Annotated in this window: 90 protein-coding genes, 2 tRNA genes, 4 rRNA genes and 4 pseudogenes (2 of these 100 only partly in view); 61 read left to right on the top strand and 39 right to left on the bottom strand. The window is 59.4% G+C overall.

The window, feature by feature from the left end:
• Window positions 1–344, bottom strand: the 5' portion of a protein-coding gene (locus ACZ9H3_RS16455) for a mechanosensitive ion channel domain-containing protein (RefSeq protein ID WP_476221555.1). 244 nt of this gene lie to the left of the window's left edge; the window shows 344 of its 588 coding nt (coding positions 1–344); its start codon is at window positions 342–344; its stop codon lies off the left edge, out of view.
• Window positions 344–2,254, bottom strand: a complete 1,911-nt coding sequence (locus ACZ9H3_RS16450) for an ATP-binding cassette domain-containing protein (RefSeq protein ID WP_476221554.1) — start codon at window positions 2,252–2,254, stop codon at window positions 344–346. The genes ACZ9H3_RS16455 and ACZ9H3_RS16450 overlap by 1 nt, the downstream gene beginning before the upstream one ends.
• Window positions 2,255–2,304: 50 nt before the next feature.
• Between ACZ9H3_RS16450 and ACZ9H3_RS16445 the strand changes: the two genes are divergently transcribed.
• On the top strand, window positions 2,305–2,787 hold the full coding sequence (locus ACZ9H3_RS16445; protein WP_476221552.1) for a TIGR02444 family protein: 483 nt from the start codon (window positions 2,305–2,307) through the stop codon (window positions 2,785–2,787).
• Here ACZ9H3_RS16445 and ACZ9H3_RS16440 read toward each other — a convergent pair.
• Complete coding sequence (locus ACZ9H3_RS16440; protein ID WP_476221550.1) at window positions 2,763–3,647, bottom strand: AlgP family protein; 885 nt, start codon at window positions 3,645–3,647, stop codon at window positions 2,763–2,765. The genes ACZ9H3_RS16445 and ACZ9H3_RS16440 overlap by 25 nt on opposite strands.
• Window positions 3,648–3,873: 226 nt before the next feature.
• Between ACZ9H3_RS16440 and ACZ9H3_RS16435 the strand changes: the two genes are divergently transcribed.
• Entirely contained in the window at window positions 3,874–4,539 is a 666-nt protein-coding gene (locus ACZ9H3_RS16435; RefSeq protein WP_476221548.1) for an FKBP-type peptidyl-prolyl cis-trans isomerase, read from the top strand.
• Window positions 4,540–4,543: 4 nt separating this feature from the next.
• Here ACZ9H3_RS16435 and rsd read toward each other — a convergent pair whose 3' ends face one another.
• The 8 genes and pseudogenes from rsd to ACZ9H3_RS16395 all read right to left on the bottom strand — a co-directional run.
• Window positions 4,544–5,014: a sigma D regulator gene (gene rsd, locus ACZ9H3_RS16430; protein WP_454240505.1), complete on the bottom strand. Its 471-nt coding sequence runs from the start codon at window positions 5,012–5,014 to the stop codon at window positions 4,544–4,546.
• Between the two features lie 264 nt (window positions 5,015–5,278).
• Entirely contained in the window at window positions 5,279–5,806 is a 528-nt protein-coding gene (locus ACZ9H3_RS16425; RefSeq protein ID WP_099773287.1) for a disulfide bond formation protein B, read from the bottom strand.
• Between the two features lie 223 nt (window positions 5,807–6,029).
• Entirely contained in the window at window positions 6,030–7,271 is a 1,242-nt protein-coding gene (locus tag ACZ9H3_RS16420) for a heme biosynthesis HemY N-terminal domain-containing protein (protein ID WP_476221545.1), read from the bottom strand.
• A complete protein-coding gene (locus tag ACZ9H3_RS16415) occupies window positions 7,268–8,389 on the bottom strand; it encodes a uroporphyrinogen-III C-methyltransferase (protein ID WP_099773285.1) in 1,122 nt (373 codons plus the stop codon). Before ACZ9H3_RS16415 ends, ACZ9H3_RS16420 begins: the two co-directional genes overlap by 4 nt.
• A 46-nt stretch (window positions 8,390–8,435) precedes the next feature.
• Complete coding sequence (locus ACZ9H3_RS16410) at window positions 8,436–9,203, bottom strand: uroporphyrinogen-III synthase (RefSeq protein ID WP_102053242.1); 768 nt, start codon at window positions 9,201–9,203, stop codon at window positions 8,436–8,438.
• Window positions 9,200–10,141, bottom strand: a complete 942-nt coding sequence (hemC, locus tag ACZ9H3_RS16405; protein WP_065758041.1) for a hydroxymethylbilane synthase — start codon at window positions 10,139–10,141, stop codon at window positions 9,200–9,202. Before hemC ends, ACZ9H3_RS16410 begins: the two co-directional genes overlap by 4 nt.
• Window positions 10,142–10,259: 118 nt before the next feature.
• A complete protein-coding gene (locus ACZ9H3_RS16400) occupies window positions 10,260–11,006 on the bottom strand; it encodes a LytR/AlgR family response regulator transcription factor (protein ID WP_065758042.1) in 747 nt (248 codons plus the stop codon).
• Window positions 11,003–11,110, bottom strand: a pseudogene (locus ACZ9H3_RS16395) (sensor histidine kinase); the annotation flags it as partial. The pseudogene ACZ9H3_RS16395 and the gene ACZ9H3_RS16400, both read right to left, overlap by 4 nt.
• A 221-nt stretch (window positions 11,111–11,331) precedes the next feature.
• Between ACZ9H3_RS16395 and argH the strand changes: the two are divergent.
• A complete protein-coding gene (argH, locus tag ACZ9H3_RS16390; RefSeq protein WP_065758043.1) occupies window positions 11,332–12,726 on the top strand; it encodes an argininosuccinate lyase in 1,395 nt (464 codons plus the stop codon).
• Window positions 12,727–12,771: 45 nt separating this feature from the next.
• Here argH and ACZ9H3_RS16385 read toward each other — a convergent pair whose 3' ends face one another.
• A complete protein-coding gene (locus ACZ9H3_RS16385; RefSeq protein WP_454240502.1) occupies window positions 12,772–13,434 on the bottom strand; it encodes a glutathione S-transferase family protein in 663 nt (220 codons plus the stop codon).
• 144 nt (window positions 13,435–13,578) lie between these two features.
• Here ACZ9H3_RS16385 and ACZ9H3_RS16380 point away from each other — a divergent pair, with 144 nt between their 5' ends.
• The 3 genes from ACZ9H3_RS16380 (at window position 13,579) to ACZ9H3_RS16370 (ending at window position 17,222) form a co-directional block, all read left to right on the top strand.
• Entirely contained in the window at window positions 13,579–13,866 is a 288-nt protein-coding gene (locus tag ACZ9H3_RS16380; protein ID WP_330522183.1) for a hypothetical protein, read from the top strand.
• A gap of 69 nt (window positions 13,867–13,935) precedes the next feature.
• Window positions 13,936–14,184, top strand: a complete 249-nt coding sequence (locus tag ACZ9H3_RS16375) for a TIGR02647 family protein (protein ID WP_065758046.1) — start codon at window positions 13,936–13,938, stop codon at window positions 14,182–14,184.
• A 200-nt stretch (window positions 14,185–14,384) separates the two neighbouring features.
• A complete protein-coding gene (locus ACZ9H3_RS16370; protein ID WP_476221539.1) occupies window positions 14,385–17,222 on the top strand; it encodes a class I adenylate cyclase in 2,838 nt (945 codons plus the stop codon).
• Between the two features lie 7 nt (window positions 17,223–17,229).
• Here ACZ9H3_RS16370 and rnk read toward each other — a convergent pair whose 3' ends face one another.
• The 3 genes from rnk to cyaY all read right to left on the bottom strand — a co-directional run bounded on the left by rnk (window position 17,230) and on the right by cyaY (window position 18,340).
• On the bottom strand, window positions 17,230–17,640 hold the full coding sequence (rnk, locus tag ACZ9H3_RS16365; RefSeq protein WP_065758048.1) for a nucleoside diphosphate kinase regulator: 411 nt from the start codon (window positions 17,638–17,640) through the stop codon (window positions 17,230–17,232).
• A gap of 144 nt (window positions 17,641–17,784) precedes the next feature.
• On the bottom strand, window positions 17,785–18,006 hold the full coding sequence (locus ACZ9H3_RS16360) for a DUF1289 domain-containing protein (protein ID WP_065758049.1): 222 nt from the start codon (window positions 18,004–18,006) through the stop codon (window positions 17,785–17,787).
• Between the two features lies 1 nt (window position 18,007).
• Window positions 18,008–18,340, bottom strand: coding sequence for an iron donor protein CyaY (gene cyaY / locus ACZ9H3_RS16355; protein WP_065758050.1), 333 nt, complete (start codon window positions 18,338–18,340; stop codon window positions 18,008–18,010).
• A 177-nt stretch (window positions 18,341–18,517) separates the two neighbouring features.
• Here cyaY and lptM point away from each other — a divergent pair, with 177 nt between their 5' ends.
• The 6 genes from lptM to ACZ9H3_RS16325 are packed head-to-tail and all read left to right on the top strand — an operon-like array spanning window position 18,518 to window position 23,089.
• A complete protein-coding gene (gene lptM / locus ACZ9H3_RS16350; protein WP_009395706.1) occupies window positions 18,518–18,655 on the top strand; it encodes an LPS translocon maturation chaperone LptM in 138 nt (45 codons plus the stop codon).
• 9 nt (window positions 18,656–18,664) lie between these two features.
• Window positions 18,665–19,912: a diaminopimelate decarboxylase gene (gene lysA / locus ACZ9H3_RS16345; RefSeq protein WP_099773280.1), complete on the top strand. Its 1,248-nt coding sequence runs from the start codon at window positions 18,665–18,667 to the stop codon at window positions 19,910–19,912.
• A gap of 4 nt (window positions 19,913–19,916) precedes the next feature.
• Entirely contained in the window at window positions 19,917–20,747 is an 831-nt protein-coding gene (gene dapF / locus ACZ9H3_RS16340) for a diaminopimelate epimerase (protein WP_065758052.1), read from the top strand.
• A 13-nt stretch (window positions 20,748–20,760) separates the two neighbouring features.
• Complete coding sequence (locus ACZ9H3_RS16335) at window positions 20,761–21,495, top strand: DUF484 family protein (RefSeq protein ID WP_065758053.1); 735 nt, start codon at window positions 20,761–20,763, stop codon at window positions 21,493–21,495.
• A 2-nt stretch (window positions 21,496–21,497) separates the two neighbouring features.
• On the top strand, window positions 21,498–22,397 hold the full coding sequence (gene xerC, locus ACZ9H3_RS16330) for a tyrosine recombinase XerC (protein ID WP_065758054.1): 900 nt from the start codon (window positions 21,498–21,500) through the stop codon (window positions 22,395–22,397).
• The gene (locus tag ACZ9H3_RS16325) at window positions 22,394–23,089 is read left to right on the top strand and encodes an HAD family hydrolase (protein ID WP_065758055.1); all 696 of its coding nucleotides are present in this window, start codon (window positions 22,394–22,396) and stop codon (window positions 23,087–23,089) included. The genes xerC and ACZ9H3_RS16325 overlap by 4 nt, the downstream gene beginning before the upstream one ends.
• 56 nt (window positions 23,090–23,145) lie before the next feature.
• On the opposite strand, the gene sutA is transcribed toward ACZ9H3_RS16325, so the two are convergent.
• From sutA to glnK, 3 genes are all read right to left on the bottom strand, one after another.
• Window positions 23,146–23,466 (bottom strand): transcriptional regulator SutA, encoded by a 321-nt coding sequence (gene sutA / locus ACZ9H3_RS16320; RefSeq protein WP_065758056.1) that lies wholly within the window; start codon window positions 23,464–23,466, stop codon window positions 23,146–23,148.
• Window positions 23,467–23,933: 467 nt separating this feature from the next.
• A complete protein-coding gene (locus ACZ9H3_RS16315) occupies window positions 23,934–25,265 on the bottom strand; it encodes an ammonium transporter (protein ID WP_476221533.1) in 1,332 nt (443 codons plus the stop codon).
• A 41-nt stretch (window positions 25,266–25,306) separates the two neighbouring features.
• Window positions 25,307–25,645: a P-II family nitrogen regulator gene (gene glnK / locus ACZ9H3_RS16310; RefSeq protein ID WP_002555808.1), complete on the bottom strand. Its 339-nt coding sequence runs from the start codon at window positions 25,643–25,645 to the stop codon at window positions 25,307–25,309.
• Window positions 25,646–26,053: 408 nt separating this feature from the next.
• Here glnK and ACZ9H3_RS16305 point away from each other — a divergent pair, with 408 nt between their 5' ends.
• Window positions 26,054–26,329 (top strand): accessory factor UbiK family protein, encoded by a 276-nt coding sequence (locus ACZ9H3_RS16305; RefSeq protein WP_065758058.1) that lies wholly within the window; start codon window positions 26,054–26,056, stop codon window positions 26,327–26,329.
• 127 nt (window positions 26,330–26,456) lie between these two features.
• On the opposite strand, the gene ACZ9H3_RS16300 is transcribed toward ACZ9H3_RS16305, so the two are convergent.
• The 3 genes from ACZ9H3_RS16300 to ACZ9H3_RS16290 all read right to left on the bottom strand — a co-directional run bounded on the left by ACZ9H3_RS16300 (window position 26,457) and on the right by ACZ9H3_RS16290 (window position 28,498).
• Window positions 26,457–26,903, bottom strand: coding sequence for an ester cyclase (locus tag ACZ9H3_RS16300; RefSeq protein WP_476221530.1), 447 nt, complete (start codon window positions 26,901–26,903; stop codon window positions 26,457–26,459).
• Window positions 26,904–27,020: 117 nt separating this feature from the next.
• Window positions 27,021–27,746: a cache domain-containing protein gene (locus ACZ9H3_RS16295; RefSeq protein WP_099773276.1), complete on the bottom strand. Its 726-nt coding sequence runs from the start codon at window positions 27,744–27,746 to the stop codon at window positions 27,021–27,023.
• Window positions 27,743–28,498 (bottom strand): FadR/GntR family transcriptional regulator, encoded by a 756-nt coding sequence (locus tag ACZ9H3_RS16290; RefSeq protein WP_102053477.1) that lies wholly within the window; start codon window positions 28,496–28,498, stop codon window positions 27,743–27,745. The genes ACZ9H3_RS16295 and ACZ9H3_RS16290 overlap by 4 nt, the downstream gene beginning before the upstream one ends.
• Window positions 28,499–28,742: 244 nt before the next feature.
• Here ACZ9H3_RS16290 and ACZ9H3_RS16285 point away from each other — a divergent pair, with 244 nt between their 5' ends.
• The 4 genes from ACZ9H3_RS16285 (at window position 28,743) to ACZ9H3_RS16270 (ending at window position 35,030) form a co-directional block, all read left to right on the top strand.
• Window positions 28,743–30,236, top strand: coding sequence for an aldehyde dehydrogenase (locus tag ACZ9H3_RS16285; RefSeq protein WP_476221526.1), 1,494 nt, complete (start codon window positions 28,743–28,745; stop codon window positions 30,234–30,236).
• Window positions 30,237–30,291: 55 nt separating this feature from the next.
• Complete coding sequence (locus tag ACZ9H3_RS16280; protein ID WP_065758065.1) at window positions 30,292–31,770, top strand: APC family permease; 1,479 nt, start codon at window positions 30,292–30,294, stop codon at window positions 31,768–31,770.
• Window positions 31,771–31,963: 193 nt separating this feature from the next.
• On the top strand, window positions 31,964–33,457 hold the full coding sequence (locus tag ACZ9H3_RS16275) for a YifB family Mg chelatase-like AAA ATPase (RefSeq protein WP_330522174.1): 1,494 nt from the start codon (window positions 31,964–31,966) through the stop codon (window positions 33,455–33,457).
• Between the two features lie 142 nt (window positions 33,458–33,599).
• Window positions 33,600–35,030 (top strand): mechanosensitive ion channel domain-containing protein, encoded by a 1,431-nt coding sequence (locus ACZ9H3_RS16270; RefSeq protein ID WP_476221523.1) that lies wholly within the window; start codon window positions 33,600–33,602, stop codon window positions 35,028–35,030.
• On the opposite strand, the gene amaA is transcribed toward ACZ9H3_RS16270, so the two are convergent.
• Window positions 35,027–36,313: an L-pipecolate oxidase gene (amaA, locus tag ACZ9H3_RS16265; RefSeq protein ID WP_476221521.1), complete on the bottom strand. Its 1,287-nt coding sequence runs from the start codon at window positions 36,311–36,313 to the stop codon at window positions 35,027–35,029. The two genes, ACZ9H3_RS16270 and amaA, sit on opposite strands and share 4 nt — an antisense overlap.
• Window positions 36,314–36,420: 107 nt before the next feature.
• Entirely contained in the window at window positions 36,421–37,911 is a 1,491-nt protein-coding gene (amaB, locus tag ACZ9H3_RS16260) for an L-piperidine-6-carboxylate dehydrogenase (RefSeq protein ID WP_065759790.1), read from the bottom strand.
• Window positions 37,912–38,041: 130 nt separating this feature from the next.
• Here amaB and ACZ9H3_RS16255 point away from each other — a divergent pair, with 130 nt between their 5' ends.
• Together ACZ9H3_RS16255 and hglS are read left to right on the top strand one after the other, a co-directional pair.
• Window positions 38,042–38,926: a LysR family transcriptional regulator gene (locus tag ACZ9H3_RS16255; protein WP_065759791.1), complete on the top strand. Its 885-nt coding sequence runs from the start codon at window positions 38,042–38,044 to the stop codon at window positions 38,924–38,926.
• A 111-nt stretch (window positions 38,927–39,037) separates the two neighbouring features.
• Complete coding sequence (gene hglS / locus ACZ9H3_RS16250; protein WP_065759792.1) at window positions 39,038–40,435, top strand: 2-oxoadipate dioxygenase/decarboxylase HglS; 1,398 nt, start codon at window positions 39,038–39,040, stop codon at window positions 40,433–40,435.
• 80 nt (window positions 40,436–40,515) lie between these two features.
• Here hglS and ACZ9H3_RS16245 read toward each other — a convergent pair whose 3' ends face one another.
• Window positions 40,516–41,460, bottom strand: a complete 945-nt coding sequence (locus tag ACZ9H3_RS16245; protein ID WP_099773268.1) for a LysR substrate-binding domain-containing protein — start codon at window positions 41,458–41,460, stop codon at window positions 40,516–40,518.
• A 157-nt stretch (window positions 41,461–41,617) separates the two neighbouring features.
• Here ACZ9H3_RS16245 and ACZ9H3_RS16240 point away from each other — a divergent pair, with 157 nt between their 5' ends.
• Both ACZ9H3_RS16240 and ACZ9H3_RS16235 read left to right on the top strand, forming a co-directional pair.
• Entirely contained in the window at window positions 41,618–43,012 is a 1,395-nt protein-coding gene (locus ACZ9H3_RS16240) for a NorM family multidrug efflux MATE transporter (RefSeq protein ID WP_476221518.1), read from the top strand.
• A 155-nt stretch (window positions 43,013–43,167) separates the two neighbouring features.
• Window positions 43,168–43,608: a CBS domain-containing protein gene (locus ACZ9H3_RS16235; protein WP_065759806.1), complete on the top strand. Its 441-nt coding sequence runs from the start codon at window positions 43,168–43,170 to the stop codon at window positions 43,606–43,608.
• Between the two features lie 15 nt (window positions 43,609–43,623).
• Here ACZ9H3_RS16235 and ACZ9H3_RS16230 read toward each other — a convergent pair whose 3' ends face one another.
• Both ACZ9H3_RS16230 and ACZ9H3_RS16225 read right to left on the bottom strand, forming a co-directional pair.
• Entirely contained in the window at window positions 43,624–43,971 is a 348-nt protein-coding gene (locus tag ACZ9H3_RS16230) for a tryptophan synthase subunit beta (RefSeq protein WP_065759807.1), read from the bottom strand.
• Window positions 43,972–44,131: 160 nt separating this feature from the next.
• Window positions 44,132–56,573 (bottom strand): annotated as a pseudogene (locus ACZ9H3_RS16225) (retention module-containing protein).
• Window positions 56,574–56,920: 347 nt separating this feature from the next.
• Between ACZ9H3_RS16225 and ACZ9H3_RS16220 the strand changes: the two are divergent.
• The 7 genes and pseudogenes from ACZ9H3_RS16220 to ACZ9H3_RS16190 all read left to right on the top strand — a co-directional run bounded on the left by ACZ9H3_RS16220 (window position 56,921) and on the right by ACZ9H3_RS16190 (window position 65,720).
• Window positions 56,921–58,273 (top strand): TolC family outer membrane protein, encoded by a 1,353-nt coding sequence (locus tag ACZ9H3_RS16220; protein WP_476221516.1) that lies wholly within the window; start codon window positions 56,921–56,923, stop codon window positions 58,271–58,273.
• Window positions 58,274–58,316: 43 nt separating this feature from the next.
• Window positions 58,317–60,473, top strand: coding sequence for a type I secretion system permease/ATPase (locus tag ACZ9H3_RS16215; RefSeq protein ID WP_065761708.1), 2,157 nt, complete (start codon window positions 58,317–58,319; stop codon window positions 60,471–60,473).
• Window positions 60,463–61,836 carry an HlyD family type I secretion periplasmic adaptor subunit gene (locus ACZ9H3_RS16210; RefSeq protein ID WP_065761709.1) on the top strand — a complete coding sequence of 458 codons (1,374 nt, stop codon included), beginning with the start codon at window positions 60,463–60,465 and terminating at the stop codon, window positions 61,834–61,836. Before ACZ9H3_RS16215 ends, ACZ9H3_RS16210 begins: the two co-directional genes overlap by 11 nt.
• A gap of 191 nt (window positions 61,837–62,027) precedes the next feature.
• Window positions 62,028–62,927: a TauD/TfdA dioxygenase family protein gene (locus tag ACZ9H3_RS16205; protein WP_476221514.1), complete on the top strand. Its 900-nt coding sequence runs from the start codon at window positions 62,028–62,030 to the stop codon at window positions 62,925–62,927.
• A 20-nt stretch (window positions 62,928–62,947) separates the two neighbouring features.
• Window positions 62,948–63,968, top strand: a pseudogene (locus ACZ9H3_RS16200) (ABC transporter substrate-binding protein).
• Window positions 63,969–63,973: 5 nt separating this feature from the next.
• Entirely contained in the window at window positions 63,974–64,837 is an 864-nt protein-coding gene (locus ACZ9H3_RS16195) for an ABC transporter ATP-binding protein (protein ID WP_330523912.1), read from the top strand.
• 16 nt (window positions 64,838–64,853) lie between these two features.
• Window positions 64,854–65,720 carry an ABC transporter permease gene (locus ACZ9H3_RS16190; protein ID WP_330523913.1) on the top strand — a complete coding sequence of 289 codons (867 nt, stop codon included), beginning with the start codon at window positions 64,854–64,856 and terminating at the stop codon, window positions 65,718–65,720.
• Between the two features lies 1 nt (window position 65,721).
• On the opposite strand, the gene ACZ9H3_RS16185 is transcribed toward ACZ9H3_RS16190, so the two are convergent.
• The gene (locus ACZ9H3_RS16185; RefSeq protein WP_102053692.1) at window positions 65,722–66,732 is read right to left on the bottom strand and encodes a helix-turn-helix transcriptional regulator; all 1,011 of its coding nucleotides are present in this window, start codon (window positions 66,730–66,732) and stop codon (window positions 65,722–65,724) included.
• 205 nt (window positions 66,733–66,937) lie between these two features.
• On the opposite strand from ACZ9H3_RS16185, the gene ACZ9H3_RS16180 reads away from it, so the two are divergent.
• From ACZ9H3_RS16180 to ACZ9H3_RS16155, 6 genes are all read left to right on the top strand, one after another.
• Window positions 66,938–67,756: a tetratricopeptide repeat protein gene (locus ACZ9H3_RS16180; protein ID WP_476221512.1), complete on the top strand. Its 819-nt coding sequence runs from the start codon at window positions 66,938–66,940 to the stop codon at window positions 67,754–67,756.
• A gap of 92 nt (window positions 67,757–67,848) precedes the next feature.
• Window positions 67,849–68,301, top strand: a complete 453-nt coding sequence (locus ACZ9H3_RS16175; RefSeq protein WP_102053690.1) for a MarR family winged helix-turn-helix transcriptional regulator — start codon at window positions 67,849–67,851, stop codon at window positions 68,299–68,301.
• Window positions 68,298–70,388, top strand: a complete 2,091-nt coding sequence (locus ACZ9H3_RS16170; RefSeq protein ID WP_476221509.1) for an FUSC family protein — start codon at window positions 68,298–68,300, stop codon at window positions 70,386–70,388. The genes ACZ9H3_RS16175 and ACZ9H3_RS16170 overlap by 4 nt, the downstream gene beginning before the upstream one ends.
• A complete protein-coding gene (locus ACZ9H3_RS16165) occupies window positions 70,385–70,597 on the top strand; it encodes a DUF1656 domain-containing protein (protein ID WP_330523915.1) in 213 nt (70 codons plus the stop codon). Before ACZ9H3_RS16170 ends, ACZ9H3_RS16165 begins: the two co-directional genes overlap by 4 nt.
• Window positions 70,594–71,469: an HlyD family secretion protein gene (locus ACZ9H3_RS16160; protein WP_330523916.1), complete on the top strand. Its 876-nt coding sequence runs from the start codon at window positions 70,594–70,596 to the stop codon at window positions 71,467–71,469. Before ACZ9H3_RS16165 ends, ACZ9H3_RS16160 begins: the two co-directional genes overlap by 4 nt.
• Complete coding sequence (locus ACZ9H3_RS16155; RefSeq protein WP_102053687.1) at window positions 71,466–72,911, top strand: efflux transporter outer membrane subunit; 1,446 nt, start codon at window positions 71,466–71,468, stop codon at window positions 72,909–72,911. The genes ACZ9H3_RS16160 and ACZ9H3_RS16155 overlap by 4 nt, the downstream gene beginning before the upstream one ends.
• A gap of 5 nt (window positions 72,912–72,916) precedes the next feature.
• Here the strand turns inward: ACZ9H3_RS16155 and ACZ9H3_RS16150 are convergent, their stop codons facing one another.
• Together ACZ9H3_RS16150 and ACZ9H3_RS16145 are read right to left on the bottom strand one after the other, a co-directional pair.
• Window positions 72,917–73,666 (bottom strand): slipin family protein, encoded by a 750-nt coding sequence (locus ACZ9H3_RS16150; protein ID WP_065761859.1) that lies wholly within the window; start codon window positions 73,664–73,666, stop codon window positions 72,917–72,919.
• A gap of 2 nt (window positions 73,667–73,668) precedes the next feature.
• Entirely contained in the window at window positions 73,669–75,036 is a 1,368-nt protein-coding gene (locus ACZ9H3_RS16145) for an NfeD family protein (protein WP_476221505.1), read from the bottom strand.
• 138 nt (window positions 75,037–75,174) lie between these two features.
• Here ACZ9H3_RS16145 and ACZ9H3_RS16140 point away from each other — a divergent pair, with 138 nt between their 5' ends.
• From ACZ9H3_RS16140 to ACZ9H3_RS16130, 3 genes are all read left to right on the top strand, one after another.
• On the top strand, window positions 75,175–75,633 hold the full coding sequence (locus tag ACZ9H3_RS16140) for an aminoacyl-tRNA deacylase (RefSeq protein WP_065761603.1): 459 nt from the start codon (window positions 75,175–75,177) through the stop codon (window positions 75,631–75,633).
• A gap of 62 nt (window positions 75,634–75,695) precedes the next feature.
• The gene (locus ACZ9H3_RS16135) at window positions 75,696–75,935 is read left to right on the top strand and encodes a DUF2789 domain-containing protein (RefSeq protein ID WP_065761602.1); all 240 of its coding nucleotides are present in this window, start codon (window positions 75,696–75,698) and stop codon (window positions 75,933–75,935) included.
• A gap of 63 nt (window positions 75,936–75,998) precedes the next feature.
• Window positions 75,999–76,637 (top strand): NADH:ubiquinone oxidoreductase subunit N, encoded by a 639-nt coding sequence (locus tag ACZ9H3_RS16130; RefSeq protein ID WP_099773257.1) that lies wholly within the window; start codon window positions 75,999–76,001, stop codon window positions 76,635–76,637.
• 21 nt (window positions 76,638–76,658) lie between these two features.
• Here ACZ9H3_RS16130 and lapD read toward each other — a convergent pair whose 3' ends face one another.
• Window positions 76,659–78,605 (bottom strand): cyclic di-GMP receptor LapD, encoded by a 1,947-nt coding sequence (gene lapD, locus ACZ9H3_RS16125; protein ID WP_102053684.1) that lies wholly within the window; start codon window positions 78,603–78,605, stop codon window positions 76,659–76,661.
• A 9-nt stretch (window positions 78,606–78,614) separates the two neighbouring features.
• Window positions 78,615–79,277, bottom strand: coding sequence for a cysteine protease LapG (gene lapG / locus ACZ9H3_RS16120; protein WP_065761604.1), 663 nt, complete (start codon window positions 79,275–79,277; stop codon window positions 78,615–78,617).
• A 338-nt stretch (window positions 79,278–79,615) separates the two neighbouring features.
• Here lapG and ACZ9H3_RS16115 point away from each other — a divergent pair, with 338 nt between their 5' ends.
• The 6 genes from ACZ9H3_RS16115 (at window position 79,616) to ACZ9H3_RS16090 (ending at window position 87,230) form a co-directional block, all read left to right on the top strand.
• Window positions 79,616–80,308, top strand: a complete 693-nt coding sequence (locus tag ACZ9H3_RS16115; protein WP_476221501.1) for a GntR family transcriptional regulator — start codon at window positions 79,616–79,618, stop codon at window positions 80,306–80,308.
• Window positions 80,309–80,387: 79 nt separating this feature from the next.
• The gene (locus ACZ9H3_RS16110; RefSeq protein ID WP_099773255.1) at window positions 80,388–80,966 is read left to right on the top strand and encodes a thioesterase domain-containing protein; all 579 of its coding nucleotides are present in this window, start codon (window positions 80,388–80,390) and stop codon (window positions 80,964–80,966) included.
• A gap of 599 nt (window positions 80,967–81,565) precedes the next feature.
• Entirely contained in the window at window positions 81,566–82,342 is a 777-nt protein-coding gene (locus tag ACZ9H3_RS16105) for a DUF3050 domain-containing protein (protein ID WP_102053682.1), read from the top strand.
• Window positions 82,339–83,286 (top strand): diiron oxygenase, encoded by a 948-nt coding sequence (locus ACZ9H3_RS16100; RefSeq protein WP_476221498.1) that lies wholly within the window; start codon window positions 82,339–82,341, stop codon window positions 83,284–83,286. Before ACZ9H3_RS16105 ends, ACZ9H3_RS16100 begins: the two co-directional genes overlap by 4 nt.
• Entirely contained in the window at window positions 83,283–86,735 is a 3,453-nt protein-coding gene (locus ACZ9H3_RS16095) for an amino acid adenylation domain-containing protein (RefSeq protein ID WP_476221496.1), read from the top strand. The genes ACZ9H3_RS16100 and ACZ9H3_RS16095 overlap by 4 nt, the downstream gene beginning before the upstream one ends.
• 30 nt (window positions 86,736–86,765) lie before the next feature.
• On the top strand, window positions 86,766–87,230 hold the full coding sequence (locus tag ACZ9H3_RS16090) for an SRPBCC family protein (protein ID WP_065762018.1): 465 nt from the start codon (window positions 86,766–86,768) through the stop codon (window positions 87,228–87,230).
• A gap of 137 nt (window positions 87,231–87,367) precedes the next feature.
• Here ACZ9H3_RS16090 and rrf (ACZ9H3_RS16085) read toward each other — a convergent pair.
• The 8 genes from rrf (ACZ9H3_RS16085) to ACZ9H3_RS16050 all read right to left on the bottom strand — a co-directional run bounded on the left by rrf (ACZ9H3_RS16085) (window position 87,368) and on the right by ACZ9H3_RS16050 (window position 95,734).
• Window positions 87,368–87,483, bottom strand: a 5S ribosomal RNA gene (gene rrf / locus ACZ9H3_RS16085).
• A 110-nt stretch (window positions 87,484–87,593) separates the two neighbouring features.
• A 5S ribosomal RNA gene (gene rrf / locus ACZ9H3_RS16080) occupies window positions 87,594–87,709 on the bottom strand.
• A 137-nt stretch (window positions 87,710–87,846) separates the two neighbouring features.
• Window positions 87,847–90,737 (bottom strand): 23S ribosomal RNA (locus ACZ9H3_RS16075).
• Between the two features lie 254 nt (window positions 90,738–90,991).
• Window positions 90,992–91,067 (bottom strand) — tRNA-Ala (locus tag ACZ9H3_RS16070).
• Between the two features lie 6 nt (window positions 91,068–91,073).
• A tRNA-Ile gene (locus ACZ9H3_RS16065) sits at window positions 91,074–91,150 on the bottom strand.
• Window positions 91,151–91,234: 84 nt separating this feature from the next.
• Window positions 91,235–92,771, bottom strand: a 16S ribosomal RNA gene (locus tag ACZ9H3_RS16060).
• The 16S, 23S and 5S rRNA genes sit together here with 2 tRNA genes alongside, the layout of an rRNA operon.
• Before the next feature lie 545 nt (window positions 92,772–93,316).
• Window positions 93,317–94,537, bottom strand: a complete 1,221-nt coding sequence (locus tag ACZ9H3_RS16055) for a CaiB/BaiF CoA transferase family protein (protein ID WP_454240473.1) — start codon at window positions 94,535–94,537, stop codon at window positions 93,317–93,319.
• Between the two features lie 15 nt (window positions 94,538–94,552).
• Window positions 94,553–95,734 (bottom strand): acyl-CoA dehydrogenase, encoded by a 1,182-nt coding sequence (locus ACZ9H3_RS16050; protein WP_065761868.1) that lies wholly within the window; start codon window positions 95,732–95,734, stop codon window positions 94,553–94,555.
• Between the two features lie 159 nt (window positions 95,735–95,893).
• Here ACZ9H3_RS16050 and ACZ9H3_RS16045 point away from each other — a divergent pair, with 159 nt between their 5' ends.
• The 18 genes and pseudogenes from ACZ9H3_RS16045 to ACZ9H3_RS15960 all read left to right on the top strand — a co-directional run.
• Window positions 95,894–96,811 carry a LysR family transcriptional regulator gene (locus ACZ9H3_RS16045; RefSeq protein ID WP_102052969.1) on the top strand — a complete coding sequence of 306 codons (918 nt, stop codon included), beginning with the start codon at window positions 95,894–95,896 and terminating at the stop codon, window positions 96,809–96,811.
• A 416-nt stretch (window positions 96,812–97,227) separates the two neighbouring features.
• A complete protein-coding gene (locus ACZ9H3_RS16040; RefSeq protein ID WP_476221492.1) occupies window positions 97,228–98,349 on the top strand; it encodes a Re/Si-specific NAD(P)(+) transhydrogenase subunit alpha in 1,122 nt (373 codons plus the stop codon).
• Window positions 98,350–98,360: 11 nt separating this feature from the next.
• Window positions 98,361–98,678, top strand: a complete 318-nt coding sequence (locus ACZ9H3_RS16035) for an NAD(P) transhydrogenase subunit alpha part 2 (protein WP_042127705.1) — start codon at window positions 98,361–98,363, stop codon at window positions 98,676–98,678.
• Window positions 98,679–98,680: 2 nt separating this feature from the next.
• Window positions 98,681–100,117, top strand: a complete 1,437-nt coding sequence (locus ACZ9H3_RS16030) for an NAD(P)(+) transhydrogenase (Re/Si-specific) subunit beta (protein WP_330522525.1) — start codon at window positions 98,681–98,683, stop codon at window positions 100,115–100,117.
• Window positions 100,118–100,297: 180 nt separating this feature from the next.
• Window positions 100,298–101,791, top strand: coding sequence for an acetyl-CoA hydrolase/transferase family protein (locus tag ACZ9H3_RS16025; RefSeq protein WP_065761290.1), 1,494 nt, complete (start codon window positions 100,298–100,300; stop codon window positions 101,789–101,791).
• A 321-nt stretch (window positions 101,792–102,112) separates the two neighbouring features.
• On the top strand, window positions 102,113–102,328 hold the full coding sequence (locus ACZ9H3_RS16020; protein WP_065761291.1) for a DUF1127 domain-containing protein: 216 nt from the start codon (window positions 102,113–102,115) through the stop codon (window positions 102,326–102,328).
• Window positions 102,329–102,639: 311 nt separating this feature from the next.
• Entirely contained in the window at window positions 102,640–102,957 is a 318-nt protein-coding gene (locus ACZ9H3_RS16015; protein WP_099773251.1) for a DUF2388 domain-containing protein, read from the top strand.
• 121 nt (window positions 102,958–103,078) lie between these two features.
• Window positions 103,079–103,372 (top strand): DUF2388 domain-containing protein, encoded by a 294-nt coding sequence (locus ACZ9H3_RS16010; protein WP_099773250.1) that lies wholly within the window; start codon window positions 103,079–103,081, stop codon window positions 103,370–103,372.
• 27 nt (window positions 103,373–103,399) lie between these two features.
• Window positions 103,400–103,720 carry a DUF2388 domain-containing protein gene (locus tag ACZ9H3_RS16005; RefSeq protein ID WP_065761294.1) on the top strand — a complete coding sequence of 107 codons (321 nt, stop codon included), beginning with the start codon at window positions 103,400–103,402 and terminating at the stop codon, window positions 103,718–103,720.
• The gene (locus ACZ9H3_RS16000; protein ID WP_476221485.1) at window positions 103,717–105,675 is read left to right on the top strand and encodes a DUF7844 domain-containing protein; all 1,959 of its coding nucleotides are present in this window, start codon (window positions 103,717–103,719) and stop codon (window positions 105,673–105,675) included. Before ACZ9H3_RS16005 ends, ACZ9H3_RS16000 begins: the two co-directional genes overlap by 4 nt.
• A gap of 322 nt (window positions 105,676–105,997) precedes the next feature.
• Window positions 105,998–107,305 carry a CitMHS family transporter gene (locus tag ACZ9H3_RS15995; protein ID WP_476221483.1) on the top strand — a complete coding sequence of 436 codons (1,308 nt, stop codon included), beginning with the start codon at window positions 105,998–106,000 and terminating at the stop codon, window positions 107,303–107,305.
• Window positions 107,306–107,377: 72 nt separating this feature from the next.
• The gene (locus ACZ9H3_RS15990) at window positions 107,378–108,148 is read left to right on the top strand and encodes a TerC family protein (protein ID WP_065761297.1); all 771 of its coding nucleotides are present in this window, start codon (window positions 107,378–107,380) and stop codon (window positions 108,146–108,148) included.
• Window positions 108,149–108,368: 220 nt separating this feature from the next.
• Entirely contained in the window at window positions 108,369–110,027 is a 1,659-nt protein-coding gene (locus tag ACZ9H3_RS15985) for a Na/Pi cotransporter family protein (RefSeq protein WP_476221481.1), read from the top strand.
• Between the two features lie 32 nt (window positions 110,028–110,059).
• Window positions 110,060–111,439, top strand: a complete 1,380-nt coding sequence (locus tag ACZ9H3_RS15980) for a M16 family metallopeptidase (RefSeq protein WP_476221479.1) — start codon at window positions 110,060–110,062, stop codon at window positions 111,437–111,439.
• A gap of 98 nt (window positions 111,440–111,537) precedes the next feature.
• Window positions 111,538–112,561, top strand: a pseudogene (locus tag ACZ9H3_RS15975) (DUF5924 family protein).
• Window positions 112,562–112,604: 43 nt separating this feature from the next.
• Window positions 112,605–113,750 (top strand): MlaE family lipid ABC transporter permease subunit, encoded by a 1,146-nt coding sequence (locus tag ACZ9H3_RS15970; protein ID WP_476221477.1) that lies wholly within the window; start codon window positions 112,605–112,607, stop codon window positions 113,748–113,750.
• The gene (locus tag ACZ9H3_RS15965) at window positions 113,747–114,541 is read left to right on the top strand and encodes an ABC transporter ATP-binding protein (RefSeq protein ID WP_065761302.1); all 795 of its coding nucleotides are present in this window, start codon (window positions 113,747–113,749) and stop codon (window positions 114,539–114,541) included. Before ACZ9H3_RS15970 ends, ACZ9H3_RS15965 begins: the two co-directional genes overlap by 4 nt.
• Before the next feature lies 1 nt (window position 114,542).
• Window positions 114,543–115,343, top strand: the 5' portion of a protein-coding gene (locus ACZ9H3_RS15960; protein ID WP_476221475.1) for an MlaD family protein. The gene runs 138 nt beyond the window's last position; 801 of the gene's 939 nt are visible here — the first part of the coding sequence; the start codon lies at window positions 114,543–114,545; its stop codon lies beyond the right edge, outside the window.

Genomic DNA, 115,343 nt, shown 5'->3' with positions numbered 1-115,343 from the left:
ATCAGCACCGCGCAGAGCAGGTTGGACAGCACACTCCACATGGCAACGAACGCGACCGCTGCGACGGCGACAAACCCCGACAGTGCGGTCCAGAGCACGGTGGCCGACACCCCCAGACGCTCCAGCACGACAATCAGTGCGCTGCCCATGATCAGCCAGCGCAGGCCACCGCGCAGCGGCATTATCAACTCTGGCGGCAACGGGTAGCGTTGCGCCAGCCGGCTCAAACAGCGTGCGACCACACGCTGCAGGAAAAAGGCCGCGACCAGGATCAGCAGGATCTGCAAACCGAGCCACAAGGGCTCGATCCACTCCACCGGCAGCAACTGTCGCAACGCCGCCATCACGACAGTGCCTCCAGCTCCGCCTGCATGGTCTCCAGCACTTCCAGCGCCTCCATCCAGGCCTCCTCCAGCTCGGCCTCACGGCCCTTGAGCTGGGCCTGGCGGGCCAGCAGCTCACGCAACTCATCCTTGCGGGCAGCTTCGTAAAGGGCACTGTCGCCGAGGCTGGCTTCGACTTTCGCCAACTGCTCATGCACGGTGCCAAGCTCACGCTCAAGCTTTTCCGCTTCGCGCTTGTGCGGCGCCAACTGCTGACGCAGGGCTGCCGCCGCCTGACGCTGGGCTTTCTTGTCGGTCTTGTCGGCGTTGGCCGGTGCACTGCTGACCGGGGCATTACGCTGACGGTACTCCGCCAGCCAGCGGGTGTAGTCGTCCAGGTCTCCATCGAAGGTGTCGACCTTGCCGTCGGCCACCAGCAGGAACTCGTCGGTGGTGCTCTTGAGCAGGTGACGGTCGTGGGATACCACCAACACTGCACCGCTGAACTCCTGCAACGCCATGGTCAACGCCAGGCGCATTTCCAGGTCCAAATGGTTGGTCGGTTCGTCGAGCAGCAGGAGGTTCGGCCGCTCCCAGGCAATCAACGCCAGCGCCAAGCGGGCTTTCTCGCCACCGGAGAAATTCAGTACCGGCTCGTCGAGTCGACCACCACGGAAGTCGAAACCACCCAGGAAGTCGCGCAAGGTCTGCTCACGCTCGGTCGGTGCCAGGCGTTGCAGGTGCAGCAATGGGCTGGCTTTGCTGTCCAGCGAGTCGAGTTGGTGCTGGGCGAAGTAGCCCACCACCAGGTTCTCACCGCGCACCAGGCGTCCAGCCAGCGGCTCAAGCTCGCCTGCGAGGTTCTTGATCAGGGTCGACTTGCCCGCACCGTTAGGGCCAAGCAAGCCGATGCGCGCGCCTGGCGCCAACTGCAGCTTGACCTTCTCCAGAATGGTTTTATCGCCATAGCCCAGCCGCGTTTCAGAAAGGTCGAGCAAGGGGCTGGAGATTTTCTCTGATTCGCGGAAGGTGAAGTCGAACGGCGAGTCGACATGGGCCGCCGACAACTCCTCCATCCGCTCCAGGGCCTTGATCCGGCTTTGTGCCTGACGGGCCTTGGTGGCCTGTGCCTTGAACCGGGCGATGTACTTCTCCATGTGCGCACGTTGGGCCTGTTGCTTCTCATAGGCCTGCTGTTGCTGCGCCAGGCGTTCGGCACGGGCACGCTCGAACGCGCTGTAACCACCCCGGTAGAGGGTCAGTTTGCACTGCTCGACATGGGCCACATGGTCGACCACCGCATCAAGGAAATCGCGGTCGTGGGAGATCAACAGCAAGGTGCCGGGGTAACCCTTGAGCCAGTCTTCCAGCCAAAGGATCGCATCCAGGTCAAGGTGGTTGGTCGGTTCGTCGAGCAGCAACAGATCGGACGGGCACATCAGCGCCTGCGCCAGGTTCAGGCGCATCCGCCAGCCACCGGAGAAGTCACCTACCCGGCGTTCCATCTGCTCATTGCTGAAGCCAAGGCCCGCCAGCAACTTGCGGGCACGGGCATCAGCCGTGTAACCGTCGGCACTGTCGAGTTCGATATGCAGGCGGGCCACAGCAGTACCGTCGTGAGCCGACTCCGCTGCCTCCAGATCGCGCTGGATGGTGCGCAGGCGCTCATCCCCATCGAGCACATAGTCCACGGCCAGGCGCTCGAGGGTATCGACCTCCTGACGCATGTGCGCGATGCGCCAATCGCCCGGCAGCTGACAGTTACCGGCGTCGGGCGTCAGCTCACCGCGCAGCAATGCGAACAGGCTGGATTTACCGGCACCATTGGCGCCGATCAGGCCGGCTTTCTGGCCGGGGTGCAGGGTGAGCTCAGCGCCTTCTAGCAGGCGCTGTGGACCACGCTGTAAAGTGAGGTTCGATAGTCTGATCATAATGGCCGCGAAGTCTACCAGCTTCGCCGCCAACTGGCGCGAGTGGGACCATGTACACCGACCTGTGGAATTTTGCCGTGAGCCTCTATACCCGTCCGGGGGTGGAAGCGGCCTGCCTGAGCCTGCAGGACCAGGGGGGGAATGTCTGCCTGCTGCTCTGTGCTACCTGGCTGGAAGCCCGTGGTGTAAAGCCCGATGCCTCCCGCGTGGCACAGTTGCAACAGTTGGCCGAACCCTGGCACCGCCAGGTGGTGACGCCACTACGCTCACTGCGCCAGCAATGGCGCGAAGCAGCAAGCCTGGACCCAGCGCAGGCTCGCCTGCGCGAACAACTCAAGGCACTGGAGTTGGCCGCTGAACGCGAGCTGCTAGAGCGCCTGCAAGCGGCCTCGCTGGCGTGGCCAGTCGCAGAAGTGACTGAGTCGGATTGGCTGGAACGACTGTCGCCGGATGGCGTTAAGGCGTACCGCGACGCGTTGCAGAAGCTACGCGTCGCGGCAGCAAGCACTCAAGACGCGGTCGACGGCGACTGAGCAGCAGGGACTACCGGGCTTGCAGGTGCAGCCGGTTGTGCAGCGGCGGCTGGTGCTGGCGTGGCCGGACTTGCAGGCTTGGCAGCGACAGGCTTGGCTGGGGCTTTCGCAGCGGCAGCTGGTTTGGCAGCGGCCTTGACTGGCGCCTTGGCGGCGGCAGGTTTAGCAGCCGGCTTGGCAGCAGCGGCAGGCTTGGCAGCAGCGCGAGCAGGCGCCTTGGCAGCAGCGGCTGGTTTGGCAGCAGCGCGAGCGGGGGCTTTGACCGCAGCAGGCTTGGCAGCAGCAGTTTTAGCGGCAGGTTTGGCCGGGGCCTTCGCCGCTGTGGCTGGCTTGGCTGCAGCTCGGGCAGGTGCCTTGACGGTCGCAGGTTTGGCCGGCGCTTTGGTTGCAGCCGGTTTGGCAACTGCTTTGGCAGTGGTCGGTTTGCTGGCGGCGGTAGCGGTAACCGCTGCCTTGTCGCTACGCAGGGTCAGGACTTTGCTGGCAGCCTCTTTTACTTTGCCCACGCCCTGGGCAAGCTTCAGGCTTTCCTGAGCATCGCGCTTGAGCTCAAGGATATAGGTGCGGGTTTGTGCCTGACGCTCCTTCAATGCATCGAGCAACTCCTCAAGCTCCGCTACGGCATTCTTGGCCTTGTTCTGTGCCTTGGCCTTGCCTGCAGTGGCAGCGTCCTGAAGTTTGAGGCGGGCTTTATGAAGTTTTTCCTGTGCCTTGCCACGTTGTTTTTCCAACTTGGCCAACAGTTTTTCTGCATCAGCCAGCGCTTGCGAGCAGGCGTTTTCCAAATGCTCAAGCAGGCTGCTGGAGAGTTGATGGAGCAGGTGTAACGGCGTACTTACTGGCTTCTTATTGGCCGACATGGCTTACCTCCTGGCTGATGTAGTTGCGGCTCATACTAGTCTTCTGCTGCTATCGCCGCTAGGGCATGTTGACCGTAATGGATGCGCCGCGTTGCATGCCTGGGCAAAGTGCGTATCGTTGCCGCTGGAGGCAAGTGTAGATGCTGCTGGAAACACTGCCGATAAAGCCTTGGACAATACCTTCAGGCTGGCATAATTGTGCTTCTCCGAAACCTGGACCCTTGCCATGCCGCGCTACTTTCTACTGCCGTTTCTTGTCTTGCTGTCACCGGCCATGGCGCAGGCAGATGGCAATGCCAACGACGCTCATGACCTTGCTTACAGCCTGGGCGCCAGCCTCGGAGAACGGCTACGCGAAGAGGTCCCGGACCTGCAGCTCAAGGCATTGATCGACGGCCTGCAACAGGCCTATCAGAACAAGCCACTGGCCCTGAGTAAAACGCGCATGGAGGCACTGCTCAGCCAGCACGATGCCCAGGCCAACGACGCCGCAGCACAGGCGCAGAGCGAACAGCTACTCGGTGTTGAACGCCGCTTCATGGCCACTGAACGTGCCAGGGCCGGCGTACGAGAGTTGCCGGAAGGTGTCCTGGTCAGCGAGCTGGTAGCAGGCACTGGGGCCAAGCCCAGCAGCGGCGGCAAGTTTCAGGTTCGCTATGTCGGCACACTTCCAGACGGTACGGTCTTCGACCGAAGCGAACAACCGCAGTGGTTCAGCCTGAACAGCGTGATTGAAGGATGGCAGGTGAGCTTGCCGCAGATGGCGACAGGCTCAAAATGGCGGCTGGTCATTCCTTCAGCGCTCGCATATGGCGCTGAAGGTGCAGGGGACTTGATTGCGCCGTACACGCCTCTGACGTTCGAGATTGAACTGCTCGGCGTGGCAAATTGACGGTTCAGGCCTGAACCGCGCCCTCTTCCTTGTGCGCGTTGTGCAGCACCTCGATCAGGCAGTCTTCCAGCTCAAAACGCTCATGCAACAGGCCGCCCAGTTCCTGGAGTTTCTTGGCGAAACGCTCGGGGTCGTTGCAGTTGCCTTTGTCGCAGTGATCGTTAAAGGCAAGGGCAATCTGGGTAATGTCGTCGATACGCGGGCTGATCTGTTCGGCCAACTCCAGGCTGCGGTTATCACCAAAAGCCTTGGCCTCGCTGACCAGTTGCTCCTGCACCTCGAAGTGCCAGGCCGACACATAGTCAACCAGCACCGCACAGAAATCCCGATTCATGTCCTTGTCGGCGAAGGCCGGCTTTGCATCGCGCAGCTTACGGAAGGCTTCCACCAGTTCCGCCCGCTCCTGCAGCCAGCGGTCAATCAGCCGATGAACCCCACCCCAGCGTTCCTGAGCATTCTGACAACTATCGAGCATGGCGATCTCTTCCCTTCAGGGTCGTGCTGCACTACACCGCGTCACGCATTGTTGTGACCGGTTGAAAGCAGCAAACCGGCATAGCGTAGTTTTTTTGTCTGCGTGCTGGGGAGATTATTCCCGTGCGCCCATGCCTTCAAGGTACGCAGGCGACAAAGTTCATACAAGTGTTTAATCCTGCGACGTAGCGCCGCTCATCTACAAAGCTGTTCCAGGTCAATCGAATCAGCGACTTGCGATACTGCCGAGCATGCTGCCAAGGGGTCAGAGGCGTGCCATTCGCCTACGGGCCATCCGTATACGCAGGCCAACAAACGTCACGGTCAGGGTAAAAAGCGTCAAGACCATGAACGCCAGCAGGCTCCATTCAGGAACACTCAGGTCCATGAAGGTCCAACTGATTCGCACGCAGTCCGGGCTCCCCAGCAGCATGGCCTCCAGCACCTGACTCCAGGACCGTGTGTAGACCAGGTAGCCCAAGGGCGGATGACACTCCATTTCAGGCACGAATGAAGCACTTTGCAGCCAGATATGCCGGGCCGCCAGCAAGACCCCGAGCACGGCACACACCAAGGCCACAGCAGCGTAGCGACACAGCCCGCGCAGTCGTGGTCGCTGCAGTAACGCGCCCAGACAGACAATGGCGAACAACGACAGCAGGATGCGCTGGCTCAGGCACAAGGGACACGGCACCAGGCCGAGACCTAACTCCAGGTAGAACGTCCCCCCCAATATGGCCAGCGATGCCACAAAGGCCAGGAGGAACAAGGAGCGCAAACGAACCAACGGCATGAAGAATTCCAAGAGCGGAATGAAGGGGCATCAACGGTAGAGGAAAGCCACAACCCCTTTCAATACGAGCCCTTCGGGACTCTTCGCCAACAAAAAGCAGAAAGTACGGCAAACCAGAAGGGACTGACGAGAGGCCGCCGAAGGCACAATAAACCACACGCTGTAGGAACAATTACCCAGTCGTACAGACCCGCCGTGCCAGGCGGGCCTGCACACAGTGTTGCTAGCTGCGAACACCCTCAGGCAAGGGTAGCGCCAGCAGACGCTCGTCCAGCAGCACCAAGCCTTCCTGAAACAACTGATTGCTGCGCTCGGTATCACCCAACCCCGCCAGCAAACGCGCCAGCTCGGCACAGGTCTCGGGGTTACGCTGCAGGTTCAGGCTGCTTTCCAGGTAGTCACGTGCCTTGCCCCACAGGCGGTTTTGCAGGCACAGACGACCGAGGGTCAACAACAGGCTTGGGTCATCGGGGTGCAGCTTCAACCAGCCTTCGGCTGTCTGCAACTGACGTACGGGATCTTCACCCCGGACCAGCCCATAAAGACGGGCGAGGTGGCTCTCGTACTGACGCTTGAGCGCTGTACGCAACGCCTTTTCAGCCTGAGCCTCGGCACCCAACTGGCGCAGTTGCTCGGCGTAGGCCAGCACCAGTTGCGGCTCCTGGCGCTGCGCCGAGGTCAACTGTTCCCAGGCACGCGCCAATGATTGAAGCCCGGTCTGGTCGTCGTTTTCACGGCGGGCTGCCAGTGACAGGTTCTCACCCCAGGCGCGCTGCTCCAACTCGCTCAGCTCGGCAGCCGGCAGGGCTTTTTCCTTGCGCAAGGCCGGAAACAAACGGATCAAAGCAGACCAGTCGCCGCGCTGTCGATGCAGGCGTTGCAACTGGCGCAGCACCTGAACACTGTGCGGATGGCGATCATGCATGGCTTGCAGGGTCTCCAACGCTCCATCGAGGTCGCCACGGTCGGTTTGCAACTGGGCATGACTCAGGGCGATGGCCAGTTCGGCCTGGGGCTGACGCTCCAGGGCACGCTCCAGCAGGTTGTCGCAGTCTTCGGTACGGCCAAGTTCGTTGGCAGCACGGGCAGCACCGAGGTAGTAGAGCAAGGGCTGACGCTCAGCTTCGGCGGCACGGTGCAGGTTGCGCTGGGCGCTGGCCCAACGGCCTTCGGCCAGATCCAGTTGGCCCTGTTCGATGGCCAGGCGAGTACGCCGGTCGCGGTTGCGCCGAGACCATGGGTTGACCACCCCACCCGAGACGAACACCACACTGAGCAGGTAGCGAACAAGCAAAAAAAGCAGCCACATCCCAAGCAACACCGCCAGCGTTGCCCACACACTGGACTCATAGCGGAAGAAGTTGCCGTAGGAAATCAACACGTAGCCACTGTGGTGTGCCATGCCGATACCTACCAGCGCGGCCACCGCAATCGCCACGACCGTCAACAGGTAGACACGCTTCATGGGCGCGCCTCCTCAGTTGCCTTGCCGGCTGGCACTTCTTCGGCAGGCAGATGACGACGCTCGATATACGCCTGAACCGCACTCAGGCTTTGCGCCAGATCCGGCGTGACAACCGATACCGGCGCGTCAGCCAAGGCCTGCAAACGCTCAAGCATGATCCGGCTTTGTGCATGGTCAGGGTTGAAGTTGGCCAGCAGCACGCTGCGCGCTTCTGCCAGCGCCTGGGCATACACTTTCGGCTCGCCATTGAGCGCAGCCCACTGGGCTTGCTCAAGCGTCAGGCTCAAGGCCAGACGAACCTGATTCAGCGCCTGCCCGGCCAACAATGGCCGGATGTTTTCATCGGCATTGAAATCGATGCGAATGTAGCGGGAAATCTTGTCCCACCACTGCGACCAACGGCTTGCGCCATCACCATCGGCGATCAAGGCTGAATCGCCTTCAGCCTTGACCTGGAAGTCTGGGGCCAGTGCGCTCAACTGCACCACTTGATCACGCAGAGCGGCCAATTGCAGGAACAACCCCGTGCGGTCTGGCTGCTCTACGCTGTGCAGTGCGGCCAGGCTATTGGCCAACTGCTCGCGGGCGGCGAAAGCGCCCGGGTCGCTTTGCTCACGCAGAATGTCATCAGCACCCTGAACCAGGGCGCGGGCACTGGCAATGTCCTGCAGCGCCGACAAACGCAGGCTGGCCAGACGCAACAGGTGCTCGGCCTCTGCCAGCCGCCAGTCTTTGCGGCTCGCCCCCAACACACTTTCCAGGCGCTGACTCAAGCGTTGCTGGTCGCCCTGCAACTGCGCGACCAGGCGGCGACGGTCTTCCAGCTCGGCGGCCGGTGGCAGGCCGGCAAGCTGCGCCGAAAGCTGCTGCTCACGTGTTTGCAGAGCCTCGGCCAAGGTGTTCAGCGCTTGCAAGTGTTCGCCCTGGGCCTGATCGGCGCCTTGAAGCTGACGTACTTGCCATACGCCCCAGCCCCCCACGGCTACACCCGCGGCACCCAGCAACAGCGCGAGAATCGCCAAACCATTACCGCCGCGCTTTGCCGCTGCGGCAGGCGTTTGTTCTGGCGCCTCGGGCGCCGACTGCACTTCATCGTTGGGCAAGACAGTTTCGCTCACGTATCCATCCTTTGCATTGAGGCACGTCGCCAATCAGCTTAGCGCCTTAGAGGGCAGGTGCAGGAGTTTCCCGCAACGCCGCCAGCAAGGCCGCGGCATTGGCACCGCGACAATCTATTACATTCAGGGCACCGGCTGCACGGGCCTGGGCTGCCACCCGAGGGCTCGGCACAAAAATAGGCAACCGCGCCAACTGCGGCCAGTCCTCGCCGGCCAATTGCTGCAAATGTTCAAACCCTTGGCCGCTGCTGACCACCAGGCCATTCAAACGCTCTTCCTCGACACGCCGCTGCAATGTCGACGGCGGGTAGACAGGCAGGCAACGTCGGTACAATTCGAGGTAGTCGACACTAGCACCTTGTTCGGCCAAACGCTCGGCCAACAACTCACGCCCGCCCTCACCGCGCATGATCAATACACGCGCATCGGGCCGGTTAATCGCCTCATGCAAGGCGGGCAACTGCAAAAGTGCCTCGCTGTCATCGCCAGTGCGGGGGTAATGCACCTCCCGGCCATGCGCTTCCAGAATCTGCGCCGAAGCAGCGCCGACCGTGAACCAGGCTTGCTGCGGCGGTTGCGGCCAGTAGTGATCAAGCTGCGCCAAGCCCAGGCGCGCCGCCGGTTTGCTCACGACGATAACCGCACAGTAGCGATCCAGGTGGGCCACCGTGCTGCGCTGCGCGGCATCAAGCGCCAGTGGCTCGATTTCCAGCAAAGGCAAACTGCTGCTGAAGACGCCGCTCTGCGCTAGCGTTTGCGCCAGCGCTGCACCATCTTCGGCCGGCCGCGTAAGCAGCAGACGCCAGCTGCTCACGGGTGACCGGCCTCGCCATAAACAGCCTTGAGGATCTCACCGGCCCCCTGCTTGAGCAGGTCTTCGGCGACCCGAACACCCAGCGCCTCGGCATCGGCGCGTGGCGCACGCGCTTCGGCGTTGAGCAACGTGCCACCGCTGGGTTGACCTACCAGGCCGCGCAGCCATAGCTGATCACCTTCAAGCACGGCATAACAGGCAATCGGTACCTGACAACCGCCGTTGAGGTGCTTGTTCAACGCCCGCTCGGCGCTGACACGGTCGGCGGTGTCGCGATGGTGCAGCGGCGCCAGCAACGCATGGATTTCACTGTCGGCACTGCGGCATTCGATCCCCACGGCACCTTGGCCGCCGGCGGGCAGGCTGTCATCGACACTGATGGTAGAGCTGATACGGTCTTCAAAGCCGAGGCGGATCAAGCCGGCAGCCGCCAGGATGATCGCGTCGTACTCACCCGCATCGAGCTTGGCCAGGCGGGTATTGACGTTGCCCCGCAGGAAGCGGATTTGCAGGTCGGGGCGACGCGCCAGCAACTGTGCCTGACGGCGCAGGCTGGAGGTACCGACCACGCTGCCCGCCGGCAGGCTTTCGAGGTTTGGGAAGGTGTTGGAAACAAACGCGTCGCGCGGGTCTTCGCGCTCGCAGATGCAATACAGGCCCAGACCTTCGGGGAAGTCCATGGGCACGTCTTTCATCGAGTGCACCGCAATGTCGGCTTCGCGCTCAAGCAGTGCAGTTTCCAGTTCCTTGACGAACAGGCCCTTGCCGCCAATCTTCGACAGCGGTGAGTCAAGCAGCTTGTCACCGCGGCTGACCATTGGCACCAGCGTCACCAGCAGGCCGGGATGGGCTTCCTCTAGACGGGCTTTGACATATTCAGCCTGCCAGAGGGCAAGGGCACTTTTGCGGGTGGCAATGCGGATTTCGCGAGTGGACATGGAACGATCCGTACGAGAGAGTTGCTACGGATGATAACAGCTCAGTCCAACGCGCTAGCAGATCTAAATTATCGGATAAGGTCGCCGTCCTTGGCACGATTCGCTCCAGCACTGTCCTTTAGAGCTGCTGCATCATCTTGCGCACGCCCGCCACATGCCGACGGCTGACCACCAGCGCATCGCCATTGAGCCCTTTCAGATAAAGCTGGAAATGCCCTAGCGGCGTGCGCTGCAGGCGTTCAATACGGTTACGCGCGACCAACGCATTGCGGTGGATACGGACAAAGCGGTCACCGAACTCATCCTCAAGGGCCTTGAGTGGTTCATCCAGCAAGACTTCGCCGGACTCATGGCGCAGGGTGACGTATTTGTGATCGGCGATGAAGTAAATGACCTGATCCAGCGGGATCATTTCGATGCCTTTGCGGGTTCTCGCACTGATGTGACTGCGAGGCCCGATGCCGCTCTCAGCGGCCGGGCGCGTCAACGCCGCCAACTGCACCCGGCTGGGACGCTCTGCCCTGCGCAAGCTGTCCCGCAACTCCTCGGCGCGTACCGGCTTGATCAGGCAGCCCAGGGTGCTGTCTTTGAATACGTTTACCGCGAACTCATCATCCGCCGTACAGAACACCACCGCCGGTGGTGCTTCACGCTCGCACAAGCGACCTGCCACCTGCAGGCCATCCAGGCCTGGCATACGAATGTCGAGCAGGACGACATCGGGTTTAAGGCTGTCGATCAGTGCCAGGGCCTCTTCACCATTGGTGGCGCTAGGCTCCAGCACGGTATAGCCCTCAAGCTCGCCGAGCATGCGGCTCAAGCGTTCGCGGGCTTGGGGTTCGTCATCAACGATCAGGACATTCATATTGCGCTGGATTCCTGCGTGAGTCTCGCACAAGGATAGCGTAGACAGGTGAAGTGACGACCGTCACGGCGATCCACGCTCAGACTCGCACGATGGCTAAAAATTCACTGGGTCGGCAGTAAAGATGCCAATCCTCAGTCCAACTGTAGACGGTTGCCGGAACGCTGCCGTTCATTCGCCAAATATCCTGTCAAGAACACACCTTCAACGGCGCCAGCCAGAACCTCGATCACCCATTTATGCCGACCGCCGAACGCCGTCAATGCTGCCAATCCTGCTATTATCGGCGCCACTTTTCCCGTTCACGCCTTCAACGAGCGAATCCATGAGCACTGACAAGACCAACCAGTCCTGGGGCGGCCGCTTCAGTGAGCCCGTCGACGCTTTCGTCGCCCGCTTCACCGCTTCCGTCAACTTCGACCAGCGCCTGTATCGCCACGACATCATGGGTTCGATCGCCCACGCCACCATGTTGGCGAAGGTCGGCGTTCTCACCGATGCCGAGCGCGACAGCATCATCGACGGGCTGAAAACCATCCAGAGCGAAATCGAAGCCGGCAACTTCGACTGGCGCATCGACCTCGAAGACGTTCACATGAACATCGAGGCGCGCCTGACCGATCGCATCGGTATCACCGGCAAGAAGCTGCACACCGGGCGTAGCCGTAACGACCAGGTCGCCACCGATATCCGTCTGTGGCTGCGTGACGAAATCGACCTGATCCTCGCTGAGATCACCCGCCTGCAACAAGGCCTGCTGGAGCAAGCCGAGCGCGAAGCGGAAACCATCATGCCGGGTTTCACGCACCTGCAGACCGCGCAACCAGTGACCTTCGGCCACCACCTGCTGGCCTGGTTCGAGATGCTCAGCCGTGACTACGAGCGCCTGGTCGACTGCCGCAAGCGCACCAACCGCATGCCGCTGGGCAGTGCCGCACTGGCCGGTACCACCTACCCGATCGACCGTGAACTGACCTGCCAGCTGCTGGGCTTTGAAGCCGTGGCCGGCAACTCGCTGGACGGCGTCTCTGACCGCGACTTCGCCATTGAATTCTGCGCTGCCGCCAGCCTGGCGATGATGCACCTGTCGCGCTTCTCCGAAGAGCTGGTGCTGTGGACCAGTGCGCAATTCCAGTTCATCGACCTGCCTGACCGCTTCTGCACCGGCAGCTCGATCATGCCGCAAAAGAAAAACCCGGACGTGCCAGAGCTGGTGCGCGGCAAGAGCGGCCGTGTATTCGGCGCCCTGACCGGCCTGCTGACCCTGATGAAAGGCCAGCCACTGGCCTACAACAAGGACAACCAGGAAGACAAAGAGCCGCTGTTCGACGCCGCCGACACCCTGCGCGACTCGCTGCGGGCCTTCGCCGACATGATCCCGGCCATCAAGCCGCGTCATGCGATCATGCGCGAAGCCGCACTGCGCGGCTTCTCCACCGCCACCGACCTGGCCGACTACCTGGTACGGCGCGGCCTGCCGTTCCGTGACTGCCACGAAATCGTCGGCCATGCAGTGAAATACGGCGTCGACACCGGCAAGGACCTGGCGGAAATGAGCCTGGACGAACTGCGCCAGTTCAGCGACCAGATCGAGCAAGACGTATTTGCCGTCCTGACCCTGGAAGGCTCGGTCAACGCCCGTAACCACATTGGCGGTACCGCTCCAGCCCAGGTACGGGCTGCGGTGCAACGCGGCAAGGCCCTGCTGGCCAGCCGTTAAGCCTCGATACAGGCTCGCCGGGCAGCACGGCGAGCCTGTTTCAACTCAGCGCTTGCCGCTGCGAATCATCTCGAGGAAGGCGGGCATCTGCGCTTCCTTGTCCGCTGCGATCTTCTGCACATGCGGGCTCTCCTTGAGCCGGGCGAACAGCGCCTTGGCCTGCGGGAAGTCTTCCAGCAAGTCCTGACCAAATATCTTGAGGCCGACACCGCGCGCCAGATCGACACTGTAGAAGAAATACAGGTCGGCCAGAGTCAGCGTGTTACCAGCAACGTAAGGCGAGAACACGCCGTTGCGCTTGAGGGTATCAAGCCCCGCCAACAGTTCGCCCTTGGCCTTTTCCTTGATGACCGCGTCCACCTGCATGCCGAAAAACGCCTCGGGGTAACAAGCCCGTGCCGGCAGTTCGATATACAGCTCGATTTCCTTGGCCAGCTCGCGCACCTTGGCACGCGCATAGGCCTCGGCAGGCAGCAAGGCATGCTCAGGATGCACCTGCTCGATGTACTCGAGGATCACGCTGGTCTCACTGATAAAGCCGTGCTCGGTTTCCAGTACCGGGACCTTGCCGCGCGGGCTGACCTGCAGAGCGTCATCGCTCTGGCCACCGTTGAACGGCACCTCTTCAAAGGGCAGGCCCTTTTCCAGCAGTGCCAGTTTGACCATGTTGTAGTAGTTGCTGACTGCAAAACCATGAAGCTTGAGCATGAAAACAGCCTCCAGGCCGTAAGGAGTTGGCCCGGGGTGTTATAGAACGATTGGCCTGGACTGACCAGCATCATGGATCGTGTCGATACTGCGACATGACCTGTGCGCTCATGGCAAACTGCAAGCTCAACGCGAGGAATCACCATGAGCGAACAGAACAAAATCGACAGCGACGACGAAGAAGCCTTCGCCGAAGCCACCCTGACCCAGGCCATCGAGAATCAGATCGAGTCCGGTGAGCCACCGGCCGCCAAGGCGGCTTTCAACAAGCTGACGCTGGTGGGCTATGAGCGCGAAGAAATTCTCAACCTGATGGCTCATGTACTGGCTATCGAGATTGACGCCATGCTCGATGAAGACCGTGCATTCAACACCGAATGGTACGAAACTGCCCTGCGCGCACTGCCCGAACTACCGCCGGAAAAAGACTGAACTACACTCCAAAGCCAGGCATCCGTTACCAAGGTGCCAACCGCAAATTCAGGAAATGTCGGAGTACCTATGTCATTTACCCCCGAGTTGGTTGCCGAACTGGAAATACTTGCACTGTTCAACCTGGCCAATACCCAGGAAGGCCTGAAAATTCACACCAAGACGGCAGCGCCCCAAGCCATTGCCGCCGCCAAACGCCTGCATGACAAGGAACTGATCACCCAACCCGATGGCGGTTACCTGACCAGCCTGGGCCTGGACGCCGCCGAGCATGCACAGCAGCTGCTGACCATCCTTAACGTGACCGAAACAGCCTGAATACCCGCCGACACCTTCACCGGCAAGCCTCACGCGCCAGCGTCTTGCACGGCCTTCGGGCCGTACACGACGCTGCACCGCCCACGAAAAAATGGCGTCAAAAACCAAATACGGCTTAAACCGACTGCATTACTAGGGCTAAACTCGCCAGTGCTAACTGACGTTCCCTTGTCGAGCCTGTAGGCCGGTTTGAATCCATAATGAACCACCCCTATGAAATCCGCCCGGACCTGGATGCAGGCATCGACCGCAAGGTGCTCAATCAGTTGCGCGCGCGTTTTCTGCGCCTGAACGAAGGTCGCCTGGCACGCGCAATGGACGGTTTGTCGAGCAGACAGCAACTCGTCCTTAACCTGCTACCGCTGCTCTTCCACGTCAATCACCCACTGTTTCCCGGCTATGTATCAGGCTCTACCCCAGCGGGTGTCTCTGGTTACGAGCCCGATGCACAGCAGTTGGCTGAAGCGCAGCGCCTGACGCGCTCGTTCAGCTACAGGCCTCGCCACGGCAACCCGCCACGCCCCATTCATGGGCTGTTCCTGATGGGCAGCCTCGGCACCCTGGCCCAGGCCGAACAAAGCGACATGGATGTGTGGGTATGCCACGCTTGCGACCTGGACGACACCGCCCTGGCCGAGCTGCGCAAGAAGTGCACGTTGCTGGAGATCTGGGCCGCCAGCCAGGGCGCCGAAGCACACATGTTCCTGATCGACCCGCAGCGATTCGTTCAGGGCGAACGCAACACCAGGCTCAGTTCGGAAGATTGCGGCACCACTCAGCATTACCTGCTACTTGATGAGTTCTACCGCACCGCCATCTGGCTGGCCGGCCGCACACCGCTTTGGTGGCTGGTACCTGTGCACGAAGAAGCGCGCTATGCCGAATTCACCCGCACGCTGCTGTCCAAACGGTTTGTCCGCGAAGAAGAGGTTCTGGATCTTGGCCATATGGCCCATATCCCGGCCGGCGAGTTCATCGGTGCCGGGCTCTGGCAGTTGTACAAAGGGATTGAGTCGCCCTACAAATCTGTACTTAAACTGCTACTGACCGAAGCCTATGCCAGCGAGCATCCACAGGTACACTGCCTCAGCCTGCAGTTCAAACAGGCCGTGTTCGCCAACCGCCTGGACCCAGACGAACTCGACCCCTACGTGATGGTTTACCGGCGCATCGAGCGCTACCTGAAGGCCAGCGGCGACAGCCAACGGCTGGAGCTGGTGCGACGCAGCCTGTACCTGAAGGTCAACAAGAAACTCAGCAACCTGGCACGCCAGCGCGTGAGTGGCTGGCAACGCGAGCAGCTTGCACGCCTTTGCCAGGAATGGGGTTGGGACGAACGCCAATTGGCCCTGCTCGACAGCCGCAGCCAATGGAAAGTTCGTCAGGTCGAGAGCGAGCGGCGGGTGCTGGTCGATGAGTTGAACTACGGCTACCGCTTTCTCAACCAGTTCGCACGCAGCCAACAGGCGAGCAATCGCATCGACCAACGCGACCTCAACGTGCTTGGCCGACGCTTGCATGCAGCTTTCGGGCGCCGTGCTGGCAAAGTCGACTTCATCAACCCAGGCGTGGCCCCTGACCTGGCTGAAGACACCCTGACGCTGGTCCAATCAAGTACCGGCAACGCACCGGAGCGGGTTCAATGGACACTCTACAGCGGCAACCTCGGCCCGCAGGAATGGGAGCACTTCGCCCCGATCAAACGGTGCCGCGGGTTACTTGAACTGCTGACCTGGGCCCATCGCAATGGCGTGATCGACAGCAGTACGCGGCTAGCGCTGTATCCAGGCAGCAGCGACCTGAGCGAGTACGAGCTGTTCAACCTGCTCGGCAGCCTGCAGCACAGCGTAGCCCTGCCACTGCCCCGTGTCAGTGAGGAACGCCTGCTACAACCCAGCGTAGCCGAGGAGGTGCTGTTGCTGGTGAATGTCGGCATCGACCCACTGCGCCAACACCGCGACCTGAACATCCTGATGACCACCGAGCGTACCGACTCGCTGAGCTACGCTGGCGTGCGCGAGAACCTGGTACTGACCCTCGACCAGGTCACACTCAACAGTTGGAACGAAGTGCAGGTTCAACGCTATGACGGCGAACATGCCCTGCTGCGCTGCCTGCGCGATTACCTGAGCAGCCTTGAGCGCGGCGCACCTGCGCCACGCTTGAGGGTACGCTGCTTCTGTCATAACCGGGCCCAGGCCATTGCCCTGCGTGTCGAAGAAGTGTTCATGAGCGCTCAGGCACTCCTGGAGCAACCCCTCGAGTACCGCTACCTGATTCAGGTTCAGCAGCATACCCACGTGCTCAACCTGCAACCTGGCGCAACCGAAATAGCCACACTGAACGACCACGCGGCCCTTCTGGCGTATCTGGGCCAGGAGCGGAGCAGTTACAGCCACCTGCACCTGGATGCCAATGCACTGCAGGAGCATGACCTGGCACAAGTGCTTGCGCTTGGCCAGCCGCACGCCCTTCAGGTGTTCTACCGCCTGTGGGATGACTGGGCCGATGTCTACGTGCTGGATGAACATAACGTGTTGTGGCAGCAACGCCTGCCGATGCATGACGAGAGCAGCCTGCTGCTGCCGTTGCAGCGCTTCCTGCAGGCGGTGGTTTTTCGTCAGAACGCGCGCCGGCCACTGGCGCAAGGCTCGCTGGCAATCCATTACTACCAGATTATGCCCTCGGGCGGAGGCCGAGCGCGCCGGGTCGAACCCCGCCCCGCGCCACAGGACAACAGCGGCAGGTTTTTCTACGACGTACAGGCGATCCTACAGACGAGCGCAACCGAGTCAGCCCACGTCACGCTGTACTGTAATCAAAAGGAATTTTCAGCGCTCGACCATGGCGACCAACTGTATGCCATGGTTGCGCGCGAGATCGTCGAGCAGCGCCGTGAAGCTGCGCCCTACCGCTGCTACATCACTGACCTGGACCTGTCCGACCTGCTCGCTGAAAGCCCAGGTTCAAGCATCCGCTACCTGCGCTACAAGGACGAACTGGAGGCGCGCCTGAACGACGCCATGGCCCTGCTCTAAGCCAGGTTCAGAGGTCAAAGTCACCAGCGGCTTCCGGCTGGTACTCAACCTCCAGCAGCTTGAGCTTGAGGGTCTTGCCGCCCGGTGCTGGCCAATCGATCTGCTCGCCGACCGACAGGCCCAGCAATGCGCAGCCAATCGGCGCCAGGATCGATACGCTGCCTTCGGCACCCGCATCCTTCGGGTAGACCAGGGTCAGGTGATAGTCCTTGCCACTGGCTTCCTCACGGCAATGCACGCGGGAGTTCATGGTCACCACACCGGCCGGGACCTCCTCGTGACCGACCACCTGCTCGGCGCGGTCCAGCTCGTCCTGCAAGGCGAGCACACCCGGCACGTTTTCGTCGAGGCTATCGATCAAACGCTCAAGACGTTGTACGTCCAATCGGGTGAGGATAAGGGAAGGCTTGGTGCTCATGATCCAGTCAGACTCCTTTTTCTAGGCGATATAAAGAAAAACCCCGCCCAAGGGCGGGGTTTTCAGGAATTCGGCAGTGCCGATATACGTTCGACACTACCACAGCCCGGCAAATACACAAGAGGGGAGGCAGGCAGCCCTGGCTCAGCGAGCCTCGGCCTGGGTGCGCCGGGCACCTGCTTCGCGGCAAATCTGACGACGCTGCTCGTCATCCGCCGAACGCCACTGGCGAATATCCTCTACATGCCGGAAACAACCCAGGCAGACCTTCTGCTCATCGAGCCGGCACAGGCTGATACACGGCGAAGGCACCGCCGGGCTGACATTGCTGTACAGCGGCTTGGCCGGTTTGCTGGCAACACTCATTTCAAATCTCGTCGAAGTCGAGCTTCTCGCCAGACTGCTCAAAGACGATGCGCACCAGCATTTCGCCCAACAGTTCGTCAGTGGTATCGCACATCCACTTCTTGCTTTCCGGGTCGTAGTCGAAATGGAAACCGCCGCTACGGGCAGCCAGCCACAGCTGACGCAAAGGCTCCTGCCGGCTGAAGATCAACTGGCTGCCATTATCGAACTTGATGGTCAGGACACCGGCCGAATTTTCCATGTCCAGGTCCAGGCCGCTTTCGTCGAACAGGTCTTCCAGCGCCTGCTGGGTGGCATCGACCAGGTCATGAAAACGTGCTTCGCTCAAACTCATTGCAAGAACCTCGAAATTTTCTGCTCACGCGCAAGCCGGGCACGATACGAGGCCAGCGCGACGAATGCAAAGGATACCGACCACCGCCCCTGTCCGATGGCGGGCAAGCCACATAGGCAAGGCGCTGGGCGCTCGGTATACTCGGGCGCAATACTGCTTATTTCAAAGGATTTCGCCATGAAGCGCCTGATCTCCTCCCTCGCGGCGCTCGTCGCGGTTGCCTGCCTCGTCTCCGCCTGTGGTCAAAAGGGTCCTCTGTACCTGCCTGACGACAGCAAAGATGGCAAAAAATCGCAATCGCACCAGCACCAGTAAGGGAACCCCATGGACGCTTTCAGCTACCGCGAAGGTGAACTGTTCGCGGAAGACGTAGCGCTGTCAGCCATCGCCGCGCGCTTCGCAACGCCGACGTACGTCTACTCGCGCGCCCATATCGAAGAGCGCTACCGCAGCTATACCGATGCCCTGGAAGGCGTATCGCACCTGGTCTGCTTTGCAGTCAAGGCGAACTCCAACCTGGCCGTGCTGAACGTGCTCGCCCGCTTGGGCGCAGGCTTCGACATCGTCTCCGGCGGTGAGCTGGAACGCGTTCTGGCCGCTGGCGGACGCGCCGACCGCGTGGTGTTCTCCGGCGTCGGCAAGACCCGTGAAGACATGCGTCGGGCCCTGGAAGTCGGCGTACACTGCTTCAACGTCGAGTCCACTGACGAACTGGAACGCCTGCAGGTCGTCGCCGCCGAGATGGGCGTACGCGCGCCGATTTCGCTGCGGGTCAACCCTGACGTCGATGCCGGTACCCACCCGTACATTTCCACCGGGCTGAAAGAGAACAAGTTCGGCATTGCCATCGCCGATGCCGAGGCCGTCTATCTGCGCGCAGCTCAACTGCCGAACCTGGAAGTGGTGGGTGTCGACTGCCATATCGGTTCGCAGCTGACCACCCTCGCCCCGTTCCTCGACGCACTCGACCGCCTGCTGGCGCTGATCGACCGCCTGGCCGAATGTGGCATCCACCTGCGTCACCTGGACCTGGGTGGTGGTGTTGGTGTGCGTTACAACGACGAACAGCCACCGCTTATTGCCGACTACATCAAGGCCGTACGCGAGCGTGTCGGCGAACGTGACCTGACCCTGGTCTTCGAGCCGGGTCGTTACATCGTCGCCAATGCCGGCGTGCTGCTGACCCGTGTCGAGTATCTCAAGCACACGGAACACAAGGATTTCGCTATCGTCGATGCGGCGATGAACGACCTGATCCGCCCAGCCCTGTATCAAGCCTGGATGGACGTGACGGCCGTGCAGCCGCGTGCGGGCGAGCCACGCACCTATGACGTGGTCGGACCGATCTGCGAAACCGGCGACTTCCTGGCCAAAGCGCGTCAACTGAACCTGGCCGAGGGCGACCTGCTGGCTGTGCATTCAGCGGGTGCCTATGGCTTTGTCATGAGCTCGAACTACAACACCCGTGGCCGCTGCGCCGAAGTTCTGGTCGATGGCGACAAGGCCTTTGAAGTGCGTCGTCGCGAGACCGTAGCCGAACTGTTCGCAGGCGAAAGCCAGTTGCCGGAGTAACCCCATGCTGCTGCGTTTTACCAAAATGCATGGCCTGGGCAATGACTTCATGGTCCTCGACCTGGTCAGCCAGCATGCACACATTCTGCCCAAGCACGCCAAGCAATGGGGCGACCGGCATACCGGTATCGGCTTCGATCAGTTACTGATCGTCGAAGCACCGAGCAATCCGGACGTGGACTTTCGCTACCGGATCTTCAACGCCGACGGCTCCGAAGTAGAACAGTGCGGTAACGGTGCACGTTGCTTCGCCCGCTTCGTGCTGGACAAACGCCTGACCGCCAAGAAACAGATCCGCGTCGAAACCCGTAGCGGCGTCATTGAGCTCAATGTCCGTAGCGATGGGCAGATCTGTGTCGACATGGGCCCACCACGGCTGGTCCCGGCCGATATTCCGTTCCAGGCCCCCGAACAAGCCCTGAGCTATTCGGTGGATGTGGACGGCCAGCAGGTCGAAATGGCCGCCGTCTCCATGGGCAACCCGCACGCCGTGCTGCGTGTCGATGACATCAACCAGGCACCGGTACATACCCTGGGGCCGAAGATCGAACACCACCCACGCTTCCCGCAACGTGTGAATGTCGGCTTTATCCAGGTCATTGATCGGCACCGCGCACAACTGCGGGTCTGGGAACGTGGCGCCGGGGAAACCCAGGCCTGCGGTACCGGCGCCTGCGCTGCTGCAGTGGCCGCGATCAGCCAAGGCTGGATGGATTCACCCCTGCTTATCGACCTGCCAGGCGGGCGCCTGTCGATTGAATGGGCAGGACCTGGCCACCCGGTGATGATGACCGGGCCGGCCGTGCGCGTTTTCGAAGGACAGGTTCGTCTATGAGTGAGTATCAGCCATGACCGATCAGCCCCAGGCCCCCGTCGAACACCCCGCCCCGAGTGATCAGGGCATGACACCGGCCCTTGGGGCCGAGGCCGTGGCCGCCTACTTGCGCGCCAACCCGGCATTTTTCACCGAGCATGATGAACTGCTGGTGGAACTGCACGTCCCTCACCAGCGTGGCGATAGCGTCTCGCTGGTCGAGCGCCAGCTCAAGCTCCTGCGTGATCGCAACATCGAGATGCGCCATCGCCTGTCACAGCTGATGGACGTCGCCCGCGACAATGACCGCCTGTTCGACAAGACCCGCCGCTTGATCCTCGACCTGCTCGATGCCAACAGCCTCGAGGAAGTGGTCATGGCCGTCGAAGACAGCCTGCGCCAGGAGTTCAAGGTGCCGTTTGTCAGTCTCATACTGTTCAGTGACAACGCCACTTCGGTGGGCCGCTGGGTCAACAGTACCGAGGCCCAACAAGCCATTGGCAGCTTGCTCTGCGGCGGCAAGACCGTCAGCGGCTCGCTGCGCGACCATGAGCTGGACTTCCTGTTCGGTGAAGAGCAGCGTAAAGAAGTCGGCTCCAGCGCCGTCGCCGTACTCAACCATCAGGGCCTGCATGGCGTGCTGGCGATCGGCAGCCGAGATCCGCAGCACTACAAGAGCAGTGTCGGCACCCTGTTCCTGGGCTACATTGCCGAAGTCCTGGGCCGTGTCGTTCCACGCTTCACGCAAACCCTGCGTTCGGTGCGCTAACCATGCAACGCCAGTTGGACGCGTTCTGTGCATACCTGCGTAACGAACGTCAGGTGTCACCGCATACCCAACTGGCCTACCGGAGCGACCTCGACAATGTCCTGGCGTACTGCGCCAAGGCCGGCATCAACAGCTGGAACGACCTGCAGATCCAACAGCTGCGTCAGTTCGTTGCCCGTCAGCATCAACACGGGCAGTCCTCACGTAGCCTGGCCCGCATGCTCTCGGCCGTGCGCGGTTTCTATCGCTACCTCAACCGTGAAGGGTTATGCAGCCACGACCCGGCCACCGGTCTGTCGGCCCCCAAAGGCGAGCGGCGCCTGCCCAAGACCCTGGACACCGACCGCGCCCTGCAATTGCTCGACGGAGCCGTTGAAGACGACTTCATCGGCCGGCGCGATCAGGCCATCCTGGAGTTGTTCTACTCCTCCGGGCTGCGCCTGTCGGAGCTGACCAGCCTGAACATGGAGCAACTGGACCTCGCCGCAGGCCTGGTACAGGTGCATGGCAAAGGCAGCAAGACCCGCGTACTGCCGGTGGGCCGCAAAGCCCGCGAGGCCCTGCAACAGTGGTTCAAATTGCGCGGCATGAGCGCGCCTGAAGATGGCGCGGTGTTTGTCACCCGCCAGGGCCGTCGCCTTGGCCGTCGGGCGATCCAACTGCGGGTACAAGCCGCCGGCGTAAGGGAGCTGGGGCAAAACCTGCACCCACACATGTTACGGCACTCTTTTGCCAGCCACCTGCTGGAGTCCTCCCAAGACCTGCGCGCCGTCCAGGAAATGCTCGGCCATGCCGACATCGCCACCACGCAGATCTACACTCACCTGGACTTCCAACACTTGGCTGCGGTTTACGACAGCGCCCATCCACGGGCCAAGCGCAGTAAGGACAGCGACACATGAGTATCGAGCTGATCACCTTCGACCTGGACGACACCCTGTGGGACACCGCCCCGGTTATTGTCAGCGCCGAAGCCGTACTGCGAGACTGGCTGGCGGCCAATGCCCCCAACCTGGGCCCCGTGCCGGTCGAGCACCTGTATGCCATTCGCGAGCGCCTGGTACAGGCCGAACCGGGGCTCAAGCACCGCATCAGCGCACTACGGCGTCGGGTGCTGTTCCATGCACTGGAAGAGGTTGGCTACAGTGAGGCGCACGCCCGGGAGCTGGCCAACGAGGGCTTTGAAGTCTTCCTGCATGCCCGCCATCAAATCGACATTTTCCCGGAAGTGCAGCCGGTGCTGGAATTGCTCTGCCGTCACTACAGCTTGGGCGTGGTCACCAACGGCAACGCCGATGTGCGCCGCCTGGGGCTGGCCGACTATTTCAAGTTCACCTTGTGCGCAGAAGACCTGGGCATCGGCAAACCCGACCCGCAGCCCTTCCAGGAAGCCCTTCGCCGTGGCCAGGTAGAAGCCAGTGCGGCGGTACATATTGGCGATCACCCCGGCGACGACATCGCAGGCGCCCAACAAGCAGGCCTGCGGGCGATCTGGTTCAACCCTCAAGGCAAGACCTGGGAGGCCGAACAACACCCGGATGCCGAAATCCAGCGCCTGTCGCAGCTTCCTGAAATCCTGTCCCGCTGGCGCTAAAACAGCGCACACAAAAAAGCCCGCAGCGACAGCGGGCTTTTTGTTACGACAACCACTCAGATAGGGCGGCTACCGTATTTGTTGTCCGGCTTCTTGGGCGGGTCAGCGACCACATTCGGCTCAACTTCCTGCACCTTGCCACCGCGAGCCAGGAACTCTTCCATGGCCTTGGCCAAGGCATCACGCTCTTTCTGCTTGGCTTCCATGCTTGGCATCTCGTCAACCGAGACAGCCGCCTTGGATTTGCCTTTGGCGACCGGTACGGGACTGTCGTCACTGTCGTCTGCCACGTCTTCGGCAGCGGCTTCCAGGCCTTCGTCGCCTTCGTCTTCGTCGCCTACTTCGAGGTCATCATTTTCCAGATCGTCGTCGCTCATGTTCTACCTCATGACTTGCGAAAAGCACATTAGTTATGGACCCGCGGCGCAAATAGCGCAGCCGCCGGGCAAAATTCAAAGGTGATGAAGCCCCATCACCTGCAACGCTCGCCCTACCGGCAAGCGCCATGCGAGCCCGACACACACCGAGCCCGACAAAAAGTAAAGAGCCACCGGCGACACCGAGCCGGCCCACCCTGGCGTCATGGGCATGCCCATTGACAAGCCTAGCAAAGGGTACCGAAGTGTGCGGACCACTGATAAGCACCCTTCGGCGCGCATTCTAGCGTGCTGTGGGAAAAAACAAAGTGTCTAAATATCCTTGTTGCCTGTAAGTCTTGTGCTTAAGGGCAAACGCTTCAGGGCAGTACCTGCGCAAGTATTTGAGGAAACCGTTTGCGTGTAATTTCCGGCTCAAATCGCAGGCAAAAAAATGCCCGGCGAACCGGGCAGATTTTTTCTGGCGATTACAGTGCGTAACCACGCTCGTTGTGCTGAGCCAGGTCGAGGCCGACCGACTCTTCTTCTTCGTTGACCCGCAGGCCCATGACCAGGTCCAGAACCTTGAGGATCACGTAGGTGGCGATTGCGGTGTAAATCACGGTAAAGCCTACGCCCTTGGCCTGAATCCAGACTTGCGCAGCGATATCCTCGACGGTGCCGAAACCACCCAGGGAAGGCGCGGCAAACACACCGGTCAGGAGCGCGCCGACAATACCGCCGATACCGTGTACACCGAAGGCATCCAGCGAGTCGTCATAGCCCAGTTTGCGCTTGAGGCTGGTAGCGCAGAAGAAGCAGATCACCGAAGCCACCAGGCCGATCACCAGCGCCCCCATCGGGCCTACGGTGCCAGCGGCCGGGGTGATGGCTACCAAGCCTGCAACCACACCCGAAGCGATACCCAGAGCGCTTGGTTTACCGTGCGTCAGCCACTCGGCAAGCATCCAGCCCAGCGCAGCGGCGGCAGTGGCAATCTGGGTGACCAGCATGGCCATACCGGCGGTGCCATTGGCGGCGGCGGCAGAGCCGGCGTTGAAGCCGAACCAGCCGACCCAGAGCATGGCCGCGCCCATCAGGGTGTAACCCAGGTTGTGGGGCGCCATTGGGGTGATCGGGAAGCCTTTACGCTTGCCCAGCACCAGGCAAGCCACCAGGCCGGCGATACCGGCGTTGATATGCACCACGGTGCCGCCCGCGAAGTCCAGCACGCCCCAGTCCCACATCAGGCCGCCGCTGCCACTCCAGACCATGTGCGCAATCGGCGCATAGATCACGGTGAACCAGATGGCCATGAAGATCAGCATGGCCGAAAACTTCATGCGCTCGGCAAAGGCACCGACAATAAGAGCCGGCGTAATGATCGCGAAGGTCATCTGGAAGGTGATGAACACGGCTTCCGGAAACAACGCCGTCGCGGAGGTGAGGCTCGATGGCGTCACACCGGCGAGGAACGCCTTGGACATGCCGCCGACGAAAGAATTGAAGTTGACTACGCCCTGTTCCATACCGGTGGTATCGAACGCCATGCTGTAGCCATAAACGACCCAGAGAATGCTGATCAGGCCAGTGATCGCGAAACACTGCATCATCACCGACAGGACGTTCTTGGACCGCACCATGCCGCCGTAAAACAGCGCCAGGCCGGGGATGGTCATGAACAGCACCAAGGCTGTAGAGGTCAACATCCAGGCGGTATCGCCGGAGTTGAGCACAGGTGCTGCGTCCTCTGCCAGGGCCAGGCCAGGCATTACGAGGGACAAAAGGGCTCCTAGCCCTGCGAACTGACGCAGAGTCATGATGTTATCTCCTGGGGCGTTGGGTTTGGGGCGGCTTTTTGTTAGATCGCGTCGGTATCGGTTTCGCCGGTACGAATACGGATAGCCTGTTCCAGATTCACCACAAAGATCTTGCCGTCACCGATCTTGCCGGTATTGGCCGCCTTGGTGATGGCTTCGATGACCCGGTCCAGATCCTTGTCGTCAATGGCGACATCAATCTTCACTTTGGGCAGGAAATCGACCACATACTCCGCACCGCGATACAGCTCGGTGTGGCCTTTCTGCCGACCGAAACCTTTGACTTCGGTAACGGTAATGCCCTGCACGCCGATTTCAGACAACGACTCGCGCACGTCGTCCAATTTGAACGGCTTGATGATGGCAGTGACTAGCTTCATGAAACTTTCTCCCGAATTGGTGGACTTGCCCCAGGAAAACAAACCCGACTCAAGTCTAAGCGCAGCGCTTGGCTTTGTAACGCGTCGTCGACCACTCATCCTCAAGCCGACGCCACAAACCACGTCTTACGAAACACGTCCTTCGCTCCATTTGCGCACTGCATCGTCACAGCGACAGCATCGGTGCATGGGTCACAGAGGTCTAAGCAGAAACCTTGCCATGTCCGACAAATTCACCAATTACAACGACTTACGGCAACCCGGTCAGTTTGGCCATTCGCCAGCAAGGTTCGGACGCACAACTACGGTGCGCGGCATTGCGCCGCGATGCGCAAAAAGTGTGCAATGCGAGCCCGGTTTCCTTGCGTGATACACTGCCGGCCTTGTGGAATTTTCTGGATACTGCCCATGCTCGCGCCCAAAGCCTTTCTCGATGCCCTAAGCGACCAGGCCTCGCGCCTTTTCAGCAGCGACACCTCACAGCCTCGCAGTGAACTGGAAAGCCAGTTCAAGGCGCTGCTGCAAAGCGGTTTCAGCAAGCTTGAACTGGTCAGCCGCGAAGAGTTCGACAGCCAGATGGTGGTACTGGCCCGTACCCGCGCCCGCCTGGAGGCGCTGGAAGCCAAAGTGCTGGAACTGGAAGCGCGGATGACCCCGCCGGTAGAAACAGCCACCGAGCAGTAATCACCCACGCGCAGCGGCTGAGACCGAGCCTGCTCCGTGGGAACAAGGCTTGCCTGCGATAGCGTCTAAGCGCTGCGAAGTTGAGTACGCAGCGCGTAGATGCTGGCAAGCCCCGCTCGCGGCCCGCTTACCAGCCCAACTGTTTGTTGAACGACAACGCATCGTAGTAATCATGCTGCGTCGCGATCTTGCCATCCTTCAGGCGGATGAAGCTGACCCCTTTGAAACTCAACGGCTTGTTGGTCGCAGGGGTTTCAGGTGCCCAGGCACCGGTGTTATGGCCATCGAACTGCCATTCAAAGGCAATGTTGTCGCCTTCAATGATCGGCTCGCCAACCATCTGCCACTTCAAATCCGGCACGGCATCGATAAACAGCTTGATGACTTTATCCCGGGCCGTTTCCCGGCCGACTTGAGGGATCCCTACGGACGCATCCAGAAACTCCCCGTTTTCAGCAAAGTACTGCGCCGCCGCATTGGGGTCATGCTTGTTCCAGGCACTCATGTAAGCATCGATGATGCTCCGGGTGCTCTGTTTTTCCGCTGCAATCGACAACTGGGCGAACAAGAGCATGCAAAGGAGGCTAACGAGACGTATCGACAGTCGACGCATGGTATTTCCTCTTCGATTATTGCTGTTGTGGTAGAAACGGAAACAGGTATCAGTGGTGCGTTGAGGGTAGGCCACGGCCTATCGCGGCGTTGGCAGTTCAACCAATGACCACTCGATCGATAACGGTTCAAGCTTTCGCACGTTGGCAGCTGCAGGGCGGCTGGCAATGTTCCCCACGAACCAGTTGGCCGAATTGGCGGCAACGATTCGGCCTTCAGCATTGATGATGAACGCCTCGTTCTTCATCCGCAGCAGGCACCGGGTGAGCAACTGATCGAATTCGTGCAGGGCGATATCCGCTGCGGCAACGCCGACAAAATGCCCCTTGGCAACAATCGGAACGGAGAAGGCCAGTATGTAAAGCTCTGTACCGTACAGGTCCACGAACGGCCCCTCGACCGACGCTTCACCCGTCAGCTTGGGGCGCGTAAACCAAGGCATGCCCTGGTAATTGTAGAAGCTCTCGCTTTGACGATTGAAGTTCAGCATCATCGGGGCGACTTTGCCGCTGGAGGGGCGGTAGAACCACTCAAGAAACAATTCTTGGTCCGCAAGCTCACCCGGCTCCAGCACCACCCCCGTCCCGTGGATATAGCTGTCGTTTGCCAACAGCCGCGCTTCAATGGTCGCCTGAAGAAAAGCGAGGTCTTTGGAGGTCGGCTTCCGCCCTTCGGCATCCAGCGCCTCCCAGACCGTTACCACTTCCCCGGCCAAGCTGTTCAATTGCTCGAACAGGGTGCAGAAGATCGCTTCCAATCGCTGGGCACACTGATGAAGCTCTTCGTTTTGTTCGACTGTGATCATGGTGATGTAGCCTCTTGCAGCTCAAGCAGTGCGTAGCGCAAATCCATCAGGCGTTTTATGCCCTCTTTGACATGAGCCTCTGTCAGCGCACTGGCCAGATTAGACTCACCGGCCATCACGGCCTGCAGGATCGCCCGGTGCTCCGCAATGACCGTACTCTTGTGAGCGTCCGCCATAGAGATCCATAGCAACTCGCCCATTTGGGACTGAAGGCGCATTTCTGCGTGCGTCAATCGCACCGACTGCGCAGCAACCGCAACCTCGATATGAAATCGTGCATCCGCCCGGCGAAGCTCGCTTCGGGTCGTGGCCTCTTGGAGCGCCGTCACGAAATGCTCCAGCCTTTGATGCTGGGCACTGGTAGATCGGCTGGCCGCCAAGCCTGCGGCAGTAGCCGAAATAGCGATTTGCTCGTCGCACAGGTCGCGAAGCTCCAGCGAACTCATCGCACTGAGCCTGGCCTTGAGGAAGTCATCGGAAACCTCCACAGGGGCACAGACGAAACTGCCGCCGTTTCTGCCGCGCTTGGTTGCAACAACACCCCGCTGACGCAAAATCGCCAACGCGTCGCGCAATGTCACGGTCGCCACGCCGAAGCGAGTCGCCAGTTCACTCTCACTGGGCAACTGCTCACCTTCACCAATCAGCCCCAGCTCAATGACCTCGATCAGTCGGCGAGCCACTTCCTCGGGCTTGCCCTCCTGGCTGACTTGCAACAGGGACAGGCGGTTCACTTTGTTCAGTTGAGTCATCTACTCGCCACTAAAAATATGAAACCAGTTTTCTTTTAGCCATATCGGCTTAAAAACTCAACAGGAATGCACAAGCCAAACAAAAATCAGTCGCTCAAATGTCGTTTTTAGGCAAAAACGACAGGTCAATTGGCAGGCTCAAATTCATAAGATATGGTTTTAAATGTTTACTAGGCAGCCCGGCTCCGCGACTCACCGATAGCGCTGAGGGGCCATTGGCATCGACACAGAGGAATGGCAGATCATGACGAATCCAACGCTAAGCACATGGGAAACCCGGGCACGAGAACTGAAGATAGAAGGGCGGGCCTTTGTCGGTGGGGAATACACCCACGCGATCGAAGGCGGAACGTTTGACTGCCTGAGCCCGGTCGACGGTCGACTGCTGACCAAAGTCGCCAGTTGCACGGCCGCCGACGCCGACCATGCTGTCAGCGTTGCTCGCGCCACGTTCAATTCTGGCGTCTGGTCGCGCATGGCGCCAGCGGACAGGAAGCAGATCATGGTGCGCTTCGCCGACCTGCTGATGGCCAACGCCGACGAGTTGGCGCTGTTGGAAACCCTGGACATGGGCAAGCCGATCAGCGACTCACTGGCGGTCGATGTGCCGCAAGCAGCGCAAGCGCTGAGCTGGAGCGGCGAAGCGATCGACAAGATCTACGACGAAGTGGCAGCAACCCCCCATGATCAATTGGGCCTGGTAACACGCGAACCGGTCGGTGTCGTGGTTGCCATCGTGCCGTGGAACTTCCCGTTGATGATGGCCTGCTGGAAACTGGGCCCGGCCTTGGCCACCGGCAACTCGGTAATCCTCAAACCCTCGGAAAAATCACCGCTGACCGCCATTCGCATTGCCCAGCTGGCGATTGAAGCCGGCATTCCGGCGGGCGTGCTGAACGTATTGCCAGGCTTCGGCCACACCGTCGGCAAGGCGCTGGCCCTGCACATGGATGTCGACACACTGGTGTTCACCGGCTCAACCAAAATCGCCAAGCAACTGATGATCTATGCTGGCGAATCCAACATGAAACGCGTCTGGCTCGAAGCCGGCGGCAAAAGCCCGAACATCGTCTTCGCCGATACCCCGGACCTGCAAGCCGCTGCCGAGTCTGCTGCCGCAGCCATCGCCTTCAACCAGGGCGAAGTGTGCACCGCCGGCTCGCGCCTGCTGGTAGAACGTTCGATCAAGGACGCCTTCCTGCCACGGGTGATCGAGGCCCTCCAGTACTGGAAGCCAGGCAACCCACTGGACCCGGCGACCACCGTTGGCGCGCTGGTCGACACCCAGCAGATGAACACCGTCCTCTCGTACATCGAGTCGGGCCATACCGAGGGCGCCAAACTGGTAGCCGGCGGCAAGCGCATCTTGCAGGAAACCGGTGGTACCTACGTTGAACCGACCATCTTCGACGGCGTCAGCAACGCCATGAAGATCGCTCAGGAAGAGATCTTTGGCCCCGTGCTGTCGGTGATCGCCTTCGACAACGTCGACGATGCCATCCGGATCGCCAATGACACCCCGTACGGCCTGGCCGCGGCCATCTGGACCGCCGATATCTCCAAAGCCCACCTGACCGCCAAGGCCTTGCGCGCCGGTAGCGTCTGGATCAACCAATACGACGGCGGCGATATGACCGCGCCCTTCGGTGGTTTCAAACAGTCGGGCAATGGCCGTGACAAGTCGCTGCATGCCTTCGACAAGTACACCGAACTGAAGGCCACCTGGATCAAGTTGTAAGGCAGCAAGACAACAGCAAAAACAGCCGGCAGGACACACTTTTCAGGACAACAACATGAACAGCTCTGAATTTTCCATGGCTGATAGCGATGCCGCCCAGTTAAGGGCGCTTGGCTACACGTCCAACTTTGAAAGAAGCATGAGCCTCTGGGAAAACTTTGCCCTGGGCTTCACCTACCTCTCCCCGGTGGTCGGCGTCTATACGCTGTTCGGCCTGTGTTTGGCGGCGGGCGGGCCGCCAATGTTCTGGTCGTACCTACTGGTCGGTCTCGGGCAAATGCTGGTGTGCCTGATCTTCTGCGAAGTCGTTTCGCAATTCCCGATCTCCGGTGGCGTTTATCCGTGGGCGCGTCGCCTGGTGGGCAAGCGCTGGGCCTGGATGGTGGGCTGGATCTATTCCGTCTCATTGTGCGTGACCATTGCTGCCGTATCGCTGGGCGCAGGGCCCTACATAGCCGCCATGCTGGGCTTCGAGCCCAGCCCGGTGACCAACACCCTGATCGCACTGGCGCTCACCGCAATGGCCACCGTGCTGAACCTGAGCGGGACCAGCCTCTTGGCAAAAGTGGCCATGTTCGGCTTTATCTGCGAACTGCTGGGCGCCATTGTCATCGGTGGCTACCTGCTGATCTTCGAGCGTCACCAGCCGTTCTCGGTGCTGTTCAATACCTTCGACATCAGCATCGACGGCAGCTACTGGCCCGCATTCCTGACCGCATCGCTGGCAGGCATGTTCCTCTACTACGGCTTTGAAGCGTGCGGCGACGTCGCGGAAGAAACCCCCAACCCGAGCAAACGCATTCCCAAGGCCATGCGCATGACCATCTACATTGGTGGTGGTGCCGCGATTTTTGCGGCACTGGCACTGATTCTGGCGGTCCCGGACATCGCCAAGGTGCTCTCGGGCGATGACAAAGACCCGATGTCCACCATCATGGCCAATGCGTTCGGGCCAACCGGATGGCGCGTCGTGACTGCGGTCATCACCATCTCCTTCGTGTCGTGCGTACTGAGCTTGCAGGCTGCCGCCAGCCGGTTGCTCTACTCCTTTGCACGGGACGAAATGGTCATGGGCAGCAATGTACTCAAGCGTCTTTCGCCGACGACACGTGTGCCAACGGCTGCACTGATCACCTGCGGTGTGATCCCGGCATTCATCGTCTGCGCAGGCTTCTTCTTGGAGAACGCCATCGCGATCGTCGTCAGCTTCGCAGCCATTGGCATTTACCTGTCCTTCCAGATGATCGTGGGCGGGGCGCTGTTCGCTCGAATCCGCGGCTGGAAACCAGCAGGTCAATTCACCCTTGGCGGTTGGGGCTGGATCGTGAACATCCTGGCGCTGGTCTACGGCTTGCTGGCGGTCGCCAACATGTCCTGGCCACGTACCCCGGAGGCGCCTTGGTACAGCAACTACGGCATCTTGCTGACCGCCGCCGTCGTGATCGTCTTCGGCTTGCTCTACATGACCCTGTTCAAGCCATACGACAAAGGCACGGCGCCGTTTGCCGATGCGTGGGAGCTACACAAAAAGTAGCGCCTTGGTACGCTTAAAAAACGAAGGCCTTGCAGCAATGCACGGCCTTCGTTGTTTTTCGGGGCCGGTATCAGACGTGACCTGCTACCTGCCCCGCAATCTCCAGCATCACTCTACATCCGGCATCCCTGCCCTACCCCACTATCCTTGCCTTAGCCGCAGGACGCGGCCCCGTACTGATCATGGAGCGAACATGTCTCTTGCTATCGTTCACAGCCGCGCCCAGGTTGGCGTGCTGGCCCCGGCCGTTACCGTCGAGGCGCACCTGGCCAACGGCCTGCCCACGCTCACCCTGGTTGGGCTACCCGAAGCCACGGTCAAGGAAAGCAAAGACCGGGTACGCAGTGCGATACTCAACTCCAGCCTGGAGTTTCCTGCCCGACGAATCACGCTCAACCTCGCCCCTGCCGACCTGCCCAAGGATGGCGGACGCTTCGACCTGGCCATCGCGCTGGGCATTCTCGCTGCCAACGGGCAGATCCCCATCATGGCGCTGCATGACGTGGAGTGCCTTGGCGAACTGGCGCTGTCCGGGGCGATTCGCCCGGTGCAGGGTGTGTTGCCAGCAGCGCTGGCCGCACGCGATGCCGGACGGGCGCTGGTGGTGCCGAAGGAAAATGCCGAAGAAGCCTGCATGGCCTCCGGGCTCACCGTATTCGCCGTCGAACACCTGCTGGAACTGGTCGGGCATTTCAACGCTCAGGAGCCGCTCTCGCCTTACCGCGCCAACGGCCTGATCCTGCAAAGCCGGCCCTACCCCGACCTGAGTGAAGTGCAAGGCCAGATTGCCGCCAAACGCGCATTGCTGGTGGCCGCAGCCGGGGCGCATAACCTGCTGTTCAGCGGCCCGCCCGGCACCGGCAAGACGCTCCTCGCCAGCCGCTTGCCCGGCCTGTTGCCACCACTGGACGAGCGGGAAGCGCTGGAGGTAGCGGCGATCCAGTCGGTGGCCAGCCCGGTACCGCTGAACAGCTGGCCGCAGCGCCCGTTTCGCCACCCACATCACTCGGCCTCGGGGGCGGCACTGGTGGGCGGTGGCAGCCGACCGCAACCCGGTGAAATCACCCTGGCCCATCATGGCGTGTTGTTTCTCGATGAACTGCCGGAGTTCGAGCGGCGTGTACTTGAGGTGCTGCGCGAACCCCTGGAATCGGGCGAAATCGTGATCGCCCGGGCTCGTGACAAAATCCGTTTCCCGGCGCGCTTCCAACTGGTGGCGGCGATGAACCCCTGCCCCTGCGGCTACCTGGGCGACCCGAACGGGCGCTGCCGCTGCAGCAGCGAGCAGGTCCAGCGTTACCGCAACAAACTCTCCGGCCCGCTGCTGGACCGTATCGACCTGCACCTGACCGTTGCCCGCGAAGCCACGGCGCTGGCCCCAACCGTCCACAGTGACGACAACAGCGCCAACGCTGCCGCCCAGGTCGCCGCCGCCCGCGCACTGCAGCAACAACGCCAAGGCTGCGCCAACGCCTTCCTCGACCTGCCCGGCCTGCGCATGCATTGCCCGTTATCCACAACCGACGAACGCTGGCTGGAAAGCGCCTGTGAACGCCTGACCCTGTCATTACGCTCGGCCCACCGCTTGCTCAAAGTCGCACGCACCCTCGCAGACCTGGAGCAGGCCGAACAGATCAGCCGCACACACCTGGCCGAAGCCCTGCAGTATCGTCCGGCAACGCAGTAAGGCGAGCGCTTGGTAGCGATACAAAGACCGCGCACCGCCGGATACCTCACGGATGCTCTCGCACGCAAGCTTCCCCCAGATCGCTCTGGATTTCCCCGGATTCTGCTCTTTACTTTCAGCAGCTCACCGAGCCGAGACACGCATGTTTGAACTTATCCACAACTGGCCCTTGCTGATCGGCACGACCCTGCTGCTGATCGACCTGCTGCTTTGGCGCGCGATTCCGGCGGAGCGGCGCAATGCGCGTACGGCGGCACGCTTGCTGGCGTTTCTGTTGTTCAGCTGGGTGTTGATCAGTGCAGGGATGAGCCCACTGCAACCGGCCCCTTGGGTTGAGGATGCACCGCGCAATTTACTGGCAACCGTGCTGGAGATCGTCTGGTGGCTGTTCGCCGCGCGTACGTTGACGGTGGTGCTCGGGTTGATGTTGATTGCTCGCAGCGGGCATACCGGCCGGCTGTTGCAGGATGTGCTGGGAGCGGTCATTTTCCTGATCGCTATCGTTGCGGCGGCGGCCTACGTCATGCAGTTGCCGGTCAAGGGCCTGCTGGCCACCTCGGGCGCCATGGCGATCATCGTCGGCCTGGCCTTGCAGAGCACCCTGAGCGATGTGTTCTCCGGCATAGTGTTGAACACCACGCGGCCCTATCAAATCGATGACTGGATCTCGATCGACGGCACCGAAGGCAAAGTGCTGGATATCGACTGGCGCGCAACCCGTTTGCTCACGGCCAACGGCAGTATGGCGGTGATTCCGAACTCGCTGGCGGCCAAGGCCAAGCTGTTGAACTTCAGCCGCCCGAACGATGTTCATGGGGTATCGATCAGTGTCGTGGTGCCCTCGCAGATTCGCCCGCGACGCGTCCTCGATGCCTTGGAAAAGGCCCTGCAGGGCACCAGCGCCCTGCTCGCCATGCCCAGAGCCAAGGCCACGGTGAAGAGCGTCAGCCTGGAGTCGGTGGAGTACGAGGCCAGTGGTTTCGTCGCGGCCATGGACAAGAAAACCGACGTGCGCAATTACCTGTTCGACCTCGCCCACCGCCACCTGGAAGCCGCCGGGGTCAACTGGAACCCGGACGCCGTGCCCAAACCCTGGAGCCGTCAGCGCAGTTTGCTGGAAGATGTGCGCATTTTTCGCTCGCTGAGTGATGAGGAGAAGGACAGCCTGAGCCAACGCATGATGCCGGTTGAGTACCTGGCCGATCAGGTAATTCTGGGGCTCAATGAGGCCTCTGATTACCTGCTGGTGATCGGTACGGGGGTGGTCTCGGCGTCAATTCGCGACGGGGAGCGCAGTGTCGAAGCCGGACGGATGGGGCCGGGGGAAATTCTCGGTGCCGAGGGCCTGCTGGACGGCAACGACTCCAATGCGGAGTTCCGCAGCCTGACCAACTGCCTGCTCTACCGAATCGAGAAAACCGCCGTACGCAGTTGCCTGGAACAACGCGAAGAGGTGAAAAGCGCGCTGAGCAAGTTGCAGCGCCATCGTCAGCAAGCCAGCCAGTCGCTGTTGTTACAGCGACCGGCTGCGGTCAAGAAAGGCGGCTTCCTGAGCTGGCTAAAGCCGCACTAAAGCACGACTCGCAGGCACTGGCCGGCGTGGTACAGCGAGAACCCGGTCTCGTAGAAGCCGGTACGCAGCGAAGCGCCCGTCACCGGTTTCATCGGCGAGAATGGAATCGGCAGCTCGTCCGGGTTGTCCTTGAGCAGGTACTCGGCGAACGCCTTGCCAATCACTGTACCGGTGGTGTTGCCACGCCCGTTGTAGCCGGTTACCGCCACAATGCCCGGGGCCGGCTCGAATAGCCGCATCAGGTGATCGGGGGTGAAGTCGATGCAACCGGTCCAGTGCATTTCCCATTCAATCTTGCCCAGTTGCGGGAAGTAATGGCTCTGGATGCGGTCGGCCCAGCTGCGGATGAACCAGGTCGGTTTGTTGTCGACCCGCCCCAGGCTGCCCAGTAGCAGACGGCCCTGATCGTCACGACGAATGCTGCTGAGCACGGTGCGGGTATCCCAGGACCCCTGACCATGCTTGAGCACGTTGTCCGCTGCGGCACCGGTCAGCGGCACCGAGGCTACCTGATAGTAGTAACCACGGAAGAAGTTGCGCTGCAGGTCGGTCCAGTCACCTTCGGTGTAGGCACCGGTGGAGATGATGACCTTGTCGGCGCAGACCGAACCCTTGGCGGTCTTGACCCGCCAGGCGCTGCCTTCGCGCTCCAGCCCCTGAACTGCGGACTGCTGATGAATCTGCCCGCCCAGGCGCGCCACGGCAGCAGCCAGGCCACGGGTGTAACCCATCGGGTTGATGGTGCCGGCGCGGCGGTCGAGCAGCGCGGCGGAAATCTTGTCGGTACCGCAGTATTCCTGGCAACGAGCCCCGGTGAGCAGCTCGACGTCGGCACCACGGCGGCTCCATTGGGCATGCCGTGCCTCGAGATCGGCCACACCGTTGGCATTGTGTGCCATGTGCAGCGTGCCTTCGTTACGGGCCTGGCAATCGATGCCCAGACGCTTGATGGTGGCAAACACCTCGGCCGGCGCTTCACCGAGTACCTTGTTCAGGCGGCTGCCTTGTTGCTGGCCAAGGGTCGCTTCAACGTCATCCGGACGAATCCAGGTGCCTGCGTTGACCAGGCCAACGTTGCGTCCCGAGCCGCCGTGGCCGATCTTCCAGGCCTCCAGCAGCACCACGCGCTTGCCTTGCTCGAGCAAATGGATCGCAGCGGACAAACCTGTAATACCGCCGCCGATGATGCACACATCGGCCTTGATGTCCGCGCTCAACTCGGCAGACGGGGCCGCCGCCGGTGTAACGAACTCCCATAGACACTCTTGACGCAGGTCGGTCATGGTCGGCTCCGCTTTATTGATCTTTTTAGTCGGTGGAAACCCCATCGCCGGCAAGGCCTGCACCCATTAGAGGCTGGCGTTACCGGCGATGGAAGCCTGAGTGGCTATCAGTCGAACACAATACCCTGCGCCAGCGGAAGCTCACGCGAGTAGTTCACGGTGTTGGTCTGACGACGCATGTAGGCCTTCCAGGAATCGGAACCCGATTCACGGCCACCGCCTGTTTCCTTTTCGCCACCGAAAGCGCCACCGATCTCTGCACCGCTGGTGCCGATGTTGACGTTGGCGATGCCGCAGTCACTGCCGGCTGCACTCTGGAAGCGCTCGGCTTCACGCAGGTCGGTGGTGAAGATGCACGAGGACAGGCCTTGTGGCACTTCGTTGTTCAGCCGCAGGGCTTCTTCGAACTCGTCGTAGGCCAGCACATACAGAATCGGCGCGAACGTTTCGTGACGCACGACTTCACTCTGGGCCGGCATTTCGACAATGGCCGGGGCCACGTAGTAGGCGTTCGGGTAGTCCTGCTGCAGTTGGCGCTCGCCGCCAAATACCGTGCCGCCTTCGTCGCGGGCACGGGCCAGGGCGTCCTGCATGGCCTGGAAGGATTGCTTGTCGATCAGCGGGCCGACCAGGTTGTCCTTGCGTGGGTCGCCGATACGTACCTTGCCGTAGGCGGCTTTGACGCGTGCGACCACCTCGTCCTTGATCGAGCGGTGCACGATCAGGCGGCGCAGGGTGGTGCAACGCTGGCCAGCAGTACCAACGGCACTGAACAGGATGCCGCGAACAGCCAGGTCCAGGTCGGCGCTTGGCGCCAGGATCATGGCGTTGTTGCCGCCCAGCTCGAGGATGCTGCGACCGAAACGCGCGGCCACACGTGGGCCGACTTCGCGGCCCATGCGGGTGCTGCCGGTAGCACTGACCAAGGGTACGCGTGGGTCGTCGACCAGTACCTGGCCCGCTTCACGGTCACCAACGATCAACTGGCTGAGGCCTTCCGGTGCATCGCCGAAGGCTTTCAGGGCTTTCTCGAACAGTGCCTGGCAAGCCAAGGCCGTCAGCGGCGTCTTCTCCGACGGTTTCCAGACTACGGCGTTACCGCAGACCAGGGCCAGCGCAGTGTTCCACGCCCAGACTGCAACCGGGAAGTTGAACGCGCTGATCACGCCGACCACACCCAGCGGGTGCCAGGTTTCACGCATGTGGTGGCCTGGGCGTTCGGATGCGATGGTCAAACCGTACAGCTGACGCGACAGGCCAACAGCGAAGTCGCAGATGTCGATCATTTCCTGTACTTCACCCAGACCTTCCTGGGTGATCTTGCCCGCTTCGACAGACACCAGTTCGCCGAGCTGCGCCTTGTGCTCACGCAGCACTTCGCCGAACAGACGAATCAACTCGCCACGGCGTGGCGCTGGGACATTGCGCCAGGCCTGGAAGGCTTTTTCAGCCTGGTCGATCTTGCCCACGACCTGGGCTTTGCTCTCCAGGTGGACCGAGGCAATGACGCTGCCATCGATGGGGGTGTGAATGGGATGGTTGCCGTTGGTGTAGGCACTGGCCGGTACACCCAGGCGATCAAGCAGTCCATCAACCATTTTTGTTCTCCTGCATACGATGAGTAGTTGATTTCAATGACGGAGGTCAGTATTAATCCGATTACTCTGGCACAACAAACGACCTTTACTCAGCACATCATTCCGCCAGGTAATGATTAACGAGAACACCATGTCCAAACGCCTCGTGCCCTCGATGGCCGCCCTGCAATGCTTCGAAGCTGCCGCCCGTCATTTGAGCTTTACCCGCGCGGCTGAAGAGCTGCACCTGACCCAAAGCGCCGTCAGCAAACAGGTGGCACAGTTGGAGGACATGCTGCGCCATCACCTGTTCCTGCGTATACGGCGACGTCTGCAATTGACGCCGGCCGGCGCGTTGTACCTGGCCGAAGTGAACAAGATCCTCACCCAGGTCGACATGTCGAGCCGCTACATCCTCTCCTATGGCGAGCAGACCGAGGTGCTCAAGGTCGCCACCCAGCCGAGTTTCGGCGTGCGCTGGCTGATACCGAACCTGAAGGGCTTCGGCAAACGCCACCCGAACATTCACCTGGATATCCGCAACGAGATGGAGCCCTTTGCCCTGCTTCAGGGTAATGCCGATGTGGTGTTTTTCTTTGGCCAGGGCACGTGGCCCGGGGCAACCTGCATCGAACTGTTCGGCGAAGAGATGGTGCCGGTCTGCTCGCCAGAGCTGTTGCAAGGGCGCACCCTGAACGATGCCAGTGAAGTGGCCGACCTGGTGCTGCTGCAAGCCACCTCGCGCCCCGAAGCCTGGCACGAGTGGTTCCTTGAACAGGACCTGCATTCGGCGAACAGCTATCACGGGCCGCGCTTTGACACGTTCTACATGTGCCTGAGTGCCGCCCAGGCCGGTTGTGGCGTGGCGTTGGTGCCACGCTATCTGGTGGCTCAAGAGCTGGCCGAAGGCAAGCTGGTCGTTCCTTGGCAGCACGCGATGAAAAGCAACGGCGCGTATTTCCTGGCGTTCTCCGAACATGCTGCAGAAGTGCCCAAGGTACGCAGCCTGGTGGAGTGGATTCGCGAACACGTGTGAGCGCCGACGTTTCCTGAATTTCAGGAATGATGGCTCGACTTTTTTTCGCTTGTGTCGGAACAGCATTCCTCGCTTTCATGTAAGCCTGCACTTTTCACCAGGAAGCTTTCGATGACCGCTCAAGATTTCGTCAGCCCGGATAGTATTCGCGCACAGTTCTCGGCCGCCATGTCGCAGATGTACAAACAGGAGGTGCCGCTGTACGGCACACTGCTGGAGTTGGTGAGCGAGACCAATCACCAGGTGATGCAACAGCATCCCGACATCGCCGAAGCCCTGCGCTGGACCGGCGAAATCGAACGCCTCGACCAGGAGCGCCACGGCGCCATCCGCGTGGGCACGGCTGAAGAGCTGGCCACCATTGGTCGCCTGTTCGCAGTCATGGGCATGCAGCCGGTGGGCTACTACGACCTCAGCCCTGCCGGTGTGCCAGTGCATTCCACAGCCTTTCGGGCCGTCCACGAACAGTCGCTGCATATCAGCCCGTTCCGCGTCTTTACCTCGCTGCTGCGCCTGGAACTGATCGACAACCCGCAGTTGCGTGAACTGGCCCGTGGCATCCTCGCCAAACGGCAGATCTTCACCCCACGTGCGCTGAGCCTGATCGAGCAATTCGAGCGTGATGGCGGCCTGAACGACGTCGATGCCCGTGAGTTCGTCGAGCAGGCGCTGCATACCTTCCGCTGGCACAACACCGCCACGGTCACCGCCGAGCAGTACCGTCAGTTGCATGATCAACACCGTTTGATCGCTGATGTGGTGGCCTTCAAAGGCCCGCACATCAACCACCTGACGCCGCGCACACTGGACATCGACGCCATTCAGGTCGGCATGCCGGCCAAGGGCATTCCACCCAAGGCAGTCATCGAAGGCCCACCACGCCGGCGTTGCCCGATCCTGCTGCGCCAGACCAGCTTCAAGGCACTTCAGGAGCAGGTTGCCTTCAGTGACCAGGACGCCACGGCAGGTGGCAGCCATACCGCCCGTTTCGGTGAAATTGAACAACGCGGCGCCGCACTGACGCCCAAAGGGCGCGCACTGTATGACCGCCTGCTCGATGCCACACGCGAAAGCCTGGGTGGTGTCCCCGCAGAAGCGAACGCTGAGCGCTACATGAGCCTGTTGGCAGAACAGTTCCAGGCCTTCCCGGACGATCTGGGGCAAATGCGTCAACAAGGCCTGGCCTACTTCCGCTACTTCCCGACTGAAAAGGGCATGGCCGCACGTGATGCCGCGCAACGACCAACCTCGCTGGACGCGTTGATCGACGCCGGGCACATTCACTTTGAAGCGCTGGTCTACGAGGACTTCCTGCCGGTCAGTGCCGCAGGCATCTTCCAGTCCAACCTGGGTGATGACAGCCATAGCCAGTACGGCAGCAACGCCAACCGCGAGGCGTTCGAGCAGGCACTGGGCAAGTCGGTCCAGGATGAGTTGGCGCTGTACGCGCAGAGCGAGCGTCGCTCGCTGCAAGCCTGCGCCGAGGCGTTGAACCTGGCCTCGTTGTAAAGCGCTGAGCGGCTTTGCCTACCCCCACGAAGATCGCCTACGTGCACCCTTCGTGGGGGCAGGCTTGCCAGCGATGCAGGTCAGCCTGGATGCGTGGCCTCAAGCGCATTCAGTACCTGCACATCCGGCAGGTTCATGACCTGGGCTTCATGTTGCAGAAAGTCGCTGAGCCGTCGTAGCCGCTCGCCACCGGGACGGGTCTTCGGCCATACCAGGTAGTAATCCAGACCACTGGCCACCGCCGTCGGCCAGGGCAAGCTCAAACGCCCCTGGGCCACATCCTCGGCCACCATCAGCAGGTCGCCCATCGATACGCCATAACCACGCGCCGCAGCGATCATGCCCAACTCCAGTGTGTCGAACACCTGACCGCCCTTGAGCGAGATCTGCTCGGTGAGGTGCATGCAGGCCAGCCAACTGCGCCAGTCGCGTTTGTCCGGGGTCGGGTGCAACAGCTCGACCGAGGCCAGCCGTTCAGCGTCCCAAGGGCCGTCATTGAGCAGCTCTGGCGAACCGACCGGTACCAGCAGCTCGGAGAACAGACGGTTGACTTCCCAGTCCGGGGGAAAATGACCATCACTCAACAGCACCGCACAATCGAACGGCTCCTGATTGAAATCCACATGATCGACATCCATCCAGGCGCTGGTCAGCTGCACCTCGTTGCCAGGCTGTAAATGGCGGAAGCGACTCAGACGGGCCAGTAGCCAACGCATGGTGAGGGTTGATGGCGCTTTCATGCGCAGGATGTCGTCTTCACTGCGCAGCGTGTTGCAAGCCCGCTCCAGTGCAGCGAAACCCTCACGCACGCCGGGCAACAACAAGCGGGCGGCTTCACTCAGTTGCAACGTTCGGCCATTGCGTAAAAACAGTCGACAAGCGAAGTGATCCTCCAGCGTACGAATGTGCCGGCTGACGGCACTCTGGGTGATCGAGAGTTCCTGTGCCGCGCGGGTGAACGAGCTGTGCCGGGCGGCTGCCTCGAATGCCCGTAGTGCATACAGCGGCGGTAAACGACGTGACATGACCCTGCTCCCGACAATACCCCGATACGTGACGAGCGATCTTACTCGCATGAGTTTTAATCATGCCAATGATCGTTATTATCCTTTTGTGCAGCATCGTCCAAAGCCCGAGAATCAATGGCTTCACCTAACCTTGCCCGCGAACAGGACGATCATCATGCAAGCCGTGCCATCTAAAGAACTCAAGGCGTTGCTGCGCCTGGCCGGACCGCTGATCGCCTCTCAGTTGGCACACATGCTGATGTTGCTGACCGACACCCTGATGATGGCCAGGATCAGCCCGCAGGCCTTGGCCGGGGGTGGGCTAGGTGCAGCGAGCTATTCCTTCGTGTCGATTTTCTGTCTGGGGGTGATTGCCGCTGTCGGCACGTTAGTCGCCATTCGCCTGGGTGCTGGCGATACCGAAGGTGCCACGCGCCTGACCCAGGCGGGCTTGTGGCTGGGCTGGGTGATGGCACTGGTTGCCGCATTGGTGCTGTGGAACCTGTCGCCGGTGCTGTTGCTGCTCGGCCAGACACCAGACAACGTCGAGGCCGCCAGCCAGTTCCTGCTGTTGTTGCCCTTCGCCCTGCCCGGCTACCTGACCTTTATGGCCTTGCGCGGTTTCACCAGTGCGTTGGGGCGCTCGGCGCCGGTGATGGTCATCAGCCTGGTCGGTACCGTGCTCAACTTCCTGCTCAACTATGCGCTGATCGAAGGCCTGTTCGGCCTGCCAAAACTCGGGCTGGTAGGGATCGGGCTGGTCACGGCCATCGTCGCCACCGGTATGGCGGTGGCGCTGGCCCTGCATATTCATTGGCACCCGGCCTATGACGCCTATGCCATCCGCCACCGGTTGAGCCGGCCATCCTGGCCAGCCTTGAGCGAGTTGTGGCGGCTTGGCCTGCCGATTGGCGGCACCTACACGGTAGAGGTCGGGCTGTTCGCCTTTGCGGCGCTGTGCATGGGCACCATGGGCAGTACCGAGCTGGCAGCACACCAGATTGCCCTGCAGATCGTTTCAACAGCGTTCATGATCCCGGCAGGGCTGTCCTATGCCGTGACCATGCGGGTCGGCCTGCATTTTGGTGCCGATAACCTGCGTGCTGCGCGGCATGCCGGGCGAGTCGGAATCGGGTTTGGCGCCTCGCTGATGCTGGCGTTTGCAGTGTTGTTCTGGCTGCTGCCAGAAGCCTTGATCGGGCTGTTCCTCGATCAGGGTGATCCGGCGTTCGCCGAGGTCATTCAACTGGCGGTCAGCCTGCTGATGGTTGCCGCCTGGTTCGAGCTGTTCGATGGCACCCAGACCATTGCCATGGGCTCAATCCGCGGCCTGAAGGACGCCAAGACCACCTTCCTGATTGGCTTTGTCTGCTATTGGCTGATTGGTGCACCTGCCGCCTGGGTGTTCGCCTTCCCGCTCGACGGCGGAGCCGTCGGTGTCTGGTGGGGCCTGGCATTGGGGTTGGCATGCGCCGCAATCTGCCTGACCCTGGCATTCGAGTGGCGGATGAAACGCATGCTGGGGGTACCAGTGGAAACCCGACTTGCCAGTGGTGCAGGCGCTGCGTAGCTCGGCCTGTGGGGCTGGCACCTCACGGCTATTCGAACTTTACACCAATGACGTTTTTCAATCGGACCAATGCCGCTTTCAACCTTGCCCTGTGGTGATTAGTGCACGATTCTTTAGCTATCGATCGTCACTACCACCACTTGGCAGGGCTCTCTATGAAAACCGTGGCACAGCTCCTGAAATTGAAGTCCCAGCAGCATCAGCAGGTTCACACTATTGCCCCTGACCAGATGGTGCTTGATGCGCTGCGGGTGATGGCTGAAAAGAACGTCGGTGCCTTGCCAGTCGTTGAAGGCGGCAAAGTGGTCGGCGTAATCAGCGAACGCGACTATGCGCGCAAGATGGTACTGAAGGGGCGCTCATCGGTGGGCACACCGGTCAGCGCAATCATGAGTGCGCCCGTGATTACAGTAGGGCCGCATCAGAACATCGATACCTGCATGAGCATGATGACCGACGGCCACCTGCGTCACCTGCCGGTGGTGGAGAACGGTGAGCTGCTGGGCCTGCTGTCGATTGGCGACCTGGTCAAGGCAGCCATTGCGGAACAAGCAGACCTCATCCAGCAACTGGAACACTATATTCGCGGAGACTGAAGCCGAGGGCTGATTTCAGATCAGCCCTGCACCGTCGTCTTCATCGTCGACCAACAGGCGGGTCAGGCCTCCCAGGGCGATACGTGCCTGGGAGCGCCCCAGCAGCTTGCCTTGGGCGCCTTCTGGCAAGTCGGTGATGCTGATCAGCCCTTTGCGGGTCAGCACATCGATCAAGTCTTCCAGTACCCGGATCATGTCCAGGTCGCTTTGCTTGAGTTGCTGAAGGCTGCCTTCCAGCACGTCGTCAGCAAACCACTTCTGAATTTCCGCGTTGTCGGCTGGCAAGGTTTCCGTAGCGTCGGCATAAGCTGCAGCTTCTACCCGGAGCAATTGGCCCTGTGCATCGCGTTGCACGTAGAACATGGGGTACCCCTCGTGTGTGTCAGTCCATATCCGCCATCAGCAGCATAGGCCAAGCCCGCCGGGCAGTAGCGCCCGGCGCGCCAGTATGCGCCGCGAAGACGGTATAGGGAAAGGCCCGAGGCCAGCAGCAACCCGGGTAGGGCTGCCGCTGGCACAGGCATTAGCTGTTGGAGTGATCGATCTTGATGGTCGGGTCTGCACCGGAGATCAACGAGTTGATCGTGGTGTTCGACCAGTTCACCCCTTCCAGCTTGATGGTGACATCGGCATTGGCCGTTCCACCAGCGGCATTGAGCTTGCCTTCGGAACTGACCTGCAGTGTAGAAACACCATCGACGGTCGTGAGCTTCAGGTAATTGTCGATGGTGCTGCCCTTCTCACCTTGCAGCAAATCGCTCAGGTCGAGCCGGTCACCTTCGGCAGGCTTGAAGTCCTTGATCACATCGTTACCCACGTCACCGGCCTTCCAGACGAAGGTGTCGGCACCGCTACCGCCGGTCAGGATGTCATCGCCCTTGCCGCCGATCAGGTAGTCATTACCTTCACCGCCAATCAAGGTGTCGGTACCGCTTCCACCGAACAGGATGTCGTTGCCCTTACCACCGTCAAGGGTGTCGTTACCGCCCTGACCAAAGATGATGTCGTTGCCATCACCTCCCAACAGGTTGTCATTGCCATCGTTGGTGCGCGACACGTCGAATTCGCTAGTGTGCTCAGCGATGTACTGGTGCACTACGCGGCCATCGACATCCGCCAGGCTCAGGCCGGTTTTCTGCGCGATATACGCCTGGATGGCCTCGACACCGTTACCGGTAATCGAGTCGAAGCTGACCAGATCACCAAACAGGATGTCATTGCCGTCACCACCGTTGACTGTGTCGTTACCCGGCTGAGTGGCTTCGGTATGCCCGAGGATCGCTTCAGCCAGTTTGCTTGGGTCAATGTTGGTCTGCGGTTTGCCATCACTGTCGTACGGAGCCAGGGCGGTCTCGCTAATCCCGCTTTTGAGACCAATGGCCTCAACCTTGGACAGGTTGGCAAGCAGCAAATAACTGTCATGTGAGTTGGTGTAGGTTTCGCCACTGTTATACCAAGACTCTTGGGCTACGTACGACAGTTCATAGGTACCGTTGCCCTCAGCATGCAATTGGCCAGAGGCATTGCTGTCTGCGCTCCACTTTTTCCCCGTCCAGTACTCGGCCTTGAGGTTGCCCTGAGCATCAATCGTGATTCGGTTGTAATCACCAACCATCTTCTTGTCAAAAACATCGCCCAGTTTGTAGTTCAACGAACCCAGGACACCATCCAACGTATAAGAAGATCCCCGGAACGTTGGGTCCGTCTGCTCACCACTCTGGAACCGGTTAGGCTGACCATCGGTGATGAAGAACGTCTGGTTTTCGCCTGTAACACCTGTGTTTTTGAGCGTCTGGAACCAGTTGGCCGTAGTTTTGAAGGCGTCCTCATAGTTGGTGTTGCCACTTGCGTAGAACTTCTGCAGGGCCGCCGTCAGGGTAGTCAGAGCCGAGCTATCGGCGAGGTTGACGGAAATAGTGGTGTTGACCTGCTCAGAGAAGTCCACCAACAGAATGTTGACGACACCAGCACCTGCGCCTTTGACACTGTTGGTCAGCGTCGTGAACACGTTCTGCAATGCCTTCTGTGCGGCATCAATACCGGATGAACCCATACTCCCGGACGTGTCGACAATGAACGCCAGGTTGTAGTTCTGGCCCTGGACAACATGCAGACCGTTGATGTCAGCCACGATAACGTCGTTATTGTCAGTGCCCGACAAGTTGTCATTATTTTCGGTGCCGTTATTGAGAGCGTATTTGTCCTCATACACGGTCACCTTGATGGTGCCATCGCGGGAGTCAGTGCTGCCATTGGCCGTTTCGGTCGAAGTCGAGGTGACTTTAACGTCGAAAGTACCGTGGTAGTACGCTGGCGGCTTGATGCTCAGGCTGCCCAGGTTCCAACCGGTGACGTTCACCTCGGAAGCACCGACGGTCACGGTGTGGCCTGCACCATCGCTCAGTACCGAGCCGGCTGGAATACCACCCAGCTTGACGCTCAGCACCTCAGAACCATCGGTATCGGTCAACGAAGTGTTGATCGAGGACAGTTTGACAGTGCCGTTCTCAGCGCCTTCGTTGAGTTTGTAACCATCGTAGTAACCATCGCCGTTGCTGCCGTGCAGATCAGACAGGGTAACGCCGGCGTTGGTCAGGTCCGCAGTACTGGTGTAGATCGGCACGCCCGCGCTGCTAAGGTCGACAGCAGTGCCGCCATTGACTGACAGGTTGACGTCGTAGCTACCTGGGCCCGCCTGGTTGTAGTGGTAGATATCAACGGTGTAATAACCGCTCTTGGTCGGTGAGAAGCTGCCATTAAGCTGGCCACCCGCGCCCCAGGTCGTGCTAGCCACGGTATTGCCACCAATCGACACTGCCAAGCTGTCATCACCTACACCTTTGAAGGTGTAGGTGCTACCAGCTTCCAGGTAGATCAGGCCCGACACTTTCGTGGCGATACCAGGGCTTACGTTGCCAGTCGATGCCACATCAGTGGCGATCGTAGTGCTGTTAGGTGTGCCGGCCGCATCGATCACCGACTTCAGCGTTGCGGCATCGGCGCCATTACCGCTGGTGCCCAAACCACCGAGGTTGTTCCAGACTTCCTTGATCAGGCCAGTCGAGGCCACGCCATTGCCGCCGATGGTCAGGTCTGGCTTGTCTGCTACAGGGGTGATGTCCACTTTCAGCGTGGCTTCACTGCCCTGAGTCTGGCCGTCAGTTGGCTTGTATTGGATCTGCGCGTAGTCGGCCTTTTGGTCGCCTACACCATTGCCACTGAAGGCATCGGAGCCTGACTCGTTTTTGTCCGGCATGAACTGCAGCTTGCCGGCGTCGATGTCAGCCTTGCTGAAGACCTTGCCGAGATCACTGTCGGTCATGGTCTTCCAGGTCGAGCCATCCTTGTACTGCAAGACACCATCGGCCGGCAGTTTGGTGATGACAATACCCTGGCTGGACAGCGCGCTGTCCACATCGGAAACATTGAAGTCACTCCAATTCAGAGTCAGCGGTGCATCTTCACTACCAGTGACAGCGCCGCCTGCCGCAACCGGCGCATCATTGACCGCCGTCACATTGACTGTCGTAGTCGCAGTGTTGGAGGTATTGACGCCATCGGTGACGGTAACCGTGATCACCCGTGGTGTGGTGCTCGGGTCGTCCGAGTTGTTGGTGAAACTGATGTTCTTGATTGCCTGGATGTAATCCTCCAGGGTCGCCTTACCGCTCAAGGTCAACACGACCTGGCCATCCGTGCTGTTGGCATTGATGGAGATGCCGTTGACGCTGTTACCCAGGTTCAAGTGATCGCCTGGCTGACGGTTGGTCAAGGTGACAGTAGCGCCCATCATGAAGTCGCTGTCGACATCGGCGATTTTCACGTCGACGTCGCCAATCGAAACGCCCGGGCCGGTAGTACCTTCAGTAAAGGTCACGTTGTAGTCAGCACCGGTCGAGCCACTGGAGTTGTTGCCATCCAGGTCGAGAATCGGCGCAGGCTCAAAGATCTGCGTGGTAACACTGCCCGCGCTGCTATCAACCACCAGGTTCTCGAACCGACCACCACTGGCCGAATCGATCTTGACGGTGAAGCTCTCGGTGCCTTCAGTGGCCGCATCCTTGATGGTCGGGATACTGAAGTCTGCGCTGCTCGAGCCCGCTTTGATGACCACCGTTGCAACACCAGTGAAGTCGGAGCCATTGGCCGCGGTGCCGCTGTAGCTCAACTTGACGATGACATCCGTAAGTGGCGGATTGCTCAGCGACACGGTGTAAGTGGCAGTGCCACCTTCAACGACCGAGTTCGTGCCGGTAATGCTGACAGTGGTGCTGTCAATGGTATCGGTGACCTTGGTGACCGCTGGTGTCTGGGTGTAAGACAGGTTCTCAAAGTTACCGCCGGTGGCACCGGTGATATACGCACTGACGTTCCCTGCATCCAGATGCACATCATCAGAAGGTGCAGCGATGGTGATGCTGTTTGACGTTTCACCTGCGGCAATCACAATCGTCTTGCCGTTGGACAATGTCACGGTGACCGGGGTATCCGCCGCATTGCTCAGCGATGCGGTGTAAGTGATATTGCCACCTTCAGCCACAGAGCCGGTCGCACTCAAAATCAGGTTAGTGTTGTCGATAGTGTCTGTGACCTCGGTGGTCACAGACTTGCCATCAGGAACCAACGCCTCGAAGTTACCGCCACTGACGTCAGTGATGCTGTTGGTCAGCGGCTCGTGGCCATTGATCACATCGTTCGGCGCAGTGAAAGGTACCGAGCCCGACAACTCACCCACCGGGATGGTGATGGTCTGGCCGTTAGCCAAGGTCACAGTGACCGGGGTACCGGTTACAGGCGAAGTCACGGTTGCGGTGTACACAACAAGCCCGCCTTCGACCGCACTTGGTGTGGCACTCAGGGTCACGGTGGTGGTGTCGATGGTGTCGGTCACCGTGGTCACTGCCGCATCTGGGCTGGTCACCAGGCTTTCGAAGTCACCACCGGTGCTGCCGGTGATGGTGACGTTCAGCGTCTCGCCGTCTTTGTAGACGTCGTCGGATGGAGCATCAACGGTGATGCTGCCTTCTTTCGCGCCGGCGGCGATGGTGACGACCTGGTTGTTGCTCAGGGTCACCTTCATTTCGGTGCCCGCTGGGTTGGTCAGCGACACGGTGTAGACGATCTTGCCGCCTTCGGTCACTTCGCCGGTTGCGCTGACGCTCAGGCCAGTCGAATCCTGCGTGCCTGGACCATCGGTGACAGTCGTGGACGGCTTACCAACGGCTTCTACTTTTTCGTAGTTGCCGCCACTGATGTCCGTGATGCTGTTGGTCAGCGGTGCGTTGGTGTTGTGAACGTTGTTCGGCGCGGTAAACGGTACCGAACCCGACGATTCACCGACCGGGATGGTGATGGTCTGGCCGTTGGCCAGGGTCACCACCAGCGGGGTACCGGTAACCGGGGCGTTGACCGACGCGGTGTAGGTGACGACGCCACCTTCAGCCACGCTTGGTGTGGCGCTCAGGGTCACGGTAGTGGTGTCGATGGTGTCGGTCACCGTGGTCACTGCCGCCGTTGGGCTGGTCACCAGGCTTTCGAAGTCACCACCGGTGCTGCCGGTGATGGTGACGTTCAGCGTCTCGCCGTCTTTGTAGACGTCGTCGGCTGGAGCATCAACCGTAATCGAACCTTCTTTCGCACCGGCGGCGATGGTGACGACCTGGTTGTTGCTCAGGGTCACCTTCATTTCGGTGCCGGCCGGGTTGGTCAGCGACACGGTGTAGACGATCTTGCCGCCTTCGGTCACTTCGCCGGTTGCGCTGACGCTCAGGCCAGTCGAATCCTGCGTGCCTGGACCATCGGTTACGGTCGTGGTTGGCTTGCCTGTGGCTTCTACTTTCTCGTAGTTGCCGCCACTGATGTCCGTGATGCTGTTGGTCAGTGGTGCGTTGGTGTTGTGAACGTTGTTCGGCGCGGTGAACGGCACCGAGCCCGAGGACTCACCGACCGGGATGGTGATGGTCTGGCCGTTGGCCAGGGTCACCACCAGCGGCGTACCGGTAACCGGGGCATTGACCGACGCGGTGTAGGTGACAACGCCACCTTCAGCCACGCTTGGCTCTGCCGTTAGGGTCACGGTGGTGGTGTCGATGGTGTCGGTCACCGTGGTCACTGCCGCCGCTGGGCTGGTCACCAGGCTTTCGAAGTCACCACCGGTGCTGCCGGTGATCGTGACGTTCAGCGTCTCGCCGTCTTTGTAGACGTCGTCGGCTGGGGCATCAACGGTGATGCTGCCCTCTTTCGCGCCGGCGGCGATGGTGACGACCTGGTTGTTGCTCAGGGTCACCTTCATTTCGGTGCCCGCTGGGTTGGTCAGCGACACGGTGTAGACGATCTTGCCGCCTTCGGTCACTTCGCCGGTTGCGCTGACGCTCAGGCCAGTCGAATCCTGGGTGCCAGGACCATCGGTTACGGTCGTGGACGGCTTACCAACGGCTTCTACTTTCTCGTAGTTGCCGCCACTGATGTCCGTGATGCTGTTGGTCAGCGGTGCGTTGGTGTTGTGAACGTTGTTCGGCGCGGTAAACGGTACCGAACCCGACGACTCACCCACTGGGATGGTAATGGTCTGGCCGTTGGCCAGGGTCACCACCAGCGGGGTACCGGTAACCGGCGCGTTGACCGAAGCGGTGTAGGTGACAACGCCACCTTCAGCCACGCTGGGTGTAGCGCTCAGGGTCACGGTGGTGGTGTCGATGGTGTCGGTCACCGTGGTCACTGCCGCCGTTGGGCTGGTCACCAGGTTCTCGAAGTCACCACCGGTGCTGCCGGTGATGGTTACGTTCAGCGTCTCGCCGTCTTTGTAGACGTCGTCGGATGGAGCATCAACGGTGATGCTGCCTTCTTTCGCACCCGCGGCGATGGTGATGACCTGGTTGTTGCTCAGGGTCACCTTCATTTCGGTGCCGGCTGGGTTGGTCAGGGTCGCGGTGTAGACGATCTTACCGCCTTCGGTCACTTCGCCAGTCGCGCTGACGCTCAGGCCAGTCGAATCCTGGGTCCCAGGACCATCGGTCACGGTCGTGGTTGGCTTGCCTGTGGCTTCTACTTTTTCGTAGTTACCACCTTCAACATTGGTAATGCTGTTGGTCAGCGGTGCGTTGGTGTTGTGGACGTTGTTCGGCGCGGTGAACGGCACCGAACCGGAGGACTCGCCGACCGGGATGGTGATGGTCTGGCCGTTGGCCAGGGTCACCACCAGCGGCGTACCGGTAACCGGGGCGTTGACCGACGCGGTGTAGGTGACAACGCCACCTTCAGCCACGCTTGGTGTGGCGCTCAGGGTCACGGTAGTGGTGTCGATGGTGTCGGTCACCGTGGTCACTGCCGCCGTTGGGCTGGTCACCAGGCTTTCGAAGTCACCACCGGTGCTGCCGGTGATGGTGACGTTCAGCGTCTCGCCGTCTTTGTAGACGTCGTCGGCTGGGGCATCAACGGTGATGCTGCCCTCTTTCGCGCCGGCGGCGATGGTGACGACCTGGTTGTTGCTCAGGGTCACCTTCATTTCGGTGCCGGCCGGGTTGGTCAGCGACACGGTGTAGACGATCTTGCCGCCTTCGGTCACTTCGCCGGTTGCGCTGACGCTCAGGCCAGTCGAATCCTGCGTGCCTGGACCATCGGTTACGGTCGTGGACGGCTTACCAACGGCTTCTACTTTCTCGTAGTTGCCGCCACTGATGTCCGTGATGCTGTTGGTCAGCGGTGCGTTGGTGTTGTGAACGTTGTTCGGCGCGGTAAACGGTACCGAACCCGACGACTCACCCCACTGGGATGGTAATGGTCTGGCCGTTGGCCAGGGTCACCACCAGCGGGGTACCGGTAACCGGCGCGTTGACCGAAGCGGTGTAGGTGACAACGCCACCTTCAGCCACGCTGGGTGTAGCGCTCAGGGTCACGGTGGTGGTGTCGATGGTGTCGGTAACGACAGTCACTGCCGCATCTGGGCTGGTCACCAGGCTTTCGAAGTCACCACCGGTGCTGCCGGTGATCGTGACGTTCAGCGTCTCGCCGTCTTTGTAGACGTCGTCGGCTGGGGCATCAACGGTGATGCTGCCCTCTTTCGCGCCGGCGGCGATGGTGACGACCTGGTTGTTGCTCAGGGTCACCTTCATTTCGGTGCCGGCTGGGTTGGTCAGGGTCGCGGTGTAGACGATCTTGCCGCCTTCGGTCACTTCGCCGGTTGCGCTGACGCTCAGGCCGGTATCGTTCTGGGTACCTGGACCATCGGTTACGGTCGTGGTCGGCTTACCAACAGCTTCTACTTTTTCGTAGTTACCACCTTCAACATTGGTAATGCTGTTGGTCAGCGGCGCGTTGGTGTTGTGGACGTTGTTCGGTGCGGTGAACGGTACCGAACCCGACGACTCGCCGACCGGGATGGTGATGGTCTGGCCGTTGGCCAGGGTCACCACCAGTGGGGTGCCGGTAACCGGGGCGTTGACCGACGCGGTGTAGGTGACAACGCCACCTTCAGCCACGCTTGGCTCTGCCGTCAGGGTCACGGTGGTGGTGTCGATGGTGTCGGTGACGACAGTCACTGCCGCATCTGGGCTGGTCACCAGGTTCTCGAAGTCACCACCGGTGCTGCCGGTGATGGTGACGTTCAGCGTCTCGCCGTCTTTGTAGACGTCGTCGGATGGAGCATCAACGGTGATGCTGCCTTCTTTCGCACCCGCGGCGATGGTGATGACCTGGTTGTTGCTCAGGGTCACCTTCATTTCGGTGCCGGCTGGGTTGGTCAGGGTCGCGGTGTAGACGATCTTACCGCCTTCGGTCACTTCGCCAGTCGCGCTGACGCTCAGGCCAGTCGAATCCTGGGTCCCAGGACCATCGGTCACGGTCGTGGTTGGCTTGCCTGTGGCTTCTACTTTTTCGTAGTTACCACCTTCAACATTGGTAATGCTGTTGGTCAGCGGTGCGTTGGTGTTGTGGACGTTGTTCGGCGCGGTGAACGGCACCGAACCGGAGGACTCGCCGACCGGGATGGTGATGGTCTGGCCGTTGGCCAGGGTCACCACCAGCGGCGTACCGGTAACCGGGGCGTTGACCGACGCGGTGTAGGTGACAACGCCACCTTCAACCACGCTTGGAGTGGCGCTCAGGGTCACGGTGGTGGTGTCGATGGTGTCGGTAACGACAGTCACTGCCGCATCTGGGCTGGTCACCAGGCTTTCGAAGTCACCACCGGTGCTGCCGGTGATCGTGACGTTCAGCGTCTCGCCGTCTTTGTAGACGTCGTCGGCTGGGGCATCAACGGTGATGCTGCCCTCTTTCGCGCCGGCGGCGATGGTGACGACCTGGTTGTTGCTCAGGGTCACCTTCATTTCGGTGCCGGCCGGGTTGGTCAGCGACACGGTGTAGACGATCTTGCCGCCTTCGGTCACTTCGCCGGTTGCGCTGACGCTCAGGCCGGTATCGTTCTGGGTACCTGGACCATCGGTTACGGTCGTGGTCGGCGTGCCTGCGGCTTCTACTTTCTCGTAGTTGCCGCCACTGATGTCCGTGATGCTGTTGGTCAGCGGTGCGTTGGTGTTGTGAACGTTGTTCGGCGCGGTAAACGGTACCGAACCCGACGACTCACCCACTGGGATGGTAATGGTCTGGCCGTTGGCCAGGGTCACCACCAGCGGGGTACCGGTAACCGGCGCGTTGACCGAAGCGGTGTAGGTGACAACGCCACCTTCAGCCACGCTGGGTGTAGCGCTCAGGGTCACGGTGGTGGTGTCGATGGTGTCGGTCACCGTGGTCACTGCCGCCGTTGGGCTGGTCACCAGGTTCTCGAAGTCACCACCGGTGCTGCCGGTGATGGTGACGTTCAGCGTCTCGCCGTCTTTGTAGACGTCGTCGGATGGAGCATCAACGGTGATCGAACCTTCTTTCGCACCGGCGGCGATGGTGATGACCTGGTTGTTGCTCAGGGTCACCTTCATTTCGGTGCCCGCTGGGTTGGTCAGGGTCGCGGTGTAGACGATCTTGCCGCCTTCAGTCACTTCGCCAGTTGCGCTGACGCTCAGGCCAGTCGAATCCTGGGTGCCAGGACCATCGGTGACAGTCGTGGACGGCTTACCAACGGCTTCTACTTTCTCGTAGTTGCCACCTTCAACATTGGTAATGCTGTTGGTCAGCGGCGCGTTGGTGTTGTGAACGTTGTTCGGCGCGGTGAACGGCACCGAACCGGACGACTCACCGACCGGAATGGTAATGGTCTGGCCGTTGGCCAGAGTCACCACCAGCGGGGTACCGGTAACCGGCGCGTTGACCGATGCGGTGTAGGTGACAACGCCACCTTCAGCCACGCTGGGTGTAGCGCTCAGGGTCACGGTGGTGGTGTCGATGGTGTCGGTCACCGTGGTCACTGCCGCCGCTGGGCTGGTCACCAGGTTCTCGAAGTCACCACCGGTGCTGCCGGTGATGGTGACGTTCAGCGTCTCGCCGTCTTTGTAGACGTCGTCGGCTGGGGCATCAACGGTGATGCTGCCTTCTTTCGCGCCGGCGGCGATGGTGATGACCTGGTTGTTGCTCAGGGTCACCTTCATTTCCGTGCCGGCAGGGTTGGTCAGCGACACGGTGTAGACGATCTTGCCGCCTTCGGTCACTTCGCCGGTTGCGCTGACGCTCAGGCCAGTCGAATCCTGGGTGCCAGGACCATCGGTGACGGTCGTGGTTGGCTTGCCTGTGGCTTCGACTTTCTCGTAGTTGCCGCCACTGATGCCCGTGATGCTGTTGGTCAGCGGCGCGTTGGTGTTGTGGACGTTGTTCGGTGCGGTGAACGGCACCGAGCCCGAGGACTCGCCGACCGGGATGGTGATGGTCTGGCCGTTGGCCAGGGTCACCACCAGCGGGGTACCGGTAACCGGGGCATTGACCGACGCGGTGTAGGTGACAACGCCACCTTCGGCCACGCTGGGTGTAGCGCTCAGGGTCACGGTAGTGGTGTCGATGGTGTCGGTCACCGTGGTCACTGCTGGTTTGTCACTGACCTCCAGCTCTTCAAAGTTACCACCGCTGGTACCAGTGACCGTAACACTCAGTGTGCCAGCATCAATGTATGAATCATCGCCCGGCGCATCAATGCTGATGCTGCCTTCTTTCGCACCTGCGGCAATGGTGATGGTCTCACCATTGCTCAGGGTGATCTGCATTTCGGTACCGGCCGGATTGCTCAAGGTCGCGGTGTAGACGATCTTGCCACCTTCGGCGACTTCGCCAGTTGCCGTCACGTTCAGGCTTGTGGTGTCCGTACTGTCGACCACTTCGGTAATCGCAGGCTCTTCGCTCGGTTCAAGCTTTTCGTAGTTACCACCTGTGGTGCCGGTGATGGTGGTGATGATCGAGTCGGCGCCGTTGTACACATCATTCGGCGCGGTGAAGTCCACCGTACCGGCGGACTCACCCACCGGGATGGTAATGGTCTGGCCATTGGACAGGGTTACGGTCAGTGGCGAACCGGTCACAGGCGCACCGACCGTAGCGGTGTAGGTAATCACACCGTTCTCACCCACCGTCGACGTCGCCGTCAGGGTGAGCGAAGTGGCGTCGATCGAATCGGTGATGGTGGTCACCGCCGGCTCGGTGCTCGGCACCAGGTTCTCGAAGTTACCCCCCGTCGCACCGGTAATCGTGGTGCTGACGGTGCTGCCATTGTTGTAAACGTCGTTGGCCAGGGTCTCGACATCCACACTGCCAGTGGTCTTGCCGGCCTCAATGGTGATGGTCTGGCCGTTGGACAGGGTCACGGTGACCGGCGTCTGTGCCGGGTTGGTCAGGGTCGCGGTATAGGTGATGCCGCCGCCTTCCACGATATTGCCGGTCGCCGTCAGCGTAACGGTGGTGGTGTCCGGCGAGTCAGTGATAGTAGTCACCGCCGGTTCGGTGCTCGGCACCAAGCTCTCGAAGTTACCCCCCGTAGCACCGGTAATCGTGGTGCTGACGGTGCTGCCGTTGTTGTAGACATCGTTACCCAGGGTTTCAACATCCACGCTGCCGGTGGTCTTGCCGGCCTCAATGGTGATGGTCTGGCCGTTGGACAGGGTCACAGTGACCGGCGTCTGTGCCGGGTTGGTCAGGGTCGCGGTGTAGGTGATGCTGCCACCTTCCACAATATTGCCGGTCGCCGTCAGGGTCACGGTGGTGGTGTCGATGGTGTCGGTGATCTGGGTGACTGCAGGTGTTGTGCTCGGGGTAACCACCAGGCCACCACCGCCACTGGTGCCAGTGATGGTGGCGGAGATTTCGCTGCCATCGATGTACACCGTGTCATTCGGCGGAATTTCTACGTTGACGCTGCCGGTCAGCTGGCCGGCGCTGATAACAATCACCTGGCCGTTGGACAAGGTAATAGTCAGGTCGGTCAGTGGCGCTTGAGTCAGGGTCGCCGTGTAGGTCAACACACCACCCGCTTCAGTGATGCTCGGGGTAGCGGTAAGGGTCAGGTCGGCGGCACGCAACGGCGTGGTGGCATCAGCAGCCGTATTCAGAACCAGCGGGCCTTGCTCTTGCTGGACAGCGGCCGTCTGGAAGGCCAAGCCTTCGGTAGGGAAGCCAATGGTCGGGTCGACTGAAGCAGCGGTCTCATCGAGCATAACGAAGCTGTGGCCACCACCGACTGCACCGCCACCACCGCCAGCTGCAGTGGGACCTGCCGCCGTGGCTTCCAGCTCAGTGGTCGGGTCAGCACCGGCCGCGATCGCTTGTTGCAACTCGTCAACCGACGGGGCTTGTTGCGCCGTAGCCTCAGCCAGATCGGTGGTGCTGTCTGGAGCATCGGCACTCCACTGCATGTCGCGCCCGAGATCGAGCGTGCGGCCATCAGCCAGTTCCAGGGTTACGGCACCGGCCAGACCGGTCAGTACCTGCTCGCCGACGAACAAACGGTCGCCTTCGATGAGTACACGTTGAATCCCCTCTGGGGAAACAGCGATTACTTGACCAACAATGCTTTTGACAACGGCAACAACACTGCTCATAAGACTCTCCGGACTAACCGTTCAAATTGGCTTCCATGCCCGAGCGACGCTGACTTGCCGCAATCAGATGGAATGTTCTGTGAGGCGTTTTTGACACTGCAACTGTCAAAATAATGACTAAAAGGTTTGGCAATTAACTTCATGCCAAACTATTGACCTTCTGATCGCCATCCTAAACAATCGGATACGTAATGTCACATTGATATTTGAACGGTCACCAGTCTTCCTTCGTACGATCCTAGTAGCATCTCGGAAATTTCCGACGTAAGGTCCGCACGGTTGCCATTATTAAATGCGGCAAGGCCACTTGCTGTGATTTGGGACAAGATGTCCCCGGGAAAAAGTAAATGCGATCGCTCCTTCTGACTGCTCTTCCTTTCACCCTTGCCGCCAGTTTTGTTCAAGCGCAAAGCCTGCCGGAAGCTATGCAGCGCGCCATCGAAGTCCACCCGGAAGTTCAAGCCGGGGTTAACAGCAGAACCGCCGCCGACTATCAATTGCGCGCAGCCCAGGGCGGCTATTTGCCGCGGGTTGATGTATTGGCAGGTTACGGCCGCGAAGGCACCGACAGCCCGAGCACTCGCATCGGTAACCGTAGCAACGATTGGGAAACACTCAACCGTGGCGAAGCCAGTGTGCGTCTTCGACAAATGGTCTTCGACGGCTTCGCCACATCCAGTGAAGTCGGTCGTCAACAAGCCACCGTCAACTCACGCGCCTATGCCCTGATGGGTACGTCCGAACGTACGGCACTCAATGTTGCCCAGGTGTATCTGGACGTGCTGACCCGTCGCGACATGGTGCGTCTGGCCGAAGACAACCTGCGCAGCCATGAACGCATCTTCGATCAGATCAAGCTGCGGACTTCCCGTGGCGTTGGCCGTCTGGCCGATATGGATCAGGCCGAAGCACGCCTGGCACAGGCCCGCAACAACCTGATCACCGAACAAACCAACCTGGCTGACGCACAAACCAACTACCTGAGTGTGGTTGGTCAAATGCCAGACGAAATCAGCACGCCGCCGGCCTTTATCGACATGCTGCCAGCCAGCCTGGATGAAGCACGCCAGCAAATGCTGGAAAGCAGCCCGATCCTGCGCTCGGCGGAGTCCGATATCGCCGCTGCAGAGAAGCAGTACGATGCTGCAAAATCGTCGTTCTACCCGCGTTTCGATGCTGAACTGGGGCGCAGTGCCGACAACAACATCGATGGTGTCAGCGGTCATAACAATGACTGGCAGGCCATGCTGCGCATGAGTTTCAACCTGTATGCCGGTGGCAGCAACAAAGCTGACCTGGAGTCCAAGTCCTATCAGGCAAACCAAGCGCTGGATATTCGTAACAATGCCTTGCGCCAGCTCAATGAAGAATTGGGCCTGGCATGGAATGCTATGAACAACGCCAATGCCCAAGTGCCGATTGCGCAGAAGTACGTTGATTACAGCAGCAGTGTTCGCACCGCTTACCAGAAACAGTTCAGCCTGGGCGAACGTACATTGCTTGACCTGCTCGATAGCGAGAACGAACTGTTCACCGCCCAGCGCCGTCTGGCAGAGGTGAAAAACAGTCAGCTGTTTACTCAATATCGAATCAAGGCGACCATTGGCCAGCTCCTCAAGAGCCAGGGCGTTGTGGCGCCAATGGCAACTGTCGTGCAGAACGACATGAAGCCTCAGGTAAACCTGCCCGGCATGAACTGAGGCCAGCCCTCATGTCCAACCGTATTTGCTAAGAGATTGCCGCGTGGAATCAGAAGTCAGTCGAGTCCAGCTCACCCATGATCCACGCAGCCAGCACGACGACCCGTTGCTGGACAGCCTGCTGTCGCTCTGTGTGTTGCACCAGAAACCTGCCAGCCGGGCGATGCTCACCACCGGTTTACCGCTGCCCTCGCAGCGGTTGAGCCCGGAGCTACTGCCTCGCGCCGCTGCCCGGGCAGGCTTGCAAGGTCGCTTGCTGCAACGCAAGCTGGAGCAGATACCCAACATCGCCATGCCGGCGATGTTGCTGCTCAAGGATGGCCGCAGCACGATCCTGCTCGGCTGGGAAAACGAAGGTACTGCACGTCTATTGCTCAGCGAGAGCGACGGCGGTGAGGTACATGTCAGCCGCGAAGCGCTGCTGGCCGATTACAGTGGCCGGGTTTTCTTTGCCCAGCCGCAGCATAAGTTCGACGTCAACCATGGCAACCTGATCCCCAGGGCGCGCTCATGGTTCCGTGACACCCTCAAGCGCTCGCGCTGGCTTTATGCCGACGCCATCGCCGCCAGCCTGGTCATCAACCTGATCGCCATGGCCGCACCGCTGTTCGTGATGAACGTCTACGACCGCGTAGTTCCCAACCAGGCCACCTCGACCCTCTGGGTGCTGGCCATCGGTATTACCGGGGCCTACCTCTTCGACCTGATCCTCAAGGGCCTGCGCAGCCTTTGCCTGGACCTGGCCGGGAAGAAAACCGACCTGATCATCTCCGCCACGCTGTTCGAGCGTATTGTCGGCATGGCAATGAAGTACCGCCCGGCCCGGGTCGGTAGCTTCGCCCAGAACATCCATGAATTTCAGGGCCTGCGCGACTTCCTTGCGTCGCTGACCCTGACCAGCCTGATCGACCTGCCATTCACCCTGCTGATCCTCTTGGTGATCGCCATCATCGGCGGCCATCTGGTCTGGATTCCCATCGTTGCCTTCCCGCTGGCTCTGGGCATTGGCCATGCATTGCAAAAACCGCTGGTCGCAACGCTGGAACGCACCATGGCGCTGGGTTCCGAGCGCCAGTCGAGCCTGATCGAAACCCTCGCAGGGCTGGATGCAGTCAAGGTCAACAACGCCGAAAGCGAACGCCAGTACATGTGGGAGCAGACCATCGGTACGCTTAGCCGTCTGGAGCTGCGCGTAAAGGTGTTGTCGGGCCTGGCCATGAACATCACCCTGCTGATCCAGCAGTTGGCCGGCGTGGCGCTGATCTGCTTCGGCGTCTACCAGATCATGGACGGCCACCTCAGCATGGGCGGCCTGATCGCCTGCTACATGCTCAATGGACGCGCCATGGCCCCCCTGAGCCAACTGGCCGGGTTGCTGACCCGTTACCAGCAGGCCAAGGTCACCATGGTCTCGGTTGACCAGATGATGGAGCTGCCGCAAGAGCGCAACTTCGAAGAGCGCCCACTGAGCCGCCAGGTACTGCAAGGTGCCATTGAGTTCCGCGGGGTTGATTTCACCTACCCGAACCAGCAGAACGTTGCGCTCAAGGGCATCAACCTGGTGATCCGGCCGGGCGAGAAGATCGGCATCATCGGCCGTAGCGGCTCAGGCAAGAGCTCGCTGGCCAAGTTGATTGTCGGCCTCTACGAAGCAGACGCCGGCTCGTTGCTGGTCGATGGCGTGGACATCCGTCAGATCGATGTGAGCGAGCTGCGCCACAATATTGGCTATGTCCCTCAGGACATCCAGTTGTTGTCCGGCACATTGCGCGACAACCTGGTCAGCGGTGCCCGCTATATCGAGGACGAAATGGTCCTGCAAGCGGCCGAGCTCTCTGGCGTGCATGAGTTTGCCAGGCTGCACCCGCAGGGCTACGAGCTGCAGGTCGGCGAGCGCGGCCAGAACCTCTCCGGCGGCCAGCGACAGAACGTTGCATTAGGCCGGGCCTTGCTGCTGAACCCACAGATCCTGTTACTGGACGAGCCGACCAGCGCCATGGACAACACCGGTGAAGAGCGCCTCAAGCAGCGCCTGCAAGCGGTTATCGAGAACAAGACCGTTGTACTGGTCACGCACCGTGCTTCGCTGTTGTCACTGGTCGACCGGCTGATCGTGATTGATCGCGGGCAGATTGTCGCGGATGGCCCGAAAGCCGCCGTAATGGATGCGCTGAAAAAGGGGCAGATCAGTGTTGCTTAAGTCTGGAGCAGGTCGCATCAAGGACGTACTGAGTAACTACTTCAAAGGCTCGGAGTCGCTCCATGGGCAACCCTTGCCTGAGGTCAACAAAGCCCTGATCGAGGATGCACCGCGCATTGTGCGGCTGACCATCTGGGGCGTAATCGGTTTTTTCCTGTTCATGGGGCTCTGGGCCAACTTCGCGATCATTGATGAAGTGACACGCGGCGATGGCAAGGCCATTCCGTCCTCAAAACTGCAGAAAATCCAGAACCTGGAAGGCGGTATCGTTGCCGAGATCTATGCCCACGAAGGCGAGATTGTCGAAGCCGGCGCGCCACTGCTGCGCCTGGACGATACTCGGTTCGTGTCCAACGTTGGCGAGACAGAAGCCGACCGTTTGGCCATGGCCCTGCGCGTCGAACGCTTGAGCGCCGAGGTCGAGGATCGCCCATTGCATATCGCCGATGAAATCCGCAAAGCCGCGCCCAATCAGGCCAACAACGAGGAATCGTTGTACCAGAGTCGGCGCCAGCAGTTGCAGAACGAGATCGGCGGTTTGCAGGAGCAACTGGTACAGCGCCAGCAGGAACTGCGCGAATTCAGCTCCAAGCAGGCGCAGTACCGCAACAGCCTTCAGCTGCTGCGTCAGGAAATCAACATGTCCGAGCCATTGGTATCCCAGGGCGCGATTTCTCCGGTTGAGGTGCTACGCCTCAAGCGGGCCGAAGTGGAAAACCGAGGCCAACTGGATGCAACCTCTCTGGCCATCCCACGCGCCGAGTCCGCCATCAAGGAAGTCGAGCGCAAGATCGACGAAACCCGTGGCAAGTTCCGCAGCGAGGCCCTGACCCAACTGAACGAAGCCCGCACGGACCTGAGCAAGGCCCAGGCAACCGGCAAGGCGCTGGAGGATCGGGTCAGCCGTACGCTGGTTACTTCGCCGGTGCGCGGTATCGTCAAACAACTGCTGGTCAACACGATTGGCGGCGTCATTCAACCCGGTAGTGATCTTGTCGAGATCGTGCCGCTGGATGACACACTGCTGGTGGAGGCGCGGATCCGTCCACAGGACATCGCCTTCCTACACCCTGGCCAGGACGCCATGGTGAAGTTCACCGCCTATGACTTCACCATCTATGGCGGGCTGAAAGCCCGGCTGGAGCAGATCGGCGCCGACACTATCACCGACGAAGACGGCAACACGTTCTATGTGATCAAACTGCGTACGGATCGCAGCCACTTGGGCACTGACGAAAAACCGCTGCTGATTATCCCCGGCATGGTCGCATCAGTGGACATCATTACCGGCAAGAAAAGCGTGTTGAGCTACCTGCTCAAGCCGATCATCCGGGCACGGGCCGAGGCCTTGCGCGAGCGTTGATTGGAGGCCGCTGCTCACTCATATGCTTATTCAATAAAGATATTTAAATTAAATCTCTTATAGCAATATAGTTAATCCCCTGCGTACATGCCGACCAATCGGTGCGCCGCACGACACGAACCAACACGGAACAGCCGTGAGTTTCTGATCGATGCGCGCACCCTTGGGCGCGCACTGCGTGGGAGAGCACTATGTCAGCAGCCTCAATCGCTTTGTCGGTACACGACAGCGCACAGCAGCAAACCTTCGAAATTCGTCCTCTTGCCGGCGCAGTAGGTGCCGAGATCATCGGCCTTGACCTGAGCCTGCCGGTCAACGACGAAGCGTTTGCCCGCATCCACCGGGCTCATCTGGATCACCACGTGCTGGTCTTTCGTAACCAGCACATCACGCCCGAACAGCAGGTCGCCTTTAGCCGCCGGTTTGGCGTACTGCAAGTCCATGTGCTCAAACAGTTCCTGTTGGCCGGGCATCCGGAAATCCTGATTGTCTCCAACATTGTCGAGAACGGGCAGAACATCGGCCTGGGCGATGCTGGCAAGTTCTGGCATTCAGACCTGTCGTACAAGGAACTCCCCAGCCTCGGCTCGATGCTGCATGCCCAGGAACTGCCCCGCGAAGGCGGCGACACCCTGTTCGCCGATATGCACAAAGCCTGGGACGACCTGCCAGAGGCCCTGCGCAAGGCCGTCGAGGGGCGCAGCGCCGCACACTCCTATACCGCGCGTTACAGCGAGACCAAGTTCGAAGGCAACTGGCGCCCAACCCTGACTGCCGAACAGTTGGCACAGGTGCAGGAAGTGATTCACCCGATCGTCCGCACGCACCCGGAGAACGGTCGCAAGGCGTTGTTTGTCAGCGAGGGCTTCACCACCCGAATCATCGGCCTGCCGGAAGACGAAAGCCGCCAGATTCTCACCGAGCTGTATGCCCACAGCGTGCTGGAACACAACATTTACCGCCATCAATGGCAGCCCCGCGATCTGGTGTTCTGGGACAACCGCTCACTGATTCACCTGGCAACCGGCTGCCCGAGCCACCTGCGCCGCAAGTTGTTCCGCACCACCATTCAGGGCGACGCGCCCTTCTAAGACCGATCAAGGAGCACAGCATGAGTAACGCTATCAGCCGCCTCGCGGCCAGTATCGGCCTGGGTCTTAGCCTGATCGCCGGAAGCCTGGTGGCCCCGGCCGCCGCACAGGCCGAAGGCGAAATTCGCATCGCCGAACAATTCGGTATCGTCTACCTGCTACTGAATGTGGTGCGTGATCAACAGTTGATCGAAAAGCACGGCAAGGCACAGGGAGTCGACATCAAGGTCGATTGGACCCAACTTTCTGGCGGTGCAGCCATCAACGACGCACTGCTGTCCGGCTCGGTGGATATCGCCGGGGCCGGCGTCGGTCCGTTGCTGACCATCTGGGACCGCACCCAGGGACGGCAGAACGTCAAGGCCGTCGCCTCACTCGGCAACTTCCCTTATTACCTGGTCAGCAGTAATCCGAACGTGAAGACGATTGCCGACCTCAGCGAAAAGGACCGCATCGCCCTGCCGGCAGTGGGTGTTTCAGTGCAATCGCGTTTTCTGCAGTACGCGGCAGCCAAGCAATGGGGTGACAAGGAGTATGCCCGCCTGGACAAATTCACCCTGGCGGTTCCGCACCCTGATGCCACCGCAGCCCTGCTGGCCGGTGGCACCGAGTTGAATGCGCACTTCTCCAACCCGCCGTTCCAGGATCAGGTGCTGGCCAACCCGAATGTGCATGTGGTGCTCAACACCTACGACCTGCTCGGCCCGAACTCGCCAACCGTACTGTTTGCGACTGAGAAATTCCGCAAGGACAACCCCAAGACCTATAAAGCGTTCGTTGGAGCGCTGGCCGAAGCGGCAGACTTCGCCCAGAACGACAAGGCTGCCGCCGCCGACACCTACATTCGGGTGACCAAGGCAAAAATCGACCGCGAGGCCCTGCTCAAGATCATCGACAACCCTCAATACGAGTTCAGCGTCACGCCGAAAAACACCTACCCACTTGGCCGAATTTCTCTATCGCGTCGGCGCTATCAAGCACAAGCCCGAATCCTGGAAAGACTACTTCTTCCAGGATGAGAAGCCTCTGCAAGGGAGCTGAAACGCATGAACGCCCAATTGCAAGGCCACACGGTCAGCAACCTGCGCGACGTGCCCACGTCGCCTCTGCTGCACGTGGATAACGTCAGCCTCGAGTACCGCACTGCGCAACGCGTGGTGCGCGCTACTCACCACGTCAGCTTTGAAGTGGACAAGGCCGACCGCTTTGTTCTGCTAGGCCCCTCAGGCTGCGGTAAATCGACCCTGCTCAAGGCGGTGGCCGGTTTCATCGAGCCTCAGGAAGGGACGATTCGTCTGCAAGACCAGGCTATTAAAGGGCCTGGTCCCGACCGTATTGTGGTGTTTCAGGAGTTCGACCAGCTTCCACCCTGGAAAACCGTCAAACAGAACGTCATGTTCCCGTTGCAGGTCTCTGGCACGCTGCCACGTCAGGAGGCCGAGCAGCGCGCGCTGCACTATCTGGAAAAAGTTGGCCTGGCAGCCTTTGCCGACGCCTACCCGCACACCTTGTCCGGCGGCATGAAAGCGCGGGTGGCCATCGCACGGGCACTGGCGATGCAACCGAAGATCCTGCTGATGGACGAACCGTTCGCCGCACTCGATGCGCTGACCCGGCGCAAGATGCAGGAAGAGTTGTTGCTGCTCTGGGAGGAGGTGCGTTTCACACTGCTGTTCGTCACCCACTCCATCGAAGAAGCGTTGGTGGTAGGCAACCGCATTCTGCTGCTGTCACCGCACCCAGGACGGGTGCGCGCCGAAGTGCACAGCCATCAGTACGGGCTGCATAGTCTGGGCGGCCGTGAGTTCCAGGCATCGGCACAACGTATCCATCGACTGCTGTTTGAGGAAGATCAGGCGCAAGATCAAGCACTCGATCTTGATTTCGCCGATGTTCGCATCGCCTACTGACCTGGAGTCCACTCGCATGGCTACCCCTCCTATTGTGCGCCAGGAGTATGAAGTCCCCCTGGAGCCGCTGCTCAACGTGCCATTGGAACGTGAGCTTCCACTGGCCCAGCGACTCTGGCAACACAGCAGTTTGCGCAAAGGGCTGATCCTGCTGTTACTGGCCCTGGCCTGGGAAGCTGTTGCCCGTTATCAGGCCAACGACCTGCTCCTGCCCAGCTTTGTCCAGACATCCCGTGCCTTGATCGATGGCCTGGCCAGCGGCGAGCTGCTGGCCAAGGTCGGCGTCTCGTTGATCGTGCTGCTCAAGGGCTACCTGCTGGGCATTGTCCTGGCCTTCGGGTTGACCAGCCTGGCAGTGTCGACACAATTCGGCCGCGACTTGCTCAGTACCTTGACCTCAATGTTCAACCCCTTGCCCGCCATCGCCCTGCTGCCTTTGGCGCTGCTCTGGTTCGGCCTGGGCGACAACAGCCTGATTTTCGTACTGGTACATTCCGTACTCTGGGCACTGGCGCTGAACACTTATGCCGGCTTTCTCGGCGTATCGGAAACCCTGCGCATGGCCGGACGCAACTATGGCCTGCGCGGCTTGCGCCTGGTCCTGCATATCCTGATTCCAGCCGCGCTGCCGTCGATTCTCTCAGGGCTGAAAATTGGTTGGGCCTTTGCCTGGCGCACCCTGATTGCCGCCGAACTGGTCTTCGGTGCGACCAGCGGCAAGGGTGGCCTGGGTTGGTACATTTTTCAGAACCGCAACGAGCTGTACACCGACAAGGTATTCGCCGGCCTGGCGGTGGTCATCCTGATCGGCTTGTTGGTGGAGAGCCTGGTATTCAATAGCCTGGAACGGGTCACCATCAAGCGCTGGGGTATGCAGCGCTAATTCATGCCGTTTGGTACTGGGCGGCGGCCTTGCTCAGGGTTTCAGCAATTTGCTGGCGCAGGCCGATCGGCTGCTCGACGATCAAGCCATCGCCCTGGCTCAACAACCACCAGCGCAACTGCCAGCTATTGCTGACCGTCGCCCTCAGAAGATGCCCATGTGCCAACGGGGCCAGGCTCATGTCCGCCGACAGCGGCGTTTCACGCACCAAGCGCGCCAAACTGTCGCTCACCCAGGCTTGCAGCTCGATTTTATCGGTCTGCCCGAATTGCAGGGCATCGCTGCGCAGGTAAACCTGCAGGTCGAAATCCTCGAGACCTTCGGTGGCACTGCTGAGGATACTGACCGTGCGAAAGCGATGAACCGCAAACTGGCGAATATCACTGTAGGGATCCGCTCGGGCAATCAGGTAGCTGACCTGACCGCGCTGAATCAACGCCAACGGGTTGAGAGTCATTTCGCTGAGTTTGTCGTTATGTGCCGAGTAGTACTGGCACTTCAACTGATACTCCTCCAACAATGCCTTCTGCACCGTTTCCAGAATGCTGTCGGGCACCTCGGGCGCTTGCATGTTCATGTCGGGGCGAACGCTGGCGACTTTGTCCAGCCAGCGCGCAGCCTTGTTCGCACCGGACAAGTGCTCAAGTTTTTGCCGAGCATGACTGAAACGCGCATCAAGCACCTTGAGCATGCTCCCCGGTAGCAGTGGCCGTACCGCTTCCTCGACCAACGCCAGGCTCAAGGCTTCGCTGATACTCAAGCCGCGCAGTTCGACACAGGCGTTTGCCGCCCAATGCCACCCATAGGGAATACTCTTGTCGTTGCGCTCCAGTGGAAAGATCAACGATAGTTCGTTGAGGTCTCGCTCGATACTGCGCTTGCTGATGGTGAAGCCAGCGTCCTGCAATCGGGCGACCAGCTCTGCGCTAGTGATGCCGGGGGATCGGCTGGGTAGCTGGCGCAAAAGTTCCCATTGGCGGCTGAGTGTGGCGCGGGTGGTAGCAGAGGGCAAAAGGGTGCGTCCTTGTCTAGACTTGCGCACTAGCATGGCGCCCGCCAACGGATATGGCAAATGGCCACTTATTCAACCAGATCAAGGAAGAGCTGTTGAATCGCTTCACGATGATTGTTCGCGACAGGTTTTGTCGTTGCCTTGCGCAGAATCACATCCCATCACCCCCGCTCTCGGTACTGCGGGTGGTTCAATGAGGATGAACATGTCTGCTGTCAGCAATATCTATCCCTTGCTAGAGCGCCTGTTGCCCACGCGCATCACGCCAGCCCCCGGACGTACCGGCCACTTGTCGCGCCTCTATGCCGGGGTTGGCATGCCCAGCCAGCGTGCCGCGCTGGGTGACAGTTTCAGCCTGATAAACAGCCTTGATGAGGCCGCCGACCTGCAGGCGGTGTATACCGACCTGCGCAACCAGGCGCTGGAGGGCAGCATCTCGGCACTCAATGACCTCGGCTGGATCTGGCTCAATGGCAAGTACTGGCGAGCGGATCCGACACTGGCCGGCCACCTGTTGCGCATGGCCGCTTTGCAGGGCAATGCGACAGCATGGTTCAACCTGGCCCAGCAACATTACTTCGGCAAAGGCGTGATGGTGAGCTACGCCTGTGCAGCCGAGTACTACCAGCATGCCTTCGAGCGTGGTTTGGACCATGCTGCAGCGGCACTCGGTGACCTTTACGAGGAAGAGGTCTGCGATACCCATGTGCAGGAGTGGCAAGTCGACCTGCAGCGCGCCTACCAGTGGTTCATGCGCGGAGCCGAACGCGGCGATGCACGCTGCCGTTTTGAAATCGGTTATCGGTTGCTGCATGGCCAACAGGTCGAGACTGACACCAAGGCTGCGTTGTACTGGCTGGAACTCGCCGCAGTCGCCAAGGTGGTACAGGCTGCGGAGGAACTGGCTGTCCATTTCAGCCTGTCGAACGACACCTTGCGCTACCTGTTCTGGCGCGATCAGGCCATTGCCCTAGGCAGCCCCTTGGCGTTGAGCATGAAGCTGGAGGACCAGGTGCGCTCCTGAAACCATTGAGCAAGCGCCTCTTGACGTCGGGGGTGGTGGTCGAAGTATATTGATAGTTAGCAAACTATGAATATCCGCGTGACCGCCCTCCAATGAATCTCGACGCACTGCAACTCAACATCAGCAGCGGTATGGTGGCAGCCGGCCGGCACTGGCGACGGATCTGCCAGGCCACGCTGGCTGGTTACGGTATCTCCGAAGCCTGCGCGGTGCCGCTGCTATTGATCGTGCGCCTGGGCGACGGCGTTCATCAGGTCAAGGTCGCCCAGGCGGCCGGACTGGAAAGCCCCTCCCTGGTGAGGCTGCTCGACCAACTGTGCAGCGCGGGCTTCGTCTGCCGTAGCGAAGATCCCCTCGACCGCCGCGCCAAAGCCTTGAGCCTGACCACCAGTGGCCGAGCCTTGGCCGAAGCCATCGAGGGCGAACTGGTTCGCTTGCGCCGAGAGGTACTGGCGGATCTTCCGGCAGCGGATCTTGAGGCGACTCTGCGGGTATTAAGGGCCTTTGAAGAGGCGGCACAGCGCGCCTCGGGGCAAACCGCATGAGTACTTTTTTCAGCTCAATGCCGCCTGCGCGCGACTGGTTCTACGGGGTACGAACCTTCGCCGCCTCGATGATCGCACTGTATATCGCCCTGCTCATGCAATTGCCACGGCCCTACTGGGCCATGGCAACGGTTTATATCGTATCCAGCCCATTCGTCGGGCCAACCAGCTCAAAAGCCCTGTACCGGGCCATGGGTACTCTGCTCGGCGCGGCCGGGGCCGTCTTTCTGGTACCCCTGTTGGTACAGGCGCCGGTGCTGCTGACGATCGCCATCGCGCTGTGGACCGGAACCCTGCTCTTCCTTTCCATGCACCTGCGCACCGCTAACAGCTACACCCTGATGCTGGCCGGCTACACCCTGCCAATGATTGCCCTGCCTGTGGTCGACAACCCGCTGGCCGTATTCGATATCGCGTCCTCACGGGCCCAGGAGATTTGCCTGGGCATAGTCTGCGCGGCGGTGGTCGGGGCAGTGTTCTGGCCGCGCCGACTGGCCCCTGTAGTGGTGGGCACGACCAGTAACTGGTTCAACGAAGCCCGTCGGTACAGCGACACGTTCCTCGCCCGGCAGGTATCGACCGAAACCGTCAGCACCTTGCGCGCCTCGATGGTCGCGACCTTCAACTCGCTGGAAATGATGATCGGCCAACTGGCCCATGAGGGCGCACGCCCACAAACCGTAAAAAACGCCCGCGAGCTGCGTGGTCGCATGATTCACCTGCTGCCAGTACTCGACGCACTGGACGACGCACTGCTGGCACTTGAGAAACGCGCCCCGGCCCAGGCTGAACATCTTCAAGCCGTGCTGTTGGAGGCCCGCGACTGGCTGCAAGCCACCGCCGAATCAGCCTCACCAGCACGCTGGTCAGCCTTGCGCACCCGGCTGGAAAACCTGCAACCCGACGCCGCAGCGCTGGACGAGCGGCCCATGCTACTGCTTTCCAATGCCTTGTATCGTCTCACCGAATGGGTCGATCTGTGGCAAGACTGCTGCACGCTGCAACAGGCCATTCGGACCGAGGACCTCTCGCCTTGGCACGCCGTTTATCGACACTGGCGGTTGGGCCGGCTGACACCGTTTTTTGACCGCGGCCTGATGCTCTACTCGGTGTTCTCGACCGTGACCGCGATCATTGCCGCCACGACGTTGTGGATCCTGCTGGGCTGGAACGATGGCGCCAGCGCAGTCATTCTGGCAGCGGTTGCCTGCAGTTTCTTCGCCGCCATGGACGACCCGGCACCACAGATTTATCGGTTTTTCTTCTGGACCACCCTGTCGGTGGTGTTTGCCAGCCTTTACCTGTTTCTGGTGCTGCCCAACCTGCATGACTTCCCGATGCTGGTACTGGCCTTCGCAATCCCGTTCATTTGCGTCGGCACCCTGACCGTCCAGCCGCGCTTCTACCTGGGCACCTTGCTGACCATCGTCAATACGGCCTCGTTCATCAGCATCCAAGGGGCCTACGACGCCGACTTTCTGACCTTCATCAATGCCAACCTGGCGGGCCCCGCAGGCCTGTTGTTCGCCTTCATCTGGACCCTGGTGATGCGCCCGTTCGGTGTCGAGCACGCCGCCCGGCGGCTAACGCGGTTTAGCTGGCACGACATCGTCGGCATGACCCTTCCAGCCACCTTGGCCGAGCACCGCAGGCTGGGCGTGCAAATGCTCGACCGCCTGATGCAGCACCTGCCACGCCTCGGCCAGACCGGACAGGACACCAGCGGTGCCCTGCGTGACTTGCGGGTTGGCCTGAACCTGCTCGACCTGCTGGCCTATATGCCCCGTGCGTCAGCCCAGGCTCGAGCGCAACTTGAACAGGTCGTCACCGAAGTGGGCGCGCATTTCCAGGCCTGCCTGGACGCTCGCCGTCGCCTGCACCCGCCTGAACTGTTGCTGACCAGCATGGAGCGCGCTCGCCAGGCGCTTAACGTGCAGAGCATGGCCGAACACGCCGATGCCCGTCTGCATTTGCTGCATGCCTTGAGCGGTTTGCGTCTGGCCTTGCTGCCAGGCGTGGAAGTCATGCTTGATCCCGCTGCAAACCCACCTCAATTGCCCTATGGCATCGACGGAGCGCCCCTGTGATCGGTGACCTGGATATCAGCGGGGTTTTCCTGCCCACGCTGCTCGTGATGATGCTGGGAACATACCTGCTGTTTCTCGGCGTGCATGCAGTGCTGACACGCGTGCATTTCTATCGCCTGGTCTGGCACCGGGCGTTGTTTAACGTCGCCCTCTACGCCGTACTGCTCGGTACGGTAGATCATTTTTTTCGAAGCCTGATGCTGCCATGAAGAAACCTCTATTGACCCTGGGACGCATGGTCCTGACGCTGTTGGTTGTGACGCTGGCGACCGTACTGGTCTGGCAGATGGTGCTGTATTACATGTTCGCGCCCTGGACCCGTGACGGGCACATCCGCGCCGATGTGATCCAGATCGCGCCTGACGTGTCCGGGCTGATCCAGGAGGTCAGCGTGCGTGACAACCAGGTGATCAAACGTGGCGATGTGCTATTCACCATTGATCAGGACCGCTTCCGCCTGGCCTTGCGCCAGGCCCAGGCCACCTTGGCAGAGCGCAAGGAAACCCTGGCCCAGGCGCAACGTGAGGCCAAGCGTAATCGAGGGTTGGGCAACCTGGTCGCCCAAGAGCAACTGGAAGAGAGCCAGTCACGCGAGGCACGGGCGCAGTCGGCTCTGGCCGAGGCCCAGGTGGCAGTCGATGCGGCGCAGCTCAACCTCGACCGCTCGGTACTGCGCAGCCCGGTGGACGGCTACCTCAACGACCGAGCCCCGCGCGTACACGAGTTCGTCAGTGCCGGGCGCCCTGTACTGTCGGTTGTGGACAGCAATTCTTACCACGTCGACGGCTACTTCGAGGAAACCAAGCTTTCCGGCATCAAGGTTGGCCAGGCAGTGGACATTCGCGTCATGGGTGACAACACACGGCTGCGTGGCCATGTACTGAGCATCGCCGCCGGTATCGAAGACCGCGACCGCAGCAGTGGCGCGAACCTGCTGCCCAACGTCAACCCCGCATTCAGTTGGGTACGCCTGGCCCAGCGCATCCCCGTACGCATCGCCTTCGATCAGGTGCCGGATGATTTCCGCATGATCGCCGGGCGCACGGCCACAGTGTCCATCATCGAGGGCAGCGGTCAATGAAGCGGTTGGCATTGCTGAGCATCAGCCTGGTGCTATCGGCCTGCCAGATGGTCGGCCCGGATTACCACCTGCCCAAGGACGCAGCGGTCAACCGCAGTGACCTGCAAGGCACGTTGCGCAACGATGCGAACAGCGTGGTCTCCGCACCAGTGCCCGGCAACTGGTGGCAGCTGTATCGCGATGATCGCCTTGACCACTTGGTGCGCGACGCCCTGGCTGCCAACACCGAGCTGCGCGTAGCTGCCGCGAATATCGCCCGGGCCCGCGCCCAAGTCGAGGAAGCACAGGCTCAGGGCGGCTTTCACGCCGGAACGAAACTCGGCGCCCAGCGCCTGCAAGAATCCGGCGAGGCGTTCCTGCTGCCGGAAAAAGTGCCCGTGGCCAATATTGGCGAAGCGATCCTTAGTGCGTCCTACCAGTTCGACCTGTGGGGCACCCTCAAGCGCGGTGTAGAAGCAGCCCAGGCCAATGCCGACGCAACCCAGGCCGCCGCTGATACGGCACGAATCACAGTGGTCGCCGACGTCGTGCGCGCCTATACCCAGGTGTGTGCCGCCAACGAAGAGCTGCACATCGCCCAGACCTCACTGGACCTGCAGGAGCAAAGCCTGAGCCTGACCCAACGCCTGCGCGATGCCGGGCGTGGCGACGAAACCCAGGTCACGCGCTCGCAGACCCAGTTCAAATCCCTGCGCGCTGAACTGCCGCGCTATCAGGCAGCACGCGAAGCCGGTCTGTTTACCCTTTCGATGCTGCTGGCCAAGCCTGTCGACCAGCTACCGGCCGGCACCGCAACCTGTGCCGAACTGCCCCACATTGCCCAGTTATTACCCGTAGGTGATGGGGCCGCGCTGCTCAAGCGACGCCCAGATGTACGCCAGGCCGAGCGTGGCCTAGCAGCCGCCACCGCCACCATCGGGGTCGCCACCGGCCAGCTGTATCCGGACATCAGCATTGGCGCTCAAGTTGGCACCATCGGTATTCTGGAAAACCTCGGTACACCGGCAACCAATCGCTGGGGTTTTGGTCCGCTGTTGACCTGGAACGTACCGACCAACGGTACTCGGGCACGTATCCGCGAAGCCGAGGCCTCGACCCAAGCCGCCCTGGCACGCTTTGACGGTGTGGTGCTCAACGCCATCCGCGAAACCCAGACCAGCCTTGCCCAGTACAGCGCCCTGCTGGAGCGGCGTGATGCCTTGGCGGAGGCCGAACGCTCGGCGCAGTTGGCTGCAGATCAAACGCATCGTTTCTATCAGGCCGGTCGCGCGTCGTTCCTTGCCGACCTGCAGGCGACCCGCACTTACACGGATATGCGCGCCCAACTGGCGGCTGCCAACACTCAGGTCGCCTTGGGGCAGATCGGGTTATTCCTCGCGCTGGGTGGGGGCTGGGAAGGCACTGGCGATGCACGCGCCGCGCAACCCTCGGCAGCACACTGATGCCCTCAGGTTTTATCCATCATCCCCTTGAACAGCTCCAACGGCAGCGGGAAGACGATGGTCGATGACTTGTCCCCGGCAATGCTGCCCAGGGTCTGCATATAGCGCAGTTGCATGGCGCCGGACTGGCGCCCCAACATTTCGGCAGCCTGCATGAGCTTTTCTGACGCCTGCAATTCGCCTTCAGCATGAATCACCTTGGCCCGTCGCTCACGTTCGGCTTCGGCTTGACGGGCTATGGCGCGAATCATCGACTCATTCAGGTCGACATGCTTGATCTCGACGTTCGCCACCTTGATGCCCCAGGCATCGGTCTGGGCATCAAGCACCTGACGGATGTCCAGATTGAGCCGCTCGCGTTCAGCCAGCAGTTCGTCCAGCTCATGTTTGCCCAGTACCGCACGCAAGGTGGTCTGGGCCAGTTGGCTGGTAGCGGCGAAGTAGTCCTCGACCTGAATGATTGCCTTTTGGGCATCCAGCACACGGAAGTAGAGCACCGCATTGACCTTGACCGAGACGTTGTCGCGGGTGATCACATCCTGGGGCGGTACGTCGTGAACCACGGTTCGCAAATCGACCCTGACCATCTGTTGCACGCCCGGAATCAGCAGAATCAGCCCCGGCCCTTTGACCTGCCAGAACCGGCCCAGCTGAAACACGACGCCGCGTTCGTACTCGCGCAGAATGCGAAAGGCTGAAAACAACAGCAGCATGATCAGCCCAAACAGCGCAGCAAAACCCAGTTGCAGGAACATGCTCACTCTCCTTGCGCCGGTTGTTCGGCGGCAGCACTAACCTCCAGCAGCACGCCGTTGCGTGCCACCACCCGAACCCGCTGCCCGGCGTGCAAAGGCGTCTGGCACTGTGCCTGCCACTGCTCGCCCTGGGCCTGTACACAGCCCATGCAAGGGTCTGTGGCCTGCACGTCGGTGACCCTCACCACGCTACCCACAAGGCCGGCATCTCCACTGACCAGTGCACGCCTTCTGGCCCTGAGCGCCATACCGATCAACCCGCTCAACAACAACGCTGCGAGCAGGGCCAACCCCAGTATCAGAGGCAAGGGAATGCCAAAGCCGGGCACATCGGTGTCCATCAGAATGACAGCGCCCGCCACAAACGCGGCAATACCCCCAAAGCCGATGACCCCAAAGCTGGGCAAGAACGCTTCTGCAATCATGAATGCCAGCCCCAGCATGATCAGGCCAACGCCGGCATAGTTCACCGGCAACAACTGCAACGCGTACAAACCCAACAACAGGCAGATGCCACCCACCACGCCGCCTACACCGGAACCCGGGTTCATGAACTCGAACATCAGCCCGTAGACACCGACGGTGATCAGCACCAGCGCCACACTGGGGCTGGTGATGACCGCCAGCAGTCGGGTACGCCAGTCGGGTTGGCGCTCAATCAGCGGCGCCTGGGTGGTCTGCAACACGACGGCCTGGCCTGCAGCCTCAAGGCTCTTGCCATCGAGTTGGCGCAACAGGTCTGGCACATCAGTGGCCACACGATCGATCACCTTTAGCCGCAACGCTTCGCTGGCGGGCAGACTGACCGCATCACGGACGGCCTTTTCCGCCCACTCGACATTCCGCCCGCGCAATTGCGCCAGGCTGCGAATGTAAGCGGCGGCATCATTGATCTGTTTGTGGAGCAGGGTGTCGCCAGGATCTAAGGGCGCCTTCTTGTCGCTACTGGGGGCAGCGGGCGGCGCGCCCGGTGCACCGCCAATCTGCACCGGTGTAGCCGCACCAAGATTGGTTCCCGGGGCCATCGCCGCGACATGACTGGCGTAGAGAATATAGGTACCCGCGCTGGCCGCCCGAGCCCCACTGGGCGAAACAAAGGTGGCCACCGGTACCGGGCTGGCGAGAATCGCCTTGATAATGGTACGCATCGAGCTGTCCAGGCCACCCGGGGTGTCCAGCTCAATCACAACCAGTTGAGCATTCAATGCCTGAGCCTGAGCCAGCCCCCTCACCAGATAGTCGGCAGAAGCCGGACCAATGGCATCGTCTACACGCAAGAGCAGCACCGGGCTACCAGGCGCACCCTGCCCCCTCGACATGACGACGAGCATCAGCAGCAGAAGCATGCGCCACCAGCGGCGAGCGTTCACCCGGTCACACCTGGCTTGTATGTGTGAATTAAGTTTAGTCCGGCAACCCACAACAGCACCGCCTAAACTTTCCACAGGGGGACAAACTAACCGAGGCCTGTAATGGCATAACGCCTGGACTGGGCCTGGAGGTGCATCATGCGTATGGCAAGAACCGTGCAGCAGCGCCTGGACACGGCCGGCTGCGATTACGACATCGTTCCTCACCCACACTCAGCGACCAGCCTTGAGTCTGCACGCACTGCAGGTGTCCCCGCCGAGCGGGTCGCCAAATCAGTCATGCTCGACGACCGTCACGGGCACTACCTGATGGCTGTACTACCGGCCAACCGTCATCTGGACATGAGCAAGGTGCGCGCCACCGGCCCTTGGCAACTGACCCGAGAAAGTGGCCTGCCACACCTGTTCGGCGACTGTGAGCGCGGCGCCATTCCAGCGTTGGGCGATGCCTACGAAATCAAAATGCTGCTCGACCCGACGTTGACCCGTCAGGGCGATATCTACCTGGAAGCAGGCAACCACGATTATCTGGTTCACATGAGCATGGATCAGTACCTGAAACTGGTGCCAAAGGCCGAAGTGCGCGAGGTCTGCTGATGATCTCCAACCCACCGCCAGGCGGGCACTGTCATTAGTCTGCCTGGCCCAAGGAGCGAACCATGGAATCAACTACCCATAGCCTTCCCTCACTGTTCAAACAATTGGGCTTGGCTGACGATGCGCTGAGCATTGACCAGTTCATTACCAGCCACTCCCCCCTGAAATCCGATATAGCGCTCGCAGATGCGCTGTTCTGGACAGCGTCGCAACGCGATTTTTTGCGCGATGAAATCCTTGAGGACGCCGACTGGGCCGAAGTGATCGACCAGCTCAGTCTGGCACTGCGAAAAATGCGCTGAGCGGCAACGGATATCGGCGAGTGGCGTTGCTATGCTCAAAACAACAACACGGGGACAGCGCCAATGAAAGATCCCTATGCACCCGGCTTCTGGTGCGCGGTAACCGCCTTGGTATTGCTCACCGCCGGTTATTTCTATGGCATACGCGACGCTTACGAACTGGCAGAGGCCGAACTGTTCCTGTTCGGCGCCGCTGCCGTGATCGCGGCAATGGCACTGACGTCATTGGCCTGGACCTCCTGGCAGCAGTTGAAAACGCGCAAGCGCCAATTGGCTCAGGGCCGCACACTGGTTGCCATCTGGAACACCAAGGTGGCGCTGCGCCGCGTCGAGACCGTCTTTGACCGCTATTTCTGGGGCAGCTATTGGCAACCCGGACGGACCTTTCAGGAGGTCATGGGCGAGCTGGAGGGCACGCCACTGGAGCAAAGCCTGGAAGCCTTGAAGCGCCAGTGCCGCGAGCTTGACCAGGAAATCCAGGACTCCCGTTGGCACTGGCTGAACAATGCTCGGGAGCTCTCCAGTGTGGCCACCGCGATGGCCCGTGAGCGCTATCAACTGGACCTGTGCGATTCACAGCAAAGTGCGGGACGGGGTGCGGCAGTACTCAACCGCGACCTGGAAGTGCTGGTGTACACCTGGTCGGCGCGCCTGCGCAGCTTTGATCACCAACTCGACGAGCTGGAAGGCGAGTACCGTTAGCGTACTCGCCCCGCCGCAGCACTACTTCCAGGGTGCCGGTTCGCCGACCAATTGCCCCTGAATACCCTGAATGCCCATTTCACGCAGCACATTGAGCTCACCTTCGGTTTCAACGCGCTCGGCAATCAACGGCAAGTCGATACTGTGTGCTGCGCGCTGGATCGCCTCGATGAACAGGCGCTTGTGCTGTTCCTGATCAATGGCGCGAATATAGCTGCCGTCGATTTTCAGGTAGGCCAACCCCAGATTCGCAAGGTTGCCGATCATGCTGAAGCGCCCGCCAAAGCGCTGCAGGCTCAGGCTGAAACCCAGACTGCGAAGGCGTCGGGTCAATTGCTCCAGCACGGATTGCTCGGGAAGCTGCTCTTCCCCGATTTCCAGCGTCAGACGTTGGCCCAATGCCGGATACTGCCCCAACAATTCATAGACCCGCTGCAAGGCCTTTGGATCAGCCAGGGTTGCCGCCGACAGGTTCAGCGCCAAGGCGTAGCCGTGGTCGCCCATTTGCTTGAGCACGAGCTCCAACATCAACAGGTCGAGCCTCGCCGACCAGCCAAAGCGCTCCAGCCAGGGCAAAAAGCGACCGGCAGCGATGGTTTGACCCTGAGCGTCGAGCAAGCGCGACAACACTTTGTAGTGCAGTACACGCTCAAGGTCTTCCGACGCCACAACCGGTTGGAAGAACAACTGGAAACGCCCCTGACTCAAAGCATCATCCAGCAAGGTATGCCAACCATGATGGGTATCACCTGTTTGCGGCGCAGTACCCTGCTCAAGGCACACCCAACTCGGCTCAACCTGGGCCTCGGCGCGAGCCAGGGCCTCATCAGCCAATTTCAACAGTGCCTGCGGGTCATCACCCGGGCTGTAAGGCGCAAGGCCGATACAGGCCACCGTGCTCACGTCGGTCGCACCGGTCGCACTAAGGCTCTGCAACGTGACCTCAAGCGCCTGCGCCAACTGCACGGCCTCTTCATGCACCATGCCCGGCGCCAGCACGGCGAACTCGCCGCCGCGGCTGCGGGTAATCAGGTTGTTGGTTTCCGGGTAATTGGCACAGGCACGTTTCAGCTGCTGCCCGACCGCTTGCAGCAACTGATCAGTCCGTTGCCCACCCAAACGCTGGTTGAGCCCCGCCAGATCCTTGACCCTCAGCAACAGCAGGTAGCCCGCTCGCGCCTCTTCCAGGTTACTGACCTTGGCGTTGAGTTGCATCTCGAAATAGCGGCGGTTGGCCAGCCCGGTGAGGCTGTCCTGGTATGACTCAATCCGCAGTTTCTCGCTGCGCTCGGTCTGCTCCAGAAACAGCGCCTTGAGCTTATCGACCATCTGGTTCATTGCCTGGACAACGCGACGCAGTTCAGGTGTACGCGGCAGTTCAGGCAAGCTCAGGAACTCTCGCCGTGCAATGGCTTGGGACTGGGCAACCATATAGTCCAACGGCTTGAGTTGGCGACGTAACAACATCGCGCCCAACAATGCACTCAGCGCACCACAGAGCAGCAGCCAACCCAGGCTACCCAATGCACTCTGCCAGAGCTTGGCCAGGGCGAACATCGGGTGACTGACCACCTCGACACGCGCCGCCTGCTGCCAACCCCGGCTGACGATCGCATCGCCGCCCGCAGCCTCCAGGCCTATGAGACGGATGAACCAGCGTGGCACGCTGCCAGCTTCCGGCTCGGCATGGCGCTCAACCAACAGGGCGTCAGAGGTCAGGTCTACTACCCGGATGCTGGAATAGTAACCACTGTCGAATATCGAGCTGACCATCAACTCGACCATTGCCGGGTCATCAATGTTCGGTGTCAGCGACAATGCCAACGCCGTCGCCGCATCCTGGGCATGCGAGCGCAGTTGGTTGACGTACTGACTGCGCGAGCTCTCCAGACTAACCATGAAACTGCCGGTGAAGGCGACCACCAGGAACAGGCAGATGGCAAGCAACAATTGTTTGAACAGTGACATCTACGCTCCTTAGTAAACCGGCTCGGCCGGGAAACCTTCGGCCTGCATCTTCTTCAATAGATCCTGCCAACGGGACAAACGCTTGGTATCGCCGACCTTCTTGTTACCCTTGGCCCCCGCCAGCCAGAGCCCCTCGCCGTTGAATGCATAGACCGGCAACAGGTCGGCACGCTGGCTGGCGGGCTTGATCGCATCGATCAGGCTATCCAGTACCAGCGGCATGGCGTCTGGGTTCGAATAATAGGTCAAAACCATATGCGCGCGGTTCTGGCGCAGCGCCTTGACGTAGGTAATACGCAGCTTTTCGCTGGGAACTCCAAGCCGACGCAAGCTGAAATACTTGGCAATCGCATAGTCCTCGCAATCACCGGCACCCTTGATCAGCGACTGGATTGGGGTAGCCCAATAATCCACTTCACGCCAAAGGTCGATATCTTCCTCATAGCGCAGCTGACGGTTGAAGAACTGATTGACCACATTGAGGCGCTCGACCTCACTCAGTTGCTTCTGCGTAGCCAACAACTGTTGCCAGGCATCGATACGCCCTTGGCCTGCCCCCAGTGGGCCGTACAAGGCCTGAGCTCGTCGACTGATCTGGGAGAAATCCCAGTCCGCACGCAAGCCGCCCAGCAACATGCAGCCAAGCAGCAAGGCCAGACCAAACCGGCGCATGATCAGATGAAAAGCCCAACGTTTCGCCAATGCGAATAACCCGTGCAGACCTGAGGGAACCGGATGGTGCGACTTGCTCGATGAAAAAACAATGGCCGACTGAGATCACACTGCTATTACTGTGCAACTACCCAGAAAATACCGGCATTCTGTCCGCTTCCCTTGGGCAAAAACTTCATTCACGATAGTCGTTGAATCGGCAACAGCGCACTTGTTGCAGGGCCGCATAAAGTGTTGTCGCTGTGGTTCACAGCCGGTTTGACAAGTAAATTTTCAATCACTAGTGTAGATTGGATCCAAGATCCAAAAAAGCACACCGACATCAGGGTAGAGTCCGCGTGGCCGAAAAGTCCAAACTCTTGAGTGAAATACTCGGTGGCGAGCAGGTTCCGCCGCATCTCGCTCGCAGTGTGATCGAAGAACGGCTGCGTAGCGCCATCATCGAAGGGCGGCTCGCACCTGGGGTGGCCTTGCGCCAACAGGAACTGGCAACGTTGTTCGGCGTCAGCCGCATGCCCGTTCGCGAGGCATTACGCCAATTGGAAGCACAGTCATTGTTGCAGGTGGTAGCCCATAAGGGGGCCGTGGTTGCACCGTTGATCGGTGAGGATGCAGTGGACACCTATGCGCTACGGGTCATTCTGGAAGCTGAGGCGTTACGCCAGTCGATCCCACTGCTTGATGCCGAGGATATCGCGCAGGCACGTCACTACATCGAACTGTTGGAGACCGAAACCCGATATGCAGAGATCGGTCGTCTGAACCGCCTGTTTCACATGTCTCTCTACCACAAGACACCCAACCAGAAACTGCTGCGCCTGATTGAAAACGAACTCAATGAAGAAGAACGCTTCCTGCGTTTCCATCTTTCGTCCATGGGGCTGGGCAAACTGACCCAGGACGATCACCGCGGGTTAGTGGAAGCGGCCAATGACAAAGCCGTTGAAGAGGCCGTCAGTATTCTGCAGAAGCACTTGAACAAAGCCGCCGTAACAATGAAAAACTACCTGAGCAAGCAACGAAACGATTGATCCCGCAGCCTGCGCCTTACAGAGACTGGCGCGGGGCTGCAGTACTGCTTCAGGGAAGTCTTGAGCGCAAGGAAATGCAGTGCACGCCCATACGCCACAACAGCTTACGCCCCTACCGTGCGCACAGCCCGGCTCAATTGTGCTGATCTGCTTCGCCAACAGCGCGAGCAGCCTGGTGCACTATCAGCGCTGGCAGAACGACCTGAACGATCACATTGAGCTGGCGCCAATAGATGTATCAGGCTACGGTGCGACCGCAGGCGGCTCTGGCACTGAGGACCTTTGCGAGCAATTGTTTGAGCGTTTGCAGGCCTATCTACGCCGACCTCATGCGCTGTTTGGTCATAATGACGGCGCGCACCTGGCCTTCGAGATCGCCAAGCGAATGCAACACGTCAGTCCGCGCTTGACCCGTCATCTGTTCGTTTCAATGTGCGATAGCCCAGCAACCTCGCCATGCCAGACCGCGCATAGCCTTCAAGTACCCGTCACTGCACTTTATCCGCCAGGCAGTCTGAAACGCATACTGGGCTGGCGAGACTACATTTGCCGTGAGCTGGAACTGATCGAGTTGCCCAGCACGCAACTCGACGATCCGAAGCTGCAGCAGCGTCTGATGCAAATCATCAATACCCACTTGGGGCTGCTCAGCCTCTAATCCTGCTTCGCTGTCACCCATCAACGACATCCCCTCTTACACCTCCTTTTCCTCCAGGCCGGCAGCCAGACATGGCAGTGCCGCCATTTTGAGCACACTCTTAGCAGCAGACGGCCGCTGATCGCCAAGGGTGGACCTGGTCGTCTGTGCGTTATGGATCAACAGAAGGAGTTCGACCACGGGCAAGGACCGATACCGATCAGCCGCCCCTCATAGTTCATATGTAACTTCCCCACCACATCAGTGCGCCGAGCGAAACAATCGCTCAATAACTTTATTTCGATCCAACTGCATCGAAAGGATCGCACTCATCCAAATAAAACTTAACTTAAAAGTTTTATAGAAGACCTTATTTGCAAATAATAAGCGCACCATTAATTAATTTAAAAAACACTTGCAGACAACTTTGAAGTTGCTTTAGTTTTTTCCCTGCCAACTGCATGAACGTTGGCACTGTGGGCCCACAAGGGCCTGAATAAAGCCACGACGGGCTTATATACAGCGATCGCCATTATCGGACTTTTCGTTCGACGGCCTCGCTCGGCCTGAAGAAAACAATTCATGCCCCACTCACAACATTGTCCAATTAAGGAACCATCATGACCCCACTCAAATATTTACTCAGTGAAAAGAAGGCGGTACTTGCCGCGCACCCCATCTTCGCCGAAATAGACTCATTACCCGTGTTACAACGGTTCATGGAAACCCATGTCTTTGCCGTCTGGGACTTCATGTCACTCACCAAGCGGCTACAACAAGAACTGACCTGTGTACAACTACCCTGGTTACCACCCGCTGACCCCAAGGCGGCTCGCCTGATCAATGAAATCGTTTTAGGCGAGGAGTCCGATAACCGGCTGGTGCACGGTCATTACAGCCACTTTGAGCTGTATCTGGACGCCATGCGCGAAGTCGGCGCCAGCACGCTCGCTATCGAGCAGTTCGTGCGCCTGCAGCGCGAGGGCATGGGTTATGCCAGTGCCTTGGGCCGTGTCGCTGCCAGCGATGCCGCCAAGCAGTTCGTCTGCAACACCCTCGAAACCGCCATGAATGCCCCCGCCCATGCAGTCGCAGCAGCGTTCCTGCATGGCCGCGAAAGCGTGATTCCAGGCATGTTCCAGCGAATTCTGGATGATTGGGGAATTACTGCAGAACAGGCCCCGACCTTCCGTTACTACCTGCAACGGCATATCGAAGTGGACTCGGAAGACCACGGGCCAGCAGCCGAGCAGTTGCTCGCGCGGTTAGTAAACAACGACCCCCGACATGAGAGCGAGATGTATGAAGCTGCCATTGCTGCAGTGGAGAGTCGCATTGCCCTCTGGGACCGCCTGCGTGACGCGATGCACGCTGAAACTGCCGAGGCCAGCGTATGAATGCTATCGACTACCAGTCGTTCGCTACGGTCTGGGAAGACCGAGCAACGATACGCACCCGCCCACGGCGAATACTGGAGAACGACGACCGACTGATTTATCCGTTGAGCCGTCAGCCACTGGTGCTGGGTGCCACGTTCATGCGCGAGTGCTCGCAATGGCGCGACTTCGTGCTGGTGCAAAGTCTCTACAAGTTCATCAACGATGTAGTGATCTTCGAAACCGAGATCGTCGACCGCACAGCACGCGCCATTGCCAAGAACCGCTTCGCGATCCGCTTTCCTTTTGCCTGCCGCTACGACGCCATGACGGTGGTCGTTGATGAGGACTACCACGCTCTGGTGGCAATGGATTTCATGCAACAGACCGTGGCGCTGACCGGCATTGAGCCGATCGATCTACCCAACGAAATTGAACTGAGCCGCGCTATTCCGGCGGCCCTGGCTCTGGTGCCAGAACACCTGCGAGATGCGCTTGAACTGATTTGCGTGGCTATCGCCGAGAACACGCTGACCAACGATGTGGCGGCCTTTGCCCGCGACGACACGGTCAAGCCATCAATCAAGGGCCTGATGGCGGATCACCTGCTCGACGAAGGCCGTCATTCGACGTTCTGGGCGCGGCTGGTACGCCTCTACTGGCAGAGCGCACCGGAAGAGGACCGTAGCTGTATCGCCCAAATACTGCCGGTGTTCATTCGCCAGTACCTCACCAACGATATCCAAAAGGCCTTCGACTTCAACGTGATCAAACACCTTCAGGTGTCTGAACGCGTGCGCACAGCGCTTAACGAGGAGGTGCTGAGCATGGTTTATCCGATCAATCAGCAACACCCACTACTGGGCAACATCCTGCGCTTTTTCCGCAACAGCTCAATGCTCGACTCGCCGTGCGTGCAACACGCGCTGGCCGATTACCACGTCGAGACAAGGAGACCGTCATGAAACGCCTCGATATTTTACTGGTAGGCACCAGCCCGGCACTGGCTGCACTGCACGCTGAGCTGGAGCAACATGGTCACGTCCTTTACCTGGCGACAGATCTGTCTAGACCAGAGCAGCCGTTACAGGTGGCTCCACAATTGGTCATCGAAGATGGCAGCTTGCCCCTTCCGTATGCTGCAGAAACAGGTGTTTCCGGTTGCACCTTCCTGAGCCTGCGGCTGGGTAGCAGCACTGACACACGGGGCCTGCTGCCGGGCCTGGAGCTGCGCTGCTGGACAGGCAGCCGCAAAGCCCAACGGCTGATTGCGCACGAAGTGCTGCCGATGGAGCCTTCAGGCAATGGTCAGCAACTGCGTCTGCAAGCCATTGCCCGCCTTCAGTCACTGGTTGCGCTGCAGGTCGGGCGCCTCTCGCGCAACCCCGACTACTTGCTTGAAACGCCCACCATCAGTGGTGCTCAGTTCGCCCATGAACACGGCCTGATGTGGCTGGAACAACTGGCATTTGTTCATCTCTTCAATAGCACCCGAAATGAACAGTTACTCAAGCGCGCGGATGTGCCTGTCATCGAACGGCTGGAGCGCAGTTTTCAGGTCTTTGCCGATAACCCGGCGCTGAACCTGAATGGTCATCGTCTCAGTTATGCCCAGTTGCACGCTCAGGCATTGGCCATTCAACAGCAGTTGATCCCTCACCTGCCAGCGCACTGGGCTCAACCACCAGTGATCGCCATCTGCTTGCCCAAGTCACTGGCGCTCTACGCCAGTTTGCTCGCCGTATTGGGCTGCGCAGCGGTGTACCTGCCAATGGACCCCAACCACCCTGCCGAGCGTCTTCAGTACATTCTCGACAATGCCGGCGCAGCACTGCTGATTCACGATGCCAGCTTCAGTCCCAACCGGGCGGGCCTACCCACACTGGATCTGAGCCAATTACCCGCGGCACCGCAAACGCCCCTGTCCAGCCTGATACGCATACGCGCACAGAGCGAAGCACCCAGTGTGGCCATTTACACCTCAGGTACCACCGGCCACCCAAAAGGGGTTCTACTCAGCCAACGCAACCTGAGCCACTTCCAGCATTGGTATGCCGAGCATGTGCAACTCGCGGCACACAGCCGAGTGCTGCAATTTTCGACCATCAACTTCGATGCATCGTTACTGGACATCCTGCCTACGTGGGCCTGTGGCGCCGAATTGGTCATCCCTGATGAAGACCAGCGGCGTGACCCACAACGCCTGCTTGAGCTGTTACAGCGAGAAGCTGTCACTCATGCCTTTCTGCCACCGGCTTTACTGAGCATCCTGCCGCTGAAGCAGATGAGGGGCGTGAACCACCTGATAACCGGTGGCGATGTCTGCGAACCAGAAGTAATCGAGCACCTGGCCGAACAGTGCTGTTTCCACAACATCTACGGGCCAACCGAAACCACCGTACTGGCAACTACGCGTGTATTCGCCTGCCGGGACAACAACCGCAACTTGGGTCGCCCCATCGCCAACTGCGAAGTTTTCATTCTCGACGAACACCTGCAACCCGTGGTCGAGCAAACACCAGGTGAGTTGTACATCGCAGGACCGGGCGTGGGCCTAGGTTACTTGGGTAATCCGCAGTTAAACGCCGAACGCTTTCTGCTGCTGGACCTGCCCGACGGTAGACAGCTGCGCGTCTATCGCACGGGCGATGTGGGCAAGTGGACGGAGCACGGTATCGAAATCTGCGGTCGCCGGGATAATCAGGTAAAGATCCGCGGCTTCCGCGTTGAGCCGGAAGAGGTCGAGCATTGCCTGCGTGCCAGCAAGCTCTACCGTCAGGTTGCCGTCGTGGTCGATCAGCAACGCCGCTTGCTGGCTTTTGCTGCCCAGCCACGGCAGGCAGACGCCAAGGTGGCGTTGCGCAGATACGCCGAGCAGCAACTACCTGATTACATCTGTCCAGCGTTCTATCAGGAACTGCCAAACATGCCCTATACGGCCAACGGCAAAATAGACCGTCAGGCCCTGCGTGCGCGCCCTGTTCAACTGGGGCCGCAAAACACCCATGTGGCACCGCGAAACGATTGTGAACAGCGTGTACTCAGGATCTGGAGCGCGCTACTGGAGTTGCCCGCAGACCATATCTCCTGCACCGACAGTTTCTTCAACCTGGGTGGTCATTCGATTCTGTTGTCGCGCCTGCTATTGGAAGTTCGCGAAACGTTTGGTCGCAGTATCCCAATCAACCGTTTTATCGAAATGCCAACCTTGCAACGCATGGCAATGCTGCTGGGCGACGAAGATAACGAGACCAGCACGCTTGACCCTCAAGCACGGTCCGATGCTGAACGTGCGCTAGACCTTCAGGTGCAACCAATAGACTGCCTTGGCGATGTACACAAGGTCATCGTCACCGGTGCCAACAGCTTCCTTGGTGTGCATATCGTCGAGGCCCTCCTGGACTGGGGCGCTAGCGAAGTGGCCTGCCTTGTGAGACGTAACGCAACCCACTCAGCGGAGGAACGTTTTACTCAGGCCGTGACCGAGAACCAGCTACAAGGCTTGGACCTGAACCGCGTGAGGGTTTTTGAAGCCGACCTGCGCCAACCGAAGCTTGGACTTAATGAGGCGGACTACGACTACCTTGACCGCCATTACGGGGCTTTGATCCACAACGGCGCACACGTCAATCATGTGCTCGATTATCAGGCTCTGGCTGTAGACAACGTCGAGCCCTTGTTTGCCTGCCTGCGCTTGTGCGAAGGGCAACGAAAAAAGATCTTCAACTTTGTCTCAACGCTCTCAGCGTGCAGTGCCATCGACGATGACGGGAAAGTGCTTGAGCAACCACCGGCACAAACGCCACCGATCTACATCCGCAACGGCTACAACCTGAGCAAGTGGGTCGGCGAGCGGATCCTGGAACGGGCACGGGCGCAGGGTGCCTGGGTCAATCTGTACCGGCCGGGCAACATCACCTTCGACAGCCGTAACGGTGTCTGCCAGCCACACAAGAATCGCTTAATGCTGATGCTCAAAGGGTCGTTGCAACTGGGCCAGGTGCCAGCACTGGAGCTCAACTTCGACCTGATGCCAGTGGACTTCCTCGCCCGCTTTATCGCCTTCCACACCAGCCGCTACCGACCCGAGCAGGCGGTGTTCAACCTGCACAATCCCGAGCCACTGAGCTGGCAAGCCTATGTCGCGTCGTTCCGTGACATTGGGCGGCCCTTTGAGCTGGTCGAGGTCGAGCAGTGGCAGCAGCAACTGCAGCGGGTCGACTGCGACAACGCGCTGTTCGAGGTGCTCGGCTTCTACCTGAACGGTTTTGAGGAAGACATCGGCGATACCTCACGCATCGACCATGACAACGCCCGCGAAGGGGTGTGGCGCATGGGCGAGCGCTACCCGGCAAAAAACCCGGCGCTGCTGCAACGCGGCTGCCGCTATCTCCAGGACATCCAGTTCATCTGAATCACCCAAGCCAAACAGGAGTACACAACCATGCAACTGCAACCTGACACCCTGATCCACAATCCCGATGGCTGCCGCGTTGTTTCTAGCGTCGAGATCCCCGCCGCCGCCACCAGCGTCTGGAACATCGTTGGTAACTTCGCCGGCTTCCCGGTGTTCATCCCTGCCCTGGCACATATCGATATGACCGGCAGTGGTGTGCGATCCGTACGCAAGAAGCTGTTCAAGGACGGTAATGTGGTCATCGAGCAACTCAACTCACACGACGACCAAGCAATGTGCATGACCTGGAGCCTGATCTACACCAGCCTGAACATTGGCAACCTCTGGGCAGCCATGCAGGTGGAGGCCCTGGGAGAGCAGCACAGTCGCGCGACCTGGACTATCCAGGCAGAGCCTCATGAAGGTGGTGCCGAAGCGCTACCAGCGTTCCAGGCCTTTCTACAGGGCTTTGCCGATAACGCCATGAGCAATGTCCGCAACCTGCTCACCTGAGCACTAGCCCCGGGCGGGGCGTGACCGTACGTCATGCCCCTACCGCAACCAATCTCTGTAGCTTGCATACAGCAGAGTACAGACCCAGAAAAGACAAAACCCCAGTCTGCCGCGCAGACTGGGGTTTTGGAATTTAATCTTGACGATGACCTACTCTCACATGGGGAAACCCCACACTACCATCGGCGATGCATCGTTTCACTGCTGAGTTCGGGATGGGATCAGGTGGTTCCAATGCTCTATGGTCGTCAAGAAATTCTGTTGCCAAGACGTCTTGTGCAGACGCTCCAGCGAAATTCTTGATACTTCTACCTAAAGACAAAACCCCTACCTGCGTGTGCAGATAGGGGTTTCGGAATTTAATCTTGACGATGACCTACTCTCACATGGGGAAACCCCACACTACCATCGGCGATGCATCGTTTCACTGCTGAGTTCGGGATGGGATCAGGTGGTTCCAATGCTCTATGGTCGTCAAGAAATTCTGTGTACCAGACCGTCTTTCGACGCTCCAGCAAATCGGGTATGTGATAGTTGTGAGTCGCAAACTTTCGGTTCGTTTCGTCTTCACAACACCGCAATCTGGTCGTTTCGACGCAAATTGCTTGGGTGTTATATGGTCAAGCCTCACGGGCAATTAGTATTGGTTAGCTCAATGCCTCACAGCACTTACACACCCAACCTATCAACGTCGTAGTCTTCGACGGCCCTTCAGGGAGCTCAAGGCTCCAGTGAGATCTCATCTTGAGGCAAGTTTCCCGCTTAGATGCTTTCAGCGGTTATCTCTTCCGAACATAGCTACCCGGCAATGCCACTGGCGTGACAACCGGAACACCAGAGGTTCGTCCACTCCGGTCCTCTCGTACTAGGAGCAGCCCCTCTCAAATCTCAAACGTCCACGGCAGATAGGGACCGAACTGTCTCACGACGTTCTAAACCCAGCTCGCGTACCACTTTAAATGGCGAACAGCCATACCCTTGGGACCGGCTTCAGCCCCAGGATGTGATGAGCCGACATCGAGGTGCCAAACACCGCCGTCGATATGAACTCTTGGGCGGTATCAGCCTGTTATCCCCGGAGTACCTTTTATCCGTTGAGCGATGGCCCTTCCATACAGAACCACCGGATCACTAAGACCTACTTTCGTACCTGCTCGACGTGTCTGTCTCGCAGTCAAGCGCGCTTTTGCCTTTATACTCTACGACCGATTTCCGACCGGTCTGAGCGCACCTTCGTACTCCTCCGTTACTCTTTAGGAGGAGACCGCCCCAGTCAAACTACCCACCATACACTGTCCTCGATCCGGATGACGGACCTGAGTTAGAACCTCAAAGTTGCCAGGGTGGTATTTCAAGGATGGCTCCACGCGAACTGGCGTCCACGCTTCAAAGCCTCCCACCTATCCTACACAAGCAAATTCAAAGTCCAGTGCAAAGCTATAGTAAAGGTTCACGGGGTCTTTCCGTCTAGCCGCGGATACACTGCATCTTCACAGCGATTTCAATTTCACTGAGTCTCGGGTGGAGACAGCGCCGCCATCGTTACGCCATTCGTGCAGGTCGGAACTTACCCGACAAGGAATTTCGCTACCTTAGGACCGTTATAGTTACGGCCGCCGTTTACCGGGGCTTCGATCAAGAGCTTCGCGTTAGCTAACCCCATCAATTAACCTTCCGGCACCGGGCAGGCGTCACACCCTATACGTCCACTTTCGTGTTTGCAGAGTGCTGTGTTTTTAATAAACAGTCGCAGCGGCCTGGTATCTTCGACCGGCATGGGCTTACGGAGCAAGTCCTTCACCCTCACCGGCGCACCTTCTCCCGAAGTTACGGTGCCATTTTGCCTAGTTCCTTCACCCGAGTTCTCTCAAGCGCCTTGGTATTCTCTACCCAACCACCTGTGTCGGTTTGGGGTACGGTTCCTGGTTATCTGAAGCTTAGAAGCTTTTCTTGGAAGCATGGCATCAACCACTTCGCGCTCTAAAGAGCACTCGTCATCAGCTCTCGGCCTTAAGATCCCGGATTTACCTAAGATCTCAGCCTACCACCTTAAACTTGGACAACCAACGCCAAGCTGGCCTAGCCTTCTCCGTCCCTCCATCGCAATAACCAGAAGTACAGGAATATTAACCTGTTTTCCATCGACTACGCTTTTCAGCCTCGCCTTAGGGACCGACTAACCCTGCGTCGATTAACGTTGCGCAGGAAACCTTGGTCTTTCGGCGTGGGAGTTTTTCACTCCCATTGTCGTTACTCATGTCAGCATTCGCACTTCTGATACCTCCAGCAAGCTTCTCAACTCACCTTCACAGGCTTACAGAACGCTCCTCTACCGCGTCACCTAAGTGACACCCGTAGCTTCGGTGCATGGTTTGAGCCCCGTTACATCTTCCGCGCAGGCCGACTCGACTAGTGAGCTATTACGCTTTCTTTAAAGGGTGGCTGCTTCTAAGCCAACCTCCTAGCTGTCTAAGCCTTCCCACATCGTTTCCCACTTAACCATGACTTTGGGACCTTAGCTGACGGTCTGGGTTGTTTCCCTTTTCACGACGGACGTTAGCACCCGCCGTGTGTCTCCCATGCTCGGCACTTGTAGGTATTCGGAGTTTGCATCGGTTTGGTAAGTCGGGATGACCCCCTAGCCGAAACAGTGCTCTACCCCCTACAGTGATACATGAGGCGCTACCTAAATAGCTTTCGAGGAGAACCAGCTATCTCCGAGCTTGATTAGCCTTTCACTCCGATCCACAGGTCATCCGCTAACTTTTCAACGGTAGTCGGTTCGGTCCTCCAGTCAGTGTTACCTAACCTTCAACCTGCCCATGGATAGATCGCCCGGTTTCGGGTCTATACCCAGCGACTAAACGCCCTATTAAGACTCGCTTTCGCTACGCCTCCCCTATTCGGTTAAGCTCGCCACTGAATATAAGTCGCTGACCCATTATACAAAAGGTACGCAGTCACCTAACAAAGTAGGCTCCCACTGCTTGTACGCATACGGTTTCAGGATCTATTTCACTCCCCTCTCCGGGGTTCTTTTCGCCTTTCCCTCACGGTACTAGTTCACTATCGGTCAGTCAGTAGTATTTAGCCTTGGAGGATGGTCCCCCCATATTCAGACAAAGTTTCTCGTGCTCCGTCCTACTCGATTTCATTGAAAAGAGATTTTCGCGTACAGGGCTATCACCCACTATGGCCGCACTTTCCAGAGCGTTCCGCTAATCTCAAATCAACTTAAGGGCTAGTCCCCGTTCGCTCGCCACTACTAAGGGAATCTCGGTTGATTTCTTTTCCTCAGGGTACTTAGATGTTTCAGTTCCCCTGGTTCGCCTCTTGCACCTATGTATTCAGTACAAGATACCTAGGTTATCCTAGGTGGGTTCCCCCATTCAGAGATCTCCGGATCAAAGTCTGTTTGCCGACTCCCCGAAGCTTATCGCAGGCTACCACGTCTTTCATCGCCTCTGACTGCCAAGGCATCCACCGTATGCGCTTCTTCACTTGACCATATAACCCCAAGCAATCTGGTTATACTGTGAAGACGACATTCGCCGAAAATTCGCAATACTCTTAAAGACTTAAGAGACACTCACAAATTTTACCTTAGCCTGAATAAACACCAGTGAAAGTGTTATTCAGTCTATTTCTATCACATACCCAAATTTTTAAAGAACGATTCTGAAAAAGTTCAGAAATCAACATTCACCATCATCACAATGGAATGCTCATTTCTAAGCTTTGACACGGTTGAGCAAGAGGGGTGGTGGAGCCAAGCGGGATCGAACCGCTGACCTCCTGCGTGCAAGGCAGGCGCTCTCCCAGCTGAGCTATGGCCCCAGCAATTGGTGGGTCTGGGCAGATTCGAACTGCCGACCTCACCCTTATCAGGGGTGCGCTCTAACCAACTGAGCTACAGACCCAATCGAAGGTTGCTAACCTAATCGTCTTCTTCAATGAATCAAGCAATTCGTGTGGGAGCTTATGAAGCAGCTGATGTCGTCGATTAAGGAGGTGATCCAGCCGCAGGTTCCCCTACGGCTACCTTGTTACGACTTCACCCCAGTCATGAATCACACCGTGGTAACCGTCCTCCCGAAGGTTAGACTAGCTACTTCTGGTGCAACCCACTCCCATGGTGTGACGGGCGGTGTGTACAAGGCCCGGGAACGTATTCACCGCGACATTCTGATTCGCGATTACTAGCGATTCCGACTTCACGCAGTCGAGTTGCAGACTGCGATCCGGACTACGATCGGTTTTGTGAGATTAGCTCCACCTCGCGGCTTGGCAACCCTCTGTACCGACCATTGTAGCACGTGTGTAGCCCAGGCCGTAAGGGCCATGATGACTTGACGTCATCCCCACCTTCCTCCGGTTTGTCACCGGCAGTCTCCTTAGAGTGCCCACCATAACGTGCTGGTAACTAAGGACAAGGGTTGCGCTCGTTACGGGACTTAACCCAACATCTCACGACACGAGCTGACGACAGCCATGCAGCACCTGTCTCAATGTTCCCGAAGGCACCAATCCATCTCTGGAAAGTTCATTGGATGTCAAGGCCTGGTAAGGTTCTTCGCGTTGCTTCGAATTAAACCACATGCTCCACCGCTTGTGCGGGCCCCCGTCAATTCATTTGAGTTTTAACCTTGCGGCCGTACTCCCCAGGCGGTCAACTTAATGCGTTAGCTGCGCCACTAAAATCTCAAGGATTCCAACGGCTAGTTGACATCGTTTACGGCGTGGACTACCAGGGTATCTAATCCTGTTTGCTCCCCACGCTTTCGCACCTCAGTGTCAGTATGAGCCCAGGTGGTCGCCTTCGCCACTGGTGTTCCTTCCTATATCTACGCATTTCACCGCTACACAGGAAATTCCACCACCCTCTGCCCTACTCTAGCTCGCCAGTTTTGGATGCAGTTCCCAGGTTGAGCCCGGGGATTTCACATCCAACTTAACGAACCACCTACGCGCGCTTTACGCCCAGTAATTCCGATTAACGCTTGCACCCTCTGTATTACCGCGGCTGCTGGCACAGAGTTAGCCGGTGCTTATTCTGTCGGTAACGTCAAAACAGCAAGGTATTAGCTTACTGCCCTTCCTCCCAACTTAAAGTGCTTTACAATCCGAAGACCTTCTTCACACACGCGGCATGGCTGGATCAGGCTTTCGCCCATTGTCCAATATTCCCCACTGCTGCCTCCCGTAGGAGTCTGGACCGTGTCTCAGTTCCAGTGTGACTGATCATCCTCTCAGACCAGTTACGGATCGTCGCCTTGGTGAGCCATTACCTCACCAACTAGCTAATCCGACCTAGGCTCATCTGATAGCGCAAGGCCCGAAGGTCCCCTGCTTTCTCCCGTAGGACGTATGCGGTATTAGCGTTCCTTTCGAAACGTTGTCCCCCACTATCAGGCAGATTCCTAGGTATTACTCACCCGTCCGCCGCTGAATCAAGGAGCAAGCTCCCGTCATCCGCTCGACTTGCATGTGTTAGGCCTGCCGCCAGCGTTCAATCTGAGCCATGATCAAACTCTTCAGTTCAATACTGCTTGGGTTTTGAGAAAACCCTAAACTTGGCTCAGCAATCTCAAATGACTATTTCGATTTCTCGTGTAGTCACTTGTGATGCTGATAATCTTTTTGACTATCAGTCTGATTTCACAAGCACCCACACGAATTGCTTGATTCGATTGTTAAAGAGCGGTTGGTTAAGAGCTTTTCGTCTCAACCGAGGCGCGCATTCTACGCTTTCCCCTGTCTCTGTCAAGCGTTTATTTTGAAGTTTTTCAGAATTTTCCGTTCAACTTCAACCACTTGACTCGCTTCGATCTCTCGTTAGCGGGAGGCGAATTCTACAGCGTTTCAACTCGCTGTCAACCACCTTTTTCACCGCTGCAGATCTATTCGACCGAAGCACTTCCGACACTATCGCTAAACGTCTAACTCATTGATTACCAAGGAGTTTTCCGTTTCGACTGCGCCGGAAGAGGTGCGCATTATAGAGAGATGAAACGGGGCGTCAAGGGTTAATTCCAACCTTTCTCAAAACAACCCAAAACGCCCCTCTATATAGAAGGGCGCAAACACTACAACACGCCAGCAGTGCGCAAGCGCTGGATCTCATCCGCTGTCAACGCCAATACCTCAGAGAGAATCTGATCAGTATGCTCACCCAGCAATGGCGGCGCATTGCGATACTCGACTGGCGTCTCCGACAGCCGAATAGGGCTCGCCACTTGCGGCACACGCCCAGCCAAGGGGTGGGCCAATTCAATGGCAAGGCCACGGGCCTTCACCTGAGGGTCCTCGAACATCTTTGCCAGGTCATTGATTGGCCCACAAGGAACGCTGGCCTGCTCAAGCAAGCTGATCCATTCGGCTGTGGTCTTGAATACCGTTACCTGACGAATCAAAGGAATCAACTCGGCGCGATTCGCCACTCTTTGCTTGTTAGTCGCAAATCGAGGGTCATCCGCCCACTGAGGCTGCCCAGCCACTTCAGCGAACTTGCGAAACTGACCATCATTACCAACCGTAAGGATGAAGTCGCCATCCGCCGTGGGGAAGTCCTGATAAGGCACGATATTCGGATGCGCATTACCCAGCCGACGGGGCGCCACCCCAGTAGTCAGGTAATTCATTGCCTGATTGGCCAGGCAGGCGACCTGTACGTCGAGCAACGCCATATCAATGCGCTGCCCACCGCCACCGTGCTCACGGTGGGCGAGGGCGGCCAGTATCGCAACAGTCGAGTAAAGCCCGGTGAGGATGTCGGTGAGGGCGACCCCAACCTTCATCGGACCGGCCCCTGCGTCACCTTCAGGGCGGCCGGTCAGGCTCATGAGCCCACCCAACCCCTGAATCATGAAGTCATAGCCCGCACGCTTGGCGTAAGGGCCGGTTTGACCGAAGCCAGTAATAGAACAATAGATAAGGTTAGGGTTGATCGCCTTCAGGCTTTCATAGTCGAGGCCATAGGCTGCCAGCCCGCCCACCTTGAAATTCTCGATGAGAATGTCCGATTTGGCTGCCAGTTCACGCACCAAGCGCTGACCTTCAGGCTGAGTGAAGTCGATGGTCAGCGAGCGCTTGTTGCGGTTGGCAGACAGGTAATAGGCCGCCTCACTGGTATTCTCACCCCGCGCATCCTTGAGGAAGGGCGGCCCCCAGGCGCGGGTGTCATCACCCACACCGGGGCGCTCCACCTTGATCACCTCGGCCCCCAGGTCCGCAAGGATTTGCCCTGACCACGGCCCAGCCAATACTCGCGACAGATCCAGCACCCGCAGATGAGATAGCGCGCCCATGGTCTGGCTCCCTGATTAGTAGAACGCCTGAATGCCGGTTTGCGCACGCCCCAGGATCAAGGCATGCACGTCATGGGTCCCTTCATAGGTGTTGACCACTTCAAGGTTGACCAAATGTCGCGCAACACCGAACTCGTCGGAGATGCCATTGCCGCCCAGCATGTCGCGCGCCATACGGGCGATGTCCAAGGCCTTGCCGCAGGAGTTACGCTTCATGATCGAGGTAATCTCAACCGCGGCAGTACCTTCATCCTTCATCCGCCCCAGACGCAGGCAACCTTGCAAGGCGAGGGTGATCTCGGTCTGCATGTCGGCCAGTTTTTTCTGGATCAGCTGGTTTGCGGCCAACGGACGACCGAACTGCTGACGGTCGAGGGTATATTGCCGCGCGGTGTGCCAGCAGGCTTCAGCGGCGCCCAGTGCACCCCAAGAGATCCCATAACGCGCCGAGTTCAAGCAGGTGAAGGGGCCCTTCAGGCCACGCACGTCGGGGAAGATGTTCTCTTCGGGAACGAACACATTGTCCATCACGATCTCGCCAGTGATCGACGCGCGCAAACCCACCTTGCCATGAATGGCCGGTGCACTCAGGCCTTTCCAGCCTTTTTCCAGGACGAAGCCTCGGATATCACCGGCATCATCCTTGGCCCAAACCACAAACACATCAGCGATAGGGCTGTTGGTGATCCACATCTTGCTGCCAGTCAGGCTGTAGCCACCCTCGACCTTGCGGGCGCGGGTGATCATCGAGCCTGGGTCAGAGCCATAGTTGGGCTCAGTCAGGCCAAAACAACCAATCCATTCACCACTAGCCAGCTTGGGCAGGTACTTCTGCTTCTGGGCTTCAGTACCAAACTCGTTGATCGGCACCATCACCAGTGACGACTGCACACTCATCATCGAACGATAGCCGGAGTCGATTCGCTCCACTTCACGGGCGATCAAGCCGTAGCACACGTAGTTGAGGCCACTACCACCGTACTGCTCAGGAATGGTCGCACCGAGCAGGCCGATTTCTCCCATCTCACGGAAGATCGCAGGATCCGTCTGTTCGTGACGAAAGGCTTCCAGTACACGCGGTGCCAACTTGTCCTGAGCAAACTGGAAAGCACTGTCACGCACCATGCGCTCTTCTTCAGTGAGCTGCTGATCGAGCAACAGGGGGTCGATCCAGTTGAAGCTTGCTTTGCCAGCCATGGGCGAATCCTCAAGAAATGGGTTCAGGTTTTTTGTCCTTTGATCCTAGGCCGGAAAGCCCAGAGGGACAAACGAGGATTGCGCATAAACTTGTGATAATTTTTCACTCCGTAATGGAAAAAAGCCCATTCCTGCCTTCTATTAGTGAGATCAACGTATATGAGGCGCAAGATACCCAGCACCACGGCCCTGGTTTGCTTTGAAGCAGCCGCGCGCCACGAGAGCTTTACAAAGGCGGCCCAAGAGCTGTCCCTGACGCAGGGTGCCGTCTGTCGACAGATAGCGGGGCTGGAAGACTTCCTCAATGTCGAACTGTTTCGCCGTTCACGCCGCGGGGTAAAACTGACCGAAGCAGGGCTTTCCTATAGCCGTCGGGTAGCGACACAGTTGGATGCCGTAGAGCGCGACACGTTGTCGGTCATGGGCCAACAGGGGGCCAATGTCATTGAACTGGCCGTGGTGCCAACCTTTGGCACCCAGTGGTTGCTGCCTCGCCTGAAGGAGTTCCAGCACCGCCATCCAGAAGTCACCGTCAACTTGACCAACCGCACGCGGCCCTTTCTGTTCGCCGATACGCATTTCGACGCGGCGATCTATTTCGGCGATGCCGACTGGCCAGGTACACAGTTCCACCGCCTGATGGGCGAGAACCCGGTCCCGGTATGCAGCCCGGCACTGCTCGGCGCCCAGCAACAGCTCACGGCGAAGACCATCGCCAGCCTGCCTCTGCTGCAGCAAACCACCCGACCATATGCTTGGCGACAGTGGTTTGACAGCCTGAACATGAATGTTGCTCGCGACATGACGGGGCCACGCTATGAGCTATTCTCGATGCTTGCCCAGGCTGCGATACATGAAATGGGTATAGCACTGATACCTCCATTTCTGATTCAGCGCGAGCTGGCAGAAGGGCGCCTGGTTATCGCCAACCCCCATGCACTGTCGAGCATCAAGGCCTATTACCTGATGATTCCCGAGCGCAAAGTGGAGTCTGCGTCATTGCGCGCCTTCCGCGACTGGCTGGTAGAACAAGCCCGCAACTACATCGCCAACCACAGCGAGAGTGTTCGAAATTAACTACGTAGTGCAATATTCTGAACACCTACAAATATACGTAAATGTCGCAATTAGTTAAACCCTACCAACACCCTCGTAAACACCCCTTAACCCTGCTGTTTACGTGGCTTTGACGCTATAAATAGGGTGCAATTTCTCTCCCACAGTGATTTCAACGGAAAATTTTCAAATTTTGCCGTAATCTCCCTGAAGCCCACGGCTGGCGGGCTGAAGGCCGATTGTTGCGACATACGGTCACAGGGTGACTTGTAGTTTGTTTATCGTCACCCTTCAAAATCTGTTGAAGCGATTCAGGATCGCCAGCAAAATGCCCAGCCCCGCCTGAATTCACGCGGGATCGTGCTGATCGGCCGCCCCAGAAGCACCATCCGTAGTGCACTGGTTTACTAACAAAAGATCACGCAGGAGAAATTGACGTGCACATTGGTGTTCCTCTCGAAACGCAGACGGGCGAGACACGCGTCGCTGCAACCCCGGAAACCATCAAAAAACTGATTGGCCAGGGTCACCAGGTCACCGTTCAAAGCGGCGCCGGGGTTAAAGCCAGCGTACCGGACAGTGCCTACGAAGCAGCAGGCGCCACTATTGGCAGCGCTTCCGATGCGTTTGGCGCACAACTGATTCTGAAGGTTGTGGCGCCCAACGATAGTGAACTGGGTCAGATCAAGAGCGGCTCCGTGCTGTTGGGTATGCTCAATCCCTTCAACAACGATGTCATCGCCAAGATGGCCGAGTGCGGCATTACAGCCTTTGCCCTGGAGGCGGCCCCGCGCACTTCCCGCGCGCAAAGCCTGGATGTGTTGTCGTCACAGGCCAACATCGCCGGTTACAAGGCTGTCCTGCTGGCAGCGCACTATTACCCTCGCTTCATGCCGATGCTGATGACCGCTGCCGGTACGGTAAAAGCCGCACGCGTGCTGATTCTCGGCGCAGGTGTGGCCGGGCTGCAGGCAATCGCCACAGCCAAACGCCTGGGTGCGGTGATTGAGGCTTCGGATGTACGGCCTGCCGTTAAAGAGCAGATCGAATCGCTCGGCGCCAAGTTCATTGATGTGCCGTATGAAACCGACGAGGAGCGCGAATGCGCCGAAGGCGTTGGCGGCTATGCCCGACCAATGCCGGCGAGCTGGATGCAACGCCAGGCCCTGGCCGTGCATGAGCGCGCCAAACAGGCCGATATCGTCATCACCACCGCACTGATCCCCGGCCGTAAGGCACCCACGCTGCTCAGCGCCGAAACCGTTGCGCAGATGAAGCCGGGGTCGGTGGTCATCGACTTGGCGGCGGCTCAAGGCGGTAACTGCCCGCTCACGGTTGCCGATCAAGTGGTTGTTGAAAACGGTGTGACTATCGTCGGGCCAACCAACCTGCCAGCAATGGTCGGCGCCGATGCCTCGGCGCTCTATGCACGCAACCTGCTGGACTTCATGAAACTGCTGTTCGACAAGGATGGCCAGTTCACGATCAACCTCGAAGACGACATTGTCGCCGCGTGCCTGATGTGCCGCGACGGTCAGGTCATCCGCAAGAACGGATAAGGAGCACGACAATGGAAGACATGCTGATTTCCCATGGCGTCTACAACCTGATCATCTTCGTGCTGGCCATCTATGTCGGTTACCACGTGGTCTGGAACGTAACCCCTGCGCTGCATACCCCATTGATGGCGGTTACCAACGCCATTTCCGCCATCGTCATCGTTGGCGCAATGCTCGCCGCAGCCCTGACGGTAACCCCGCTGGGCAAGATCATGGGCACCCTCGCGGTCGCCCTGGCAGCGGTCAACGTGTTCGGCGGTTTCCTGGTCACCCGGCGCATGCTGGAGATGTTCAAGAAGAAAGCAGCGAAGGCAGAGGGGCAGAAGTAAACATGAGCATGAACCTGGTAACACTTCTCTACCTTGTCGCCTCGGTATGTTTCATCCAGGCCCTCAAAGGCCTGTCGCACCCGACCACGTCGCGCCGCGGTAATCTGTTCGGCATGCTCGGCATGGCGCTGGCCGTGGTCACCACCATTGGCCTCATCTACAAGTTGGGCTCGGAACTGGCGACTGCCGGTATTGGCTACGTGATCGTAGGCCTGCTGATTGGCGGTACTGCGGGTTCGATCATGGCCAAACGAGTAGAAATGACCAAGATGCCCGAGCTGGTCGCGTTCATGCACAGCATGATCGGCCTGGCTGCGGTATTCATTGCCATTGCGGCAGTGGTTGAACCGCAATCGCTGGGCATCGTCAGCAGCATCAGCGAGCCGATCCCTACCGGTAACCGCCTGGAGCTGTTCCTCGGTGCAGCCATCGGTGCAATTACGTTTTCCGGTTCGGTCATCGCCTTCGGCAAGCTCTCCGGCAAGTACAAGTTCCGCCTGTTCCAGGGCGCACCTGTGCAGTTCAGCGGTCAACACAAGCTGAACCTGATACTGGGCCTGACCACCATTGGCCTGGGCCTGGTCTTCACCTTCACCGGCAACTACAGCGCATTCGCCCTGATGTTGATCCTGGCGTTCGTAATGGGCGTGCTGATCATCATCCCGATCGGCGGTGCCGACATGCCGGTAGTGGTGTCGATGCTCAACAGCTACTCGGGCTGGGCGGCAGCGGGCATCGGCTTCTCGCTGAACAACTCGATGCTGATCATCGCAGGTTCGCTGGTAGGGTCTTCGGGTGCGATCCTCTCGTACATCATGTGCAAAGCGATGAACCGCTCGTTCTTCAACGTAATCCTCGGCGGCTTCGGCGGGGCAACGGACGCTGCTGGTCCGGCTGGAGCGAAGGAGGCCCGCCCAGTGAAGTCCGGTTCGGCAGACGACGCCACCTTCCTGCTGAGCAACGCCGACACGGTCATCATTGTGCCTGGCTACGGCCTGGCTGTTGCGCGTGCCCAGCATGCCCTCAAGGAACTGACCGAAAAGCTGACCCACAATGGCGTTACCGTTAAGTACGCGATCCACCCGGTAGCCGGTCGGATGCCTGGACACATGAACGTACTGCTGGCCGAAGCCGAAGTGCCTTACGACCAGGTCTTTGAGATGGAGGATATCAACTCCGAATTCGGCCAGGCCGACGTGGTGCTGGTGCTGGGTGCCAACGACGTGGTCAACCCAGCGGCGAAGAACGATCCAAAGTCACCCATTGCTGGCATGCCGATCCTCGAAGCCTTCAAGGCCAAGACCATCATCGTCAACAAGCGCTCCATGGCCAGTGGTTATGCAGGCCTGGACAATGAACTGTTCTACCTCGACAAGACCATGATGGTCTTCGGCGACGCCAAGAAAGTCATTGAAGACATGGTCAAAGCCGTCGACTGACCCCGAGGCAAAACCACAGAAGCCCCAGCGCGGTTCGGCTGGGGCTTTTTGCTGCCCGATATCACCGACAAAAGGCCCTGTTTATAGCCCGGGCATTCGACCTTGGTCGTGGGACGAACCCTTTCTAAATCACTAGACTGGAGGCCTAGCTTTAGTAGCCCGAGATCGAGATAACAATCCATGTACCGTGATCGAATTCGCTTATCCTCCCTGCACAGCAAAGTAATGAGTGCGGCTGATGCCGCTGGCCTGATTCAGGACGGCATGACCGTCGGCATGAGCGGTTTCACCCGTGCCGGTGAAGCCAAAGCCGTTCCTCAAGCGCTGGCCGAACGCGCCAAGAATTCGCCGCTGAAGATCAGCCTGATGACCGGCGCCAGCCTGGGCAATGATCTCGACAAGCAGCTCACCGAAGCTGGCGTACTCGCTCGACGCATGCCATTCCAAGTTGATAACACATTGCGCAAGGCCATCAACGAAGGCCAGGTAATGTTCATCGACCAACACCTGTCGGAAACGGTTGAGCAACTGCGTAACCAGCAGCTCAAGCTGCCAGACATCGCGGTTATCGAAGCCGTGGCGATCACCGAACAAGGTCATATCGTTCCGACCACGTCCGTGGGTAACTCGGCCAGCTTCGCGATTTTCGCCAAACATGTGATCGTCGAGATCAACCTGGCGCACAATCCGAACCTGGAAGGTCTGCACGACATCTACATCCCGACCTATCGTCCAACCCGTACACCGATCCCGCTGGTGAAGGTTGACGACCGTATCGGTAGCACCGCGATCCCGATCGACCCGGCAAAAATTGTCGCCATCGTTATCACTGACAAGCCAGACTCGCCGTCCACGGTACTGCCGCCGGACAGCGAAACTCAGGGCATCGCCAACCACCTGATCAACTTCCTCAAGCAGGAAGTTGATGCCGGACGCATGACCAACAAGCTTGGCCCGCTGCAGGCCGGTATCGGCAGCATCGCCAACGCGGTAATGTGCGGTCTGATCGACTCGCCGTTCGAAGACCTGACCATGTACTCCGAAGTACTGCAGGACTCGACCTTCGACCTGATCGACGCAGGCAAGTTGAACTTCGCGTCGGGCAGCTCGATCACCCTGTCGAGCCGCCGCAATGCCGACGTGTTTGGCCACCTGGAGAAGTACAAGGACAAGCTGGTACTGCGTCCACAGGAAATCTCCAACCACCCTGAAGTGGTTCGCCGCCTGGGCATCATCGGTATCAACACTGCACTGGAGTTCGACCTGTACGGCAACGTCAACTCGACTCACGTCTGTGGCACCCGCATGATGAACGGTATCGGTGGCTCCGGCGACTTCGCACGTAACGCCCACCTGGCGATCTTCGTGACCAAGTCCATTGCCAAAGGCGGCGCGATTTCCAGCGTTGTTCCAATGGTCAGCCACGTCGACCACACCGAGCATGACGTCGACATTCTGGTCACTGAGCAGGGTCTGGCCGACCTGCGCGGCCTCGCGCCACGTGAGCGCGCCCGCGTGATCATCGACAACTGTGTGCATCCGGACTACCGCGAAGCGCTGAATGACTACTTCACCCGCGCCTGCGAGCGCGGTGGTCATACCCCGCATATCCTGCGTGAAGCCCTGTCTTGGCACGAAAACCTGGAAGAAACCGGTCGCATGCTCGTCGGTTAATCCCTAGCGCAGCTGTTCAGTTGGTGCGGTGCAATGCACGCCAGCTGAACAGCTACAGCGCATTAATCAATCAAACTGTTCTACTGTACCGGTTATTTTCCGGGAATTTCCTCGCTTTTACCCCCTTTCCCAAAATCAATCGCACCATACCAGTGCAGACCGGTACAGTTGCGTCCATTTCGAGTGCAACAGTCTTCTAAAACAGTTAACTGGACCATCACAATCCATATGAACTGTATCTAGAGGAATCGACCGAAGAGGAGGATCATTGGCATCAGTTAAATCACTACCTAATGCCGCCATAAGCGGAAGGATGACATCATGGAACGTACCCTCAGTTCCGATCTGGTTTTTGAAAACAGCGCCGAAAAATCCAACGCTTCCTTGCCGCTGCGTTTGCTGTCGAACCTGTTGCTGTGGCAACGCCGTATCTCCAGCCGCCACCAGTTGGCTCGCCTGGATTCGCGCCTTCTGGCCGATGCTGGCATCAGCGAAGCACAACGCTACGAAGAGCTGAGCAAGCCTTTCTGGCGCTAATGCAGGGCTCGCCGGCCACGCCGGCACCTCGAATTTATCAAAAACCCGTCGCAGGAGACTGCTGACGGGTTTTTTCGTTCTGAGGCCCGGGCTAGAGCGCCTGCAGCGCAGACATGCACAGTTATAAAAATATTAAAAACGACAGGTACAGTTTCATCTAGGCGTTCGAGATACAGATACCGCGCAACGAAATGGCACGGTAACGGTCCTATTGTTAAGAACGCTGGCTCCCCACGTACGCCTCGCAGGTTGCGTCGCCGTGATACGCTTAAGCAGCTACCCCACACTGCTCTCTAAAGGAGATAGACCTCATGTTCCGTTCACGCATGCTTGGCACCGCGCTGATGCTGGCCCTGGCTTCGACAGCCAATGCAACCAGTTTCGTCGTCACCACCGATACCGTGGTTCGGGGCTTAGGGGCCTCCACCGACGCCACCTCCGATGTCACCTCATCCTTCCGTGACGATAAAATCGTTCGTGCTGCCCGTGACGACGCTGCCAGCTTCGTTGCCAGCCAAGGCGAAATCCGCGGTGTAAAACTGGAAAGCGCACTGGCGCATATCCGCCAACAAACACCGGCACTTCAAGCCAGCGACGCAGAGTTGGCACAAGCCATTCTGGCCATTTGACCGTGATTGGAGTCCGGCACAGTTATGCAACAACATGCAAAACAGCCGGACTCTTCAGGCTGGTTCAGACCGACGCATTGGGATAGCCTTTGCCGCCTGATTCACCAGCCCCTAGAGAACCATGCGTTATCCATTATTGCTGTTGCTTGCGTTGTGCTGGGCCGGCACCGTCCAAGCCCTTGACCTGACCACCCAGAGTCTCGTCGCCAGCGGCTATGCCACCAGCAAGGTCACCTCGGCACCCTTCGACCGTAAATTGATACTGGCAGCCAAGGACGATGCGGCAGCATTCGTCGCCAGCGCCGGCATGTTGCGCGGTGCTCACCTGCAGGCTGCGCTGGACCGACTGCGTGAAACTCACCCCAAACTTCATGCCAGCGACCTTGAACTGGCGCAGGCAATTCTCGTCCAATGACCACACCTGTATTACCGGAGATGTTCCATGCGTAACCCGCTGATTGCCGCCACCCTCGGCCTAATGCTGATGGCCGACCTGGCCCAGGCACACACCCTGGTGGCCACCAGCAACATTATCGTTCGTGCATTTGGCCGCTCGATCGACTTCACCTCCGACACGACAACGTCTATCCGCGACGCCAAAGTAGTCCGCGAAGCCCATGACGATGCCGCCAGCTACGTCGCCAGCAACGGTGAAATCCGCGGTGCACAGCTCGAAGCAGCGTTCGATACCCTACGCCAGCGTGTTCCTGAGGCACGTGACGCCAGCGACCAAGCCCTGGCCGAAGCTATCCTGGCCCTGTGAACCCCATGCGTGCCTGGCTGCTGGGCTGCGTACTGACGCTGCTCGCTCCCCCCGTGTTAGCGGATCTGCAACTGGTCCTCGAACACGATGGCCTTGATCCGCAACAACAAAGGGCCAGCCAGGCATTGTTGGATGAGGCGCTGCAAGCGCTTCCACCACAGTTCAAATCCCGGCTGGATCGACGTATCGACGTCAGCTGGAGCACAAAGATGCCAGACGAGGCTTATGGGCAGGCCTCGCTGGTGTCCAGCCTCGAACTCAATCGTCGCTTGCTGCCAAGCCTTGTGGACGGCACCGCTGCGACTACGAAGACGGATCGACCACACGGCACGGTACGTCAGGAGCTGCTGGCGACTGTACTGCATGAACTGACCCATCTGTATGATCGTGCCCGCCTATGGCCCACAGCCGAGCGCAAAGAGATCCAGGCCTGTACCCGGTATGCGTCCAGCAAAGGCGAGGTTGGCCTTCCAGACGGCTGCCGCGGACAAACCAAACGCCGCTTTACCCTCAGCGATGACCCTCGTCTGCTGGACCTTGCCGGCTGGCCGCAGTACGTCGGCCGACGCGGAGAGCGCGAACAACACAATCGGCAAATCGCCCGCAGCCCAGATAGCTACGAGCTGAGCAGCCCGAAAGAATTCATTGCGGTCAACATGGAGTACTTTCTCCTTGACCCAAGCTATGCCTGTAGACGGCCCGCACTGCACGCCTACCTGCAAGCGCACTTTGACTGGGCCCCGGCACACCCGACTTGCCAACAGACATTACCGTTCCTGAATGCAGGAAACGATTTTGCCCGCCAACCGCTGGGCCAGATCGACCCGGAGCGGGTCTATGCGGTCGATTACCTGCTGGCCGAGGCCAACCAGAACTGGGTCAGCCGCTGGGGGCACAGCATGCTGCGCCTGGTAATCTGCGCCCCTGGCAGGCCACGTGGCCCTGACTGCCGGCTGGACCTCGACCAGCATCTAGTGCTGTCTTACCGAGCCTTCGTCAATGATGTGCAACTCTCCAGTTGGGGCGGCCTGACGGGTGCCTATCCCTCCCGCTTGTTCATCCTGCCCTTGGGCCAGGTGATCGATGAGTACACCAAGACCGAACTGCGCAGCCTGGCTTCAGTACCGCTCAAGCTGGATCGATCCGAGCTGGAGAGCCTGGTGCGCCAGGCCGCGGAAATGCACTGGAGCTACGACGGCAACTACTATTTCCTTTCCAACAACTGTGCAGTCGAAACACTCAAACTGCTGCGCAGCGGCACGGGCAAGCAACAGCTGGCGGGACTGGACAGCATCATGCCCAATGGCTTGCTGGAAGTGCTCAACGGACGTGGCCTGGCGGATGTCAGCGTCCTCGACGATCCGCGTGAAGCCCTGCGCCTGGGCTACCGTTTCGACTCCTATCGAGACCGATATGAAGCCATGTTTCAGGTATTGAAGAAGCACCTGCCCGTTGCCCAGGACAGCGTTGAGACCTGGCTCGAACAACCCGCGCAACAGCGCCAGCAATGGTTCGACCGAGCGGACCTGCGCACCAGTGCCGCCCTGTTGCTGTTGGAGCAGGCGAGCCTGCGGCGCCAACTGCTGCTGGCTCAGGATGAGGTCAAGCAGCGCTATCTCAGCGGTCGCGCATTAAATGATGCAAGTGTGGCCAAAGCAAACGGCACATTGCAGCAGATACTTGCCAACAGTGGCTTTCTCAGTCGCCCGGCCGAGTTGATCGACAGCAAGGGTTATGGCGTGCCACAGGCAGCCGAACGCCAACAACTGGAACAGACCAGCGGCCAGCGCCAGCAACAGCTGCAACACCTTACCGCAGCCCTCGATAAAGAGGTCAGGGCGTTGCTCGAGCCGTCACGCGCCGCCGAGATTGCAGCGGTTGAAGCCAACATCGATCAGATTGGCAAACACCTGCGCGAGCTACACAAGGCTGCCGGCGGCTTGCAGCTCCCCTGAGACCAGCGCAGAGCCCCAGCGTGGCAGGCACCTTCATGGCCCATGGGTCATTCAACCCACTCCATTGGTCGTCTTTCAGCCTGCGAAAGCTGGCTGAAAGCTTTCGCTTTTAGCATCAGCCCACCACCGGCATTAGACCGGTCAGCCGGTGTACCTGAGATTCAGCGTACATCAGGCCAATTTAACAACAACAATGGTGATTCTGATGTCCTTCTACGCCCGCCTTGCGACTCCACGCCCGCCGAAAGTCCGAACGCTGCTGACCGCACGCTGATTCGTCCGACTCGATTTCCCCACGACGCGCTACGCCTGGAGTACTCCCATGCTGACCTTCCTCGGCTTTGCCATGGTCATCACCTTTATGTACCTGATCATGACCAAACGCCTGTCGGCGTTGATTGCATTGATTCTGGTTCCAATCCTGTTCGCACTGTTTGGAGGCTTCTCCAGCAAAATCGGCCCGATGATGCTGGAAGGCATCAGCAAACTGGCGCCAACCGGCGTCATGCTGATGTTCGCCATTCTCTACTTCGCCCTGATGATCGACTCCGGCCTGTTCGACCCGGCCGTACGCAAGATCCTCAAGCTGGTCAAAGGCGACCCACTGAAAGTATCCGTCGGCACCGCCGCGCTGGCCTTGGTTGTTTCACTCGATGGTGACGGTGCCACCACTTACATGATCTGTGTTGCCGCAATGCTGCCGCTGTACAGCCGTCTGGGCATGAACCCACGAATCATGGCTGGCCTGATCATTCTGGCTGGCGGGGTCATGAACATGACGCCATGGGGTGGCCCAACGGCCCGTGCTGCCAGTGCATTGCACGTAGACCCTTCGGATATTTTCGTGCCCATGATCCCGGCCATGCTGTTCGGCGTCTTGGCGATCCTCGCCATCGCCTACCTGTATGGCAAGCGCGAACGGGCTCGCCTCGGTGAACTGCACTTGCCGGGGGACGAGATCGATCACAGCGAGATCAGTGTTTCGCAGTTCCCCGATGCACGTCGGCCCAAGCTACTTTGGTTCAACGGGGCCCTGACCTTTGCCCTGATGGTCGCCCTGATCGCCGGCTTACTGCCATTGCCGGTGCTGTTCATGATCGCGTTCAGTATCGCCATGGTGGTCAATTACCCATGCCTGAAACAGCAGAAAGAGCGTGTCGCCGCACATGCCGGCAGTGTGCTGGCCGTGGTCGGGCTGATTTTTGCGGCAGGTATTTTTACCGGTATTCTCTCTGGCACCGGTATGGTTGAAGCCATGTCAAAGAGCCTGCTGGCCGTGATCCCGGAGACCATGGGCCCTTACCTGGCGGTGATCACAGCAGTCGTTAGCATGCCATTCACCTTTTTCATGTCCAACGACGCCTTCTACTACGGCGTACTGCCGGTACTGTCGGAGGCTGCCAGCCACTACGGTATCTCGCCGGTGGAGATGGCCCGCGCGTCGATCGTCGGGCAGCCCGTACACCTGCTAAGTCCACTGGTACCCTCAACGTACCTGCTAGTGGCACTGGCCGGCATTGAATTTGGCGACCACCAGCGCTTCACCTTGAAATGGGCAGTACTGGTTTGCCTGTGCATAATGTTGGCTGCGCTGCTGATGGGAATTTTCCCACTATTCAGCAACCTTTAAGACTACAGATCCAACCACTGCGATCACGCTCTTTGCCCGGGTGCATCGCATTCAACGATTGAAGGAATACACATGGAATGGCTGACCAACCCAGAGATCTGGGTTGCCTTTTTTACTCTGACGGCCCTTGAGATCGTTCTCGGCATCGACAACATCATCATGATCTCGATCCTGGTCAGCCGCATGCCCAAACACATGCAGCCACGTACCCGGATCTTCGGTCTGGCACTGGCCATGGTTACTCGGATCATGTTGCTGCTGTCGATCACCTGGGTCATGCGTCTGACCAATGATTTGTTCGAAGTATTCGGGCAAGGGATCTCTGGACGCGACCTGATTCTGTTCTTCGGTGGCCTGTTCCTGCTCTGGAAAAGCTCTCAGGAGATCTTCCACGGCCTGGAAGGCGAGGATGAAACACACGAAGAACCTGCTGGCAAAGGTGGCCAGTTCCTCTACACCATCATCCAGATCGCGATCATCGACATTGTCTTCTCTCTGGATTCGGTGATTACAGCTGTCGGCATGGTTTCCCATGTGCCGGTAATGATCGCCGCAATCATTGTCGCCGTGCTGGTGATGATGCTCTGCGCTGGCGCCATCAGCGAATTTATCGACAAGCACCCATCACTGAAGATGTTGGCGCTGTCGTTCCTGATCGTGGTGGGTACCGTGCTGATCGCCGAGTCGTTCGATGTGCATGTACCAAAAGGCTATGTCTACTTCGCCATGGCGTTCTCGCTGGCGGTAGAAGCCATCAACATCCGTATGCGTACGGCGATAGCAAAAAAGAAACAGCAACAGAACGATCCCGTGAAACTTCGCAAGGACATTCCGGGTCAGTAATCCTGGTGCGGTTATGAAAGGGCCCCACGCGGGCCCTTTTTCATGCTCCAGCCTGAGGGTTTAGTTTCAAGCCTGTGCAGGCTATGCGATGCTGGCGCCAGGGCTTCTAGCCGACTAACGCTTAAGTGAGTACTGGAAAAGAACCGCCTGCAACCAGGCCAGGCTCACGGCATCATCCACTTGCCTCCTTTGGGGCACATTCAACAGGGGGCCTTTTCACATGCTGACCCTGCTCAATTTGCTGTCGGCCGTGGCCTTGCTGATTTGGGGCACACACATCGTGCGTACCGGCATTCTGCGCGTGTACGGCTCCAACCTGCGCCGGGTGCTGAGCCAGAACATGGCCAGACGCCCGTTAGCTTTCATTGCCGGTATTCTGGTCACCGCCCTGGTGCAAAGCAGCAACGCCACGGCCATGCTGGTGACATCATTCGTTGGGCAAGGCCTGATGACACTGACCCCGGCACTGGCGATCATGCTGGGTGCCGACGTCGGCACAGCCCTGATGGCCCGCGTACTGACATTCGACCTGTCCTGGCTGTCACCCCTGCTGATCTTTCTTGGCGTGATTTTCTTCCTGTCGCGCAAACAGACCCGAGCCGGCCAGTTGGGACGCGTCGGCATTGGCCTTGGGCTGATCATCCTGGCCCTTCAACTGATTGTCGAAGCAGCGGCGCCGATCACTCATGCCCAAGGCGTAAAGGTGCTGTTTGCCTCGCTGACCGGCGATATCTTGCTCGACGCTCTGGTCGGGGCCCTGTTTGCCCTGGTGTCTTACTCCAGCCTGGCGGCCGTACTGTTGACGGCAACCCTGGCGGGTGCAGAACTGATCAGCCTGCCTGTCGCCATCGGCCTGGTGATTGGCGCCAACATCGGTAGTGGCCTGCTGGCCTTTCTCAGCACCAGTATGCAGAACGCTGCAGGTCGCCAGGTTGCCCTGGGCAGCCTGCTGTACAAGCTGATCGGGCTGCTTCTGATCATTCCAGCATTAGGCCCGCTGGTGAAATGGATGGACAGTCTGAATTTCAGTCCTCAGGAACTGGTGATCGGTTTCCACCTGCTCTACAACAGCGTGCGGTGCCTGTTGATGCTGCCGACTGTGAAGCCCATGGCAAGCGTGTGTAGCTGGCTGTTGCCACTTCGCGAGGAAACTAACGGCCAAGCCCAGCCCCGTCACCTGGACCCCACCGCACTCGCCACCCCCAGCCTGGCACTGGCCAACGCGGTACGCGAAACCCTGCGCATGGGTGATCTGGTCGACAGCATGCTTGATGCCATGCTCGGCGTTCTGCGCGGTACCCAAACGGCAATGACCCAACAGATGCGCAGCCTGGGCGAAGATGTTGAGGGGCTCTACAACGCCATTAAACTGTACCTGGCGCAAATGCCCCGCGAAGACCTGGGCGAACAAGACAGTCGACGCTGGGCGGAAATCATCGAATTGGCAATCAACCTCAAGCTGGCCAGCGATCTGATCGAGCGCATGCTGCGCAAGGTGCAGCAACAAAAGACCGCGCAGCGCCGTGAATTTTCCGAGGTTGGCCTGGAAGAATTGACGGGGCTACACACTCAGTTGCTGGCCAACTTGCGCTTGGGCCTGTCGGTGTTTCTCAGCGCCGACCCGGAAAGTGCACGCCAGTTGTTACGGGAAAAACGTCGATTCCGCGCCCAGGAGCGCCGCCTCGCACACGCCCATGTCAGCCGACTGCAACGTAAAGTGGTGCAAAGTATCGAAACCAGTTCGTTGCACCTGGAACTGATCGCCGACATGAAGCGCCTGAACTCGCTGTTCTGCAGTAGTGCCTATGTGGTATTGGGTGGCTCAGACACTGATGCCCTGTTGATCGATAGCGTACCTGACGACGCCCATTCGCCTTGAACGATCCAAGAACTCCCGCAAGGAAGCTCGCCATGCGTTGCCTGTTGTTTGTTTGCCTACTGTTGGGTTGCATGCCCAGTTTCGCCCTTGATCGCTCCCAGGTAGAAGGTTACCTGCTGCCCAATGGCCTGCAGGTCATACTCAAGCCGGGTTATGAACGCGACCATGTGTCGATCCGCCTGGTCGTGGGCGTCGGCTTCGACGATTTCCCATGCGACCGCCGGGAACTGCCGCACCTGCTGGAACACCTGTTGTTCAGCGGTATCGACGACAGCGGCGAGGGTGGTCTTGAGGAACGCATGCAAGCGCTTGGTGGCGAGTGGAATGCTTACACCAGCAGCGCCGACACGACCTTCGTAATCGAGGCGCCGGCCCGCAATCAACGCAAGGTCCTTGATCTGTTGCTGGCGATTCTCAGCCAGACTCAGCTCGATGAGAATGCACTTGAACTGTCGAAAAAAATCGTCGAACGCGAAGATGGCGGGCATTACTCGCACCTGCAACGCTGGCTCGACCGTCAGGACCTCGGCCACGGTCCCAGCGAACAATTGGCAGTTGAACTGGGGCTTACCTGCGCTGAGCGCTCCGCTATAGACGACCTGACACTGGAAGAGGTCGATGACCTGCGTGCGCACTGGTATGCGCCCAACAACATGACCCTGATCATGGTCGGTGGCCTCGACCGCCTGCTGCCGGCCTATCTGGAACGGACCTATGGCCAGCTCGACCCGGTCGACCCCAGCGAGCGACGGGGCCTGGAGACCGTTGTACACAAGGCCGAGGCAAAGCGCGTGCTGACCAGCGGGTGGCTCGGTAACAGCGCCAAACTGCACTGGATGTTCCTTGAGCCAGTGCTTGAGGGTGACAGCGAGCAGACGTTCAACCTGCTACAACGCTACCTGGACTGGGCGCTGTACAGCGAACTACGCCTCAAACACAGCCTGTCCTATGGCCCTTCCAGCCAGCGTGAAATGCTCGGCAATAGCAGTGTAATGAGCCTGAATGCCGACCTTGATCGCGAGAGCGTCGATGAAGCAGAGGTGCTGCTGCAAAAATTGATCGAGCGACTGCGTCAGAATGGGCTGGATCCTGCAACGTTTGAACGCATCAAACAGGCAGCCATCGACCGTGAAGCATGGACCACTCAGGGTAATGCAGCCTTGGCCGACTACTACTGGAGTGCATTGAGCGCTTATGCCGATGGGCGCTTTGCAGACCCGGTAAGCAAGTTGCGCCAGGTCAGCCTGGAGGATACCAACCAGGCCATGCGCCAACTGTTTGCCGACCCTGGGTACCTGCGCATTGAAAAGCCGGCGTTGGGTTATGAAAGCATTTACCGTCTGTTGGCCGGGTTACTCGGGCTGATCCTGCTGGCTGGGTTTGTCTGGCATAGACGCCGCCGCGGCCAATAGGCGCGACAAAGGCCCTCTCAAGGGGGATGACAACAAGCCATTACGGATAAACAGCGTTATCCTGTGCGGGTTTTTACCTGACTTCAGCGAATACCCGCATGCCTCACGTCATCCAGCGCCTGATCGAACTGTTCAAGCGCTACCCAGGGGTTATTGCCCTTGGCGGTTTCATTTCCGGTATTGCCAGTTTCATTCTGGTCGACCGCCAAGCAGGCCTGGCCAGCTGGATTGCCATTCTGATGCTGGTCAGCTGGGTCTGGCTGATGCTGGAGAACACCTTCACCCAGCTGTTCGCCAAGGTCTTCAAGCGCGAAATTCCGCAGCCACTGCTGCGCTATGCCACGCAGATGATCCACCAGGAAAGCCTGTTCTTCGTACTGCCGTTCTTTTTCATCACCACAACCTGGAACAGCGGCCAACTGGTATTCACCCGGGCTACTGACCGCAGCCGGGCTGATTTCGATCATTGATCCGTTGTACTACAAGTGGCTGGCGCCACGGCGCTCACTGTTTCTTGCCCTGCACACCCTGACCTTGTTCGCGGCGCTGCTTACTGCGCTGCCCATCATCCTGCACCTCACCACAGCACAGAGCTTCAAGCTGGCACTGGGTGCGGCCATGCTGCTGTCGTTCCCCAGCCTGGCCAGCAGTTTTCCGATCAACCACTGGCGCCGCGCCGTCATGCTGGTAGCCGTGACCCTGGCCGTGGGTGGCAGCGGTTGGCTACTGCGCTCGTGGGTGCCGCCTGCCACGCTATGGCTGAACGATGTCGCGATAAGCACCGAGGTGCAAAACCGCACCCCCGGCGCCAGCCTCAAACAAGTGAGTGCCAGTCAGATCCGCAGCAGCGGTCTGTATGCCTACACAGCGATCAATGCCCCACGGGGCTTGAATGAGCGGATCTACCATGTCTGGCAGTTCAACGGCAACGAGGTCGACCGCATCGCGCTGGACATTCATGGCGGGCGCAAGGAAGGCTACCGCGCCTGGACCCACAAGCAGAACTTCCCGAGCAACCCCATCGGGCGCTGGCAGGTGAGGGTGTTGACCGAAGATGGTCAGGTCATCGGCGTGCTGCGCTTCCGGGTAGTTGACGACGGTCAAGCAAGCACAGCTCAGTAGCGCTATGCTCTGAGGCTGCGCATTGGAGCGCCTCTCGGATCACATGGAGCTTATGACCAGTACTGCCAATGCCACCTTGGACACCACCAGCAGCCCAGCTTGTCTGCGGATCACGGGTGACTGGACGCTGGCCAACTACGCCAGCCTGAAGCAGCACACTGCAAGCCTGGCAGGGCAGTACGACAGCACAACGCGGATAGAGCTTGATCAACTTGGCAAGCTGGATACCGCAGGTGCCGCACTACTGGTCGAGTTGCTGGGCACCCAGCGCCTGGCCCAACTGACCGAAACCGCCACACACTTGCCAGCGGCCAACCGCGCCCTGCTGAAAACGGTCTACTGCTCGCTGCAAGACTACTGCATACCGGTGAAAACACCAGAGCGGAACGTGCTGATGCAACTGCTTGAACGCATCGGTCGTGCCGTCGATACCCTCAAACAAGATACCCTGCACCTGCTCGGCTTCGTTGGCCTTATTCTCGCCACCTTCGGGCGCCTGCTGTTACAGCCAAAACGCTGGCGGCTCACCTCGGTGGTCGCACACATTGAGCAAACCGGCCTTAACGCCGCGCCGATCGTCGCACTGTTGACCTTTCTGGTTGGCGCCGTGGTGGCCTTCCTTGGGGCAACAGTGCTGGTCAAGTTCGGCGCCAGCATTTTTACCGTCGACCTGGTGGCGTTCTCTTTCCTGCGTGAGTTCGGTGTGTTGTTGACCGCCATCCTGATGGCGGGGCGTACCGCGAGTGCGTTCACCGCTCAGATTGGCTCGATGAAGGCCAACGAAGAAATCGATGCCATTCGCACGCTGGGACTGGACCCCATCGAGATTCTGGTCATCCCACGGGTGTTGGCCTTGCTGATCGCACTGCCACTACTCACTTTTCTTGCAATGCTCTGCGGCATCGTCGGCGGCGCGCTGGTTTGCGCCTTGTCCCTGGACATCTCGCCGGCCATGTTCCTTTCGATGATGCAAAACGACATCGATGCAAGACACTTTCTGGTCGGGTTGGCCAAGGCCCCATTTTTTGCCTTCCTGATCGCTGCAATTGGTTGCCTGGAAGGCCTCAAGGTCTCCGGCAGTGCCGAATCGGTAGGTGCGCACACAACCTCCAGCGTGGTTCAGTCGATCTTTGTAGTCATTGTGCTGGATGCCATTGCGGCCCTGTTTTACATGGAGATGGGCTGGTGAGTACGCCACCACGCGAAACCGTGATTGAAGCCCGAGGCCTGTGCAATCGCTTTGGCAGCCAGAGCGTGCATGAACACCTCGACCTCGATTTGTATCGTGGTGAAATCCTTGCGGTGGTCGGTGGCTCAGGCAGTGGCAAATCCGTCCTGCTGCGCAGCATCATCGGCCTGCGGCGTCCCGACGAAGGCGATGTACGGGTATTCGGGCAGCACCTGAACCAGTTGGACGAAGCGCAGCGCTCCCAGGTCGAACGACGGTTTGGCGTACTGTTCCAGAAAGGGGCCTTGTTCTCCTCGCTGACGGTCACTGAGAACGTCGCCTTGCCGCTGATCGAACATGCCGGCCTGTGCCGCGCAGATGCCGAACAGCTCGCGGGCGTCAAGCTGGCTCTGGCCGGGCTGCCCTTGTCGGCCGCAGACAAGTACCCGGCCTCTCTTTCTGGCGGCATGATCAAACGCGCAGCGCTGGCACGGGCACTGGCCCTGGACCCCGATATCCTTTTTCTCGACGAACCTACCGCAGGGCTCGACCCCATTGGTGCGGCGGCCTTCGACCAATTGATCCTGACCTTGCGCGACGCCTTGGGCTTGAGCGTGTTTCTGATCACTCACGACCTGGACACCCTCTACACCATCACCGATCGCGTCGCGGTGCTGGCACAGAAAAAAGTACTGGTTGCCGCGCCAATCGCGCAAGTTGCCGATACCGAGGACGCCTGGGTTCAAGACTACTTCCATGGCCCCCGTGGCCGTGCGGCCTACCAGGCCGCCACAGCGCTCAAGGAGGATTGAGATGGAAACCCGTGCACACCATGTATTGATCGGGCTGGTCACCGTGCTGGTCGTGGCTGGCGCCATGCTGTTCGGCCTGTGGCTGGCCAAATCCAGTGTCGATAACACCTTCAAGGACTATGAAGTGGTGTTCAACGAGACCGTTTCCGGCTTGTCCAAAGGCAGTTCGGTGCAATACAGCGGGATCAAGGTTGGCGATGTCATCAACCTGCGCCTCGACCCAAAGGATCCTCGCCGTGTACTGGCTCGCATCCGGCTGAGCGCCGACACCCCGATCAAGGAAGACACCCAGGCCAAGCTGGCCCTGACCGGTATCACCGGTACCTCGATCATCCAGCTCAGTGGCGGTACGCCACAGAGCCCAGCATTGGAAGGGGTAGGGCACAAACTCCCGGTGATCATTGCCTCGCCATCACCGATTGCACGTCTTATGAGCAACAGCAATGACCTGATGAGCAGCATCAACCAACTGCTGCACAATGCTAACCAGCTGTTCTCCGAGGAGAACGCTGCACGGTTGAGCAATACCTTGGCGCATCTGGAGCAAACCACCGGCTCGGTTGCCGAGCAGCGCGACGACATTCGCCTCGCCATCCAGCAATTGGCACAGGTGAGCAAGCAGGCCAGCGCCACGCTGGAACAAACCAGCCAACTGATGCGCAACGCCAATGGCCTGCTCAGCGGCCAGGGCACACAAATCGTCGGTAATGCCCAACAGGCAATGCAGTCGCTGGCCAGCAGTACCACAACCCTCAACGCCATGCTCAACGACAATCGCGAAGCCATCAATGAGGGGGCGCAG

This window comes from Pseudomonas sp. TE3910 (assembly GCF_056279025.1).
This window is presented reverse-complemented; position numbering and strand designations above follow the sequence as displayed.

Bases quoted from the DNA above. Each gene is read 5' to 3' on its own strand.
- ACZ9H3_RS16450 (WP_476221554.1), bottom strand. From the start codon at position 2,254: ATGATCAGACTATCGAACCTCACTTTACAGCGTGGTCCACAGCGCCTG.
- ACZ9H3_RS16445 (WP_476221552.1), top strand. From the start codon at position 2,305: ATGTACACCGACCTGTGGAATTTTGCCGTGAGCCTCTATACCCGTCCG.
- ACZ9H3_RS16440 (WP_476221550.1), bottom strand. From the start codon at position 3,647: ATGTCGGCCAATAAGAAGCCAGTAAGTACGCCGTTACACCTGCTCCAT.
- ACZ9H3_RS16435 (WP_476221548.1), top strand. From the start codon at position 3,874: ATGCCGCGCTACTTTCTACTGCCGTTTCTTGTCTTGCTGTCACCGGCC.
- rsd (WP_454240505.1), bottom strand. From the start codon at position 5,014: ATGCTCGATAGTTGTCAGAATGCTCAGGAACGCTGGGGTGGGGTTCAT.
- ACZ9H3_RS16425 (WP_099773287.1), bottom strand. From the start codon at position 5,806: ATGCCGTTGGTTCGTTTGCGCTCCTTGTTCCTCCTGGCCTTTGTGGCA.
- ACZ9H3_RS16420 (WP_476221545.1), bottom strand. From the start codon at position 7,271: ATGAAGCGTGTCTACCTGTTGACGGTCGTGGCGATTGCGGTGGCCGCG.
- hemC (WP_065758041.1), bottom strand. From the start codon at position 10,141: ATGTCCACTCGCGAAATCCGCATTGCCACCCGCAAAAGTGCCCTTGCC.
- ACZ9H3_RS16400 (WP_065758042.1), bottom strand. From the start codon at position 11,006: ATGAATGTCCTGATCGTTGATGACGAACCCCAAGCCCGCGAACGCTTG.
- argH (WP_065758043.1), top strand. From the start codon at position 11,332: ATGAGCACTGACAAGACCAACCAGTCCTGGGGCGGCCGCTTCAGTGAG.
- ACZ9H3_RS16385 (WP_454240502.1), bottom strand. From the start codon at position 13,434: ATGCTCAAGCTTCATGGTTTTGCAGTCAGCAACTACTACAACATGGTC.
- ACZ9H3_RS16380 (WP_330522183.1), top strand. From the start codon at position 13,579: ATGAGCGAACAGAACAAAATCGACAGCGACGACGAAGAAGCCTTCGCC.
- ACZ9H3_RS16375 (WP_065758046.1), top strand. From the start codon at position 13,936: ATGTCATTTACCCCCGAGTTGGTTGCCGAACTGGAAATACTTGCACTG.
- ACZ9H3_RS16370 (WP_476221539.1), top strand. From the start codon at position 14,385: ATGAACCACCCCTATGAAATCCGCCCGGACCTGGATGCAGGCATCGAC.
- rnk (WP_065758048.1), bottom strand. From the start codon at position 17,640: ATGAGCACCAAGCCTTCCCTTATCCTCACCCGATTGGACGTACAACGT.
- ACZ9H3_RS16360 (WP_065758049.1), bottom strand. From the start codon at position 18,006: ATGAGTGTTGCCAGCAAACCGGCCAAGCCGCTGTACAGCAATGTCAGC.
- cyaY (WP_065758050.1), bottom strand. From the start codon at position 18,340: ATGAGTTTGAGCGAAGCACGTTTTCATGACCTGGTCGATGCCACCCAG.
- lptM (WP_009395706.1), top strand. From the start codon at position 18,518: ATGAAGCGCCTGATCTCCTCCCTCGCGGCGCTCGTCGCGGTTGCCTGC.
- lysA (WP_099773280.1), top strand. From the start codon at position 18,665: ATGGACGCTTTCAGCTACCGCGAAGGTGAACTGTTCGCGGAAGACGTA.
- dapF (WP_065758052.1), top strand. From the start codon at position 19,917: ATGCTGCTGCGTTTTACCAAAATGCATGGCCTGGGCAATGACTTCATG.
- ACZ9H3_RS16335 (WP_065758053.1), top strand. From the start codon at position 20,761: ATGACCGATCAGCCCCAGGCCCCCGTCGAACACCCCGCCCCGAGTGAT.
- xerC (WP_065758054.1), top strand. From the start codon at position 21,498: ATGCAACGCCAGTTGGACGCGTTCTGTGCATACCTGCGTAACGAACGT.
- ACZ9H3_RS16325 (WP_065758055.1), top strand. From the start codon at position 22,394: ATGAGTATCGAGCTGATCACCTTCGACCTGGACGACACCCTGTGGGAC.
- sutA (WP_065758056.1), bottom strand. From the start codon at position 23,466: ATGAGCGACGACGATCTGGAAAATGATGACCTCGAAGTAGGCGACGAA.
- ACZ9H3_RS16315 (WP_476221533.1), bottom strand. From the start codon at position 25,265: ATGACTCTGCGTCAGTTCGCAGGGCTAGGAGCCCTTTTGTCCCTCGTA.
- glnK (WP_002555808.1), bottom strand. From the start codon at position 25,645: ATGAAGCTAGTCACTGCCATCATCAAGCCGTTCAAATTGGACGACGTG.
- ACZ9H3_RS16305 (WP_065758058.1), top strand. From the start codon at position 26,054: ATGCTCGCGCCCAAAGCCTTTCTCGATGCCCTAAGCGACCAGGCCTCG.
- ACZ9H3_RS16300 (WP_476221530.1), bottom strand. From the start codon at position 26,903: ATGCTCTTGTTCGCCCAGTTGTCGATTGCAGCGGAAAAACAGAGCACC.
- ACZ9H3_RS16295 (WP_099773276.1), bottom strand. From the start codon at position 27,746: ATGATCACAGTCGAACAAAACGAAGAGCTTCATCAGTGTGCCCAGCGA.
- ACZ9H3_RS16290 (WP_102053477.1), bottom strand. From the start codon at position 28,498: ATGACTCAACTGAACAAAGTGAACCGCCTGTCCCTGTTGCAAGTCAGC.
- ACZ9H3_RS16285 (WP_476221526.1), top strand. From the start codon at position 28,743: ATGACGAATCCAACGCTAAGCACATGGGAAACCCGGGCACGAGAACTG.
- ACZ9H3_RS16280 (WP_065758065.1), top strand. From the start codon at position 30,292: ATGAACAGCTCTGAATTTTCCATGGCTGATAGCGATGCCGCCCAGTTA.
- ACZ9H3_RS16275 (WP_330522174.1), top strand. From the start codon at position 31,964: ATGTCTCTTGCTATCGTTCACAGCCGCGCCCAGGTTGGCGTGCTGGCC.
- ACZ9H3_RS16270 (WP_476221523.1), top strand. From the start codon at position 33,600: ATGTTTGAACTTATCCACAACTGGCCCTTGCTGATCGGCACGACCCTG.
- amaA (WP_476221521.1), bottom strand. From the start codon at position 36,313: ATGACCGACCTGCGTCAAGAGTGTCTATGGGAGTTCGTTACACCGGCG.
- amaB (WP_065759790.1), bottom strand. From the start codon at position 37,911: ATGGTTGATGGACTGCTTGATCGCCTGGGTGTACCGGCCAGTGCCTAC.
- ACZ9H3_RS16255 (WP_065759791.1), top strand. From the start codon at position 38,042: ATGTCCAAACGCCTCGTGCCCTCGATGGCCGCCCTGCAATGCTTCGAA.
- hglS (WP_065759792.1), top strand. From the start codon at position 39,038: ATGACCGCTCAAGATTTCGTCAGCCCGGATAGTATTCGCGCACAGTTC.
- ACZ9H3_RS16245 (WP_099773268.1), bottom strand. From the start codon at position 41,460: ATGTCACGTCGTTTACCGCCGCTGTATGCACTACGGGCATTCGAGGCA.
- ACZ9H3_RS16240 (WP_476221518.1), top strand. From the start codon at position 41,618: ATGCAAGCCGTGCCATCTAAAGAACTCAAGGCGTTGCTGCGCCTGGCC.
- ACZ9H3_RS16235 (WP_065759806.1), top strand. From the start codon at position 43,168: ATGAAAACCGTGGCACAGCTCCTGAAATTGAAGTCCCAGCAGCATCAG.
- ACZ9H3_RS16230 (WP_065759807.1), bottom strand. From the start codon at position 43,971: ATGTTCTACGTGCAACGCGATGCACAGGGCCAATTGCTCCGGGTAGAA.
- ACZ9H3_RS16220 (WP_476221516.1), top strand. From the start codon at position 56,921: ATGCGATCGCTCCTTCTGACTGCTCTTCCTTTCACCCTTGCCGCCAGT.
- ACZ9H3_RS16205 (WP_476221514.1), top strand. From the start codon at position 62,028: ATGTCAGCAGCCTCAATCGCTTTGTCGGTACACGACAGCGCACAGCAG.
- ACZ9H3_RS16195 (WP_330523912.1), top strand. From the start codon at position 63,974: ATGAACGCCCAATTGCAAGGCCACACGGTCAGCAACCTGCGCGACGTG.
- ACZ9H3_RS16190 (WP_330523913.1), top strand. From the start codon at position 64,854: ATGGCTACCCCTCCTATTGTGCGCCAGGAGTATGAAGTCCCCCTGGAG.
- ACZ9H3_RS16180 (WP_476221512.1), top strand. From the start codon at position 66,938: ATGTCTGCTGTCAGCAATATCTATCCCTTGCTAGAGCGCCTGTTGCCC.
- ACZ9H3_RS16175 (WP_102053690.1), top strand. From the start codon at position 67,849: ATGAATCTCGACGCACTGCAACTCAACATCAGCAGCGGTATGGTGGCA.
- ACZ9H3_RS16170 (WP_476221509.1), top strand. From the start codon at position 68,298: ATGAGTACTTTTTTCAGCTCAATGCCGCCTGCGCGCGACTGGTTCTAC.
- ACZ9H3_RS16160 (WP_330523916.1), top strand. From the start codon at position 70,594: ATGAAGAAACCTCTATTGACCCTGGGACGCATGGTCCTGACGCTGTTG.
- ACZ9H3_RS16155 (WP_102053687.1), top strand. From the start codon at position 71,466: ATGAAGCGGTTGGCATTGCTGAGCATCAGCCTGGTGCTATCGGCCTGC.
- ACZ9H3_RS16150 (WP_065761859.1), bottom strand. From the start codon at position 73,666: ATGTTCCTGCAACTGGGTTTTGCTGCGCTGTTTGGGCTGATCATGCTG.
- ACZ9H3_RS16140 (WP_065761603.1), top strand. From the start codon at position 75,175: ATGCGTATGGCAAGAACCGTGCAGCAGCGCCTGGACACGGCCGGCTGC.
- ACZ9H3_RS16135 (WP_065761602.1), top strand. From the start codon at position 75,696: ATGGAATCAACTACCCATAGCCTTCCCTCACTGTTCAAACAATTGGGC.
- ACZ9H3_RS16130 (WP_099773257.1), top strand. From the start codon at position 75,999: ATGAAAGATCCCTATGCACCCGGCTTCTGGTGCGCGGTAACCGCCTTG.
- lapD (WP_102053684.1), bottom strand. From the start codon at position 78,605: ATGTCACTGTTCAAACAATTGTTGCTTGCCATCTGCCTGTTCCTGGTG.
- lapG (WP_065761604.1), bottom strand. From the start codon at position 79,277: ATGCGCCGGTTTGGTCTGGCCTTGCTGCTTGGCTGCATGTTGCTGGGC.
- ACZ9H3_RS16105 (WP_102053682.1), top strand. From the start codon at position 81,566: ATGACCCCACTCAAATATTTACTCAGTGAAAAGAAGGCGGTACTTGCC.
- ACZ9H3_RS16100 (WP_476221498.1), top strand. From the start codon at position 82,339: ATGAATGCTATCGACTACCAGTCGTTCGCTACGGTCTGGGAAGACCGA.
- ACZ9H3_RS16095 (WP_476221496.1), top strand. From the start codon at position 83,283: ATGAAACGCCTCGATATTTTACTGGTAGGCACCAGCCCGGCACTGGCT.
- ACZ9H3_RS16090 (WP_065762018.1), top strand. From the start codon at position 86,766: ATGCAACTGCAACCTGACACCCTGATCCACAATCCCGATGGCTGCCGC.
- ACZ9H3_RS16055 (WP_454240473.1), bottom strand. From the start codon at position 94,537: ATGGGCGCGCTATCTCATCTGCGGGTGCTGGATCTGTCGCGAGTATTG.
- ACZ9H3_RS16050 (WP_065761868.1), bottom strand. From the start codon at position 95,734: ATGGCTGGCAAAGCAAGCTTCAACTGGATCGACCCCCTGTTGCTCGAT.
- ACZ9H3_RS16045 (WP_102052969.1), top strand. From the start codon at position 95,894: ATGAGGCGCAAGATACCCAGCACCACGGCCCTGGTTTGCTTTGAAGCA.
- ACZ9H3_RS16035 (WP_042127705.1), top strand. From the start codon at position 98,361: ATGGAAGACATGCTGATTTCCCATGGCGTCTACAACCTGATCATCTTC.
- ACZ9H3_RS16030 (WP_330522525.1), top strand. From the start codon at position 98,681: ATGAGCATGAACCTGGTAACACTTCTCTACCTTGTCGCCTCGGTATGT.
- ACZ9H3_RS16025 (WP_065761290.1), top strand. From the start codon at position 100,298: ATGTACCGTGATCGAATTCGCTTATCCTCCCTGCACAGCAAAGTAATG.
- ACZ9H3_RS16020 (WP_065761291.1), top strand. From the start codon at position 102,113: ATGGAACGTACCCTCAGTTCCGATCTGGTTTTTGAAAACAGCGCCGAA.
- ACZ9H3_RS16015 (WP_099773251.1), top strand. From the start codon at position 102,640: ATGTTCCGTTCACGCATGCTTGGCACCGCGCTGATGCTGGCCCTGGCT.
- ACZ9H3_RS16010 (WP_099773250.1), top strand. From the start codon at position 103,079: ATGCGTTATCCATTATTGCTGTTGCTTGCGTTGTGCTGGGCCGGCACC.
- ACZ9H3_RS16005 (WP_065761294.1), top strand. From the start codon at position 103,400: ATGCGTAACCCGCTGATTGCCGCCACCCTCGGCCTAATGCTGATGGCC.
- ACZ9H3_RS15995 (WP_476221483.1), top strand. From the start codon at position 105,998: ATGCTGACCTTCCTCGGCTTTGCCATGGTCATCACCTTTATGTACCTG.
- ACZ9H3_RS15990 (WP_065761297.1), top strand. From the start codon at position 107,378: ATGGAATGGCTGACCAACCCAGAGATCTGGGTTGCCTTTTTTACTCTG.
- ACZ9H3_RS15985 (WP_476221481.1), top strand. From the start codon at position 108,369: ATGCTGACCCTGCTCAATTTGCTGTCGGCCGTGGCCTTGCTGATTTGG.
- ACZ9H3_RS15980 (WP_476221479.1), top strand. From the start codon at position 110,060: ATGCGTTGCCTGTTGTTTGTTTGCCTACTGTTGGGTTGCATGCCCAGT.
- ACZ9H3_RS15970 (WP_476221477.1), top strand. From the start codon at position 112,605: ATGGAGCTTATGACCAGTACTGCCAATGCCACCTTGGACACCACCAGC.